Raw genomic sequence first — 111,861 nt, forward strand, 5'->3', positions numbered from 1 at the left:
CCCGGGGCCGCCGGGCCCCCCCGCCCGGCCCGAACCCCCGCGGGGCCGGGCACCCCCCCCCCCCCGGGGCGGGGCGCCCCCCCCCGGCCGGGGCGGTCCGCCGGTGGTCACGGGGTCCTGGTCGGGGTCGCGCTCGGTGCGCCGGGGGCACTGGAGGGCGGCTGGGCGCTGGCGGTCTCGGTCGGGTTCGGGCCCACGAAGAGGAGGACCTGGTTCTTGGCCCAGGGGACCGCGTCGTGGACGTACCACGTGGGCGGCGCTTGGCCGGACTTCAGGACCTTGCTGACGTTCCCTTCCATGGCGCGGTACTCCGGCACCGTGACGTGCCGCTCGCGCAGGGCCGCCAGCACCTCGCCGACGCGGTGCTTGCGGTAGGTCATGCCGTGCATGACCTCGCCGGGGGCGGTGGCGGGGGCGGTGCTGTCGTACTTTTCACCCGGACGGGCCTCCCGCCCGAAGGCGATGGTGGCGGTGCCCTTGTAGCCGGTGCGGATCCGGACGCCGACCGGGCAGACGTCGCCCGCGCCGCCGGTCTCGCACTCGCCCTTGGCGGTGATCGTGGTGACGTCGCGCTCGGTGGTGTTCTCGCTGGTGTCCATCATGACGACCGTGCCGACGATGGACGGGGAGGTCGGGACCATCGACAGGGTGACGTCGAGGCCGTGGGCGGCGAACTCCTCCTTGTAGCGCTTCGGGTCGGCCAGCGGGTCGCGGACGCGCACGTCGATGTAGCCGCCCTTGCGGGTGAACGTCAGCGCCGCGACCAGGCCGACGCGCGGGCTCGCCGGGGTGATGGCCGGGGCCCCGCCGGATCCGCCGTCGCGGGCCATCGCGACCGCCGTGACGGCGGCGCCGGCGATGCCCGCCGCGGCCAGCGGGAGGCCGATGAGCATGACCGGCGAGCGCCGCCTGCGCGGGGCGGCCGAGGGGACCGCGGTCGCGGTGATGCGGTCGGCGAGGGCGGTGGCCGCGTCGTCGGGCAGCAGGGCCCCGGCCTGACGGTCGGTGACGGAGGCGAGCCCCCCGATCAGCGGGTCGATGTCGCGGTTCATGTGGGGTCTCCGTTCGGGATCCGCCGCCCCGCTGCGGGCAGGGGCGCGGTGGGCAGGGGTGCGGCGGGCAGGTGCGTGGAGGCGGCGGGGGCGTCGGCGTCCGTGCGGGTCAGGGCCCGGGCGAACCGGCGGCGGGCGCGGTGCAGGCGGATCCGCACCGCGTTGCGGGAGCAGCCGAGCACGGTCGCGATCTCGCCGTGGTCGAGCCCCTCCCAGCCGACCAGGGCCAGCAGCTCGCGGTCGGACTCGGGCAGGCCGCGGAACGCGGCGCCGACGCCGGCCAGGTCACCGCCGGGCGCGTCGTGGCCGGTCAGGCCGTCGCGCAGCCGGGAGCCGAGGTCGGCGGCCAGCGCGGACCGGCGGCGCTCGCCGCGGTGGTGGTTGGCGAGGACGCGCCGGGCCACCCCGTACAGCCACAGGCGGGCCTGGTCACCGGGCGGGACGTCGTCGAGCCGCCGCCAGGCCGTGAGGAACGTCTCCGCCAGGACGTCGGCGGCGTCCTGCGGGTCGCTGGTGCGGCGCAGCGCGTACCCGAGGATGCGGGCGCGGTTGGCCGCGTAGACGTCCTCGAAGCGGCGGCGCCGGTCGTCGGGCGGGCGGGATTCCTGCGGGTGGGGTGTTCGCGATGGGGATGGCAAGCCCTCTCCTCTCGTCGCGGCGTTCTCACCGGACGCAGGGCACATGTCCGCACATCGCCGAGCATTTCAGCACAGCACTTCAACACAGCACAGCAATTCAACGCGGCACAGCACTTCAACGCAGACGTTCCCGCTCTGCCTCTCAGGTCGCCGTCCCGGGGCGGGGACCGGGGCGGCGGCCTGAGAGGGGCGCCGCTCAGCGGGCGGCGCGCGCGAGGAAGTGGAAGGCCGACGTCCCCAGACCGGCGGGCTTGGGGAGCCGGAACACGGGCTCGCGCTCGTCGTAGCGGTCGGTCTCGCGGTGCCAGGAGAGGATGCCGGCCATCCAGTCGCGCAATTCCTCGACGTACGAGGAAAGTGCGTCCCGGGCGGCCGCGTCCAGGTCGAGCAGTTCGCAGAGGGCGGGGAGTTCGCCGTCGGCGAGGTGCTCGAACTGGCGGCGGCGCGAGGCGATGAGGTCGGCCACGATGGGCAGCGCCTCGTCGCGGCCGCAGCCGAAGAAGTTCTCGACGGCGAGGACGCCGTTGTTCAGCTCGCCCTCGTACTCGATCTCCTTCCGGTAGGAGAAGCAGTCGTTCAGCAGGCCCCCGACGTCCATCGCGGAGGCGCTGATCTCGCGGAGGGTGCGGGTCTCGAAGACGTGCGGGGGAACCTCGTTCGCGCGCCCGATGCGCGCCAGGCTCATCGTCAGCTCGGAGCCGAAGGTGTGCCGGCGCATCTCGATGTAGTCGACGGGGTCGGGGACGCGCGACTGGAGGTGGTTGTTCAGCTCCCACACCCAGCTCTCGACCATGTGCTCGACGGCCGCGCGGAACTCGCGGCGGCCCCGGTCGTCCATGGGCCCGGCGGTGCGGGGCCACAGGTCCGCCAGCGCCGCCTCGAACGGGTTCTCAGGGGCGGGGGTGGCGCCGCAGTCCAGCGGCATGAACCGGGGAACGCGGGCGTTGAACGCCTTCGCGCCCGCCATGTCGCGGTCGCGGTTGAAGACGGCCGGGAAGAAGTCGTCGCCGAACGTGCCGCACGCCAGCCACTGGACGGCGAGGTCGAGCGCCTCCGGATCCGCGCCGGGGACGAGGGAGGCGCCGCAGACCTCCAGCGCCATCCCGGTGAGCCGGTCGGGGCTCCACACCGGGACGGGCGTCCGGGGATGCGGGGAGAACATGCCCATCTCCCGTGCCCAGGCCGGCAGGTTGCGCCCGGCGCGCTCGCGGTGGGGGTTCGTACGGGCCGCGTAAGGGATGTCGAACGAAGGCAGCGGCGTAGGCCCGACCTTCTGGAACGGGACGTGGGGGAGGCTGATCCGCGCCGACTTCAACAGGGCGGGGATGCGGGCGGCGGACATCCCGAGCGACCTGTCGTTCATGTACCGGCTGGACCGCAGGTGCCATTCGTGGCCGCCGGACTGCCAGTCCTGGAGGGCCTTCACGTAGGCGGCGACGCTCGCCCGTTCCACCGGGCCGAGGGCGTGGTCCTCGAAGACGTGCGGCAGTTCGGTCACCGCGGTGTTCTCGAACTGGCGCAGCCGGGAGGTGAGCAGGTCGTTCACGGTGTCGGCGGCGACCTGCGGCGCGACCGACAGGAACCGCTCCATCACCAGGACGGAGTTGTTGACCTCGCCCTCGGTCTCGGTCTCGCGCTGGTAGGAGAAGATGTCGTTGCGCAGGTGGACGGCGTCGGAGAAGGTGTCCTTCAGGACGCGCAGGGGCCGCGTCGCCACCACGCGTTCGGGGATCTCGACGCCCGCGGCGTGCTCGGCGAGGTCGGCCGACCACGGCGCCCCGCCGACCTTGCGCCGCATCTCGATGTACTCGACCGGGTTGGGGATCCGGCCGGTGCTGATGTTGGACAGCTCCCACAGCGACTCGCGCAGCAGGTTCAGGGTGCTCACCGAGAAGCGGCGCCGCCAGGCGTCCGAGCGCGCCGGGACGGTCCGCGCCCACAGGTCGGCGAGCCCGCGCTCGACGGCGTTGACCGGTTCGGGCGGGTCGAGCGACATGAACAGCGGCAGCCGGTCGAGGTAGGTGCGGGCGCCCTCCTGGTCCTGCGGTTTCTTGAAGACCTCCAGGAAGTGGTCGTCGAAGTAGAAGACCCAGACGTACCAGTCGGTGACGAGGTCGAGTTCCGGGGCCGCGCAGTCGGGGTGCGTGTAGGCGCACAGCAGGGCGTAGTCCATCCCTTCGAGGTCTCGCTCGTCCCAGATGTCGGGGGTGCCGGGGTCCCGGTCGGCGTCCAGCATCCTCATCTCGCGCGCCCACGCCATGGTGTGGCGCCGCGCGCCCTCCAGATGCGGGTTGAGCCGCGCGGGGTACGGGACGTAGAAGTCGGGCAGCTCGAAGGGTTGCATGTACCGGCCTCTCTGTCGGGTCCGGTTCGGCAACCTACAGCACATGCAAAGTCACTGAAAGTGATACATTGCTTGCCGGAATCTCCCCCCAATACGGGGGTAAGCCGAGGTCATGTCGAAGTCGCGCAGACCTGCCGCGGCCAACGACCCGCTGGAGCAGAACCTCGTGCTCGCCCGGCGTGTGGTCGAGGCGGCGCAGGAAGAGATGATCAATAAGGCCAGGCAGCGCGTCCCGGCGCTGCGCCTGGGGGCGGTGGCCGGGGCGTTCGGGGTCATGGCGACCGCGGCCACCTACCGCATGAACGTGCTGCTGCTGGAGAGGAAGCTGCCCCCCGAGCTGGCGTCGTTCATCACCGCCGCCGTGTACGGGGGAGGGGCGGGCGCGGCGGCGATGGCGGCGTCCCGCAAGTGGAAGGGGCTGCCGGCGCCGCTGCCGACCGACACGGCCCGGCAGGTCGTGGAGATCCTCACCGACAACGACTGATCGCCCGGGGCCGAGCCTGGCCCTTCGACGCGGCGGCCGAGGTTCTGTGACCGATGGGATATCCGGGGTAGGCACCCCGGCATGGACAGCGAAGCCACCCCGGTGCGCGCCGACGTCACCTTGGTCGTGAACGGGACCGAGCACCGGCTCAACGTCGACACCCGAGCGTCCCTCCTGGACGTGCTGCGCGAGGAACTCGGCCTGACAGGGTCGAAGAAGGGCTGCGACCACGGCCAGTGCGGAGCCTGCACCATCCTTCTCGACGGGCACCGGGCGAACGGATGCCTGGCCTTGGCCGTCGCCCACGATGGAGCGGACGTCGTCACGGTCGAAGGTCTGGCGCAGGACGGTGAGCTCAGCCCCGTCCAGAAGGCGTTCGTCGAGAACGACGCTTTCCAGTGCGGGTACTGCACGCCCGGCCAGCTCTGCTCCGCCACGGGGATGCTGGACGAGGCCGAACGCGGCTGGCCCAGCGCCGTCACCGGCGATCTGGGGTCCGATCCCGTCCTGGACGACGACGAGATACGCGAGCGCATGAGCGGCAACCTGTGCCGGTGCGGCGCCTATGTCGGCATCGTCGCGGCGCTCAAGCAGGCCGCGCGGCGCCGGGAGGGGGCTGAGGCATGAGGCCTTTCGCGTACGAGCGCGCCACCAGCGCGGAGGACGCCCTGCGACGCCACCAGGACGGAGCCGTCTACCTGGGCGGGGGAACCAACCTCGTCGACCTGATGCGGCTCGGGGTGGAGGAGCCGGCCAGGCTCGTCGACGTGGCGCATCTCCCGTACGACCAGATCGAACTGCGGCCGGACGGGAGCCTCGTCATCGGCGCGGCGGTGACCAACAGCGCCGTCGCCGCCGACCGGACCGTCCGCGAGGGGCATCCGGTCCTGGCGCAGGCGGTGCTCGCAGGGGCGTCCGGGCAGATCCGCAACCTCGCCACGGTCGGCGGGAACCTGCTCCAGCGGACTCGCTGCTCCTACTTCCAGGACGCCTCCAAACCGTGCAACAAGCGCGCCCCGGGCAGCGGGTGCCCGGCGCGGGAGGGCGAGCACCACAACCTGGCGATCATGGGTCATTCGGACGCCTGCGTCGCGACGCACCCGTCCGACATGGCCGTGGCGCTGGCCGCTCTGGACGCGTCCGTACGTGTCCGGGGGCGCGGCGGGGAAAGGACCATCCCCATCGAAGACCTGTACAGGCTCCCCGGTGACGAACCCCAGCGCGACACCACGCTCGAAGCGGGCGACCTCATCACCGCCGTCGAGGTCCCCGAGCTGGGCGTGCCGTCCCGCTACCGCAAGGTCCGCGAGCGAGCGTCGTTCGCGTTCGCGCTGGTCTCCATCGCGGCGGCGCTGGACGTCGACGGCGGCCGGGTGCGGGACGTCCGGCTGGCCCTCGGCGGCGTCGCCCACAAGCCGTGGCGGGCGCGGCGCGCCGAAGAGGCCCTGCGCGGCGCGGAGGCGACCGAGGAGTCCTTCGTGCGCGCCGCCGAGGCCGAACTGGAGGCCGCGGAGCCGCTGCGCGACAACGCCTACAAGGTGCCGCTGGCGCGCAACCTGATCGTCCGGACGCTGACCGAGCTGGGGGAGGAGTCATGACCGACCGGCTGGAGGGCCGCGAGAAGGTCACGGGGACGGCGCGGTACGCGTTCGAGTACCCCGTGCGGGACGCCGCCTACGCAGCGGCGGTCCAGGCGAGCGTGGGCAAGGGCCGGGTCGCGTCGGTCGGCGCCGAGGCCGCGCTGCGGCTGCCCGGGGTGCTCGCCGTCCTGTCCTGCGAGAACCCTCCCGAGCTCAGCGACACCTCGGACGGCGAGCTGGCCCTGTTCCAGTCGCGGACGGTCTCCTACCGCGGCCAGTTCGTCGCCGCGGTGGTCGCCGAGACCCTGGAGACCGCGCGGGAGGCCGCCCGTCTCCTGCGCGTCGAGTACGCCGAGGAGGAGGCGCCGGACGTGGGGCTGCGCGCCGACCATCCGGGCCTCTACAAGCCGGACAAGGTGAACCCGGTGTTCCCCGCGGACACCGAGCAGGGCGAGCCGGAGGAGGCGTTCGCCGGCTCGGACGTGCGGGTGGACGCCGTCTACACGACCCCGGCCGAGCACAACAACCCGATGGAGCCGCACGCCACGATCGCCCGGTGGAACGACGACGGCTCCCTCACGCTCTACGACTCCAACCAGGGCGCGTCGACCGTCCAGTCCACGATCGCGAAGATCTTCGGGCTGGACCGGGGCCGGGTGCACGTCGTGTCGCCGCATGTGGGCGGCGGGTTCGGCTCCAAGGGGACGCCCCGGCCGAACGTCGTGCTCGCCGCGATGGCCGCGCGCGCCGCGGGACGTCCCGTGAAGTTCGCCGTCCCGCGCCAGCAGATGTTCGCCACCACCGGCTACCGGACCCCGACCGTCCAGCGCGTCCGGCTCGGCGCCGGCGAGGACGGGCGGCTGAACGCGATCCTGCACGAGGTGGCCGAGCAGACCTCCACCGTCAAGGAGTTCGCCGAGCAGACGGCGACGCCCACGCGCATGCTGTACCGGGCCCCGCACCGCCTCACCTCGCACCGGGTGGTGCCGCTGGACGTGCCCACGCCGTCCTGGATGCGCGCCCCGGGTGAGACGCCCGGCATGTTCGCCCTCGAGACGGCGATGGACGAGCTGGCCGTCGCGACGGGCATCGACCCGGTCGAGCTCCGCGTGCGCAACGACACCGACCGGGATCCGGAGAGCGGGCTGCCGTTCAGCTCCCGCAACCTCGTCGCGTGCCTCCGCGAAGGCGCCGAACGCTTCGGGTGGGCCGGGCGCGACCCCCGGCCCGGGGCCCGCCGGGAGGGCCGCAAGCTCGTCGGTATGGGCGTCGCGTCGTCCACCTATCCCGCCTACCAGAGCCCCAACCGGGCCACGGCCCGCGCCGAGCCCGACGGGACGTTCACCGTCCGGATCGCCGCGGCCGACATCGGCACCGGCGCCCGCACCGCCCTCGCCCTGATCGCCGCCGAGACCCTCAAGGAGGACCTCGCCGACATCAGGATGGAGATCGGTGACAGCTCGTTCCCAAGGGCGTCGGTGGCGGGCGGCTCCGGCGGGACGGCCGGCTGGGGCACGGCCGTCGTGCGGGCCTGCGAGGCCCTGCGCGGCAAGCTGAACGGCGCCGTCCCGCCCGAGGGCGTCGAGGCGTCCGCCGACACCGGCGATGAGCTCAAGGCCCGGGCGGCGTACGCCCGGCACGCGTTCGGCGCGCAGTTCGCCGAGGTGGAGGTGGACGCCGACACCGGCGAGGTCCGCGTCCGCAGGATGCTCGGCGTGTTCGCCGCCGGCCGGATCATCAACCCGACGACGGCCCGCTCCCAGTTCATCGGCGGGATGACGATGGGCGTCGGGATGGCGCTGATGGAGCAGAGCGTCATGGACCGGGAGTTCGGCGACTATCTCACCCGCGACCTCGCCCAGTACCACGTCCCGGCCTGCGCCGACATCCGCGACGTCGACGCCGCGTGGGTGGAGGAGTCCGACCCCCACCTGAACCCGATGGGCGCCAAGGGCATCGGCGAGATCGGCATCGTCGGCGCGGCGGCGGCGGTCGGCAACGCCGTCCACCACGCCACCGGGATCCGCGTCCGCGACCTGCCCATCACCCCGGCCCGGCTTCTCCCGGAGCTCTGACCGATTGAAAAGTTCACTATCAAGGTGATCTCCGTCACCGGGCCGGGTAGAGACCGTGTACTCGGGGGCGACCACTACCCCACGAGGTGATCGCCGTGTACCAGCAGGTCCTCGATCCCGTCGCCGACTCGCTCGGCTGGAGCTCCCTGGTCGCCGCGCTGCCGCTGGCCGTGCTGTTCGTCCTGCTCGGCGGCGTCCGCATGCGCGCGTGGCTGGCGTCCCTGATCGCGCTGGCCGTCGCGCTGGCCGTCGCCGTCTGGACGTACGGCATGCCCGCCGGCCAGGCGCTCCTGGCCGGCTCGGAGGGCGCCGCGTTCGGCTTCTACCCGATCCTGTGGATCGTCATCAACGCCCTCTGGGTCTACAACATCACCGTCGCCACCGGCCACTTCGACGTGCTGCGCCGGTCGTTCGCGCAGGTCAGCGACGACAACCGGCTCCAGGCGGTGCTGATCGCGTTCTCGTTCGGCGCGCTGCTGGAGGCCCTGGCCGGGTTCGGCACGCCGGTCGCGGTCACCTCCGTCATGCTGATCGCGCTCGGCTTCCCGCCGCTCAAGGCGGCCGTCCTGGCCCTCACCGCCAACACCGCGCCCGTCGCGTTCGGCGCGATGGCGACGCCGATCCTCACGCTCGGCAAGGTCACCGGCGAGTCCAGCGACACGCTCGGCGCCATGGTCGGGCGGCAGACCCCGATCCTCGCCGTGTTCGTCCCGCTCGTCCTCGTCGCCATCGTGGACGGGCGGCGCGGCCTGCGCGAGACCTGGCCCGTCGCCCTGCTGTGCGGCGCCGCGTTCGGCGCCGCGCAGTACGTCACGGCGAACTTCGTCTCGGTGCCGCTCGCCGACGTCGTGGCGTCGCTGGTCTCGGCCGCGGCCGTCGTCCTCGCCGTGCGGCTGCGCCCGTCGGCGGCGGCCAGGCCCGCCCCGGTCGCGGGCGGCGCGGCGGACGAGCCGACCCCGGAGTTCGCCGCCCGCGTCGAGGGACGGGACGAGGGGCGGGACGAGGGACGGGACGGGAGCCGGGGCGCGGACCCGCGCGCCGAGGTCGCCCGCGCCTACGCGCCCTACGCGATCATCATCGCGGTCTTCGTCGTCTGCCAGATCGGGCCGGTCAAGGACCTCCTGGACCGGGCGACGCGGACGTTCTCCTGGCCGGGCCTGCACCTCACGGGCCCGTCCGGCAAGCCGCTGGCCCTGCCGACCTTCACCTTCAACTACCTGACCACACCCGGCACGCAGATGCTCGTCGCCGGGCTGATCACCATGGCCGCCCTCGGCGTCGGCCTCCGCCGGGCCGTGCGCGCCTACTGGACGACCCTCGTCCAGCTCAGGTGGGCGATCGTCACCGTCATGGCCGTCCTGGCGCTGGCGTTCGTGATGAACGCCTCCGGGCAGACCGTGACGCTCGGGACGTGGATGGCCGGGGCGGGCGGCGCGTTCGCACTGCTGTCGCCGATCCTCGGCTGGCTCGGCACCGCCGTCACCGGCTCGGACACCTCGTCCAACTCGCTGTTCGGTTCCCTGCAGGTCACCGCCGCGAACAAGGCCGACCTGTCGACGGTCCTGATGGCGGCGACCAACAGCTCCGGCGGCGTCCTCGGCAAGATGGTGTCGCCGCAGAACCTCGCCATCGCCGCCGCGGCGGTCGGCCTCGACGGGCGCGAGGGCGACATCTTCCGCCGCGTCGTGCTGTGGAGCCTGCTGTTCCTCGCCGGGATGTGCCTGCTCTCCGGCCTGCAGTCCACCGCGGTGCTCGGCTGGATGGTCCCGTGACGGGCCCGTGAGGCGCTACTGCCGGTAGCCTTCCACCTCGCCGGCGGGACGGACGTGGGCGTCGTCCGGGTTCTGTCCCGCCGCGATGCGGGCCCGCCGCTGGCGCAGCAGGTCCCAGCACTGGTCGAGCGCCACTTCCAGGTCCCGCAGCCGCGACTGGGCCTCGGCGTTGGAGGTCTCCGCCCGCTCGTGCGCCTGCCGGAGGGCGTGTTCCTCCTCGATGAAATCGTTGATACGTTCCAGGATCGCCTTCTCGTCCATGAAATGGCTTCCGATCGTGGTTTTCCGCTCTGGTGGGGTCCAGAAGGTCCCGACAGGTGAGAGCCTTGCATATACGGGGCCGCGCACGGTAGCGGCGGCGCCCCGTTGAGGGTGAGGAGCAGATGACGGTCTGGCGGATCACCGGCGGCGAGGGCGGCCCCGACCCCGGTGCGCGGGAGGCCCCCCGGTACGACATCGTCGAGCACGACTCCGCGCTGCTGCGCATCACGGCCGCGTCGGGTGTGCCCCGGATGCTGCTCGCCGGGGAGGTCGACGTCTCCAACACCGCCGCGGTCGCGCGCGCCCTGCGCGCCGTCCGGGAACGCGGGTCCGGAGATCTGCACGCCGACCTGTCCGGGGTGGAGTTCATGGACGTCGCGGGCCTGCGCGCCTTCAGCGAGGCCGCCCGCGACCTGCACGACCGCGACGGCCTCCTCGTCCTGCACGGGGTCCCTCCGCACATCGAGCGACTCTTCACGCTGATCGGCTGGAACGCCACCCCCGGCCTGGAGATCCACTGCCCGCCGCGGGGCTGAGACACCGGAGAGCAGAAGCGAGGCCCCAGCTCATGGCGGCGGGTCGCCGGCTCGTGGCGGCGGCCTGCCGGACGCCGGGCCACCGGATCGCCATGCCCGCGTCAGCGCTCGGCAAAGGGTGCCGGCCACAAACGCGAACCTCTTCAGGAAACGGTCATATGCCGTTTGACCTGCTAGAACACGGTTAGGAGGGGTTTACAGCTCTCCGATTCAGAGGGGGATCTCATGGCAAGGCGTAGAGAGCATCAATCCGCGCCGATGCCCGGCGAGCACACCGGATCGGCGATGCCCGCGGAGGGCATGGCCACGCCGGCGCACGGCGCGGCCGCACAGGGCCAGGGCGCGGCGATGGCGCCCCCGAGGGGCGCGGACCAGGCCGGCGAGCACGCGCTCTGGGAGGACCGCACCCGCGTCTTCCTGCAGCCGATCGCGTCGCCGTCGATCCTCGGACTGTTCGGGCTCGCCGCCGCGGCCATGATGGTGGGCGCGTGGCAGGCCGGATGGTACGGCGGCGTCGGCACCCCGCTCATCCTGTGGCCGTTCGTGCTGACCTTCGGCGGCATCGCGCAGCTGCTGGCGGGCCTGTGGGGTTACCGGGCGCGGGACGGCGTGGCCACCGCGATGCACGGAATGTGGGGCACGTTCTTCATCGGCTGGGGCCTGCTGTTCCTGCTGGTGAGCATCGGCGCGGCGCCGGTGGCGCTGGCACCGGTCCTCGGTACCGCGTATCAGGGCTTCGCGTTCTGGTTCATCCCGCTCGCGGTGATCACCGGACTGGGCGCGCTCGCCGCACTCGGCGAGAACCTGATGACGGCCCTGGTCTGGGGCTGCCTGGCGGTCGGCGCGGGCTTCACGGCCGCGGGATTCTGGGCGGGCTCGACCTGGCCGCTCACCACCGGCGGCTGGCTGTTCGTCGCGGCTTCGGCGATCGCCCTGTACGCGGCCGCCGCGATGATGTTCGCGAGCAGCTTCGGACGGACGATCCTGCCCACGGGCATGATCCGCAAGGGCGCCAACATTCCCGGCGGCCGGGGGGTCCGGCCCCTGGAGTACCGGCAGGGCGAACCGGGCCTGAAGATCGGGCAGTGATGTCCGGCGTTTCGCCTTGACATTCCCGTTACCCTATGCTGAGCCCTGGAGTACTCAAACGGGTTCGGAGGGGAAGCGGGAATGTCATCGGCGGTCCGGCGGACGTGGCGGCGCCTCGTCCAGTCCTACAACCACCTGTGCGCGCGCGAGGACGGCGCGACGCGCGGCGTGACCATACCCAGCGGAGTCTGGGCCTGTGACCGCTGCCACGCGCCGCACCTTGAGCTCGCGACGCTCAAGCACCACCTCCGCACCGAGCACGCCTGACGCGCCCGCCCCGGTCTCCCCTGATCCGGCCCGGCCGGATCAGCGCAGGGAGCGGCGGGCCACCAGGGCGGCGTTCAGCAACTGGAGGTCGCCGGGGCGCCCCGGGTCCAGTCCCGTGAGGGCGCTGATACGGCGCACGCGGTAGGCGACCGTGTTCGGATGGACGTGCAGAGCCGCGCCGGTGGCGCGGCGGTCCAGGTCGAACGCCAGGTAGCGCTCCAGCGTGCCCAGCAGGTCCGGCCTGCGGTCCAGCGGCGCCAGCAGGGCCGCCAGCGCGGCGAGCGCGCCGCTCGGGCGGCTCAGCTGGTAGTCCAGCAGGACGTCGGCGAGCCGGTACAGGCCGGGCGGGCGGCCCGCCCGGCGGACCAGTTCCATGATCTCGGCGGTCTGGGCGACGGCGCCCGGCACGCCCGCCGGGCCGGTGAGCTCCGCGGCGGCGCTCACCTCGATGTCGGCCGCCTTCGCCGCGCCCGCGACCAGGTCGTGCAGGGCCTCCCAGCCGGAGGAGAAGGGGAGCAGGGCCGTCCCTCCCGAGGCGTCCAGGGCCGTGAGGGCGGGCTCGTCGGCGACGGCGTCCAGGGCGGTCCGGACGCGGCGGATCTTGCGGCGGGCGGCGATGCGGGCGCGCTGCCCCGAGCCCGTCTCGTCCGGATGCGGGCCGAACGCCAGCGTCAGGACGGCGTAGCGCGGCGCCGGGCGGTGCCCCGCCGTGTCCCCCGCCAGCAGCGCGGTCATCAGGGCGTGCCGGCCGCCGTGCTCCTGGCTGTCGAGGATCTGCCGCACCTCGAGGTAGGCGGCGCTGACGGCCGAGGTCAGCAGCCGCTGGAAGTCGAGGAAGTACCCGAGCGCCTCCTGGAAGGCGGGCAGGTCGGCGGGCTCGGCCCCGGCGGTCAGCTCCTCCCAGGCCATGGCCGCCCCGATCTGGTAGGCGGCGAGGATCGCGTCCAGCGGCACGCCCTCCTCGGCCCGTAGCGCCGCCGAGTCGCGCTGCCGGGCGAAGTCGGCCGCGCGGGCCGGCCGGCGCCGCTCCAGGACGTCCGCGAACTGCCGCAGGCTGTGCTGGACGATCCCGGCGATGTCCCCGGCGACCTCCTCCTGCGGCAGTTCGGCGTAGACGGGCAGCTCGGCGAGCAGCCGGGCCACGACTCTGCGGGTCAGCAGCGGCGCCCTGACCCGCAGATGGGCCGCCACCGGCCGGCCCGCCACCCGCAGCGCCGGCGTCTTGTCCCGCGTCACAACGGCTCCCGGAAGAGTCTGTCCTCACGCCAGTTGAACGGCGTGTCCAGATTCTGGACGATCACGGCGACATCGTCCATGACGCCGGGAGTCAGCTCATGATGCGTCTGCGCAACGGCCGCCGCCCGTCCACCGCCCCGAGCCGCAGGGGCCGGGTCCCGAAAGGCCGGGTCCTGAAGGGCGCGGCCGGTGCGATCGTCCTGGCGGGGGCGGCCCTCGGCGGGACGGCCGTGCCCGCGGCGGCGGACGCGGGGGAGTACGTCGCGCTCGGCGACTCGATGGCGTCCGGCCCGCTCATCCCGAACATCACCGGCCCGGTCGGCTGCGGGCGCTCCACCCACAACTACGCGCACGAGCTGGCCTCCCGGCTCAGCGTCACCCTGCGGGACGTCACGTGCAGCGGTGCCAAGAGCACCCACATGACCCAGTCGCAGAGCACCAGCGTCGGCGGCGTCGACACCGGGACCGTCCCGCCGCAGTTCGACGCGCTCACCGCGTCGACCACGCTGGTGACCCTCACCATCGGCGGCAACGACGTCGGCCTCGTCGGCATCGCCCAGGACTGCGCCACCCTCGACCCCACCGCCACCCCGTGCAAGGGCGAGTTCGAGGACCAGGTCGCCCAGCGCACCCGCGACTTCAGCCCGAAGCTGTCCGCCGTCCTGGACGGCATCCGCGCCCGCTCCCCGAAGGCCCGGATCGTCGTGACCGGCTACGGCCTCTACATCAAGCAGAACGGCTGCTGGCCCGTGCAGCCCGTGCTCCCCACGGACGCCAACTTCCTCCAGGGCTCCGTGAACGCGATGAACGACGTGATCCGCCAGCAGACGACCGCGCACGGCGGGACCTACATCGACCTGGTCACGCCCAGCGCCGGGCATGACGCCTGCCAGTCGTCGTCCAAGCGCTGGGTCGAGGGCTACGTCCCCGTCCACGCCGCCGCCCCCCTCCACCCGAACGCGTCGGGCGAGGCCGCCTACGCCGCCGTCATCGGCGGCGTTCTCGGCGCCTGAACCCGCGGACGGCCCGTCCCGGCCGCCCCCCTCGGCCGGGACGGGCCGTAAGCTGCGTCACGCCGTCGTGCTGTGCGACATCGAGGGGCTGAGATGAACGAGCAGATGCGCGCCAACACCGCCGCCTACGAGCAGACGATCCGCTCGACGCTCGCGCTGGCCGCGACGTTGGGCGACGACGACTGGGACCGGCCGACCGAGTGTCCCGGCTGGACGGTCAAGGACCAGTTCTCCCACCTCGCCGGCGTGGAGCGCGACCTGCTCGGCGATCCCGCGCCGCCCGTCGAGCTGCCCGAGCTCGACCACCTCCGCAACGACTTCGCCCGCTACCTCGAGAACGCCGTGCACGCCCGCCGGCCCGTGCCCGGCCCTCAGGTCGCGGCGGAGCTGGCGGACGCGTTCGAACGCCGCCTCGTGCAGCTGGCCGGCGAGGACCCCGACCGAATCCTGATGTGCCCGGACGGCAGGGAGGGCCCCTACACGCGGTTCATGGAGTTCCGCGCCATGGACTGCTGGACCCACGAGCAGGACATCCGGCGCGCGGTCGGCCGTCCCGGCAACCTCGACGCCCCGGCGGCGCGGTGCTTCTGGGACCTGCTGAGCCGTCCCCTGCCCCGCATCGTCGCGCGCGCCGCGAAGGGCGAGCCCGGCCGGAGCGCCGCCCTCTCGATCTCCGGTCCGCCCGACTTCGAGGTCGCCGTCACGGTCGGCGACGACGGCCGCGGCGCGTGGTCGGACGCCCCGGCGTCCCCGGCGGCGAGAATCGCCATGGACTGGGAGACCTACGTCCGGCTGACCGCGGGGCGCTGCGGTGCGGGCGACGTCACCGTCCGCACCGAGGGCGACGGGGAACTGGCCGGGAGGATCCTCGCCACCATGGGCGTCACCCCCTGAACCCCTGAACCCCGCGTGCCTCAGCGGTGCCGGACGGCGCCCGGGAAGTGGGAGGCGAGCAGGTCGGGCGACTCCTCGCGGCCGTCGAGGACGCGGTTGGTGCGGGTCACGGCCCGCCAGCCGGACGCGGTGCGCCGCAGCCGCCAGTGGTTGGCGGTGGCGCGGCGCAGCACGAAGCCGTCCGGCCGCTTGACGATCATGAGGGTGTAGCCGACGGCGGTGGCCTCGTCGCCGGCGACCGCGACGTGCGGCGGGCCGACGACGTGCGCGCAGCCGCCGGAGATCCACCGCTGGTGGTTCGCCGACCGGACCATCGCCTCGATCTCCGGGTGCCCGGTCATCATCAGCTCGTCCACGTCGTAGACGCCGTCCGGCTCCCAGAGCCCGGCGACCTCGGACGCGCAGCCGCCGTCGACCAGCGGCCCGTAGGACAGGATCAGCCGGGTGATCTCGCGCTCGTCCTCCAGGGCGCGCAGCCGCCCTTCGAGGGCGGCCAGGCGGGCTTCGACGCTCACGCCTCCTCCCCGAACACCAGGCCGTAGTCGGCGGCGAGCCCGCGCAGGGCGGCGAGCTGCTCGCAGTAGTGCCGCGCCGATTCCGACTCCATCCGGACGCCGGCGATCGTGGCGCCCGCCTCGCGCAGCCGGGCCAGCGCCGTCCCGGCCGCCTCCGGCGCGCCGATCGGGTCGAGCGGGCGCGACGGCGCGAGGACGACGTCGAAGCCGGGCGGCACGTCGGCGTCCGCGAGCATCTCCGCGAGCGTGCGCAGCGGCAGGCCGAACGGGACCCAGCCGTCGGCGTCCAGCGCGCGGCGCAGCGAGCGGCCGGAGCGGCCGCCGACCCACAGCGGGACGCGGTCCTGGACGGCGTGCGGCTCCACGACCAGCCCGGAGTAGGAGTAGTGCTCGCCGCGGTACTCCGGCGTCCGCCGCGACAGGGACGCGCGGAGCGCGGCCAGCGCGTCGTCGGCGCGGGCGCCGCGGCCGGCGAACGGGGCGCCGAGCAGGCCGAACTCCTCCTCCAGGCTGCCGACGCCGAGGCCGAGCACGAGCCGCCCGCCGCTGACCTGGTCGAGCGTGCCGTAGCGCTTGGCGATGGCGAGCGGGTGATGGTAGCCGAGGACGAGCACCTGCGTGGCGAGCCGGATCCGGGACGTGCGGGCGGCGAGGTAGCCGAAGGTGGCGAGCGGGTCCCAGTAGACGCCGCCGCGCTGCTCGGCCGCCTCGGCCGGGACGGCGACGTGCTCGCTGCACGTCACGTGGTGGTAGCCGAGCCGGTCGGCGGTCCCGGCGACCAGGGCGATCTCCTCGATGCCCGCGCCGCGCTCCCAGCCGGCATGGCCGGGCGGCTGCGCCACCACCGGCGTGACGATCCCGACACGCATCGCTGCTCCCCTCGTTGGCAGAAAAACGTTCTATCACGGCGCACGCTCCGACCTGGGGTGCGGTCCCACTCGCTCTCGATCCGGCTGACCTGGTCTTACTCCCCCTCTTCCGTTGACAGCAAGCGGTTGCTACATTCCAGGTAACAAGAATTCATTTCAGTCATGTTCTGGGAGGTGCGATGACCGAGGCCACGATGCCGGAGGCAGCGACGCCGGAGGCCATGACCACGCCGGAGGCCATGACCACGCCGGAGGCCGGGAGCGGGGCGGAGGTCATGGCGCGGCGGGAGGTCATGTCGACCGCGCACCGGGAGTCGCCGCCGTCGATGATCGAGCGGATGACGCTGATCCTCGACGCGTTCAACGGGCCCACCGCCCGGCTGACCCTGGAGGACGTCGCCCGCCGCACCCGGCTGCCGCGCTCCACCGCGCACCGCATCCTCGACCAGCTCGTCCGGCAGCGCTGGCTCGCGCACCACTCGTTCGGCTACGGGCTCGGCCAGCGCGCCCTCGGCCTCGGCGGGCAGGACGGCGGGCACGGCAAGATCCGCGAGGCCGCCGCGCCGCTGCTGCACGAGCTGCAGGTCACCACCGGGCTCGTCGCGCACCTGGCCGTCCTGGACGGCGCCGACATCTTCTACCTGGACAAGCTCGGCGGGCGGCTCGCCACCTCCGTCCCGTCGCGGGTCGGCGGCCGCGCCCCGGCGCACTGCACCGCGCTCGGCAAGGCGATGCTGGCGTGGCTGGAGCCCGAGCAGGTGGACGCGCTGCTCGGCTCGGGCATCAGCCGCTTCACCAGCCGCACGATCGGCGAGCTCGGCACCCTCCACCAGGAGCTGCACCGCATCCGGCAGCGCCGCGGCCTGGCCTTCGAGCGCGGCGAGTCCTACCCCGGCATCGCCTGCGTCGCCGCGGCGATCCGCGGCGCGGAGGGGCCCGTCGCCGGGATCTCCCTGGTCGGCGACATCCGCGCGCCGCTGGAGAACGTCGCGCCGCTGGTCGTCACCGCCGCCCGCGAGGCCTCGCAGATCCTCTTCCCCGGCTCGGCCCCCGGCTCCCGCGCGGGACGCCCCGGCGGGCGCACCCGGCGCGCCGTCCGGACCGGCGAGGAGACCAGCTGGTCGCCGGAGACGATGAACCGGCTGCTCGCGGTCGACGGGCGCGGCGACTGGATGTGACGGGCGGCCGGACGTGAGGTCGACGCCGGGGGCGAGGTCAGCCCCAGCCCCACCGGTCGCCGATGCCCCACGGGTCGGGCGCGATCGGCGCGTCGGGCTCCCCGACGCCGAACCGGCTGCGGAAGAACACCATCGGGCGCCGCCACGCGCCGTCCACCACCTCGTGCCGGTCCACCGCCAGGACCCGCCCGATCACCACCTCGTGGTCGCCGGCCTCGTGCACGTCGTGCACGACGCAGTGGACCGCGAGCAGGACGTCCGGCAGGGCGGGGGCGCCCCACCGCGACTCCTCCCAGTCCAGCCCCTCGAACTTGGTGCCCCGGCTCGACCCGAACCGCTCGCACAGGTCGCGCTGCTCCTCGCCGAGCACGTTCACGCAGAACCGCCCCGCGGAGCGGATCCGGGGCCACGACCGGCCGCGCTTGTCCGCGCAGAACAGGATCAGCGGCGGGTCCAGCGACACCGACGCGAACGACTGGCAGGCGAAGCCGACCGGCTCGCCGCCGTCGAGGGCGGTGACGACCGTGACGCCCGTCGCGAACTCCGCCATGGCCTTGCGGAAGTCCGCCGGTTCCGGCGCGGCCGCGGCGTCCGCCCGCGAGTCGTTCGCGACGGCGTCGTGCAGGGGCGTGAGCGCTGGCTCGGCTGGCATGTGTTCACCTCGGGGCTGCGAGCGGGCGGGCGTTCGGATCCACTATGCGGTATTTCCACTAACGGGTACTCACCCGGCACCGGTCAAGGGGCGGCCGGTGAGCCCGAAGGTAGGCACGCCCCCGCGCGGCCACGCGCCCCGATCCCGATGAGTGGAAGCGGGCGCCGGGACGGGCACGCCGAGCCGCCCCGGGACCCGCGTCCCGCTGATCGGGATCCACCGCCTGACCACGCCGTCCCGCCGATTACGTTCCGGACAAGCCACCGTCGAAGGACTGGGAGATCATGCCTGCGGAGCTGACCTACGAGTCGACGTTGCGCGAGCTCGCCACCGACCAGGGCGTCCTGCGCTACCACGAGGCCGGCGAGGGCCCGCCGCTGCTGCTGCTGCACGGCTCCGGTCCCGGCGTCACCGGCTGGCGCAACTACCGCGGCAACCTCGCCCGGTTCGCCGAGCACTTCCGCTGCCTGGTCCTGGAGTTCCCCGGCTTCGGGGTCAGCGACCCGACCGACGAGCACCCGATGATGGCCGCCGGCGGAGCCGTCGTGCGGTTCCTGGACGGCCTCGGCCTCGACCAGGTCGACGTCATCGGCAACTCCATGGGCGGCATCGTCGCGACGCAGGTGGCACTGCGGCACCCCGAGCGCGTCCGGCGGCTGGTCACCATCGGCGGGATCGGGCGCAACGTCTTCAGCCCCGCGCCCGGCGAGGGGATCAGGCTGCTGGCGGAGTTCACCGACGACCCGACCCGCGAGGGCCTCGTCCGGTGGCTGAACTCGATGGTGTACGACCCGCGGATCGTCACCGAGGAGATGATCGAGGAGCGCTGGAAGCAGGCCACCGACCCCGACACCCTCGCCGGCGCGCGCCGCATGTACGGGTCGAAGGCGATGGCGGCCCGCGCCAAGGCGATGGCGGCCTCCGACGAGCCGCCCTACTGGGCGATGCTCCACAGGCTCAAGGCCGAGACGCTGATCACCTGGGGCCGCGACGACCGGGTCAGCCCCGTCGACATGGTGCTCGTGCCGATGCGCACGATCCCGAACGTCCAGGTGAACATCTTCCCGAACTGCGGGCACTGGGTGATGATCGAGCAGAAGTCCGCCTGGGAGAGCGCCGTGCTGGCGTTCCTGACCCGGAAGGACGAGCGGTGAGCGACCAGGCGGCGAACGGCCGGGAGCGAGCGGGCGGCTGGGACCACGAGTACGACCTCGTCATCGTCGGCAGCGGCGGCGGCGGGATGGCCGCGGCGCTGGCCGCGCACGACGAGGGGCTCTCCGCGCTGATCGTGGAGAAGGGCAAGAAGTTCGGCGGCTCCACCGCGATCTCCGGCGGCGGCATCTGGATCCCCAACAACCCGACGCTGAAGGCGCGCGGCCACGACGACAGCCGCGAGTCGATCCGCCGCTACCTGGACCGGCTCACCGAGGGGCGCGTCCCGGCGGCGCGGCTGGACGCGTTCGTCGACAACGGGCCCGCCGCCATGGAGCTGCTCTGCCGCAGCAGGTGGATGCAGTTCTTCTGGACGAAGGGCTACGCCGACTACCACCCCGAGTACGAGGGCGGGCGCCCGCTCGGCCGGTCCATCGAGGCCAAGCCGTTCGACACCCGCAAGCTCGGCGACGACGAGCGGTTCCAGCGGCCGAACAGCATGAAGGGCCCGCTCGGCCTGTGGATCACCGCGAAGGACTACCACGACCTCGCGATGGCCAAGCGCACCTGGACGGGCCGGCGCGCGTCGCTGGTCGCGGCGTGGCGCGTGTCGTCCAACATGGTCCGCCGCCGCCACATGGCGACCGGCGGCCGGGCGCTCGCCGCGCGGCTGCGGATGGCGCTGAAGGACGCCGGGATCCCGCTCTGGCTGAAGACCCCCATGACCGAGCTCGTCGTCGAGGACGGCCGCGTCACCGGCGTCGTCGTCCGGCGCGACGGCGAGGCGCTGCGCGTCCGCGGGCGCCGGGGCGTCCTGCTCGCGACGGGCGGCTTCGACCACAACCAGGAGATGCGCGACGCCTACCTGCCGAAGGGCGGCCAGGAGGACTTCGCGATGGGCGCCCGCGAGAACACCGGCGACGGCATCCGCGCCGGTGAGAGCGTCGGCGCGGCGCTGGACCTGATGGACGACGCCTGGTGGATGCCCGCCGTCCGGCACCCGGCCGGGGCGACGATCCCGCTGCTGTCGGAGCGGTGCATCCCGCGGTCGGTGATCGTGGGCCAGGACGGCAAGCGGTTCACCAACGAGTCGGCCCCGTACGTCAACTTCGTCCACGACCAGCTGGAGGGCGGGCACGTCCCCTGCTGGTTCGTGATGGACGCCAAGGCCCGGGCCCGCTACCCGTTCGCGCAGATCCTGCCGGGCGCGCCGATCCCGAAGGCGTTCTACGAGGCGGGCATCGCGTTCAAGGCGGACACGCTCGCCGAGCTGGCCGGCAAGATCGGCGTCCCGGCGGACGCGCTCGGCGAGACCGTCGAGACGTTCAACCGGTACGCGCGCGAGGGCAAGGACCCCGAGTTCGGCCGCGGAGACTCCGCCTACGACCGCTACTACGGCGACCCGAACCTGAAGAACCCGAACCTGGACGTGATCGAGGGCGGGCCGTACCACGCGTTCCGGATGGAGGTCGGCGACCTCGGCACCAAGGGCGGCCTCGTCTCCGACGAGCACGCCCGCGTCCTGCGCGGGGACGGGACGGTCATCGAGGGCCTGTACGTGACGGGCAACTCCTCGGCGTCGGTGATGGGCAACGAGTACGCGGGCCCGGGCGCCACGATCGGCCCGGCGATCGTGTTCGGCTACATCGCCGCCCGGCACGCCGCCGGGCGGGCCGGCACCGGGGGGTCCGCCGGGAAGGCCGCGGGACGCTCATGACGGCACTGAAGGCGCGGGTGGTGGAGGTCGTCCGGGAGACGGCCGACGCGCACTCCCTCGTCCTCGAACCCGTCGAGGGCGGCCGGGAGCGGTTCGCCTACCGGCCCGGTCAGTTCCTCACCGTCCGGGTCCCGGCCGAGGGCGGCTGGGCCGCGCGCTGCTACTCGCTGTGCAGCTCGCCGCTCACCGACGACCGGCCGAAGGTGACGGTCAAGCGGGTCGCGGGCGGTGTCGGGTCCAACTGGATCTGCGACAACGTCACGGCGGGCGACCTCCTGGAGGTGCTGCGCCCGGCGGGCACGTTCACCCCGCCCTCGCTCGACGAGGACCTGCTGCTCGTCGCGGGCGGCAGCGGCATCACCCCGGTCATGTCGATCCTCAAGTCGTGCCTGGCGGGCGGCTCCGCGAAGGTGGCGCTGCTGTACGCCAACCGGGACGAGCGGTCCGTCATCTTCGCCGACGAACTGAGGGAGCTGACCGAGCGGTACCCGGACCGGCTCACCGTCGTCCACCTGCTGGAGTCGGTGCAGGGCCTGCCGACGGCCGCCGCCGTCCGGTCGCTGGCGGGCCCCTACGCGGGGCGCCCCGTGTACGTGTGCGGGCCCGAGATCTTCATGGACATGGTCTCCGGGACGCTCACCGGCCTCGGCGCGAAGGTGCACGCCGAGCGGTTCTTCTCGCTGGAGGGCGACCCGTTCGAGGAGCCCGAGGCCGCGCCGGACCAGGCGGAGGCGCAGGACGGCGACGCAGGCGAGATCGAAGTCGAGCTGGACGGCGAGACCCGCACGGTCGCGTGGCGCAGGTCCGAGCGCCTCCTCGACGCGCTGCTGCGCGCCGGGGTCGACGCGCCGTTCTCCTGCCGGGAGGGTTCCTGCTCGGCGTGCGCCTGCGTGGCGCTGGAGGGCGAGGTCACCCTGGACGCCAACACGGTCCTCGACGAGCAGGATCTCGCCGACGGCCTCATCCTCGCCTGTCAGGCGAGGCCGGTCACCGACCGGCTGAAGATCACCTACGACGGCTGACGAAACACATACGGGAGACAGGCGATGGCTGACCGCGTGCTTGACACGATCATGGAGAGGGCGGAGCAGATCCGCGAGCTCGGCCCGGCCAGCGAGGCGCTCGGCCGGCTCGACGACAAGGCGGCGAAGATCCTCAAGGACTCGGGCGCGATCCGGCTGCTCCAGCCGGAGGCGCACGGCGGCCTGGAGGTCCACCCCCGCGAGTTCGCCGAGACGGTGATGGGGATCGCCTCCCTGGACGGCTCCACCGGCTGGGTCGCCGGCATCGTCGGCGTCCACCCGTGGGAGATGGCCTACGCCGACCCGAAGGTGCGCGAGGAGATCTGGGGCGAGGACCCCGACACCTGGATCGCCTCCCCGTACGCGCCGATGGGCATCGCCCGGCCGGTGGACGGCGGCTACGTCTTCAACGGCCGCTGGCAGTTCTCCTCCGGCACCGACCACTGCGACTGGATCTTCCTCGGCGCGATGCTGGGCGACGACGAGGGCAGGATGGCGCAGCCGCCGCGGTCCCTGCACATGATCCTGCCGCGCTCGGACTACGAGATCGTCGAGGACTCCTGGGACGTCGCCGGGCTCAAGGGCACCGGCAGTAAGGACATCATCGTCAGGGACGCGTTCGTCCCGGCGTACCGGACGCTGGAGTACTCCAAGGTCGTGGACGGTTCGGCGCCGCGCGATGCGGGGCTGACCAACCCGTCCTACCTGATGCCGTTCTCCTGCGTGTTCCCGCTCGGCATCTCCTCCGCCGTGATCGGCATCGCCGAGGGCGCCCTGCACCACCACCTGGCCTACCAGCGCAACCGCGTCCAGATCACCGGCACGAAGATCAAGGACGACCCGTACGTGCTGTATGCGATCAGCGAGGCGGCCGAGGAGATCAAGACGTCCCGCACGGCGCTGCTCGACAACTGCTCGCGCATGTACGACATGGTCGCCGCGGGGCACGTGCCGACGTTCGCCGAGCGCGCCGCCGGGCGCCGCACCCAGGTCCGCGCGGCGTGGCGGGCGGTGCAGGCGATGAACGAGATCGTCGTGCGGTCCGGCGGCAACGCCATGCGCAGCGACAACCCGATCCAGCGGTTCTGGCGGGACGCGCACGTCGGCCTCGCCCACGCCATCCACGTCCCGGGCTCGGTCTACCACGTCTCCGCCCTGACGGACCTGGACATCGAGCCGCCGCAGGGCCCGATGCGGTCGATGATCTGAGCCCCGCATACTCGCGGCGTGCCGGGGGAGTGGGCGCCTCCACCACCCGGCACGCCGCGTTCCAACCGAGCCCGGCCCGGTCCTAGGCGAGCAGGCCGAGGTCGGCGACGAGCCTGGGCGTCCAGACGACCCGGCCCAGGTACTCCTCCGCGGCCGGGTCGGTGACCAGCCAGACCACGGCCGCCGCAGGCGCCTCCTCCGGCGTCGGCTCGAACCCCTCGTCCTTCAGGCTGTCGAGGCCGCCGCGCGCCGCTCCCGCCTCGGTGACGACGAACCCGGGGTCGAGGTTGAACGCGCGGACGCCGGCGGCGCGGTACTCGGCGTTGACCGCGCCGGCGAGGCGCCCGAACGCGGCCTTGGACGCCGAGTACGCCACGCCCCAGCCGCCCTCGCCGGGCGGTCCGGGCGGGTCGGTGGTCGCCGACCCCGAGCACAGGTTGACGATCGTCCCGCCGCCCCGCTCCAGCATCGCGGGCAGGACGGCCTGGAGCAGGACGATCTGGTTCAGGTAGTTGCCGGTGACGGTCCGCGCCGCCACCTCCGGGTCGAGGTCGAGGAACCGCTCGTGGGTGCCCGCGATGTGCGCGACCGCGTTGTTGACGAGGACGTCCACGCGCCCCCACGCGTCCAGGACCGTCCCGGCGGCGGCCGTGACGCTCGCCCGGTCGAGCAGGTCCATCCGCACCGGCAGGGCCCGCGCGCCGAGCGCCTCGATCTCCGCTCCGGTGCGTTCCAGGCTGCCCGGGACGGGGATCGGTTCCGCCCGCCCGTGGCGCGGCGGTATCCGGCCCCGGCCCTCCTCGACCGTGCGCGCGGTGAACGCGACGTCGTACCCGGCGGCGGCCAGCGCGAGCGCCGTCCGCCTGCCGATGCCCCGGCTCGCCCCGGTCACCATCGCGACCGGCCTGTTCGTCGTCATCAGACCTCCTCCGGAGATGAGAGCCGCCGCCGTCCGCCCGCCGCAGGAAGACTCTCACTCAGCGGGAAGGGCCCGGCGGCCCGCCCCGGGATTTGGCAGGTTGAGGCTCGTCGGCCGCCGCGCGGGCCGCTATCCAGAAGGGACCGAGGACAGTGACGCAGATCCGAGGGCTGGGATATCTGAAGGTCCAGACCCGGCACATCGACCGCTGGCGCGAGTTCGCCCTGGACGGGCTCGGCTTCGCCGAGGGGAGCGGACCGGACCCGGACGGCCTCTACCTGCGCATGGACGAGCGACGCTCGCGCCTCCAGGTGCTGCCCGGCGACACCGACCGGGTGCTGGCCGTCGGCTGGGAGGTCCGCGACCAGTACGCGCTGGCCGCCGTCCGCGAGGCCGTGGAGAAGTCCGGGACGGCCGTGACGAAGCTGACGTCCAAGGAGGCGGCCGAGCGCGACGCGGAGGAGGCCATCGCGTTCACCGACCCGGGCGGTACCCCCGTCGAGGTGTTCTGGGGCCCGCTCCTCGACCACGGCCCCCTGCGCACCGGCTTCGCGCAGAAGTTCGTGACCGGCCCCATGGGCATGGGCCACGTGGTGCTGCCCACCCCGAACTTCAACGAGACCGTCGCGTTCTACGCCGAGGTCCTCGGGTTCCTGCCGCGCGGTGCGATGAAGGTCGGCGGCGGCGCCGCGAAGGTCAGGTTCATGGGCGTCAACCAGCGCCACCACAGCATCGCGATCTGCCCGGCGCCCTTCGACGGCGACCCGGGCCTCGTCCACCTCATGGTGGAGGTCGACACGCTCGACGCGGTCGGCATCGCGCTCGACACCATCACGAAGAAGGGCTTCTCGATCTCCTCCACGCTGGGCCGCCACACCAACGACAAGATGGTGTCGTTCTACGTGCGCGCCCCCGGCGGCTGGGACGTCGAGTACGGCTGCGAGGGCATGCTCGTGGACGAGGCGTACTACACCGCCGAGGAGATCACCAGGGACAGCTACTGGGGCCATGACTGGTCCGGGTCCGAGCCGCTGGCCGCCTTCGTCCCGCCGAAGAAGGGCTGACGCCGATGGCGAGGCCCTCGGTGGAACCGGTCGGCGCCGCGGAGGCGGAGCCCGACCACGAGTGCGACGTGCTGGTGGTCGGCTTCGGCGCCGCCGGCGCCGCCGCGGCGTACGAGGCCGCGGCGGGTGGCGCGGACGTGCTCGTCCTGGAACGGTCGAGCGGCCCCGGCGGGACGTCCGCCCAGTCGGGCGGGGAGCTGTACCTCGGCGGCGGCACGCGGGTGCAGAAGGCGTGCGGCTTCGACGACACTCCCGACGACATGTTCGCCTTCCTCACGGCGGCGCTGGGCCCGCACGCCGACGCGGAGAAGCTGCGGCTGTACTGCGACGGGAGCGTGGAGCACTTCGAGTGGTTCCGCTCGCTCGGCGTCCCGTTCAGGGAGAGCCTGTTCGACGCGCCGGGCTGGATGCCGTACACCGAGGACGGCCTGATGTGGCTCGGCGAGAACGCCTGGCCGTACAACGAGATCGCCCGGCCCGCGCCGCGCGGGCACCGCCCGGAGACGCCGATGTTCGCCGGCGGCATCCTGATGGAGAAGCTGATCGCGGCCGCCGCCGGGGCGGGCGCCGTCGCCCACCAGGACACCTACGCCACGAACCTCGTCGTGGACGCCGCCGGCCGTGTCACCGGCGTCGTCGCGCGCAGGTTCGGCGACCGGGTGGTGTACCGGGCGCGCAGGGGCGTCGTCCTGACCTCCGGCGGGTTCGTCGACAACGAGGAGATGCTCGCCGACCACGCCCCGGTGCTGCTCGGGCACGACAAGGTCAGCGACGGAACCAGCGACGGGTCCGGCATCCGGATGGCGACCGCGCTCGGCGCCGCGACCCGCCGCATGGCGTCGGTGGAGATCGCGCTCACCGCCAACCCCGCCGTCATCTGCCGCGGCATGCTCGTCGACGGCCTCGGCCGCCGGTTCATCAACGAGGACGTCTACCCGGGCCTGTTCAGCCACCGGGCCGTCCAGCACCAGCCCGGCCCCTACTGGGCGATCATCGACGAGGCCGGGCACGACGAGATCGCCGAGGCCGACATGTGGGGCGTCCGCCCCAAGCACGCGGCGGAGACGGTCGCGGAGCTGGAGGAGCCGCTCGGCCTGCCGCCCGGTTCGCTGGAGGCGACCGTCGAGACCTACAACCGGTTCGCGGAGCGGGGCGAGGACCCCTACTTCCACAAGGACTCCAGGTGGCTGCGCCCCCTGAAGGGGCCGTTCGCGGCGATCGACCCGGCCGACGGGTTCTTCGGCGCCGGCGGGCACGGCGCCGGGACCGGCGCGGGCGGGTTCACCCTCGGCGGCCTCGACACCACCGTGGACGGCGAGGTCCGCAACCACTCCGGTGAGCCGATCCCCGGCCTGTACGCCGCCGGGCGCACCGCGTCCGGCATCCACGGCGAGGGCTACATCAGCGGGACGTCCCTCGGCGACGGCACGTTCTTCGGCCGCCGTGCCGGGCGCGCCGCCGCCGCGTCCGAGAACCGGGAGGCCACCGAATGAAGTACGCCGTCCTGCTTCCCGTGGCGGCGGGCGTCACCGCCGATCCCGCGTGGATCGGCGAGTACGCCCGGCACGCGGAGGCCTGCGGCTTCGAGTCGGTCGGCGCGGTCGAGCACGCGGTGGTGGCGAGCGGCTACTCCAGCGTCTACCCCTACGACGGTTCGGGGCGGATGGAGCTGGCCGACGACCTGGACATCCCCGACCCGCTGGACCTGCTGGCGTTCCTCGCCGGCCGGACCGGGCGGATCGGGCTCGCCACCGGCGTGCTCGTCCTGCCGAACCACCACCCGGTGGTGCTGGCCAAGCGGCTCGCCACGGTCGACGCGCTGTCGGGCGGGCGGCTGCGGCTCGTCGTCGGCATGGGCTGGATGCGCGAGGAGATCGAGGCGTGCGGCGCCGACTTCGAGACGCGCGGCCGCCGCGGCGACGAGCAGCTCCGGGTGCTGCGCATGCTGTGGGACGACACCGCGCCCGGGGGAGCCTCCCACGACGGGGAGTTCTTCCGGTTCGAGGGTGCGATGAGCTACCCCAAACCCGTCCAGGAGGGCGGGATCCCGATCCACATCGGCGGCCACTCCAAGGCCGCCGCGCGCCGCGCGGGCCGCTACGGCGACGGCCTCCAGCCGCTCGGCGTGGCGGGGGACGAGCTGCGCGGGCTGGTGGCGCTGATGCGGGAGGAGGCCGGCAAGAGCGGCCGCGACCCGGACGCCCTCGAACTCACCCTCGGCCACTCGCTGTCGGCGGTCACGCCGGAGAAGGCGGAGAAGCTGGCCGCCCTCGGCGCGGACCGGCTCGTCCTGCGCGGGACCGTGACGGCGGACCTCGGCGAGGCCGTGGACGAGCTGTCCGCCTGCGCGGAGCGCCTGGGCCTTTCGGGATCATGACGCTCGAAGCCGCCGACCGGCTCGCGCTCGGCGACCTCGTCGCCCGGTACGCGCTGCACGCCGACCGCCGCGAGATCGACGCCATGGCGGGCCTGTTCGCGCGGGACGCGGTCCTCGTCCTGCCCGGCGCCCCCGGCGAGCTCGACTCCGTGCGGACCTTCACCGGGCGCGCCGAGATCGCCGCGACCCTGGGGGCCCTGCACGGCGTCCCGGTCACCTTCCACGCCCTCGCCGGGGAGGTGTTCGACGCGGGACCCGAGCCCGGCACCGCCACCGGCGAGATCGCCTGCGTCGCCCACCATCTGAGCGACCGCGAGGACGGCGCCGCCCGGGACCTGGTGTGGCACTGCCGCTACACCGACGCCTACCGGCTGGACGGCGGGACCTGGCGGTTCGCGCGGCGCGAGCAGCGGATCGACTCCATCGAGACCCGGCCCGTCCGGAGGCGGCGCCGTGGCTGAGACCTCACGGGTCAGCGTCGTGACCGGCGGGGCCCTCGGCATCGGCGGCGCGATCTCCCGGCGCCTCGCCGCGGGCGGCGACCTGGTGATCCTCAACGACATCGACGCGGACGCCGCCGAACGCGCCCGCGCCGCCATCGAGGCCGCCGGGGGCAGCTGCGTCACGGTCGCCGGAGACATCGTCGAGGACGCGACCGTCGCGGACGTCGCGGCTACCGCCCTCGCCCACGGCGGCGCCGACGTCCTGGTCAACAACGTCGGCGACTTCCGCCCCGCCGCCGCGTCGTTCCAGGACAGCACGCCCGGCCAGTGGCAGCGCCTCTACGAGCTGAACCTCCTGCACGTCTTCAAGCTGACCCACGCGCTGCTGCCCTCCATGATCGACCGGCGCGCGGGCAGCATCGTCAACAACTCGACGGTCGAGGCGTTCCGCGGCATCCCGCAGCACCCGGTGTACTCGGCGTTCAACGCGGGCGTCTCGGCGTTCACGCGCAGCCTCGCCGTCGCGGTCGGCCGGCACGGCGTCCGCGTCAACGCGATCGCCCCCGACCTCGCCGACACCGAGCAGACCCCCGCGGCGTGGATGCGGCGCGGCTACGACGCGGGCCTGGAGCACACCTGGGTCCCGCTCGCCCGCTTCGGCGACCCCGGCGACTACGCCGCCGTCGTCGCGTTCCTCGCCTCCGACGACGCCCGGTTCGTCACCGGCCACACGATCCCCGTCGATGGCGGCACGCTCGCCGCGTCCGGCTGGTTCGTCCGCGCCGACGACCAGGGCTGGACGAACCGCCCGCACCGCGCCTAGACGAGAGAGGCCAGGGTCGCATGCAGGACGAGAAGAGGACCGTGCCCGGCAGGACCGCCGTGCTGGGCGACGACCGTCCCGCCCGCGAGACCGCGTTCGCGGAACTGGTCGCGGCGCGCGGCGGCGACGACCGGACGGGCCTGTGCTTCGAGGACCGCTCCTGGACCTGGCGGGAGGTCGTCGCGGAGTCCCTGCGGCGGGCCTCCCTCGTCCGGGACCTGCCCGGCCACGTCGGCCTGTTCCTGGAGAACGGCCCCGAGCACCTGTTCTGGCTGCTGGGCGCGGCCCTCGCCGGCGTCCCCGTCGTGGAGCTGAACCCGACGCGGCGGGGCGCGGAACTGGCCCGCGACATCACCCACACCGACTGCGCGCTGCTGGTCACCGAGGCGTCCCGCGCGCCGCTGCTCGACGGTCTCACGCGGGTCCCGTCCCTGGCGGTCGACACCGCCGCGTACGCGGAGCGGCTGGCCTCCGCCCGCCTCGCCGCCCCCGCCCCGGTGGACCCCGACACGGTCTTCTCGCTGGTGTTCACGTCGGGGACGACGTCCGCGCCCAAGGCGGTGATCTGCACGCAGCGCAGGCTGGGCCGGATTGCCGTCCAGCAGCGCGACCGGCGCCGCCTCACCGGCGACGACGTGTTCTACGTGGTCATGCCGATGTTCCACTCCAACGCGCTGATGGCCGGGATCGCGCCCGCCGTCGCCAGCGGCGGCCGCATCGTGCTGCGCCGCCGGTTCTCGGCCTCGGGGTTCCTGCCGGACGTGCGCCGCCACGGCGTCACGTTCTTCAACTACGTCGGCAAGCCCCTCAGCTACATCCTGGCCGTCCCGGAGAAGCCGGACGACGCCGACAACACGCTCCGCATCGCGTTCGGCAACGAGGCGGCGCAGCGCGACATCGACGCGTTCGCCCGCCGCTTCGGCTGCACCGTCATCGACTCCTACGGGTCGAGCGAGGGCGAGATCCGCCTCAACCGCGTCCCGGGCACGCCGCCCGGCTCGCTGGGCGTCGCCGAGGCGGGCACCGTCGTGATGGACCCCGAGACCCTGCGCGAGTGCCCGCGCGCCGAGTTCGACGCGAACGGGCTGCTCCTCAACGCCGACGAGGCCATCGGCGAGATCGTCGACACGATGGGCGCCGCCAAGTTCGAGGGCTACTACAACAACCCCGAGGCGACGGCGCGTCGCGTCCGCAACGGCTGGACCTGGTCGGGCGACCTCGCCTACCGCGACGCCGACGGCTACTGGTACTTCGCCGGCCGCGACGACGACTGGCTGCGCGTGGACGGCGAGAACTTCGCCGCCGCCCCGGTCGAGCGCCTCCTGTCCCGCTTCGAGCCCTTCACCGACGTCGCCGTCTACGCCGTCCCGGACGACCGCGTGGGCGACCAGGTGATGGCGGCCGTCACCCTGGCCCCGGGCCGCGCCTTCGACCCGTCCGCCTTCACCGCCTTCCTGGCCGCCCAGCCGGACCTCGGCACCAAGTGGACCCCGCGCTACGTCCGTGTGGTGGAGGCCCTGCCCCGCACCCCGACCAACAAGGTCGTCAAGCGCGTCCTCCGCACCGAGGGCCGCGACGCCACCGGCCCCGTCTACGAGCACCGCGACGGCTCCTACGTCCCCCGCGGCTCAGCCTGAGAGGGAGAGACCGGCGACCGGGGCGCGGGCATGGTGAACGGACATGCTCCACGCCTGCCGGACGCCGGCTGCGGAGCGTGTCAGGCCGGCTTCGGAAGCATGCGCTTCATCGCGGCGTGAGCCCCGGCGACGAGCTTCTCGCGGGGGAAACCGGCCCGTTTGCGGGCCATGTCGTAGTTGCCGCCCGCGACCCAGACCGGGCCGTCCGCCAGGTGTTCGAGGCCCTCGCGCGCGACGTCGTCGGGCTCGGCGACGTTCAGGCCCGGCATGTCCATGTTGAGGCCGGCGCGCTCCATCGCCGGGGTGCGGGTCACGCCGAGGACCAGTTCCAGGACGTCCACGCCGTGCTCGCGCATCTCCAGCCACAGCCCCTCGGCGAAGACGCGGCCGAACGCCTTCACCGCCGAGTAGATGCTGATCTGCGGCTGCCCCATGTAGCCGGCGAGGGAGCCGACCAGCAGGATGCCGCCGCGCCCCCGCTCCTTCATCAGCGCGCCGAAGTGGTGCGTCAGCGCGAGCTGGGCGGTGACGTTGAGGTCGATGACGCCCTGGAAGCGGTCCAGGTCGCCGGTGACGAACTCGTGGCCGTAGCTGTTCGCGCCCGCGTTGAAGACCAGCAGCCCGACCTCCAGGCCGTCGGTCACCTCGCGGATCGCCTTGAGCGGGTCCGGGGCGACCAGGTCCAGTTCGAGGGTGCGCACCTCGACGCCCTTCGCGCGGACGGCCTCGGCCGTCTCCGCCAGCGGCCCCGGCTTGCGCGCGATCAGCACGAGGTTCAGGCCCGCGTCGGCGAGGCGGTGCGCGAAGGCCGAGCCGACGCCCTCCGAGCCGCCCGCGATGACGGCCCACGGGCCGTATCGGTCGATCATTGTTCTCCGTCCAGGTCCGGGGTCCAGGCGACGCCGTTGATGTGCGAGCCGCCGTCCGCGAACAGGGTGTTTCCGGTCAGGTAGCGGGCGTCCTCGGACGCCAGGAACACCGCCACGGGGGCGATGTCGGTCTCCGGGTCGCCGAGGCGGCCCATCGGGTTGGCGCGGTCGGCGGCCGCCTCGATCTCCGGGTGCGCGGCCGCCATCCGGCGGAACGCCGCGCTCTTGGCGCCCGGGCAGAGCGCGTTGACGACGACGCCGGCCGGCGCCCACTCGCGGGCGGCCGTGCGGGTCAGCGCCCGGAGGGCCTCCTTGGCCGAGTTGTACTCCAGGGTCCCCATGTGGGCGTTGACGCCGTTCAGCGAGCACATGTTGACGACGCGCCCCCACCCGCGGGCCTTCATGTGCGGGAACGCGGCCTGCATCGCCCACAGCGGGCCGTAGTAGCCCATCGCGAACCCGCGCGCGAGCTGCTCGTCGGTCTTGGTCTCCACCCGGCTCACCGTCCCGGCGCCCCAGGCGTTGTTGACCAGGACGTCCACGGAGCCCCACGTGCCGACCGCCGCGTCCACCATCGCGTGGACCTGCGCCCTGTCGGTGACGTCCGTCCGGACGAACCGGGCGTTAGCCCCGATCTCCGCGGCGACCCGCTCCCCGGACTCCGGGTCGAGCTCGGCCACCAGCACGCGGGCCCCCTCGGCGGCGAAGCGGCGGGCGATGCCGCGCCCGATCCCGTCGCCCGCGCCGGTCACGACCGCGACCCGCCCGGCCAGCCGTCCGCCCGTCACTCGACCACCGTGATCGCGCCGTTGAGCGCGGCCTCCTGGATCGCCGAGCGCAGCGCCGGGCAGGTCGCGTGCGGGTCGTCCAGACCCGTGCACGCCTCCCGGGCCTCGGCGTTCCACTGGATGCTCGTCTGCTCCCAGCTCGACTTGCGCACCATCACCTCGGCGGCGCAGCGGCGGCAGCGGACCGGCAGCAGCGGCCCGTCGAGGAGGCGCTCGTCCTGGCGGGTCGTCACGCCGACGCCCCCTCGGCCTCCCGGCGGGCCATGTTCGCGTCGACCTCCTTCTGCCAGGACTCCACCGGACGGGTCGTGTCGATCTCGTACTCGAACCGGTCGGTCATCTCCGGCGTGACGTCGGCGGCGTCCACGTAGAACTGCTCATACCAGCGGCGCAGCTGGTAGACGGGCCCGTCCTCCTCGCAGAGCAGCGGGTTGTCGATGCGGGTCTTGTTCCGCCAGATCTCGATGTCCTGCTCGAAGCCCGTCAGGATGAAGTCCGACAGCTTCTGCGCGGTCGCCTCGGCGGCGTCGGCCGGGAGCGCGTCGCTGTGCTGCACGATGATGCCCGAGTGCAGCGAGAACGAGTTCTCGTCGATCGGGTAGTGGCAGTTGATCAGGACGGAGTGCAGGTCGTACCCCTCGTAGTGGTACGTCAGCTCGTCGATCATGAAGGAGGGGCCGTGGTAGGACGCCACGGAGGTGTTGCCGAGCATCTTCGGCCCGCCGCCGCCGCCCTCGCGGCGCGCGTCCTCCCGCGTCCGGCCCTTCATGATCTGCGTGGCCACCTGGCCCTCGAAGATGTTCTTGAAGTACGTCGGGAACGACTTGTGGATGTAGAAGAAGTGCGCCATGTCCACGACGTTGTCGATGACCTCGCGCGCGTTGGTGTGGACGACCGTCTCCGTCCAGCGCCAGTCGGTCCAGTCGTCGCGGGTGGCGCCCTCGATCACCGGGATCGTCACGTCCTCCGGCGGCTTCTTTCCCTCCGGGTCGTTCCAGACGAACAGCAGCCCGTCCTGCTCCATCGTCGGCCACGCGGCCGTGCGGGCCCGCAGCGGGACGCGGCGCGCGTAGGGGATCTGCTTGCAGCGGCCGTCGCCGCCCCAGCGCCAGTCGTGGAACGGGCACGCGATCGCGTTGCCCTTGACGGTGCCCTGGGACAGGTCGCCGCCCATGTGCCGGCAGTAGGCGTCCAGGACGTTCGGCGTGCCGTCCTCACCGGTGAACACCACGAGCTTCTGCCCGAACGCGGTCACCGTGTGGGGCTTGCCGTCCCGGAACTTCTCGGCCAGCCCGAGGCAGTGCCATCCCCGGGCGAAACGGCGGGTGATCGCCTCCGCCTCGATGGCGCGGACGGCGTCCGACTCGGTTGCGGTCACGTGGATCATCCCTTCAGCGATGGACGGGTGATTCGAACGTTAGGTCGCAGGTCACCGTCCCGACCGCCGAGTCCCGGTGGGCGGGACGCCCGTCCCCGCGCCGGCAGGGGACCATGGTCTCCTGCAATGGCCGTACTAGGGAAGGAGCGGGGATGAGCAACGAGGTCCTGGACGCGGTGCGCGGACTGCTGCCCGGCATCGCCGAGCGGGCCCGGTCCGTGGACGAGAAGGGACGCATCCCCGCCGAGACGATCCGGGAGCTGACCGCCGCAGGTGTGTTCCGGATGCTCCAGCCCACCCGGTACGGCGGCGCCGAGGGCGACCCGGTCGCCTTCTACGAGGTGATCCGCGCGGTCTCCGGCGCCTGCGGCTCGACCGGCTGGGTCGCCGCGGTCCTCGGCGTCCACTCCTGGCACCTCGGCCTGTTCGCCGACGAGGCGCAGCGCGAGGTGTGGGGCGCCGGCCCGGACACCCTCATCGCCTCCTCCTACGCGCCGATCGGCCGCCTCACCCCCGTCGACGGCGGCTACGAGGTGACCGGGCGCTGGTCGTTCTCGTCCGGCTGCGAGTTCGCCTCCTGGGCCCTGCTCGGCGCGCTCGTCGTCGGCGCCGAGGGCCGCCCGGTCGACTTCATGACGGTGCTCGTCCCCCGGCGCGACTACGAGATCGCCGAGGTCTGGGACTCGATGGGGCTGCGCGGCACCGCCAGCGACGACATCGTGGTGGAGAAGGCGTTCGTCCCGTCCCACCGCGCGATGCGCAACTTCGAGCAGGCCCAGCTCCGCAATCCCGGCCGCAAGGTCAACACGGGCCCGCTCTACCGGATGCCCTTCGGCACGATCTTCACCAGCACGGTCGCCGCCAGCGTCATCGGCATGGCGGCCGGCTGCCACGACCTGTACGTGACCCGGATGCGCGACCGGATCCGCCTCAGCCTCGGCGGCGGCCGCTTCGTCGAGGACCAGTTCGCCCAGGTCGCCGTCGCCCGCGCCGCCTCGGAGATCGACGCCGCGGTCCTGCAGACCGACCGCAACGTCCGCGAGATCCACGAGTACGCCGTCCGCAACGAGAAGATCCCGATGGAGCTGCGCCTGCGCGCCCGCCGCGACCAGGTCCGCGGCACCGAGCGCGCCATCGAGGCCATCGACATCCTCTTCAAGACCGCCGGCGGCAACTCGCTGCACCGCGGCAACGTCATCGAACGCGCCTGGCGTGACGCCCACGCCGGCAGCGTCCACGTCGCCAACGACGTCGAGCACGCCCTCTCCATGTACGGCCGGGGCGAGTTCGGCCTCAAGGTGGAGGACAACCTCGTCTGACCACCGGACCCGGCGCATCCGGTTCGAGGGGTGATGCGCCCGCGAAGGACGAGAAACAGAAAGAGGCGGCCGCCCCCGATCTGGTCGGGGAGCGGCCGCTGTTTATGGGTGTGCCAGCCCGCTAGTCGGTGGGCTGACCTGCTGGTTCAGCTCTGCTCCAGGTTTCCGCAGTTGCCGCAGAACCACATGGAGCCCCCCTGGTCGCCCGGCTTCGTCATCTGGTGACCACACTTCGGGCAGTTCATGCTGTTCTCCTTGGTTGTGCGCCGCCGGGGTCCGAGACCGCCGGCGTGTTGTTTGGTGGCCGTTGAGAAGGGCTTTGCGTCCCAACGTTCGGCAGCAATTGCTTCTGTCGACTAAAGGGACTGTATGCGATCTTGAGCGGGTGACAAGTCGATGTGGTTCAGACCACAAATCGCGTCGGCGTCACCATTGATCGCAATGGGTGACCATGCGGTCACTCATATGTCGTTCGGCGGGAATGTCCGGTGGAGTGGGGGTGTCGCCATCCGGCGCCGAAGCCCGTGTGCACGGGGATCGCGAGGGGTGGGGCGCCCGGAGCCATGCCCTGCGTCACAAGATCATCGTCGGGATGTGCGCCTGGCTCGATGATCTCTGGGAGCGGGTATCCTGGCGTCAGAACGGCTCGGCGGCGAATGGGGAGTTCGCCGTGTTCAGGGGGCGTCGTATGAGCTGCTCTGGGGGGCTTGCGACGTGGTTCGAATGTGAGTGCCGGGTGAAGTGGTGACGCCTGAGGCGCACGAACCCCGGCCGTTCCCGCTTGCCTTCACGGGTGTTGACCATGTCTGGCGTGCCCGGGAGAAGTCGCTGACTCGGAAACGTGTACCGGCGATTCCTTGATGGTCGATGGCGTCATTTTCTGCTGAGCGAGTACTCGTCCTCGGTCGGCGATTCATCGTGTCCGCGGAAAAAGGTGATCGCTCCTATGAAGGGGGCCTTTTGGTCACTCTGGCTTGCCTTTTTTAGGGGCGGGCGGGGGAGGCCGATGAAAGGCCCATGTCCCGGCCGAGGCTGAATGCGGTTGATGCCTCATAAACGCCCGGCCCGGCTCTCGGTGAGAGCCGGGCCGTTCTCGGCGGCTCCCGAAAGGAGCGCCGGGTGGCGTGGGGTCAGGAGTCCGCGCGCGCCATGTGATGGTGGTGGTGAAGGTGCTTGAGGGCGCGCTTGAACGCGCGGGCGTGCGCGGCCTCGTCGCCGGCGATCTCGGTGAAGAGGCGCGCGGCCTTGTAGGCGTGCTCGGCGCGGGCGGTGCGGGCGAAGCTCGGGTACATCTGCGTGGCCTCGTAGGTCTCACCGGCGATGCTCTTGCGCAGGTTCTCCCGGGTGCGGTGGACGAATCCGGCGAGGTCGGCCTCCCCGGCGAAGTGCTCGGTCAGCTCGACCGCGGCGGTGCGCTCGAACAGCCGGGCCAGCTTCGGGCTGCGGGCCTTGGCGTGCTCGCCGTAGAGCGTGTACTTGGCGTTCGCGAACGCCTCGCCGTGCATCGCGGTCTCCAGGTTGCGGAGCGTCCTCGCCGAGTGCACCTTGGGCTTGCCCGCGACGACCTTGACGGGGTCGGGGGTGGGCCCCTCGGGGATCTCCCCGCGGTGGTGCTCGATGGCGTACAGCGCCTTCGCGAAGTAGCGGGCGTGCTTCAACTCGTCCGCCGCGATCTCGGTGAAGAGGCGGGCGGCGTTGTAGTCCTTGTCCTCCCGCGCCTCCTTGGCGAACCGCGGGTACATCTGCGTGCCCTCTTCGATCTCGCCCTTGATGCTCTCGCGCAGGTTGGCGGCGTCGTCGCGGACGAAGTGGATGAGGCGCGCCTCCTTGGTGAAGTGGTCGTGGAGCTCGGTGTTCGCCGTCTTCATGAACAGGGCGCGCACCTTGGGCAGGTGCTCGTAGCCGGCCTGCTCGCCGTAGAAGTGGTAGCTCGCGTGCGCCATGGCCTCGCCGTGCATCGCGGTGAGGGTGTTCTCGTAGGTCTTGTGGTGCACTACCGCCGGCGTCGCGGCCTGCGCGGGGAGCGCGGTCCCGACCACCATCGCCGCTCCGGCGAGGACGGCGCAGGTCCGGGTGAGCCCTGACATGGTCATCTTCTTCCCTTTCGGATGATCAGTCGCTTTGCGTAGTTGATCAGTTACTACATGTAGCGCCCGATGGATCCTCGGCACCACCCGAAAGGGGCACGGAAAGGGTCAAATCGATACCACGGGTGTGGTCCCGTCCACCTGCGGACGGGACCACACGGGCCGGGTCAGCAGTTCGTGGACGGGGTCTCGCCTCCGCGGACGGCCTGGGCGAACTTCAGCGCCGTCGCGAACGACGCGTCGATGCTGCCCCTGTGGTCGGCGCCCTCGAACGTCCGGTACGAGACGGTTCCGTAGCGCTTGCACAGGTCGTTGACGATGTTCTGCGTCGCCGCGGGGGAGACCTCGCGGTCGGTGGTGCCCTGGGCGACCAGCGTCGGGACCTTCAGGGTCAGGCCGAGCGCCTCCTGCGAGTCGTAGTAGGCCTCGAAGCGCGTCAGGTCGGCGTCCGGGCGGAACACCTTGTCCAGCGGCAGGTCCTTGCTGAACTGCTTGAGCTGGAGAAGGCACGCGTTCGTCCGGCCCGCCCTGGCGACGGCGGCGGCGTCGTCGGTCAGCAGGTCCTCGGGGACGAAGGTCGGGTCGGCCGCGTGCGCGCCGTTGAGCAGCACGAACAGGAACGGCAGCGCCACCTCGGCGCCCGGGTACTGCGCCTTCACGTACTGCGCGGTCTGGCTCATGTTCGAGCCGGGCGCGATCGCCACGGCGCCCCTCAGGCGGATGTCGCGGGGCTTCTGCTTCGCCGCCGCCGTGTAGAGCGTCGCCTGGCCGCCCTGGCTGTGGCCGGCGACGAACCAGTCGCGCCCGATGCGGCGGTCCGCCTTGCGGGCGGCCCGGACGATGTCGGTGACGGTGTTGGCCTCGCTGGCCCCGTTCATGTACGGGTGCCCGCCGGGCGTGCCGAGTCCCTCGTAGTCGGTCTGGACGACCGCGAAGCCGTTCGCGACCCACCTGTCCAGGTACGCCTCGGTGAGCGCCAGGTAGTCGCGCACCGGGCCGCCCGGGGCGTCGGCGGACGGAGCGCAGGCGTCGGCGGTCCCGGTGGTGCCGTGCGCCCAGCTCAGCACCGGCCAGCCGCCGGGCGGCGGGGTGCCCTTCGGGACGGCGACGGTGCCGGTGACCGTGATCCGCTTCCCGCCCACGCCCTCGGAGGCGTAGGTGACGAACCGGTTCCTCGCCGCGCTCGGCAGCGCCGCCAGGTTCGTCAGCGGCCGGCTTTCGAGCAGCGTCCCGCGCTGCGCCGGGGCGGCCTGCGCGGGGGCGGCCTGCGCGGGGGCGGCCTGCGCGGGGGCGGCCTGCGCGGGGGCGGCGAGGGCGGCCGCCGCGGCGCACGCGGCGGCCGCGACGGCGACCCTTCCCGTTGATCTCACGTGTGGTTCCTCCTGATGTCCTGGACGGCGCGGTAGGCGAAGGCCATGGCCGACCCGATCGGCACGCCGGGCCCCGGGTAGACGGGGCCCGTGAACGAGGCGCTGCTGTTGCCGGCGGCGTAGAGCCCGGGGACGGGACGGCCCGAGCCGTCCAGGACGCGGGCGTCGGCGTCGGTGCGCAGCCCGCCCTTCGTCCCGAGGTCGCTCAGGACGACCCGCGCCGCGAGGTAGGGCGGCCGGTCGACCGGCACGACGCACGGCCCGCCGCCGGAGAAGTACCGGTCGTAGGCGTCCTCGCCGCGGTGGAAGTCCTCGTCGGCGCCCTTGGCGGCGAAGCCGTTGAACCGCTCGACGGTCGCGGTGAGCGCGTCCGCCGGGAGCCCGGTCGTCTCGGCCAGCTCGGGCAGGGTGTCCGCCTGGACCCAGGCGCCCGACGCGAGCTGGTCCTCGGTCCGCAGCGGCGGGACGGAGATCGCGGGCAGGCCGTCCGACCGCGAGTCCCAGACCAGATGGAACGGTCCCTCCGTGGCGGCCATCCGCCGGCCCATCCGGTCGTAGGGGAGGGATTCGTTGGCGAACCGGCGGCCCGAGGCGTCCACGACCAGCCCGCCGCGGAAGCCGAGGGTGAACGCGGGCCGGCCGTCCGGGCCGAGGAGGCCGGGGCAGAACCACGCCTGGTCGAGCAGGCCGGTGGCCGCGCCGATCCGGACGGCGGCCTCGATCGCGTCGCCGGTGTTCGCGCCGTCCGGGGCCATCGTCCAGCCGGCGCCGCCCGGCACGCCGCGCTCGGCCCGCAGCGCGGTGGACGACTCGAAGCCGCCCGCCGCCAGCAGGACGCCGCGCCGGGCCCGCAGCCGCACCGGACCGTCCGCGGTCGCCGCCGCGACCCCGGTCACCCGGCCGTCCTCGACGACCAGGTCGGTCAGCGCGGTCCGCGTGCGGATCTCCCCGGCGCCGGTCGCGGTGATCGCCAGCAGCAGCCGCCCGATCAGCGCCCGGCCCTGCGCCAGCGGCCTGGACGCCGCGTGCCCGCGCCCCGCCCTGTCCCGGTCGACCGGGGGGCGGACGAGCGCCGCCAGCTCCCCGAGCCGCTCGGCCGGCAGCTCCACCGGGACGAACGACCGCCCCATGTCCAGGCGTCCGGGCGCGTCGAAGTAGTCGGGGAACGCCTGGAAACGGAACTCGACGGCCGGGTCCTCCTCCAGGAAGTCCACCAGTTCAGGGGCCGTTTCCAGGAAGGCCTCGCGGCGTTCCTCCTCGTCGTCGCCGAGCAGCGCCCGCAGGTACGTCCGCGCGCCCTCGGTCGAGTCGCCGAGCCCGGCGCGCTCCTGCACCCGCGTCCCCGGCAGCCAGATCGCCGCACCCGAGTACGCGGACGTCCCGCCGAGCAGGCCCGTCTTCTCCAGGACGGCGGTGCGGAGCCCGCCCGACGCGGCGGCGAGCGCGCCCGCCATCGCCCCGGCCCCGGAGCCGGCGACCACCACGTCGTACTCGTCGTCCCACCCGGCTCGTCCCATGTGACATGCCCTCCGACCTCGGGTTCCCGGCGCGGGCACACCGTAGAGCGCGGTCCGGGCGCGCAGGGGCCGCCCGTCCCACTGACCGGTACGGACGTTCGCGGGCGCGGCCCCGAGCACGGATATTCTTCCCTGGCAGGACGGGAAGGATCAGGACGCGCAAGGACGGGGGGAGGACCGTGGCGAGGATCGCAGCGGGCAGGCTGTCCGCCGAGCCGAGCTCGCCGGAGCAGCACGACCGGCGCGAGCGCATCCTGCGCGCCGCGTCGCGCATCGGCGCCGAGAAGTCCCTCGAACGCGTCCAGATGCACGAGGTCGCGAAGGCCGCCGGGGTCGCGATCGGCACCCTGTACCGGTACTTCCCGTCCAAGGTCCACCTGTTCACCGCGGTCATGGCCAAGCAGGTCGACCGGCTCCGCGACCAGGTCACCGAGCCCGCGCCCGGCACCAGCCCGGAGGACGCGGTCGCCGACCTGCTGGTGCAGGCCAGCCGGCACCTGATGGCGCAGCCGGTCCTGTCGACGTCGATGCTGCACGCGTCCAACACCGCCCACGTCGCGACCGTCGCCGACACCGTCCACATCGACAGCACGTTCCGGGAGATCCTGCTGCGGGCGGTGGGGATCGAGGTGCCGACCGCGCAGGACGTCACCCTCGTCCGGCTGCTGATGCAGTGCTGGTACGGCGTGCTCCAGTCGAGCCTCAACGGCCGGGCGTCCATGGCCGACGTCGAGAGCGACATCCGCCTGGCCTGCGAGCTGCTGCTCGCGCCCCGCTCGAACGCCCCGGCCGGCGGCGGGGCCGCCGCCTCCCGGTGATCGGGACCGTTCCGGCGGCGTCCCGCCGCCGCGGCTAGCGTGCCGCCATGAATCGCTTTGACGGCGTGAAAGTGCTGCTCACCGGGGCGGCGTCGGGGATCGGACGGGCGACCGCGATCCGCCTGGCCGCCGAGGGCGCCGCGGTGTACGCCGTGGACGTCTCGGAGCGGGGCCTCGCCGAGACGGCCGCCGCCGCGGGCGGTCCCGGCACCGTCGCCACCCGCGTGGCGGACGTGACCGACGAGGCCGCCGTGATCGCGACCGTGGCGGACGCGGCGGGGACGCTCGGCGGCGTCGACGTCCTCGTCAACGTCGCGGGCGTCCACAAGACCACCCCGATCGAGACCCTCACGGTGGACGACCTGCACCGGATGTTCTCCGTCAACCTCGTCGGCACGGCCCTGTTCTGCCGCGAGGCCCTCAAGCACCTCCCCGACCGCACCGGCGTGATCGTCAACACCGCCTCGCTGTCGGCGACGCAGGGCAACCCGTTCATGACGGCGTACTCGGCGTCCAAGGGCGCCGTGCTGGCGTTCTCCCTCAGCCTGGCCGCCGAGCTGGCCGCCCGCCGCATCCGCGTCGTGCCGATCTCCCCGGGCGCCGTCGACACCCCGCTGACCAGGGCGCCGGACATGTTCCCGGATGGCCTGGACCTCACCTACTTCTCCAAGATCCGCTCCTACTACGGCGCGGCCGAGCCCGAGCACATCGCCGCCGCGATCGCGTTCGCCGCCTCGTCCGACGCCGCCTACTTCACCGGCGCCGACCTCCGCGTGGACGGCGGCGCCCACACCTGAGAGGGACCACCATGGCACGCACCATCGCCGTCAGCGGGACGGCGTCCGGCATCGGGAAGACGCTCGCCGGGCTGCTGCGGGAGCAGGGCGACACGGTCATCGGGGTCGACCTGCGCGACGCCGACGTGTGCGCCGACCTCGGCGGCGCCGAGGGACGGTCGCGGGCGGTCGCGCAGGTCCTGGACCTGTGCGGCGGCACCCTGGACGCCGCCGTCGCCTGCGCCGGGGTCAGCGACTTCACCGAGCTGCCCGTCAAGGTCAACTACTTCGGCGTCGTCGCGCTGATGGAGGGCCTGCGTCCCGCGCTGGCCCGGGCACGGGCCCCGCGCGCCGCGGTCGTCGGGTCGATCGCCGGCACTCACCCCGCCGACGACGCGATCGTGCGGGCCTGCCTGGCCGGGGACGAGCCCGCCGCGCTGGAGGCGGCGGCGAAGGCCGTCGCGGCGGGCGCGGGCAGCAGGACCTACCCGTCGTCGAAGGCGGCGCTGGCCCGGTGGATGCGCCGCGCGTGCGTCACCCCGGAGTGGGCGGGCGAGGGCATCCCGCTCAACGCGGTCGCGCCGGGCGTCGTCAAGACCCCGATGACCGCGCCGCTGTTCGAGGACGAGGCGATGCTCAAGGTGATGAACGAGGCCGTCCCGATGCCGCTGAACGGCTACGCCGGGCCCGAGGTGATCGCGGAGGCTTTGCGCTGGCTGATCTCCCCGGTCAACACCCACATGACCGGCCAGGTCATCTACGTGGACGGCGGCGCCGAGGCGACCCTGCGCGGGCCGGACACGTTCTGAACGCGGACGGCCGCCCCCGCCTCGGCGGGAGCGGCCGTCTTCTGCGCCTCAGTGCCTGCTGGTGCCGGTGTCGTCGAGCGCGGCGACGCTGTAGGCGGCGTAGGTCCGGTGCGGCTCGCGGCCCTCGAAGTACGGGGTGACCTGCTCGCCGAGCTCCTCTACGGAGAAGACGCCGTCCGCCGCGGTGAACTTGTGCTCCACGGTCGGCGCGGCCATCAGCGCGACCATGTCGCCGTAGACGACGAACACCTGCCCGCTGATCTTCTCCGCCGCCGGGGACGCGAGGTAGCCGACGAACGTCCCGACCCGCTCGGGCGCCATGGAGTCCAGCCCGCCCGGGGAGGTGCCCTCGGCGAACGTCGCCTCGGTCATCGCCGTCCGGGCGCGGGGGCAGATCGCGTTGGCGCGCACCCCGTACCGGCCGAGGCCCGCCGCCGTCGACAGCGTCAGCGCGACGATGCCGGCCTTGGCCGCAGAGTAGTTCGGCTGGCCCGCCGACCCGAACAGGAACGCCTCGGACGCGGTGTTGACCACCCGTCCGTAGACCGGGCCGCCCGCGGCCTTGCTGGCGGCCCGCCAGTGCACGGCGGCGGCCCGCGACACCGACGCGTGGCCCTTCAGGTGGACGTGTACGACGTCGTCCCAGTCCGACTCCGACAGGTTGAACAGCATCTTGTCGCGCAGCACGCCCGCGTTGTTGACCAGGACGTCCAGGGAGCCGAACGTGTCGACGGCGGCCGACACCAGCGTGTCGCCCATCGACCAGTCGCCGACGTCCCCGGTCACGGCGACGGCCCGCCCGCCCGCCCGCTTGATCTCAGCGACGACCTCCTCGGCGGCCGGGCCCATGTCGTTGACGACGACGTTGGCGCCCCGCGCGGCCAGGGCGAGGGCCTCGCAGCGGCCCAGCCCCGCGCCCGCGCCGGTGACGACGGCGGTGCGGCCCGCCAGGGACAGGTCAGCGTTCATCGGAGCCTCCGGTCGGTGTGGGGGAACGTCCGCCGGGAGGCTAGTACGTATTCTAGTTCCGCGGCCGGTGGCGTCCCGCTGAGCGGGTCGGCACCGGCCGTTCGACCGGCGCGGACCGCTGAGTGGGACACCCGTTGCCCGCGAATGAGAATGAATTCTAGTCTCGCGGCATGACGCTGAACCTGGCGACCCTCTTCGAGGCGGTGGCCGCGGCCGTGCCCGGCCGCCTCGCCCTCGTCTGCGGCGACCGCAGGGCGACCTTCGCCGAACTGGACCGGCGGGCGGACGCCGCGGCGCACCGGCTCCGCGCCGCGGGCATCGCGCCCGGGGAGCACGTCGGCGTCCACATGCTGAACAGCGCCGAGTACGTCGAGACGCTGCTCGGCTGCCTGAAGGCCCGGGCCGTCCCGGTCAACGTCAACTACCGGTACACCGACCGCGAACTGCGCCACATCTACACCGACGCCGAACTCGCGGGCCTGGTCGTGGACGCGGAGTTCGCCCCCGCCGCCGCCCGCGTGGCCGGCGACTGCCCCGCGCTCCGCCACGTGGCGGTCGTCGGGACGGGCGGCGAAGCCCCGGCATGGCCGCCCCAGGTCGACGTCGCCGCCTACGACGCCGAGGGGACCGAGCCCGATCCGTCCCTCCGGGAAGGCCGCAGCGCCGACGACCGCTACATCCTCTACACGGGCGGGACCACCGGGCTGCCCAAGGGCGTCGTCTGGCGCCACGAGGACTTCTACATGGCCGCCGTGAAGGGCGGGAACCCGTACGGCGACCCGCACCTCACCGCGGAGTCCCTCGCCGCCGCCGCGCGGGACGGGTTCGCGCTCAGCTACATGCTCACGATGCCGCTGATGCACGGCGCCGCGACCTACACGCTGCTGATGTCGCTCTTCACCGGCTCCACCACGGTCCTGATGCGCCGCTTCGACCCGGTCGAGGCGCTCGACCTGATCGAGCGCGAGCAGCCCGTGATCGTCACGGTGGTCGGGGACGCGATCGCCCGCCCCCTCGCCGACGCGATCCGCGCGCACGGCGCCGGCCGCGACCTGTCCTCGTTCAAGGTGCTCGGATCCGGCGGCGCGATCCTGTCGCGCAGCGTCCAGGAGGAGTTCGCCGAGCTGATCCCCGGCCTGCACGTCAACAACGGCTTCGGCGCCTCCGAGTCCGGCGTGGACGGCAACATCAGCGTGGGCGAGGACGGCCTGATGCGGCTCGCCGCCGGCCCGCGCGTCACCGTCGTCGACATGGACATGAAGCCGGTCCCGCCCGGTTCCGGCGAGATCGGGCACGTCGCCCGCTCCGGCCACGTCCCGCTCGGCTACCACAACGACCCCGTGAAGACCGCCCGGACGTTCCCCGTCATCGGCGGGACGCGCTGGTCGATCCTCGGCGACATGGCTCGCGTCGAGGCCGACGGCACCATCGTCGTCCTCGGGCGCGGCTCCGGTTGCATCAACACCGGCGGCGAGAAGGTCTTCCCCGAAGAGGTCGAGCAGGCCCTCAAGTCGCACCCGGCGGTGATGGACGCCCTGGTCGCCGGCGTCCCCGACGACCGCTTCGGCGAACGCGTCGCCGCCGTCGTCGAACTGCGCCCCGGCACGACCGCCGCGGCCGAGGACCTGCGCGCCCACTGCCGCGCCCACCTGGCGGGCTACAAGATCCCCGCCCTCGTCACCTTCACCCCGATCGTCCGCTCCCCGAGCGGCAAGGCCGACTACCGCTGGGCCAAACGCGTCCTCACCGGGCCCACGGCCTGACCTCCCGCCTTGCGCGGGGCCCGGTGGTGCACTGATCTGCTCGTTCGTCGTGTAAAGGAGTGTCCTCCATGCCCGAGGCCGTCATCGTCGATGCCGTCCGGACCCCGGTCGGCAAGCGGTACGGGGCCCTTTCGGGGCTCCACCCGGCGCAGTTGCTCGGGGCGGTGCAGCGCGGGCTGCTCGAACGCGCGGGCGTCGAGGCCGCGACGGTGGGGCAGGTCGTCGGCGGGTGCGTGACGCAGGCGGGCGAGCAGTCCAACAACGTGACCCGCAACGCCTGGCTGTACGCGGGCCTGCCGTACCAGACGGCGTGCACGACGATCGACTGCGCGTGCGGGTCGTCCCAGCAGGCCGTCCACCTCGTCGCCGGGCTGATCGCGTCCGGGGCCGTGCACACCGGCATCGGCTGCGGCGTCGAGGCGATGAGCCGCGTCTTCCTCGGCCAGGCGCTCACGCCGGAGACCGGCAGCCCGGCGCCGGACGGCTGGGAGCTGGACATGCCCGACCAGTTCACCGCGGCCGAGCGCATCGCGAAGAAGCGCGGCATCACCCGCGCGGACGCGGACGCGTTCGGGCTGGCTTCGCAGGTCAAGGCGAACGCGGCGTGGGCGCGGGACCGTTTCGCCGGCCAGATCCTGGAGATCGAGGCGCCGGTCATGACGAAGGAGGGCCCCACCGGGGAGACCGCCGTCGTGTCCCGCGACCAGGGCCTGCGCGACACGACCGCCGAGGCGCTCGCCGGGCTGAAGCCCGTCCTGCCGGACGGCGTTCACACCGCCGGCAACTCCTCGCAGATCAGCGACGGCGCCGCGGCGGTGCTGCTGATGGCGGCGGACCGGGCCGCCGCGCTCGGGCTGCGCCCCCGCGCCCGGATCGTCGCGTCCGGGATGGTGGGTTCCGACCCGTACTACCACCTGGACGGGCCGATCGACGCGACGCGGCACGTGCTGGACCGGGCCCGGATGACGTTGTCCGACATCGACCTCGTGGAGATCAACGAGGCGTTCGCGTCGGTCGTGCTGTCGTGGGCGTCCGTGCTGGACGCCGACATGGACCGTGTCAACGTCAACGGCGGCGCCATCGCCCTCGGCCACGCGGTCGGCTCCACCGGCGCCCGCCTCATCACCCAGGCCGTGAACGAGCTGGAGCGGTCCGACAGGTCGACCGCCCTCGTCACGATGTGCGCGGGCGGCGCGCACTCCACGGCCACCATCATCGAACGGATCTGAGGAGCACATGACCATCGGGCTGACCGAGGAGCACCGCGACCTGCGCGACGCCGTGCGCGCCTTCACCTCCCGGCAGGTGACGCCCGCGGCCGTCCGCGCCGCCGTGGACGCCGGGCGGGAGAAGGCGCCCGCGTTCTGGGACGACCTCGCCGCGCAGGGCCTGCTCGGCCTGCACCTCCCCGAGGACGCCGGCGGCGCGGGCTACGGTCTGGTCGAGCTGGCCGTCGTCCTGGAGGAGCTGGGGCGCGCCGTCACCCCTGGACCGTTCCTCCCGACGGTGCTGGCGAGCGCCGTGCTGCACCGGGCGGGGCACGCCGAGCACCTGCCGTCCCTCGCCGACGGGAGCGCGGTCGGCGCCGTGGGGCTGGACGCGGGAAGCCTGACGATCTCCCGCTCGGGCGGCGAGATCATGGTGACCGGCACGTCGGGGCCCGTCCTCGGCGCCCCCCTGGCCGACGTGCTCGTCCTTCCGGTGAAGGACGGCGACGCGACGGCCTGGATCGTGCTGCCCCGGGACGCCGTGAGGGTGGACGAACTGCCCAGCCACGACCTGACCCGGCGGCTGGCCCGCGTCGGGTTGGAGAACCGGGCCGTCCCCGGCCGTTCGGTCCTGGACCTGGACCCGCAGGCCGTGCCCGACCTCGCGGCGGTGCTCTTCGCCGCCGAGGCCTCCGGCCTGGCCGACTGGGCGACGGCGACGGCCGCCGAGTACGCCAAGGTCCGCGAGCAGTTCGGCCGTCCCATCGGGCAGTTCCAGGGGGTCAAGCACCGCTGCGCCCGGATGCTCGCGCACGCCGAGCAGGCCCGCGCCTGCGCCTGGGACGCCGCCCGCGCCCACGACGACGGCGGGGCGCGGGAGGCGTCGCTGGCGGCCGCGGTCGCCGGGGCCACCAGCGTCCAGGCCGCCTTCCAGACCGCGAAGGACTGCGTGCAGACCCTCGGCGGCATCGGCTTCACTTGGGAGCACGACGCGAGCCTCTACCTGCGCCGCGCCCAGACCCTCCGCGTCCTGCTCGGCTCCACCGCGTCCTGGCGCCGCCGCGTCGCCCGCCTCACCCTCGACGGCGTCCGCCGCGAACTGCGCGTCGAACTCCCCCCGGAGGCCGAGCGGATTCGCGTCGAGGTCCGCGCCGAGCTGGAGCCCGCCAAGGCCCTGGACGGCAAGGAGCGCCTCGGCTACCTCGCCGACCGCGGCTACACCTCGCCGCACCTGCCCCAGCCCTGGGGCAAGGGCGCCGACGCCGTGTCCCAGCTCGTCATCGCCGAGGAGATGCGCGCCGCCGGCCTGCGCGCCCACGACATGATCATCGGCAACTGGGTGGTGCCGACGCTGATCGCGCACGGTTCGGCCGCCCAGCACGAGCGGTTCCTGCCCGCCTCGCTGCGCGGCGACATCCGCTGGTGCCAGCTGTTCTCCGAGCCCGGGGCGGGCTCCGACCTCGCCGCCCTCGGCACCCGGGCGGAGAAGGTCGAGGGCGGCTGGAAGATCACCGGGCAGAAGGTGTGGACGTCCATGGCCCGCGAGGCCGACTGGGGCATCCTGCTCGCGCGCACCGACCCGTCCGTCCCGAAGCACAAGGGCCTGTCGTACTTCCTGCTCGACATGAGGTCGCCCGGCATCGACATCCGGCCGCTGCGCGAGCTGACCGGCGACACCCTGTTCAACGAGGTGTTCCTGGACGGCGTCTTCATCCCCGACGACCTTCTCGTCGCCGCGCCGGGCGACGGCTGGAAGCTCGCCCGCACCACCCTGGCGAACGAGCGGGTCTCGCTCTCGAACGACTCGTCCCTCGGCAGCGGCGGGGAGGCCCTCCTCAAACTGGCGACGGACGCGGACGACGAGCGCCTGACCACGCTCGGCGGGATCCTCTGCGACGCGCAGTCGAGCAGCCTGTTCGGCCTGCGCACGACGCTGCGATCCCTTGCCGGAGGCCAGCCCGGCGCCGAGTCCAGCATCGGCAAGCTGATCGGCGTCGAGCACATCCAGCAGGTGTGGGAGACGGCCGTCGACTGGATCGGCCCGGAGGCCCTCGCCGGCGAGGGGCGCGGGGGGATGGACGACCCGACCTGGATGTTCCTGAACTCCCGCAACATGTCGATCGCGGGCGGCACCACCGACGTCCAGCTGAACATCATCGGGGAGCGCCTCCTCGGCCTGCCGCGCGACCCGCAGGCGGCGTCGTGACCCTGGACCTGCAGGCCGAGCACCAGGTGACCGGCGTGGACGCGGCGGCCGCGGCGGCCCGCCGCGTCGTCGACGCGCTGGTCCGCTCCGGCGACCTCTCCGGTGCCGACATGGCCGACGTGGCCGACCGCCTGAACGCCGTGGCCGACGACCTGGAGGCGGCGGCCCCGCCGCTGCGCGACCGCCTGGTCGACATGTGGCGCGGCGACGGCAACACCCGCCACGACCCGGTCACCGGCCCCGAGAACCCGATCGCCCCGCCGCTCGAATACACCGCCGCGGACTCCCGCACCATCGAGGCCACCGCGACACTGGGCCTGCCCTACCAGGGCCCGCCGTCCAGCGTCCACGGCGGGATCTCGGCCCTCCTCCTGGACCACACCCTCGGCGTCGCGAACGGATGGGCGGGCAAGTCGGGCATGACGGCGGAACTGACCCTGCGCTACCACCGCCTGACGCCCCTCTTCGAGCCCCTGACGATCAGCGCCCGCCAGGTCTCCGTGGACGGCCGCAAGATCCGCACTGTTGGAGCGATCCAGGCCGGCGGCGAGGACTGCGTGACCGCCGAGGGCCTCTTCATCGCCAAGTACCCGCCCCGCCCCCGCTGACCGTCACCCCGTCTGAGCGAGTCGCATGGAGACGTAGTCGGTGAACCCCGCACGCCGGGCGAACCTGACGGGGCGCCGCCGGTACTCGGTGAACCCGAGCTTGGCATAGAGGCCGAGCGCTGGGGCGTTGGTGTCCTTGATATCGCGGAGCACGAACTCGTCGTAGTCGGGAAGGGCGAGGATGTGCCGCATGAGCGCGGTCGCGACCCCGCGTCCCTGGCTGCCGGGCTCGGTCGTGACGAAGCCGATCTCTGCCAGGCCCGCCCGGGTCTCGTCCGCCGCGCCGAGAAACTGGGAGCGAAGGACGAGGTGGCTGATCGTGCCGTGCACCGCGCCCAGGTGGCGTCGGATCTCGGACCATCGGGGCGCGAAGCACTCCTGCGCACCCGCGGTGACAGAGGCGACGGCCGCGGGTTCGCCGTCCAGGAGGGCGACGTAGAACCGGTTCAGCAGGACCATGTGCTCGAAGGCATTGGTGAGCTTCCGCGGGTCGGAGGAGAAGAACGCGAAGTCCTGGGCGAAGCCGTGGACCAGCACCGCGGTGATCCGCCGCCGGTGGTCCTCGCCCAGTTCGTCGCCGCGCCTGACCTCGATCATCCGGACACTCCTTCCGTGAGTACTCTCAGCACGATGTGGACGTCCGGGACGGCGAGTTCGGCACCGAGGGCGAGCCGCATGGTCGTCAGACCGCCGAGGGTGGCGAAGTAGCATGCCGTGATCTCGGCCGGATCGCCGCTGCCGAACTCGCCCTCGGCCTGGCCGTGCCGCACGCACTCCTCGAAGGCGCGCCACATCGAGCGCTGTGCCCCGACGATCCGCTCGACCGTGCCGGGGGGCGTGTCGGTGGTGACCCCGTGGTTGACGACGACGACGAACTCGGCGGCGCCGTCGTCGGCCGTGACGTCGGCCAGAAAGCGGGCGGTGAACGCGCGGATCAGGTCCACCGGCCGCCCCTCTCCCGAAATCTCGGCCGTGAGCGCGACGAGGCCGGCGACAGCCTGGTCGAGCAGGGCCAGGTACAGCTCGTCCTTCGTGGCGTAGTGGCGGTAGATCGACCCGATGCTCACGTCCGCTTCTCGCGCGATGTCGCGGACGGTCGACGCCGCGAACCCTCGGCGGGCGAACACCCGGACGGCGGCCGTCTGGATGACCTCGAGCGTTGCCGCGCGCAGCGCGGCATTCTGCTCGGCAGTGCGCGGCATGGAACCTCCGGATGAAATGAACTTAGGTTCACTCTACGGCAGGCGAGGACTGCGTGGCCGCCGAGGGCCTCTTCGTCGCCAAGCAGTCACCCCCGACGTCCTCGGCGACGCCGCTCGCATAGACCCAGAGCAGCGGCACCGGGAGGGGGAACTCCTCGGGCTCATAGAGCCTGACGCAACGCCAGCCTCGCGACCCGACCGCCCTGGCGAGCATCTCCAGGAACCGCACCGCCGTCCGGTGTCCCCGGCGGGTACGCCACCTCAGCAGGAGCCGCTCCATCAGAAGGCCACCCGCGCCCACACCCATTTGCCGTGCGGCTCGGTTCTGGTGACCCCGCACTCTGCGGCCAGCGCTTGCACGATCGGCAGGCCCCGCCCCCGCGTCCCGGCGTCGTGCCCAGGTTCGAGCGCCCGCGCGTCCGGGACGATGTCCTCCAGAGACAGTTCGACGATAGGACGCAGCACGGGCATGGCATCGGACGAGTCCCACACCGCGAGCATGACGGTTCGCACCTCTCGCACGAACCTGACCCGGATCTCCCGATAAAGGGCGGCCTCCACCGCATTGGCGACCAATTCACCGGCTACCTGGTAAACGTCCCCGGCGATCCCCGTAAGCCCCCATTCACGAAGCCGAAACCCCACCAACGTCCGCACCAGCCCCGCCGTCGCCCGCGCCGCAAGACAACGAATGTCCAACTCGCCTGAGTTGATAGTGCTATTTTCCATATCCGCCTCCTTTCTTTCTGTCTCTTTCAAGGGCAGACTCGCGCGGTCGTGTTTAAGCTGTGGGGTATTCGTTGACGGCGTGTACTGGGGGAGGTCGGCGATGGCGCCCATGCCGGGTATTGATCCTGACGACTCGCTCTGGTCTTGGCTGGCCTTCGACCTGCGCTTCCATCGTGAAGGCAGGGGATTGACACAGGCCGAGGTAGGCAAGATCCTTGGTGTCACAAAGCAGCAGGTACACAATCTCGAAAGTGGCATCCGAAAACCAAATAAGATGCAGGCCCAAACTCTGGACGCGGTGTGGGGCACCGGCGGACACTTCGCTCGACTGCGCAAGTTCGCCGAAGAGGGGCATGATCGAAACTGGTTCAGGACTTTCGTCCTCTACGAGGCCAGAGCATGCATCGTCAAGGCTTACAGTTCATCGATCGTCCATGGGCTGCTGCAGACTCCCGACTATGCCCGTGCCTTGCTCGTCGCCGGTCACGTAGGTGACGTTGAGGCCGCACTCGCGGCGCGCATGTCGAGGCAGGCGGTATTGGGGACGGAGCACCCTCCGGAGATGTGGGTCCTCATCAACGAGAGTGCCTTGGAGCAGCCGGTCGGAGGACCAGCGGTCATGCGACGCCAGTTGGCTCACCTCTTGGAGGTCAGTCGCTCGCCTAATTTTGTTCTTCGGGCCGTCCCGCGCCGTGTTGGGGCCCATATGGGACTGGACGGATCCTTCACGGTCATCTCGACCAGGAACGAGCGGGTGGCCTACCTCGAAGCACTGGGCGGAGGGAGGCTGGCGCAGGAATCCGCAGAGGTGGCTGGCCTCGCCTTACGATTCGACCGCATCGGGGCAGACGCGTTGTCTCGAACTGACAGTCGGGTGTTGATCGAAAGAATTATGGAGGGCATGGCATGAGCGTGGTGTGGCGCAAGGCGAGCCGGAGCAACACCCAAGGAGATGAGTGCGTGGAGGTCACCAACCTTGGTGGCCACGTCGGCATGCGGGACAGCAAAGCGCCCGAGGCTGGTCACCTCGTCCTCACTCCTGAGGCATTCGGGCAGCTGATGAACCGTTTGAAGCAAAACGATCGAGACTTCTGACCGCCCTCCACTGGAGCGAGACTCGGCGGGCCGGGAGTCCTTCGTGCCCTGTCTTACGACGAGGATGTGCTCATGACGATCTAGCGAAAGAGCAGCTACAGCGGTGCAGGTGGCACAGAGGAATGTGTGGAACTGGCTTCCTTGAGCAACGCGGCCGGTGTTCGGGACAGCAGAGCGTTGGAGATTGGTCATCTCATCCTCACTCCTGAGGAATTCGGGCTGCTGATGGACCGCTTGAAGCGCGGCGATCAGGTTTCCTGACCGTTGTCCCGCGGCGGGCCCCGGCTGTGGTCGGGGCTTGGCCGTGACGGAGGCGCGGTTGTTTCTGGGGACGGCTGGATTGGGGTGTTGCCCGCCTGGTTGGGCTCGCTGCCCTGCACGGTGAATCCGGTCTGGTGCGGCAAGGCGCCCGGCATGCCGCCGATCAAGGAGGGGGAACCGGCTCCGCGCTCGCCAGGATCCTGGCCAAGGGGCTTCCCGCCAGGCTCCACAATTTTGGGAAGCGGCAATCGAAACGCGGCGCGAGATTCAGGATTTCACCGATCACGTCCGGTTCGGGAGTAACTCAAGGCGAGCCGCGCGCGATCGAGCAAGCCATTATCAATCGGAATTCACACTACGTTGATAAGATCAACTGCATCAGTCCGCGGCGTTGCGAGTATAGCAAGTGTGCCGTAACATTGGTTGACGCATGGCTTAAGTCTAATGGCTGTTAGGTGGGTTCGAAGTGCCGAACATGGAGATGTTGAAACCGTCCCGGCGGAAGCTGCGGGAGGGCGATGTCTTCGCCTTCCGCGTTCCTCAGGCCAGCGAGCATTTCATGTTCGGCCGGGTGATCAGGGTCGACATGCCGATGGGTGATTCTCCCATGCCGGGGGACAACCTCATCTACCTCTACGGCCATCGTTCGAAGGAGAAGGTCCCCGAGTTGGGAGCGCTGACGGTGGACGACCTGCTGGTCCCACCGAAGTTCATCAACCGGCAGCCCTGGCTCAAGGGCTTCTTTGAGAACGTTGCGCACGCGCCGCTCGAAGACAGTGACGTGCTCGCAAGGCATTGCTTCTACAATCCGCTCAGAAAAGTCTATTTCAACGACCGTGGTGATGTGCTCGCCGAGCGCATCGAGCCCTGCGGTTTTTTCGCTTTGGATAGCTATCTGACGCTTGACGACGCCATCAGCGAGGCTTTGGGTGTGGCTCCCGCGAGCGACTGAACACCGGTATTTCTAGTTAGCAGCGTCCGGCGGTCAGTGGATCGGCTGGTCCCAAAGGATCTCCACCTTCTTGAGGTGGTCACGATTGGCCAGGCAGGCGTAACCGGACCGGTTCGCACCGATGTCACCGGAGAGTAGCGGCGACACTGCGGCGATACTGTCGGTCTCGAAAGGAGCTTTTCCGGGACCTGCACACGCACACGGACGCGGTAAAGGCCACGAGGTCAAATTAGCTGGATCTATGGCCCGCGCTTCGCCCCGGCTCGCGCTTGATCTGGCCTGCACATGGCCGCGAATGGTGACACACGCCTGCCTTCGCCATCCAGCGCCCGGACGAGCTCCGTGCCCTCGTCCAGGTTTCCTGACCGCTGTCCCACGGTGAGCCCCGGCTGGGGTCGGTGCTCGGTCGTGTAGGGGCGGGGGGACGACCGGGGGGTGACGTTCTTGGGGACGCGGTTGTTTCTGGGGTCGGCTGGGTTGGGGGCGTTGCCCGCCTGGTTGGGCTCGCTGCCAGACGTGCCGCGCCGGGCTGTGCTCGTCCCTACGGCGGCGAGTCCTTTGCCGTCCGCGCCGTTCGTTCGTGCCGCTGCCGAACTGCTCGGGGGCGAAGGGCTGGCGGTGGACGTCCTCGATCTCGAAGGGGCCTCAGGTGACGACGTCCGGCGCGTGCTGGGCGGCGCTCAGGTCGTTTTCGTCACCGGCGGGTATCCCGTCTTCCTGCTGGAGCATGTTCGTCGCAGCGGGTTCGATCGCGTTGCCGTGCCCGCTGTCGGCGACGGGTCCCTGGCCTACGTGGGGATCTCGGCCGGGGCGGCTCTCGCCGGGCCGGATCTGCGGCCGCTGCGAGGTTCCGACGATCCCGGGACGGTGGACTCCACCGCCGGGCTCGGCCTGGTCCCGTTCGTCGTGCTGCCGCACCGGACCCGGGAACGGACCGCGCGGCGGGGGTGATCGTCGTATGTGCCGATCACCCCGTGGCAGGGACGGTGGTGGGTGACACCCGCGTATGAGCCGCGTGTGCCAAGCAACCCAGACACCCACCACTCAAGGAGCACGACATGCGTCGTCTTCTCAGTCAGCGCCTTCTGACCATGCAGTCCGACCGCCGTCCCGTCATCGTGGGCGGTTCGGCTCCGGTGACCGTCGTCGCCGAGGACCGTGAGGACATCCAGGTCATCCTGGAGGGCGTCAACCTCAAGAGGATCGCCGAGCGGGCCATCCTGGAGCCCGCCAACGACAAGCACGTCTTCATCAGGTGTGAGCGCCTGTGGAAGAGGGGCGCGCACCTCACAGCGGTCATCATGCGTGTCCCGCGCGGCTCCGACTACATCCGCGTGGACACGTGGGGCCGTATCACCGTGACCGGCCCGCTCCGGGTCGCGCACCTGCACGCCGCCAAGAGCATCAAGGTCGAGGAGATTCCCTCGTACTCCTCGTTCCAGGTGAGGACCACGCGCCGCCACGGCCGGCCCATCAAGGTCGGTCGGGTCAGCGGTGACCTCACGGCGTGGACGAAGGGAGGGTCCGTGCAGATCGGGGCGGACCACCCCGAGAGCCTCTTCATCAGCACCATCGGAGGCGATGTCGCTCTCCGCGGTTGCTGGGACGACGAAGGCCTGAAGATCTTCGGCGTCAGGGGGCGCGTGACCTATCGAAGGGACACCAGACCCCGCCAGGGGTAACGGCCACTGGCCGTCACCTGCCACAAAGGCTTCGGCGCCAGCCGAAGCCCCCAGAAGGGCCCGGCGGCTTGCCGGGCCCTTCTGTTCGCCCGTCGTTGGTTCGCGACCGAACGCCCGACCGGTATCTCGACGGGTCACTGCGCTAGCGGCCGGTGCCCAGGGCGGTGTGGGGGTTGCAGCCCTTCGCGGTCTCGGTTTGGGACGGGACCCATGCCTTCGTCTTGCCTGGGGCGACCCTGGCGAGGACGCAGCGCCCTTCACCGGTCGTCGTGGCGCCGGAGACCAGGGCCACGCCTACGGCGAAGTCGGACTGGGGCTCGGTTTCGATTCTGATCGCGGGGTGCAGGCCGAGTTTCGCCAGCGCGGCGCGGACATCCCTCTCCTCCACGCCGCGTCCCGAGGGAAGCGTGTTCACCTTGGGCAGGGCTCGCTCGATCCGCGGGACGGAGATCGGCGGTGCCTCGGGCCACGGAGCGAAGGTCGGGGGAGCGCCGTCGGGGCAGGGGGCGGGCGGCGGGGCGGTGTCCCACTCGCCGGGCCTGCCGTCGAAGGCCAGCTCGAAGCAGCGTTCCGCGGTGACCCGGCCGGGGCCCTGGAACAGGCCCTCGTTTCGTTGCGCGACGCCGGAGACCCGCACGACCACGCGGACGCCGCCCGGGTCACCGGTTCCGGTGCCCGTCACCTTCAGGACCTTGACGCCCTTGAGGTCCGCGATGTGGTGGCCGAGGTCGTCCGCCTTGACCAGCCGGGTGCCGTACATGGCGTTGACCACCTGCTTGGCCTTGTCGCGCGCGTCGTCCGCGGCGTCCTCCTGGGCCGTGGCGTCCGCGCAGCCGGCGGCGGCCAACGCGGTGACGGCGAGGACCGCGATCACGGTGAGTCGCATCGGATGCCCGCCTATGCCCGCGGCGGTGCGGGGTCCGCGGACACGGGGCCGAGGCGGTGCAGGGCGGTGGCGAGGATCGAGTCGAGCGCCTGCTGGGCCGTCCTGAGCCGGGTGATCGCCCCGGTGATGCGCGACTGCTCCTGCCGCAGCCGGGCGATCGTGGTCGGGCAGGACGACGGCACCATCCGTCCCTCCTCGTCGTGGACGCAGGGCAGGAGCTGGGCGATGGTCGTGGTGGGAAGCCCGGCCGTGAGCAGGGCGCGGATGTGGCGCACCGCGGTGACGTCGGCGTCGGTGTACTCCCGGTAGCCGTTGGCCAGCCGTGCCGGGTGCAGCAGCCCCTGGTCCTCGTAGTAGCGCAGCAGCCGCCGGCTGACCCCTGTCGCGCCGGCGAGCTCACCGATCCGCATCCACTCTCCTCCCGGGTTGACCCTCACACGAATGTGACGCTTTAGCGTGCCAAGTATTCCCGACGAAGGATTTCGAGGAGGCGGAGAGTGTCCGGAGCAGTGATCATCGGAGCGGGCCCGGGGATCGGCCAGGCGGTCGCGCGCAGGTTCGCCCGGGAGGGGTATCCGATCGCCCTCGTGGCCCGCGGCGACGAGACGCTGCGAGCCGCGGCTCGTGCCGTCGAGCCCAGCGGAGTGCCCGCCCTCACCCTCGCGGCCGACTGCGCCGACGAGGACGCCCTGCGCGCCGTCCTGGACCGGGTCGTCGCCGAACACGGCCTGCCCGACGTCGTGGTCTACAACGCCGCGATCGTCCAGGCCGACGCGCCGGGGGAGCTGCCGGCGCGCGGGCATCTGGAGGCATGGGCGGTCAACGTCGTGGGCGCGCTCACCGCCGCGGACCATCTGGCTCCGGCGATGGCGCAACGCGGGAGCGGGTCGATCCTCCTCACCGGAGGCATGCCCGAGCCGAAATGGCAGTACACGAGCCTGTCCCTGGGCAAGGCAGGGGTCCGAACCCTGGTCCGGATCCTCGACCAGCGGTACGGGGACGCCGGAGTCCACGCCGCCAGCGTCACCGTCGACGGACCGGTGGCGCCGGGCACCGACTTCGATCCCGACGACATCGCCGAGCACTACTGGCGCCTGCACGGCCAGCCGCGGCACCGGTGGGAGCACGAGGTCCTGCACACCGCGCGTTCGGCGCCAGGCGTCCTCGCAGGACTGCTGGACGCCTGGCAGAGCGCCTTCGACCGGCACCGGCCCGCCGAAATGGCCTCGCTGTTCAGCACGGACGCGCTCTTCCAAGGCATCAGCCCTTCCCTCCGCCGGGGCAGGAAGGAGATCGCCGCCTACTACGCCGACGTCCCCGAAGGCACGACGGCCAGGGTCGGCGTGCTCGGCGAGGCCCGTCTGAGCGAGCGCCTGGTGAGCGGGTTCGCCGACGTGACCTTCACAGCCCCCGCCGGCGAGGACCGCCACGTGCGGCTGTCCGTCGTCGCCGAGCAGCGCGACGAGGCCTGGCTCATCCGGCAGTACCACGCCGCCCTGCTCTGAGACGCGGTGCGGATCGCCGGTTCCCGGACGTACCGGGCCCGCATCGCCGACCCGAACACGTCGCGGGGCCTCAGTCCGGCCAGCCCTCGGGGTTGCGGCAGCTCTCGCGGGAGATGCCCGAGCCGGTGTCCGGGAAGTCGCCGAAGCGTTCGCGGTGGACGTGCGAGAAGAAGTAGCACATCGACTCGCACTCGGCGTCCGGGACGGCGACGCGGGGGTCCGCCGCCACGGCCGTGTAGAAGTCGCGGCCCATGGCGACGATGAAGCCGCGCGCGTAGAGGAAGCCGTCGTCGGAGCCGTCCGTCACCTCGTGGACGTCGGCCCGGTCGATGTCGTGGAGCAGGCGCTCGCACGACCGGTCGAGGTCGGTCAGCTCGTCGGCGGACAGGTCGCGGGCGGCGGCTCCGAGGTTGCCGAGGAACGCGTCCAGGGCCTTCTCGACCACGGAGATCTCGGTCATCCCCCAGACGTCCGCGGACGGGTCGCGGGCGGTGAGGGCCCGCCGCGCCGCGCCGACCTCGTCGCCCAGCGGCGCCCACGCGGCTTCGATCACGTCCCAGAAACGCTCGTCGGTCATGGCGGAAGCCAACCAGGCCCCGCCGACAGTTCACCGCCGCGGGCGGTCAATGTAGCCTGCATCTATGTAGACTGAATCTACGTAGATGCAGGCTACCTAACTGGGAGGGCCTGGTGTTCATCGGTAGGAGGGCCGAGCTGGCGCTGCTGGGCAAGCGGCTGGAGCGGGTCGCGGCCACCGGGGCCGGGACGGCCGTGGCTCTGCGCGGGCGCCGCCAGGTCGGCAAGTCGCGGCTCGTCCAGGAGTTCTGCGACCGCGCCGGCGTGCCGTACCTGTTCTCGGCCGCCACGAAGGGGGCGTCGCCGGTCGAGGCGGTGGCCACTTTCACCCGCGACCTCAGGGAATCGGCCCTGCCGAGCGAGCCCGACCTCGTCCCCCAGCTGGACGGCGGCAACTGGCCTGACGCGTTCAGGGTCCTTGCGGCGTCCCTGCCGGACACGCCGTCCATCGTCGTCCTGGACGAACTGCCCTGGCTCGCCGAGCAGGACCCCGTGTTCGACGGCGCATTGCAGACCGCGTGGGATCGGCTGCTGTCGTCCAAGCCCGTCCTGCTCCTGCTCCTCGGCAGCGACCTGCACATGATGGAGCGCCTCACCGCGTACGACCGCCCCTTCTACGGGCGGGCCGACAACATGGTGCTCGGTCCGCTGAACCCGGCCGACCTGGGCCAGGCGCTCGGGCTCGGCGCCGCCGACGCCATCGACGCGCACCTGGTCTCCGGGGGGCTGCCGGGCATCGTCCGCACCTGGCCGAACGCCACGCCCGCACTGGACTTCATGCGGGACGAGTGCGCCGACCCCGCCGCGGCCCTGTTCGGCGTGCCGGAGGCGTCCCTCCTGGCGGAGTTCCCCAACCCCGACACGGCGCGGCGCGTGCTGGAGGCCATCGGCTCGGGCGACCGGACGCACGCCAACATCGCCGCGGCGGCCGGTGGCCGCGGCGAGGCGCTCCCGTCCGGGACCCTGTCGCCCCTCCTGCGCCGGCTGACCAGGGAGAAACGCGTCCTCGCAGAGGAGCACCCCCTCTCCGCGAAGTCCGGCAAGCCCGCCCTCTACCGGATCGCCGACAGCAACATGCGTCTCTACCTGGCGGTCCTCCGGGCGGCCCACGAGCAGGCCCGCCGGGGACGGCCGGACGCGGGCTTCCGCCTGATCGAGCGCCGCTGGACGTCGTGGCGGGGCCGGGCCGTGGAACCGCTCGTCCGGCAGGCCCTGGAGCTGTCGGACCTGCCCTGGCCGGACGTCGGCGCGGTCGGCGGCTGGTGGAACCGCCGCTTCGACCCGGAGGTCGACCTCGTGGGCGCCGACCGCGCCCCCGTGGCGAACCGGATCCGCTTCGCCGGCTCTATCAAGTGGCTCAACGGGCCGTTCGACGACCGCGACCTGGCGGAACTCCGCCGGGCCGCCGTCGCTGTGCCCGGCCTGGACCCGGCGACCGCGGGGCTCGTCGTGGTGTCGCTCTCCGGCACGGACATCACCGGTGATGTCGCCCTGAGCTGGGGCCCGGACGACGTGATCGGCGCCTGGCGCCAGTAGTCGAAGGCTGACCCGGCAGGTCGGGCCGGCGTTCCGCCTGACCCCAGCGGGCACCGAACCGAAGAACGGCGGTCCCCCCGTCTGCGGCCGAGCACGGATCGAGCCTGACCGGCCTCGACGGGCGGCGCGGATGTTGGCAGTCACATGCCCAGGGCTCTCAGGTTCTGCTTCTGGAGAACGACGCCAAGCGTATTGACGAGTCACCTCTCTGTTGTTTTCCAAGGTCATCAAGTTGACAATGCGTCCTCAATTGTGTTCTGACTCACAACGGGTTGCCGGGATCTCTTGTTCGGGTACGGTTCACATTGTCGGCAGCGAAGCGCTGTTGATAAGTCTTCAAACGGAGGTAAGGCCATGAAGCCCGACGAGTGCCCCATTTGTCGTGCCCCGAAGGGCAGCTGCCCGCACGGGTAGTACCTTCCTGAGCAGGACGCCACCAGCACTGGTGGCGCTCTCATAGATACCGCGGGAACCGCGGCCCCAGCACCGGCTCCGGCGCCCGCCCATCGTGGCGAGGCGTCGGAGCACCTTTTGCGCGCCAATCCAGAATTCGGCTCGATGTCGTTCATGTGAATGAAGAACTTTCGAGCTCTGTGTTGAATGGGACTCTCATTCTTATTCGCCGCATCGGAAATGAGGGTGGCTTTGCCGTGCCCGGAAACAGCTCACGTGCACCTTGCCTTCACCCGGAGCCGGATCTGTGCCGCGGCCGTGCTCGTGGCGAGCCCGCCCGCCTGTCGCGCAGCCCACCGACCATGCGCCCGGTCGGGGTAGGGGGAGCGGCGCGGGAGGAGGGGCGGCGCCGATGTCACGTTTTCGGCGGCGGTGCAGTCGTGACGGGTGAATACAGAGCGGATTCACTTGGAGGAGTCATGGCAGCCATCCTGGTCACCGGTGGGACGGGCACGCTCGGGCGGCAGGTCGTGCCGCGGTTGCGGGAGGCCGGGCAGGACGTGCGGGTGCTCAGCCGCAGCAGGCGCGAGCCCGCCGACGGCGTCGAGTACGTGACCGGCGACCTGTCTGAGAACGAGGGGATCGACGCCGCGCTGGACGGCATCGAGACCGTCATGCATCTCGCGGGCGGCAACAAGGGCGACGACGTGGTCGCGCGGAACCTGATGGGCGCCGTGTCGCGCGCGCGTGTGAAGCACCTCGTGCTCATCTCCGTCATCGGGGCCGGCAGCGTGCCGGTGGCGTGGCTCAAGACCCAGATGGAGGTGGAGCGGATCGTGGAGGAGTCGGGCGTGCCGTACACGATCCTGCGGGCCGCGCAGTTCCACGACCTGGTGTTCAAGGTGGTGCGGGGGATGGCGAAGTCCCCGGTGGTGCCGGTTCCGGGCGGGCTCCGCTTCCAGCCGGTGGACGCGCGCGACGTCGCGGAACGGCTCGTGGAGCTGGCGCTCGGTGAACCCGCGGGCCGCGTCCCCGACCTGGCCGGCCCCAAGGTGTTCCCGATCGGCACGCTCATCCGCGGCTACCTCCAGGCGAGCGGCAAGCACCGCGCGACGATGCCGGTCCGCATCCCCGGGAAGGCCGGACGCGCCTACCGCGCCGGTGACAACCTCTCCATCGAAGGAACCGACCGGGGCGCGCGCACCTGGGAGGACTTCCAGGCCGAGCGTCTCGGCCTCCCCACCCCCGCCAAGGCGGCGGCGAGCTGAGCGCCCCGCCGCCGGGATCTCTCCCGGAGGCGCGGGCGGGTCAGAGGACTTCGGTTTCGACCTGTCTGCGGAGGACCTTTCCGGTCGCGTTGCGGGGGAGGGGGTCGGTGGTGACGTGCCAGCGGGACGGGACCTTGAAGTAGGCGAGGCGCTCCCGGGCGAAGTCCGCCAGTTCCTCGGCGGCGGGCGGGGCGTCGGCGAACACGGCGACCGCGGCGACCTCCTGGCCGAGGTCGGGGTGGGGGACGCCGATGACGATGCACTCGCGCAGCCCCGGGTACTCGGCGAGGACGTTCTCGATCTCCGCCGGGTAGACGTTCTCGCCGCCGCGGATGATCAGGTCGGAGCGGCGGGTGGTGAGCCGCAGCCGGCCCCGCTCGACCATGCCGATGTCGCCGGTGTGCAGCCAGCGCTCGGCGTCGAACGCGCGGGCGGTCGCCTCCGGGTCGCGCCAGTAGCCGACCATGTTGTAGGCGCTGCGGACGCAGACCTCGCCCTCGACGCCGTCGGGGAGCGGCTTGTTGTCCGGATCGCGGATCTCCAGCTGCACCCCGACCGACGGGCGGCCGAGCGTCCCCGGCGCCTCCGCCAGGTCGGCGGGGGTGGCGGTGGAGACGCCGGTGCACGACTCGGTGAGGCCGTAGCTGTCGACCAGGCCGCCCTTCGCGGGCGGGAACACCGCGCGCAGCCGCTCCTTGAACGCCGGTGAGGACGGCGCGGTGGCCAGCGAGAACGCCGTGAGCGAGGAGACGTCGTACTTCGACAGGTCGCCGTGCTCGATCATCCGGTGCGCCATGGTGGGCACGGCGCCCCAGTTCGTCACCCGCTCCCGCTCGATCAGGCCGAGCACCCTGTCCACGTCGAAGCCGCCCTCGTGCATGATCACGGCGGTGCCGGTGGCGAGCCGGGGGACGGCGAGGTTGTGCAGGCACGCGATGTGGAACAGCGGCAGCGCCAGCAGGTAGCGGCGGGACGCGGGGTCCACCGGGTCGCCGAAGGCGCGCATCAGGGCGTCGTTGAACCGGTGGTACTCGACCACCGAGGTCAGGTTCCGGTGCGAGTGGACGGCCCCCTTGGGGCGGCCCGACGTGCCGCTGGTGTAGAGGATGACCGCCGGGTCGTCCTCGGCGACCCGCGGCGGCTCCAGGACGGCGTCCGGGTAGCGGCGCGTCAGCGACGGGACGTCCCTCTCCACCGTCAGCACGTCCTCGGAGATCAGCGCGGCGCGCTTCTCGTCGGCGATCACGACCTTGGGATCGGTGTGGCCGAGGGCGTACTCGATCTCGCGGGGCGCCCACCAGGCGTTGTAGCCGACCGCGACGGCCCCGGCGGCGATCGCCGCCCAGAACGAGATGATCCACTCGGGGCTGTTGGCGGCGTCGATCGCGATGCGGTCCCCGGGGCGCACGCCGAGGTCGTCGCGCAGCGCCTTCGCCATGGAGGCGACGGCGGCGGCGTGCTCGGCGAAGCTCAGCCGCCGGTCCGCGGTGACGATGTAGTCGCGGTCGCCGTAGGACGCCGAGTGGACGAGCACCTCTCCGAGGCTGCGGGCGCGGTTCGCGAACACCGGGATCGGGGCGCCGAGCACGTCCTCCTCGCGGAGCTCGAACTCGCCGCCGGGACCGGTCAGCTTCCGGACGATCTCCATCGGGACCCCTCCTCCTCGCCGGACGCGCTCATTGTCGGCCGCCCCACCACGGGCTTCACCAGGGCATTCCGCTCAGCGGGACCGCCGTCCGCACCCCCTCGCGCGGAGATTCCCGGTGAGCGGGACTGGTCCCTTCACGTGGTCCCCATCACATCACGATGGGCCCTCACCAGGACTGATTCAGTCCGGGCCCCGCTGCGGGGGCCGGGCTGGGCGCGAAGCAGGACTGAGCGGAGTCGTTTCATGGGAAGCCTCAGCGGCAAGGTCGCGATCGTGACCGGAGCGGGACAGGGCGTCGGGCAGGGCATCGCGCTCGCGCTGGCGTCGGAGGGCGCGGCGGTCGCCGTGCTCGGCAGGACGCGGGCCAAGCTCGACGCGACGTGCGGGCTGGTCCGGGAGCGCGGCGCGGAGGCCGAGGCGTTCGAGTGCGACGTCGCCGACACCGAGGCGATCCCCGCGGTGGTCGAGCGGGTCGCCGAGACGTTCGGCGGCGTCGACATCCTCGTCAACAACGCCTACTCCGGTGCCTACGGGCCGCTCCTGGAGATGAGCGACCGCGCGTTCCAGAAGGGTTTCCGGACCGGCCCGTTCGCCGCGTTCGCGTTCATGAAGGCGTGCCACCCGCACATGAAGGCGCGCGGCGGCGGCAGCATCGTCAACCTCGTCACCTCCGCCATGGTCCGCTGGGACCCCACCACCTTCGGCGCCTACGCGGCGGCCAAGCAGGCGCTGCGGTCGCTGACCCGCACGGCCGCCGCCGAGTGGGGGCCGGACGGGATCCGCGCCAACAGCATCGCCCCGCACGCCCTGTCTCCCGGGCTGAAGTGGTGGGCGGAGACGAACCCCGAGGAGGCCGAGGAGTTCCGCAAGACGATTCCCCTCGGCTACATCGGCGACTGCGAGGACGACATCGGCAGGGCCGTGGCGGCGCTCGTCCAGCCCGCCATGCGCTACCTCACCGGAGCCACCATCCCGCTTGACGGCGGCCAGGCCCACTTCGGCTGACCCGGCGGCGACACAGACCACGCCCCCCGCCTGACATCAGCTCACCACCCCATCTCAACCCACCCCATGCCACCGGCCGCGTGCGCGCGCGCCGGTGAAAGGAGTACGTCCGTATGAAGGTCGACAAGATCGGACGCCTCGCGGCGGGAGCCCTAGCGGTCGCGCTCGTCACGACGTCCTGTGCCAGCGACCGCTCGGGCACCGACGGGACGGCCGCCGGGAACGGTCCAGGCGGTGGCGCGAGCGCGGGCGCGGGCGCCAAGGCGTTCGGGACGCTGCCCTCGCCGTGCGGGCCGGGCGATGCCAGGGGCAAGACCGACCAGGGCGTCACCGACGACCAGATCGCGATCGGGTTCGGCGACGACCGCGGCTTCACCTCCGCGCCCGGTCTCTCGAAGGAGATGGGCGACGCCGTCGGCGCCATGATCGACTGGTGCAACCAGCAGGGCGGCATCAACGGGCGCAAGATCAAGGGCAACCAGTACGACGCCGCCTACATGCAGTCGGCGAAGGTGGTGCAGGAGTCCTGCAAGCAGGACTTCATGCTCGTCGGGCAGGGCTTCGCGATGGACGAGGCCGCCGAGCAGTACCGGGTGGGCTGCAAGCTGCCGACCGTCGCCGGCTTCACCGTCGGCCCGAACGCGGCGATGGGCCCGATGAAGTACGAGGCCGTCCCGTACCCGGTGGACATGATGAACATCGGCGCGCTGCGCATCGCGCAGAAGATGTTCCCCGACTACAAGGACAAGGCGGACCTGCTGCTGTCGACGTCCCCCGCCGTCAGCACCGGCACCAACAAGGTCGCGAGCGCGATGAAGGGGATCGGCGTCAAGCCGCTGGAGTGCGGCGTCCGGCTGAACGACGCGGGCGAGAGCAGCTACATGCCGTTCGCCAAGAAGATCAAGGACTGCGGGGCGAAGTACCTGTGGACGTCCGACTCGCCCGACCCGGGGCAGTTCAACCTGCTGGAGTCGATCGAGCGGGCGGGCGCCGACCCCACCTACGTGTTCGAGGCGACCTGGTACAGCTCGCTGGTCTCCAAGTGGAACACCTCCGGCGCCGGTGACCGGCTGCACGTCGGCATGATCTTCCAGCCGCTGGAGAACGCGGACAAGGTCCCGGCGGTCAAGCAGTACACCGACCTCGTCAGCGCGAAGAAGGGCAAGGTCGCGCTGCTCGGCATGCAGGCCACCTCGGCGTTCCTGCTGTGGGCGCAGTCGGCCCAGAAGTGCGGCTCGGACCTGACCCGGCAGTGCGTGATCAACGAGTTGTCGAAGGTGCACGAGTGGACGGGCGGCGGCCTGCACGCGCCGACCGACCCGGGCGACAACAAGCCGGCGTCGTGCTCCCTCATGGTCAAGCTGAACAAGACCAAGTACGAGCAGGTCTACCCGAAGAACGTGGGCGAGTTCGAGTGCGGCGGCGACTTCGTCGTCAAGACCGACCCGAAGACGTGGGGGACGAAGCTCGGCGACGACCGGATCTCCACCAAGTTCCTGACCGGCGACGTCATCAAGCCCCAGACGTCCTGACCGCGACGGCGGCCGGAGGCGTCCTCCCCATGGCGGTGAACAAGTGGCGGTGACCACGTGACCACGTTCCTGACCTACACCATTCTCGGCCTGGTCCTCGGCTCGGTGTACTCCATCGCGGCCTCGGGGCTCGTGCTGACGTACAACACCTCGGGAATCTTCAACTTCGCGCACGGCGCGCAGGCCATGTTCGGAACGTTCCTGTACTGGCACTGCACCGAGCGGTGGGGCTGGCCGGTGTGGCTCGCGCTGATCGTCGTGGTCGGCGTCGCCGGCCCCGCGATGGGCGCCGCCCTGCACGCCGCCATCATGCGGGGCCTGCGCGGCACCGCCGACGTCACGAAGATCATCGTGACGGTGGCGGTGCTGCTCGGGACCGTCTACCTGGCGCAGTGGATCTGGAACCCCGACGAGGCCCACACCGTGGACATGTTCTTCGGCGCGGGCTCGAAGATCACGATCGCGGGGGTGGTGGTCCGCTACCACGAGATCGTGTGCCTGGTCGCCGCCGTCGCGATCGCCGCCGGGCTGCGGGTGCTGTTCACCCGCAGCCGGGCCGGCGTGGTGATGCGCGGGTCCGTCGACGACCCCGACCTGCTGCGGCTGAACGGCCACGATCCGGAGCGCGCCGCGATGCTGTCGTGGGCGCTCGGGTCGACGCTGGCCGTGCTCGCCGGGGTGCTGATCGTCCCGATCAGCGGCGGCGGGCTGGACGCGAACGCGCTGACCCTGCTGGTGATCGACGCGTTCGCGGCGGCGATGTTCGGGCGGCTGCGCAGCATCCCCCGCACCTTCGCCGGCGCGATGGTGCTCGGCCTGGCCGCGAACTACGTGCTGGCCTACCTGCCGTCGGCGGGCACGTTCACCGGCAACCTGCGCGTCTCGCTACCGATGATCATCTTGTTCGTGGTGCTGGTGGTGCTGCCCCAGGACCGGCTGCGCGGGGCCGCGATCCGGACCCGCGAGCGGTACCGGCCGCCGACCGTGCGGTCCGCGGCGGTGTGGGGGCTCGTGCTGGTCGCGGTCGTCTACCTCTACAGCCTGCTGCTGTCGGACGGCGCGGTCACCACGTTCTCGCTCGGCATGACGTTCGCGATCATCGCGCTGTCGCTGACCGTCCTCACCGGCTACGCGGGCGAGCTGAACCTCGCGCCGCTGGCGTTCGGGGCGGTCGCGACGGTGGTGGCGTTCCACTTCGGCGTGCAGGGCAGCGGGCTCGCGGCCCGGACGAACCTCCAGGGCGTGCTGCTCGCCGTCGCGGCGGCGGCCCTGGTCGGCGGGCTCGTCGCGCTGCCGGCGCTGCGGCTGCGCGGCCTGTACCTGGCGCTCGCGACCATGGCGTTCGGCGAGTTCCTGTCGAACATGGTTCTGCGCGACACCACCGAGCACGAGCTGTTCGGGATGAGGTTCACCCTCTTCCCGGACGGGGCGCTCGTCGTCCCGCCCCTCAAGGTCGGCCCGCTGGACCTGCGGGACGGGACGACGTCGCTGATGACCGCGACCGTGCTGTTCGCGCTCATCGCCGTCGGGCTCGCCGCGCTGCGCGGCAGCGGCTACGGGCGGCGGCTCGCGGCGATGAAGGACAGCCCGGCGGCGACGGCGATGCTCGGGCAGAACCTCGTCCGGCTCAAGCTGAGCGTCTTCATGATCTCCGCGGCGATCGCGGGACTCGGCGGCGTGCTGATGTCGGCGGCGACCGGCACCGTCGCGCAGGAGAACTTCTCCTTCGTCGGCAGCCTCGCCCTGCTCATGCTCGTCGTGGTGGCGGGCATCGGCTACCTCGGCGGCGCCCTGCTCGGCGGGCTGATGGCGGGCGTCGGCTCGGCCGTCCTCGTCTCGACGTTCGGCGACCTGGCCCTGGAGAACGAGGGCATGGCCACCGTCTACCGGGCGCTCGGCCACCTCGTCCTCGTCGGGACGGCGCTGGTCGGGATGGGCGTCGGCCGGAACCCGAGCGGGTTCGTCCACGACCTCGTCGACGGCTACCGGGCGATCCGGACCGCCCGGCCCCTGCTGTTCGGGGCGGCGGCGCTGGGCGCCGTCCTGTACGTCCTCGCGCTCACCGGCGTGATCGGCACCTGGACGTTCGCGCTGGCCGCGCTGTGCGTCGTCATGCTGCTGCCCGTCGTCGGGCGCGCCTACCTGGAGGAGGGGCGCGGGGCCCGGCCGGTGCCGCTGGAACTCGCCGGCGTGGACGAGCCCTACACCGACGAGCTGCGCGTCCGGCTCGACCGCGAACTCGGCCTGAAGGGAACGGTCCATGCCTGAGTCACCGCCCCTGCTCGAAACCCGGGGCGTCACCGTCCGGTTCGGCGGCAACACCGCCGTGGACGACGTGAGCCTCACCATGGACGAAGGCCGCATCACCGGGCTCATCGGCCCGAACGGCGCGGGCAAGACCACGATGTTCAACACCGTCACCGGTCTGCAGCGGCCCGCGTCCGGCCAGGTGCTCCTGGACGGGGACGACATCACCCGGCTGTCCCCGGCCAGGCGCGCCCGGCGCGGCATGGCCCGGACGTTCCAGCGGCTGGAGCTGTTCCTGTCGCTGTCGGTGCGCGACAACGTCCGCGTCGCGGGCGACGTCCTGCGCGCCACGTCCCGCAAGCGGTTCGACCTGGACGAGGAGACCGACCGGGTCCTGGAGCGCACGGGCCTCACCGACGTCGCCGGCCGCGACGTGTCCGACATCCCGATCGGGCGGGCCCGGGTCGTGGAGGTGGCGCGCGCGCTGATGACCTCGCCGCGCGTGCTGCTGCTGGACGAGCCCGCCTCCGGCCAGACCGAGCGCGAGACGGAGGCGTTCGCGGAGATGCTCACCGGCCTCGCCGCCGAGGGCCTCGCGATCTGCCTGGTCGAGCACGACCTGCCGCTGGTCATGCGGCTGTGCTCCACCATCCACGTCCTCGACTACGGCGCGCTCATCGCGTCCGGCGCACCCCGGGAGATCAAGGAGTCGCCCGAGGTCATCGCCGCCTACATCGGCACCGAGGAGGCGAGTCATGGCTGAACCGGCCGCGACCACCGGACCGGCCGCCGCGGCGTCCCCGGAGCCGCTGCTCGAACTGCGGGGGATCCGCGCGGGCTACGGCGCCATCGAGGTGCTGCACGGCGTCGACCTGGCGCTGCGGCCCGGCTCGCTGCTGGCGCTGCTCGGCCCGAACGGCGGCGGCAAGTCGACCACGATGCGGGTGTGCGCGGGCCTGCACCCGCCGACCGGCGGGGACCTGCTGTTCGCCGGGCGCAGGGTGAACGGCGTCTCGGCGCAGGACGCGGCGCGCCTCGGCGTCTGCGCGATCCCCGAGGGCCGCGGGATCTTCCCCAACCTGACGGTGCGGGAGAACCTGTGGGCGGCCACCGGGACCGGCGCCCGGCTGGAGGACCTGGAGGAGCGGGCCTACGCCCGCTTCCCGATCCTCGGCGAGCGCCGCCACCAGCTCGCCGGATCCATGTCCGGCGGCGAGCAGCAGATGCTCGCGCTGTCGCGCGCGCTCGGCAGCGACCCCGCGGTGCTGCTGCTCGACGAGCTGTCCATGGGCCTCGCGCCCATGATCGTCACCCGGATGTACGAGACGGTCGCCGAGCTGGTCGAGGGCGGCCTGTCGGTGCTGGTCGCGGAGCAGTTCGCCCGCGCCGTCCTGCCGATCGCCGACACCGCCGCGCTGATGCTGCACGGGCGCGTGGTGGCGGCCGGCCCGCCCGCCGAGATCGAAGACCGGCTGTCCAGCGACTACCTGGGAGGTTGACCCACCATGCTCACTGAGGAACGGCGCCAGCAGTTCAAGGACGACGTCGCGCGGCAGCGGCTGAGGACCGACGGTTCCCGCTTCGACGGGGCGGCGCGGATCGCCGGGATCCTGGCCATGATCGTCGGCGTCGCCGGGACGTTCGTCGCCTACAACGTCTCCCTTGCCAAGGACGACCTGCGGGACGTGGGCTCGCTGCAGACGCTCGCCGTCGGGTTCCTGGCGGTGACCGTCCTCGGCGCGGCCCTCTACCTGGCCGCCGCCGTCACCCGCGTCCTGCGCCTGTGGCTGCTGCGCCAGCTCGTGGAGCAGCAGTCCCAGGCCGACCAGATCGCCGCCGCGCTGCGCGGGGACGCCTAGCGGCCCGTCGCTCCCAGTCAGCGGGATGTCCGGAGTGCCCGGACATCCCGCTGATTAACGTCTAGTCCGGATGGAGGACTCTGAGATGAACGACCCGAACCGCCTGCGGGGGGGCGACCCCCCGCACCCCCCGGCAACCGCCCCGAAGCCCGACGTGTTCGAGGCCGCCAAGCTGGGGCCCGTCACGCTGCGGAACCGCACGATCAAGGCGGCGACGTACGAGGGGCTGACCAAGGACGGCCAGGTCACCGACGCGCTGATCGACTTCCATGTCCGGCACGCGCGCGGCGGCGTGGGGATGACCACCGTCGCCTACTGCGCGGTCGCGCCCGAGGGACGCACCGACCGCAGGCAGATCCACTGGCGGGACGAGGCGATGCCCGGCCTCCGCAAGCTCACCGACGCCGTGCACGCGGAGGGGGCGGCCGTCCAGGCGCAGATCGGGCACGCGGGCCCGGTCGCCAACCCCAAGAGCAACAGGCTCCCCGCGCTCGCGCCCAGCCGCCACTTCCACCTGACGACGCAGACCGTCGCGAGGGCCGCCACGCACGCGGACCTGGAGCGCGTCGTCGAGGCGCACGGCCGCGCGGGCCGGATGGCGATCGAGGCGGGCTTCGACTCCATCGAGATCCACATGGGGCACAACTACCTGACGAGCGCGTTCCTCAGCCCCAAGATCAACCACCGTAGGGACGAGTACGGCGGGTCCCTGGAGAACCGGGCCCGGCTGGCGCGCGACATCGGCCGCGCCGTCCGCGACGCCGTCGGCGACCGCATCGCGGTCACCGCCAAGCTCAACATGGACGACGGCGTGCCCGGCGGCTTCTGGATCGACGAGGCCATCCAGGTCGCCCGCTGGCTGGAGGCCGACGGCTCCGTCGACGCCCTCCAGATGACCGCCGGCAGCTCCCTGCTCAACCCCATGTACCTGTTCAAGGGCGACGCGCCGCTGCACGAGTTCGCCTCGGTCATGAAGCAGCCGACCAAGCTCGGGATCAAGCTGATCGGCAGGCACTTCCTGAAGTCCTACCCCTACGAGGATCTCTACCTGCTCAAGGACGCCCGGCAGATCCGCGCCGCGGTGAAGCTGCCGATGATCCTGCTGGGCGGCGTCACCGACAGGGCGGGCATGGACACCGCGATGGCGGAGGGCTTCCAGTTCGTCGCGATGGCCCGCGCCCTGCTGCGCGAGCCCGACCTGATCAACCGGATCCAGGACGAGCCGTCGACCGAGTCGCTGTGCATCCACTGCAACAAGTGCATGACGGCGATCTACGGCGGCACCCACTGCGTCCTGTCCACCGAGCCGGCCTGGGGTGCCGCGGGTGCGTGACGAGACGATCGCGGCGATGCTGCTGGCCAGGCTGGGCGACGCCCGGCCCGGCCTGCGCAGCCGCGAGCGGACCTGGACGTGGGACGAGGTGGTCCGGGAGAGCGCCGCGCGCGCCGCGCTCGCCCGCGAACTGCGCCGCGACGGGCCTGTCCCTTGTGGGGGGTCGACCCCCCACTCCCCCCGGAACGGCCCGTTCCATATCGGCGTGCTCCTGGAGAACGTCCCCGAGTACGTCCTGTGGCTAGGGGCGGCGGCTCTGGGCGGCGCCACGATCGTCGGGATCAACTCCACCCGGACCGGCTCCTACCTGGAGCAGGAGGTCCGGCACACCGACCTCCAGCTCGTCGTCACCGACCGGGCCGGGCTGGAGCTGCTGGACGGCCTCGACATCGGCGTCCCGCGCGACCGCTTCCTGCTGGTCGACGACGACGGCTACCCGGAGCTGGTCGCCGCCCACGCCTGCGAGCCCGAAGCCGACGCGTCGGTCACGCCGGAGACGCAGCTCCTGCTGCTGTTCACCTCCGGGACGACCGGCGCCTCGAAGGCGGCGCGCTGCTCCCAGGGCCGGCTCGCAGAGCTGGGCCGCAACAACAGCGCCAAGTACGACGTCAAGCGCGAGGACGTCAGCTACTGCTCGATGCCGCTGTTCCACGGCAACGCGCTTATGGCGCTGTGGGCGCCGTCGCTGGCGGCAGGCGCGACCGTCGTCCTGGCGAGGAAGTTCTCCGCGTCCGGGTTCCTCCCGGACGTCCGGTACTACGGCGCGACGTTCTTCACCTACGTCGGCAAGGCGATCGGCTACGTCCTCGCCACCCCCGAGAAGCCGGACGACCGCGACAACACGCTGACGCACGGGTTCGGGACGGAGGCGTCCCCGGAGGACAAGGCCGAGTTCCTGCGCCGCTTCGGCGCGCGGCTGGTCGAGGGCTACGGATCCAGCGAGAGCGCCGGAATGATCAGACGGGATCCGCAGGCGCCGCCGAGCGCCCTCGGGCGCCCCGCCCACGACGGCGTCCGCATCGTCAACCCCGAGACGCGCGAGACCTGCGCGCCCGCCGTCCTGGACGGGCACGGCCGCGTCACCAACGCCGAGGCCGCCGTCGGGGAGATCGTCGACGTGCACGGCGCGGCCAGGTTCGAGGGCTACTACCGGAACCCCGAGGCCGACGCCGAGCGGGTCAGGCACGGCTGGTACTGGACGGGCGACCTCGGCTACGTCGACGGCGACGGGTTCCTGTACTTCGGCGGGCGGTCCGGCGACTGGATCCGGGTGGACTCGGAGAACATCTCCGCGCTGCTCACCCAGAACGTCGTCCGCCGCCACCCGAAGATCGTGGACGCGGTCGCGTTCGGCGTCCCCGACCCGCGCTCGGGCGACCAGGTGATGGCGGCGATCGAGATCCCCGAGGACGTTCGCTTCGAGGACCTGGACCTGCCCGCCTTCCTCGCCCGCCAGGACGACCTCGGGACCAAGGGCGCCCCGCGCTTCGTGCGCGTCTCGCACGCGCTGCCGACGACCGGGTCGGGAAAGCTCAAGAAGAAGGAGCTGCAGCTCGACGGCTGGCGCACCTCCGACCCCGTGTTCCGGTGGGCGGGGCGGGGCTCGCCGGAGTACGTCCCGATGACCGACGCGGACAAGGCAGCGCTCCGTGAGGAGTTCGTCGCCGCGGGCCGCGGGCGCTTCCTCCCCTGACCGAGAAAGGGCATGTATGGATCTGCGTGAGTCCGAGGCGCATCGCGAGTTGCGCGCGGAACTGAGGGCGTACTTCGCGGGCCTGCTGCCCGAGGACGTGCGGCGCCGCGCCGGCGAGCAGGGCGTGGGCGGGGAGCGGTTCCGCGAGATCGTCAAGATGCTCGGCAACGACGGCTGGCTCGGCTACGGCTGGCCGGAGGAGTACGGCGGGCAGGGCAGGTCGATCGCCGAGCAGTACGTGTTCTTCGACGAGGTGCAGCGGGCCGGGCTCCCGTTCCCGTTCGTCACCGTGAACACGGTCGGCCCCACGCTGATGCGGTTCGGCACCGACGAGCAGAAGCGCAGGTACCTGCCCGGCATCCTGTCCGGCGACATCGTCTTCGCGATCGGCTACACCGAGCCCGAGGCCGGGACCGACCTCGCGTCGCTGCGCACCCGGGCCGTCCGGGACGGCGACCGGTACGTCGTCGACGGCAGCAAGGTCTTCACCAGCGGCGCCAACACCGCCGACCACATCTGGCTCGCGGCGCGCACGAACCCGGACGCGCCCAAGCACAAGGGCATCTCCATCCTGATCGTCCCGACCGACGCCGACGGGTTCTCCTGGAGCCCGATCCCGACGGTCGGCGGGATGGTCGTGACGGCGACCTACTACAACGGTGTCGCGGTGCCCGCCTCCTCGGTGGTCGGGGACGTCGACGGCGGCTGGAGCCTGATCACCACGCAGCTCAACCACGAGCGCATCGGGCTCGCCGCGCTCGGCGGCCGGATGATCCGGCTGTGGGAGGACGTCCGCGACTGGGCGCGCGGCAACGGGGTGATCGACCTGCCGTGGGTGCGGGCCGACCTCGCCCGCACGCACGCCAAGCTGGAGGCGATGCGGCTGATGAACTGGAAGATGACGATGGCGGTGGAGGCCGGGACGCTGACCGGCGCGCAGGCCGGCGCCGCCAAGTCCTACGGGACCGAGACGCACATCGAGGTCCAGCGGACGCTGACCGGGGTCCTCGGCGCCGCCGGGCGGATCCGCCCCGAGTCGCCGGGAGCCGTGCTGCACGGGCAGATCGAGCAGCTGTCGCGGCAGGGCATCGTCAACACCTTCGGCGGCGGCGTCAACGAGGTGCTGCGCGACATGGTCGCCGTCCAGGGGCTGGGCCTGCCGAGGTCGAGGCGGTCATGAGCGGCGACGGCGAGGAGTACGAGGCGCGGCTCCAGGCGTGGGTCGGACGGCCCTACGGGGCGCGGCGCGACGGGCAGGACCCGGTGAACGTCCCCATGATCCGGCACTGGGTCGAGGCCATGGCGGACGACAACCCCGTCTACCTGGACGAGGAGGCCGCGCGGGCCACCGGCCGCGACGGCGTCGTGGCGCCCGCGTCGATGATGCAGGCGTGGACGATGCGCGGGTACGCGGCGTCGGTCCGCGCCGACCCCGCGGGCCCGGACGAGCTGACCGAGCTGCTGGCCGAGGGCGGCTACACCTCCGTCGTCGCCACCGACTCGGAGTTCGAGTTCCACCGGGAGCTGGTGCCGGGCGACCGCGTCAGCGTCGAGGAGACCGTCGAGTCGATCTCCCCGGAGAAGAGGACCGCGCTCGGCGCGGGACGCTTCGTCAGCACGGTCAAGACCTACCGGGACGGGGCGGGCGAGGTCGTCGCCACGCAGCGGTGGCGCCTCCTGCGGTTCCGCCCCGCCGACAAGCCCGCCGCCCCTGAGCCGGAGAAGAAGGCGCTGCGCCCCCGCCCGGCGATCAACCTGGACAACGCGTTCTGGTTCGAGGCGGCCCGCGAGCACCGGCTCGTCATCCAGCGCTGCGCCGACTGCAAGTCGCTGCGGCACCCGCCGGGGCCGTGCTGCCCGCAGTGCGGCTCGTTCGACTGGGACACCGTCGAGGCGTCGGGCGACGGCCACGTCCACAGCTACGTCGTCAACCACCACCCGCGCCACCCCGCGTTCGACTACCCGCTGGTCGTCGCGGTGATCGAGCTGGCGGAGGGGACGCGGCTGATCGCGAACATGACCGGGGTCGCGCCGGAGGACGTCGAGGTCGGCATGCCCGTCGTCCTCGACTGGATCGACCCGGACCCCGACCTGTCCCTGCCGGCGTTCCGCCCCGCCGGACCGCCGCACATTTCCAAGGAGCGCTGATGGACTTCACGCTTGGCGAAGAGCTGGAGGCGGTCAGGGACCTCGCCCGGCAGATCTTCACCGACCGCGCCACGCAGGCGCGGATCAAGGACGCCGAAGGGTCCGGGCGCGGGTACGACGAGGGGCTGTGGGCCGAGCTCGGCGAGACGGGCCTGCTCGGCGTCGCGCTGCCCGAGTCCGCGGGCGGCGCGGGACTCGGCGCCGCCGGCCTGGCCGTCCTGCTGGAGGAGCAGGGCCGCACCGTCGCCCCCGTCCCGGTCTGGCCCGCCGTCGTCGCCGCGCTCACGCTCGCCTCGCACGGCGAGGACGTTCCCGCGGCCTTCGCGGACGGGACGTCGCGGCCGACCGTCGCGCTGGAGGAGTTCGGGCCCGCCGACCCCGCCGCGCCGCGCTGCGCCGCCGCCCGCGACGGCGAGGACTGGCTGCTGACCGGCACGAAGGCGGCCGTCCCGACGCCGTTCGGGGCGAGCCACGTCCTCGTCTCGGCCGCGTCGCCGCAGGGGCCCGGCCTGTTCCTGCTGGAGACCTCGGCCGCCGGGGCGTCGTGGGAACGCGCGGAGACCACCAGCCGCGACGCCGCCGGGCACCTGACCCTCGACGGCGCCCGGGCGCGCGCCCTTCCGGACGGCGCGCTCGGCACGGCGCTGCGGCTGGCCCGCGTCTCGCTGGCCGCCGTCCAGGTCGGCGTCGCGGAGGGCGCGCTGCGCATGGCCGCCGACTACCTGTCGGGCCGCGAGCAGTTCGGCCGCCCGCTCGCCACCTTCCAGGCCGCCCAGCACCAGCTCGCCGACTGCTACATCGAGATCGACGCGCTGCGCGTCTGCCTCTGGCACGCCCTCTCTCTGGTCGACGCCGGGGAGGACGCCGAGTCCGCCGTCCTCGTCGCCAAGTGGTGGTCGGACGAGGGCGGGCTGAACGTCGTCCACCGCGTCCAGCACCTGCACGGCGGCATCGGCGTGGACGTCGACTACCCGGTGCACCGCCACTTCCTGTGGGGCAAGCAGATCTCCGGGACGCTCGGCGGAGCCTCCTCCGACCTGGACCTGCTGGGGGCGGCCCTGTGATCGGGAACGCTGTGACCAGGAGCTACGAGGACGTGGCGGTGGGGGAGGAGCTCCCCGAGCTGAGCGTCCCGCTGACCCGCACGATGATCGTCGCGACCGCGCTGGCGAGCCGCGACTACCAGGACGTCCACCACGACCCGTCGCTCGCCGTCGAGCGCGGCTCCAGGGACGTCTTCATGAACATCCTGACCACCAACGGGCTCGTCGACCGGTACGTGACGGCCTGGGCCGGGCCCGCCGCCGTCGTGAAGGCCATCAGGATCAGGCTGGGCGCGCCGAACTACCCGGGCGACACGATGGTGCTGACCGGGACCGTCGCGGCCAAGGACGACCCCGGCCGCCGGGTCGAGATCGCCGTGCGCGGCGTCAACGCGATCGGCCCGCACGTCACCGGCACCGTCGTGGTGGAACTGCCCGCCGCCGGGGCGCCCGCCGCGGGGGAACGGGGGAGCGGCGCATGAGCGTGCTGCCAGGGGCGGCCGCGGTCGCCGGGATCGGCGCCACCGAGTTCTCCAAGGAGTCGGGCCGCAGCGAGCTGCGGCTGGCCTGCGAGGCGGTGCTCGCCGCCATCGTGGACGCGGGGCTCCAGCCGTCCGACGTGGACGGCATGGTGACCTTCACCGCCGACACGAGCTCCGAGATCCACATCGCGCGCAACCTCGGCATCGGCGAGCTGAAGTTCTTCTCGCGCATCGGGCACGGCGGCGGCGCGGCCTGCGGCACCGTCCAGCAGGCGGCGATGGCCGTCGCGACCGGCGTCGCCGACGTCGTCGTCTGCTACCGCGCGTTCAACGAGCGGTCCGGCACCCGCTACGGCCTCGGGCAGGCCGACCGCCCGATGGACGTCAGCGCCGACAGCGCCGCGTACGCGTGGATGAACCCGTTCGGGCTCTCGACCCCCGCGCAGTGGGTCGCCATGTTCGCCCGCCGCTACATGCACGAGTACGGCGCGACCAGCGAGGACTTCGGCCGCATCGCCGTCGTCGACCGCAGGCACGCCGCCGCGAACCCGGCCGCGTGGTTCTACGGGCGGCCGATCACGCTGGAGGACCACCAGGCGTCCCGCTGGATCGCCGAGCCGCTCCGCCTCCTGGACTGCTGCCAGGAGAGCGACGGCGGCCAGGCCCTCGTCGTCGTGTCCGCCGAGCGCGCCCGCGACCTCCCGCACCGGCCCGCCGTGATCTGGGGCGCGGCGCAGGGCTCCGGCAACGACCAGCACATGATGACCAGCTACTACCGCTCGGAGATCACCGGTATCCCCGAGATGGGCCTGGTCGGGCGGCAGCTCTACGGGCAGTCGCGGCTCACCCCGGCCGACGTCCAGGCCGCGATCCTCTACGACCACTTCACGCCGCTCGTCCTGCCACAGCTGGAGGAGCTGGGCTTCTGCGCGAAGGGCGAGGGCAAGGACTTCGTCGCCGACGGCAACCTGGAGCTCGGCGGCAGGCTCCCGATCAACACCCACGGGGGCCAGCTCGGCGAGGCCTACATCCACGGGATGAACGGCATCGCGGAGGCCGTCCGGCTCGTGCGCGGCACCTCGGTGAACCAGCCGGGCGACGTCCACAACGTTCTCGTCACCGCCGGGACCGGCGTCCCGACCAGCGGTCTGATTCTCGGAGCGGACGAATGACCCGGACCCATGAATGGCGGGGGCGGTCGCTCGGCGCCCGGACGGTGGCCTACGACGAGACGCGGCCCATCCTCTACGCGCTCGCGGTGGGGGCGGGCGCTTCCGACCTGGACCTGGTGTTCGAGGAGAGGCTCCGCGTCCTGCCGACGTTCGTGCTGACCCTCGCGCAGTGGGCGCCGGACGTCCTGGGCTCGGCGGGCGCGTTCGACGTCCGGACGGCCGTGCACGGGACGCAGCGCCTCCGCGTCCTGAAGCCGCTGCCGCGTTCCGGCTCGGTGGAGATGAGCGCCCGCGTCACCGACGTGTGGGACAAGGGGTCCGCGGCCGTCTTCGACGTGGCGGTGGAGAGCGAGTACTTCGAGGCGACGTGGTCGCTGTTCGCGCCCGGAGGCGGCGGGTTCGGCGGCGAGCGCGGCCCGTCGTCCCGCCGCCGTCCCGAGACCGGACCGGATGGCGTGCTGACCGTCCCCACCGCGTCCGAGCAGGCGGCCCTCTACCGGCTGCTCGGCGACCGCCACCACCTGCACATCGACCCGGAGGCGGCGAAGGCGGCCGGGATGCCGCGCCCGATCATGCACGGCCTGTGCACGCTCGCGGCCGTCACCCTTCCGCTCGCCGAGTCCCTCGGCGCCCACCCCGCCGACCTGGCCGAACTCGAAGGCCGCTTCGCCGCGCCCGTCTTCCCCGGCGACGCGCTCCAGGTGAGCACCTGGCGCGACGGCTCGGAGAGCGGAGCCGTCCTGTTCGAGGCGGGCGTGGACGGGACGACGGTCATCTCGGGCGGCCGGGCCCGCTTCGGCGCGGAACACTAGGCGGCGCCATGGGCGAGCCGTCGAGCGTCGTCGTGACCGGCGGGAACCGGGGGGTGGGACGCGCGGTCGCCGCGGAGGCCGTCCGGCGGGGCCACCGGGTGACGATCGTGGCGCGCCGGCCGGACGCGGGCGCGGTCGCGGCGCGGGAGGTCGGCGCGGACCTCCTCGTGGGCGACCTGTCGTCCGTGCGCACGGTCCGGGAGCTGGCCGGGGCGCTCGCCGCGGCCGGCTCCGGGCCGTGCGTGCTCGTGCACAACGCGGCGCTCTGGCCCGCCCGGCGCGAGCTCAACGAGGACGGCTTCGAGCAGGCGTTCTTCACCAACCATCTGGCGCCGTTCCTGCTGAACCGCCTGCTGGAGGAGCGGCTGCGCCGGGTCGTGCAGGTCAGCGCCGCCCTCTACGCCGCGGGCAGGGTCGACCCCGACCGGACGCCCGAGGGCCGGGACTTCCATCCCGTCCGGACCTATGCCGGGACCAAGCTGGCGAACCTGCTGATGGTCCCGCTGTTCGCCGAGCGGTGGAAGGGCACCGGCGCGACGATCGACGCGGTGCATCCGGGCGTGCTGCGGACGGACCTCACCACGAGGGGCGGGCCCCTCGGCCTGCTCATGCGGGCCGTCAAACCGACCTTGAAGCCGGTGGGGAGGGCCGCTCCGCCGGTCGTGAACCTGGTGGACTCGGCCGGCACGGGACGGTACTTCCACGTCGCGAAGGAGAGGCCGCTCAGGGCCAGGGCCCGCGACGGCGCGCTCGCCCGCCGCCTCTGGGACGACGCCGAAGGCGTCCTCGCGGCGATGTAGCTCCGGACGCCTTGCCTCGCGCCCGGCCCCGGCTCTGCCCGGCGCTGGGCCCGGTGTTCAAGAATTCTTCATCCGCCGTCTCCGGACGGGCATCGCCCGTTTCGTCGCAGCTCAGAGGCCATCGGCCGGCGATAGACGTCACCTTCCGACCAACAGCGGCGCCGCGCATGGGCAAAGCGTGACATTTATTCGTATTTGTCGAAAATGTCACCGTCGCAGTGCCGTCGTTCCCGCTCCCCCTCGGGGCACTGGCCCCGGCCCGGGGACGACTGCGGAAAGGCATCCCGATGCGACGACTTCTCACGTTCGCGCTCCCCGCCGCCCTGAGCGCGGCCCTGCTCGGCACGGCGGCCGCGCCCGCGTCCGCGACGCCGCCCAACATCCCGTCCGCGTCCACGGCCGCGAGCCGCCTGGCCACCCTCACCGTGGCCGCCGAGTCGCACGGGAGCACCTACGACCGCGACCTGTTCCCGCACTGGATCACCATCTCCGGGACGTGCAACACCCGCGAGACCGTGCTCAAGCGGGACGGCACGAACGTCACCACCGACTCCGCGTGCGCCGCGACGTCCGGCAGCTGGTACTCGCCCTACGACGGGGCCACCTGGAAACTGGCGTCCGACCTCGACATCGACCACATGGTCCCGCTCGCCGAGGCGTGGGCGTCCGGCGCCTGGTCCTGGACGACGTCCCGCCGCCAGTCGTTCGCCAACGACCTCGGCGGCCCCCAGCTGTGGGCCGTCACCGACAACGTCAACCAGGCGAAGAGCGACAAGGACCCGGCCGAGTGGCAGCCGTCGGTCACCTCCTTCCGCTGCACCTACGCCCGCGCCTGGATCCAGGTGAAGTGGTACTGGGGCCTGACCGTGGACAGCGCGGAGAAGAGCGCGCTCAACACGATGCTCGGCAGCTGCTGACCGACCCCGCCGGCGCCCGCGAGGACCTCCTCGCGGGCGCCGGCGCGGCCAGGCCCTCAGCCCGCCCGGTGGCGCAGGAGGGCTGTGGCGATGGCGACCTGGGCGGGGTGCAGCGCCGTCTCGCCGTCCTCGACGTCCCACAGCGCGTTCTGCAGGACGCGGCCGAGCGTCCAGCCGGTCGCCCGCTGCCGGTCCAGGCGGACGGCCTCGGTCAGGAGATCGAAACGGCGCAGGACCGTCCCGGTGACGTCACCGCTCGCCACGACCTCGTCCCACCGGTTGTCCAGCGCCGGCAGCAGGTCGAAGCCGGGGTCGCCGGCGAGGGGCTTGGGGTCGATGGCCAGCCACGGCTCCCGCTCCGCGGCGAGGACGTTGTCGTAGTGCAGGTCCCAGTGCAGCAGCCGGTCGCCGGGTTCGCCGACGAGTTCGGCGACGGCGGACGCGCACGTCCGCACCAGCCGCCGGTCGGCCGGGTCGGCCAGCGCGGGCACGGCCCCGGGAACCTCGTCGAGCATGTCGGCGGCGATGTCGGCCAGACGGCGCAGCCCCTCGGGCGCCCGCACCGCGACCAGGCGCTCCAGCAGCCCGGCCAGGACGCCCATCGCGGTGTCGTCGTCGGCCACGGACGACAGCGGCCGGGCCGCGTCCAGGCGTTCGAGCAGCATCGTTCCGGTGTCAGGGTCGTGGTCGAGCAGGCGCACCGACCCGTCGCCGTCCCACATGCGCAGGCCGACCGGTTCGGTGGCGTGCTCGTCGGTGACCGGCTGGAGCTTGAGCGCGGCCGGCGTGCCGTCCGCGCGGGTCACCGGCAGCACGAGCGAGGCCATGCCGTGCCGTCCCGGACCGTCCGGGCGCAGCGCCCAGCGGTCCAGGAAGGCGGCGGCGAGGTCGGGCAGCGCGGCGATCCAGGCGCGGCCGGACGCGCCGAAGTGCTTGCTGTGCGAGGCGGCGAGCGCCTCGGGAACGTCGATGCGGATCGACGTGGACATGGTGACGTCTCCTTCGTTGGCTCCGGTTTCGGTCGCGTGTCACGAAGGAGACGTCGGCGGTGCCCGGCTCGCGGGCAGGGGTCAACGCATGCCCCGAAGCTTACCGATCTCTACGACGGCGCGGTCTCGGCGGCGCGCCACATCCGAAGATAGGTCTCCGCGCCGCGCGCCATGTCCTCGGTGATCTCCGGCCCGCCGACCGCGCGGAGGTCGGCGAGCCAGTCCGGGACGAGGCCGTAGTTCGCGACGCCCTCGGTGTTGAGGTCCCAGGTGCGCTGCCCGGTGCGGAGCCGGTCGAGCTTCACCGCGGGGTCGATCGGCGAGGTGAAGGGGTACCGCAGCGGGCCCGCGGCCCCGCCCGTGCGGGGCTCCGGAAGCGCGCCCATGCCGTTGGCGTCGAGCCCGTACCCGTAGCCGAACGGTCGGGCGGGGTCGCGCTGGGCCTTGTTGCGCCGCCACTCGGCGGTGAAGCGGTCGGCCGCGCTGCCGTACCCGGCCACCATGCCGCCGAGCCGGTAGACGCGGGGCAGGTAGGTCGCGTCCATCCAGCTGTGGGACGAGATGACGCCGGGGTACCGCGCGGCCTCCAGGAGGCCGAGGGCCTGCCCGGCGGCCTTGGCGCTCATGTGGTCGACCTCGACGATCATGTGCCGCTTCATCATCCCCTGGATCGTGTAGGCGCCGAGGTCGCTGAGCCCCCGGACGTTGCAGTGCGGGGCGCTCGGATAGATCGGCAGCGTGATCCCCGCCAGCCCGAGCAGCTTCAGGATCGGTTGCAGGGCGTCGCCGACCTCGCCCGCCGGGGCGATCGTGTTGTCGTGGGCGGGTCCGGTGCACGTCTCGGCCTGCCAGAACCGCCCGGTGCCGAGGAAGTTGGCGAGGTTGACGAACGCGCCCGCCACGCCGCCGTCGTACCGCACGCCGCACAGCGCGTTGTCGTACTTGTGGCACACGAACATCGAGGCCACGCCGAGGCTCCGCGCCTCGTCCAGCCCCCGGTCGATGTCGGCGCGGGTGCAGGCCGGGGCGCCGCCCACGAGCCGGCAGCCGAACGGCTCGGAGGTCTCGATGCCGAGGACGACGGCGAGCTTGCCGTCCTCGATGACCTGCCGGGCCTGCGCCGAGTCGCGCACGATCCGGAACCAGCCCTTGCCGGGGCCGCCGCTGCGCTCGTCGATGAAGCTCTGCATCTCCCGCATCCGCTGCGCCTGGACCCGGATCGAGGCCATCTCGTCGCAGGCCGTGCGCTTGAGCGGATAGATCTCGCAGAGCTGCCGGTTGTCCACGAGGTGGTTGACGAGGACGCGCTGTCCGGCCCGCCAGGACCGCTCCAGCCACTCGTAGTAGACCTGCTGGTGGGTGCGGGAGTCGTAGGCGGGCCAGTCCTTGAACGTCGGCCAGCCCGTCGGGTCGTGGGTCCCGAACGGGGTGCCGTACCTGAGGAAGTTCTCCCACCAGGCGAGCACGCCGTTGCCGGCGTGGTCGGGGCAGTCGCGGAGCGCCTCCTCGATGCCGTCCGGGTCGAACGGCTTGCCGCACATGAGCGCGCCGCCGAACGCCTCGTACGCCATCAGGTGGCTGTGGGCGTCGATGTAGCCGCGCACCTCGGGTGGCTCGCCCTCCGCTTGCGCGCGGGGGACGGACAGAAGGGCGAGCAGGAGAACGAGAAGGATCGGAACGCAGGCGGCACGGCGGACGGGCATGGGGCACCTCGGCCGGGGGAGACGTCCAGTGGCTCTCAGCCGAGTGAAACACCGATCCGAGGAAATGTGAATAGTCCTCACATCATCGCCGGTCAGCCCGGGTGCGCCGGACCGTGCTCAGGGCGACTCCGCCGCGAGGCGGTTGCTGAACCGGGCGAGCATGGCGCTCTGCGCCGTCTCCGGGAACAGCCGGCCGATCAGCGGCGGGATGCGCCAGTTCGCGGGATTGCGCCGCGCCATGCGGGAGACCAGGGAGATCTGCGGGTAGCGGGCCCTCTCGTAGGCGCGCAGCCCGGCCGCCGGGTCGCCCTCCCCGCCCAGCGCGCGGCCGAGCACCCAGGCGTCCTCAAGGGTCTGGTTGGCGCCCTGCCCGAGCGTGGGCGGCATGGTGTGCGCGGCGTCGCCGACCAGGGTGACGCGGCCCTCGCCCCAGACCTTGCGCACCTTGTTCCAGTGGTGCCCGAAGAACTCGACGTCCTCGTCGGCCGCGGTGGCGAGCACCTGCGGAACGGGGGCCGCCCAGTGCCCGAAGCGCCGCCTCAGCTCCGCCAGCGGGGACGCGGGGCGCGGGTCGCCGGGCTTCCAGCGCATGTCGAACCACCACTGGAGCAGGCCGCCGCCCGCGGGCATGAGCCCGCACGCGCCCTCCCTTCCGCTGATCATGAGATGGCGGTGCGTGCCGGTCAGCTCGATGCCGATCGGGCTGAGGCCCTGCCAGGTGCCGAACGTCGCGGGCCGCACGGTGCCCTCGCCCCACAGGTGCCGCCGCACCGCCGAGTGGTGGCCGTCCGCTCCGACGAGCAGGTCTCCGGTGGCCGTCGACCCGTCGTGAAAGGACGCCGTGACGCTGTCGCCGTCCTGGGTCAGGCCCGTGCAGGCCACGCCGTAGCGGACGACGCCCTCCGGCAGCCCTTCGGCGAGCCGTCCGAGCAGGTCGCGGCGGGCGATCGCCTTCGTCTCGAAGCCGTAGCGGGACGCGGCGTGCGCGATGTCCTGACCGGTGCGCAGCCGCCCGGAAGGCGTGAGGGCGTCGATCCGGTCGATGCGGTTGCCGGCGCCGTCCAGCGTGATGCCGAGGTCGTGCAGGACGGCGTTGCCGTTGCTCCAGATGAGCACCGCCTTGCCGCCCGTCCGGGGGCCGGGCGCCTGCTCGTGGACCCGGACCTCGTGGCCCGCGGCGAGCAGCGCGCGCGCCGCGGCCAGGCCGCCCACCCCCGCGCCGATGACGAGGATCTTCATATCCCCTCCAAAGTGAAGTATCTCCGATATGAAGTTACATCGCCGCGGAGTATCCTGCGCGGGTGGGTGCCGAACGGGCGGGAGAGGACGTCTTCCGCGGATTCCTGATCGCGGTCCTCCTCCACAACGAGGCGGTCGCCGACCGGCTCGGCCTGCGCCCCATCGACATCGCCGCCGTGATCCTGCTGGAGATGCGCGGCCCGCTGCCGGTCGGCGCGATCTCCGAGGAGCTGCGGCTGCCGTCCGCCTCGGCGACCCGGCTGGTCGACCGGCTGGAGAAGGCCGGCTACGCGCGGCGGGTCCGCGGCGAGCACGACCGCCGCACGGTCACCGTGGAGCTGGTCGAGGAGGGCCTCGACGAGTACCGCGCCCTCGCCGCGGGGGCCCGGCGGCACCTGGACGAGGTCGGCGCCCGCTACGGACCGGAGCAGGCGCCGCTGCTCGTCGGCATGCTCGACGGCATCGCCGCGGCCTACCGGACGGCCACCGGCGAGCTGCGCGGCGCCTAGACGCACACTCTCTTCACGACCTTGCCGTCCTTCTCGTAGGTCTTGCACGTGCGCCCGCCGCCGCCCGGCCGCGCGGTCGCGGGCCCGGTACCGGCAGGCGCCGTCGCGGGCAGGACGGTGATCATCGGCAGGGTGCCCTGCGCGTAGGCGCCCAGGGCCTGCGGGGAGTACCGCCGGCCCCTGACCTCCAGGCTGGTGATCGCCGGTGGCGAGAACGGGACCACCAGGTAGCGCCCCGGCCGCAGCCTGCCGTTCGAGGGCACGGTGACGGTGTAGGTGGTGGTGAACTCGCCGACCCGCCAGCCGCCGGGCGCCGCCCCGTCCCGCTGCGGGCCCGGGGTCGACCGGCCGGGGACCCACAGCGGCGCGGGGCCGGTGGGCAGCGTCCCCTCGGCGCCCGCCGCCACGGGATAGAACGAGAGCCGCCCGTCCACCGGGGTGGCGCCGAACCGGCCGGAATGCTCGCCGGGAGGGTTGCGGGACTTGGCCGTCGCCACGAGGGAGACCCGCGTCCCCGGGGTCGCCCTGGCGGGCGTGACCGAGAAGCCGTAGGCGAAGCTCGGCCCCTGTGAGGTCCCGTAAGGCCGGCCGTTGCGGATCCCGAGCTTGAGCTGTCCGGTCGCCTTGCCGCCGACGGTCGTCGGGGCCGGTGCCGGGGTCGCGCCGCCCGCGCGGGGGCTCGCGCCGGTGTGCGTCGTGCCGCCCGCCTTGTGGTCGCGCAGGACGAGCCCTCCGGCGGTGAGCACGGCCCCGGTGGCGAGCGCCGCCCCGACGACAGCGATCTTGCTGCTGCTCACCTGGCGCAGGAGGCCCCTGCTGTGCCGCGCCGCGTCCGCCCCCTGGGTGGCCACGGTCTGCTGCAGGGACGCCGCCCCCGGCGCCGCGTCCGAACCGGCGAAGGAGCCCGGCATCGCCAGAGGCGCGGCGGACGCGAGCGCCGCGACCGCCACGGCCAGCGCGCGGACGCCGCGCTGCTCCCAGTCCGGCCCGTAGGCCGCCACGGCGGTCCGCTCCAGTTCGGCGACGAACTCGCCGGCGTTCCACAGGCGCTGCCCCGGGTTCTTGGCCAGGCCGCGCGCCAGCATGGGACGCACCGGCTCCGGCACGCTCTCCAGCGGGACCGGCGTGTTGAGGTGCTGCGCCATGAGCTGCGCCGTGCTGCCGCCCCGGTAGGGCCTGGCGCCGGTGAGGCATTCGAAGAAGACGCAGCTCGCCGCGTAGATGTCGGTCGCGGGGGACGCGGGCTCGCCCTGCCACTGCTCCGGCGCCATGTAGGCGGGCGTGCCCGCGCGGGAGCTCTGGCCCGTCAGGACGGCGATCCCGAAGTCGATGAGCTTGCTGGCGCCCTCCGGCTGGACGACCACGTTCGCCGGCTTGTAGTCCCGGTGCACCACCCCGACCGCGTGCGCCGCCGCGAGCCCGAGCAGCGAACCCTTGAGCACGGTGAGCGCGGCCTCCGGCGCGAGCCCCCCGTCTCCGTGCCGGTCCAGTACCGCGCGCAGCGACGTGCCGGTCACGGCCTCCATCACGATGGCGGCGCCGCCCGGCCCCTCCACGTACCGGTACAGGCGCGCGACGTGCGGGTTCGCGACCCTGGCGAGCGTCTCCGCCTCCCGCCGGAAGACCGCCAGGCTCGCCTCGTCGGCCTGCGGCGCGGGCGCCAGGTACTTGATCGCCACCAGTGCGCCGTTCCCGCCCCTCGGCTCGGCCAGCACGACCCGCCCCTGGGCCCCCGACCCCAGCTCCCTGATCTCGTCGAACCCGTCGACCCGCCACTCGCTCATCGAAGCCTCCGGCCCCCGCGCCGCACTTCGCGACCGGATGCGCAGTTCACGGAAAGGTAGTGGGACACCCCCGGTTGATCTAGACGCGCCTACACCCTCGTTTGTTGGGACGAGACGGATGTACCGGTCACCGGGACGCCGGGGGCCGGGCAGGGGCGGGGCCGGGATGATGAGGGTTCATGAACGAGCTGACGATCCCGGAACTGGTGGCGCGGGCGGCGAACGAGTTTCCGGACGCGGAGGCGGTCGTGGACGGCGACGTCCGGATCACCTACGCCGAGCTGCGGGAACAGGTCCGCGAGGCGACGGGCGCGTTCGCGGGGGCCGGCATCGAGCCGGGGGACCGCATCGCCATCTGGGCGCCGAACGGCCTGCGCTGGATCGTCACCGTGCTCGGCGCGCTCGGCGCGGGCGCGACGCTCGTCCCGCTCAACACCCGCTACAAGGGCGACGAGGCGCGTTGGCCGCTCTCCAGGTCCGAGGCGAAGATCCTCTTCGTGGAGGACGGGTTCCTCGGCATCGACTACCCCGGCCTGCTCGGCGCGGACGGATCCGGCGTCCCCGGGCTGCCCGCGCTGCGGACGGTCGTCACGTTCAACGGCCCCGCGCGCCCGGGAGTGATCTCCTGGGACGACTTCACCGCCGCGGCCGTCTCCCCGGACGAGGCCGACGCGCGTGCGGCGGCCGTCCGTCCGGAGACCGTCGCCGACATCCTGTTCACGTCCGGAACCACCGGCAGGCCCAAGGGCGCCGTGGTCACGCACGAGCAGAACGTCCGCACCTACCGGGCGTGGGCGGGCCGCACCGGCGTCCGGGCCGGCGACCGCTACCTCATCGTGAACCCGATGTTCCACACGTTCGGTTACAAGGCCGGCGTGCTGGCCTGCGTGATCCAGGGCGCCACGATGGTGCTGCAGCGCACGTTCGACGTCCCGGAAACGCTGCGGCTGATCGAGCAGGAGAAGATCACCGTCCTGCCGGGGCCGCCGACCATCTACACCGCGCTGCTGCACGCCCCCGGCCGGGACGAGCACGACCTGTCGAGCCTCCGGCTCGCCGTGACCGGTGCGGGGGACGTGCCCGTCGCGCTGGTGCGGCGCATCAAGGACGAGCTGTTCCCGCAGGTGGTGACCGCGTACGGGCTGACCGAATCGTCCGGGACGGTCACGGCCTGCTCGGTGGACGACGACGACGAGACCATTGCCACCACGTCCGGCAGGCCCATCGCCGACGTCGAGGTCGCGATCGTCGACGGCGACGGCGAGCGGGTCCCGCCCGGGACCGACGGCGCGATCCTCGTGCGCGGCTACAACGTCATGAGGGGCTACCTGGACGACCCGGAGGCGACCGCCGAGGCGGTCCGCGACGGCTGGCTCGACACCGGCGACCGCGGGCGCCTCGACGAGCGCGGCAACCTCACCATCACCGGGCGCACCAAGGAGATGTTCGTCGTCGGCGGGTTCAACGTCTACCCGGCCGAGGTCGAGAACGCCCTCGCCCGCCACGACGCCGTCGCCGAGTCTGGCGTCGTCGGCGTCCCGGACGCGCGCATGGGCGAGGTGGGGCGCGCCTACGTCCGGCTCCGCCCCGGCCGGACGGCCACGCAGGACGAGCTGGTCGCGCACTGCCGGGAGCGGCTCGCGAACTTCAAGGTCCCCCGGGAGGTCGTCTTCGTGGACGACCTCCCGAAGACCGCGTCCGGCAAGATCTGGCGCGTGAAGCTCAAGGAGCGCCTCTAGAGGGCGGCGACGACCCGCGCCCTGTGCTCGGACACGGTGCCCCACGCCGAGTACAGGGCCCGCGCCTTGCGGATCCACAGCGAAGGGTCGTACTCGTCGGTGTAGCCGATCGCGCCGTGCACCTGGAGCGCGGTCTTGGCCATCCCGTAGGCCGCCTCGGACGCGGCGACCTTCGCGGCGGACACGTCCCGCGCGAAGTCGGGCGTCCCGTACGCCAGCGCCGCCCCGTACACCAGAGGCCGGGCGAACTCCAGCTCGACCAGCGCGCTCGCCAGATGGTGCTTGATCGCCTGGTACTCGCCGATCGGGCGGCCGAACTGCTGCCGCGTCCTGGCGTACTCGACCGACACCTCCAGCAGCGCCTGCCCGAGCCCCACCTGCTGCGCCGCGCACAGCAGCACGCCGAAGTCGGTGAAGCCCGCCGCCTCCGGGACGCGGAACAGCCGCCGCGCCGGGTCGAGCGACGTCACGGGCTCCCCGGTCGCCTCGCGCTCGACGCCGTCGGCGGTGAGCACCAGGTCGGCGACGTCGGCGTCCAGCGCGTGCGGGACGGCGAGCGTCACGACCGCCTCGCCCTCGGCGATGCGCGGCAGCCACGGCGACTCGCCCAGCAGCACCGCGGCGGCGAGCGTCTCCACGTAGGGGCCCGGCGCGGCGGCCCGCCCCAGCTCCTCCGCGGCGACGGCCAGCTCCACCGGCAGCAGCCCGGCGCCGCCCGCCTCCTCCGGGACGGCCACCGCGAACGCGCCGGCCTCGGCGACCGCCGACCACAGCGCGCGGCCCGGCCCGGCGTCCCCGGCCGCCCAGGCGCGGGCCGCCTCGGCGGTGCCGGGGCCGCCCAGCAGTTTGCGCAGCGTCTCGCCGAACATCCGCTGCTCGGCGGAGAGAACGAACTTCACCGGGACCCCCTCGGCAGGCCGAGCAGCCGCTCGGCGATCACGTTGCGCTGGATCTCGTTGGTGCCCGCGTAGATCGGCCCGGCCAGCGAGAACACGTAGTTCTCCAGCCACTCCGACTCCAGCTCGCCGTCCGGGCCGAGCAGGTCGAGCGCGGTCTCGTGCAGCGCCACGTCCAGTTCCGACCAGAACACCTTGTTCAGGCTCGACTCCGCGCCGATGTCGTCGTCCCGCGAGACCGTCTCGAACCCCTTGAGCCGGTAGGCCCGCGCCCTGATCCAGGCGTCCGCGACGCGGTCCCGCAGCGCGTCGCCGGAGGCGTCCGCGCGCTCCTTCCACAGCTCGACGAGCCGCTCGGCCGCCGCGGTGAAGCGCCCGGGGCTGCGCAGCGTGAGGCCGCGCTCGTTCCCGGCGGTGGCCATCGCGACCCGCCAGCCGTCCCCGGGCGCGCCGATGACGTCCTCGTCGGGCACGAAGACCTTGTCGAGGAACAGCTCGGCGAACGCGGGCTTGCCGTCCAGCCGCCCGATCGGGCGGACCGTCACGCCCTCGGCGTCCAGCGGGAACATCAGGTAGGTGAGGCCCTTGTGGCGGGACGACTCCGGATCGGAACGGAACAGCCCGAACCCCCGGTCGGCGAACGCGGCCCGCGAGCTCCACGTCTTCTGCCCGTCCAGCAGCCAGCCGCCGTCGGTGCGGGTCGCCGTCGCCCGCAGGGCCGCCAGGTCGCTGCCCGCGCCCGGCTCCGACCACGCCTGCGCCCAGATCACCTCGCCCGCCGCCATCGGCGGCAGGATCCGCGCGAGCTGCTCGGGCGTCCCGTGCTTGAGCAGCGTCGGCGCCAGCAGGTTGATGCCGTTCTGGCTCACCCGTCCCGGCGCGCCCGCCGCGTAGTACTCCTCCTCGAAGACGAGCCACCGCAGCACCGACGCGCCGCGCCCGCCGTACTCCTCCGGCCACGACACCACGCCCAGCCGCGCCGCCCCGAGCGTGCGCTCCCACTCCCGGTGCGCGGCGAAGCCCTCCCCGGTCTCCAGCGACGGGAGGGGCCGCGCCGGGACGTGCTCGCGCAGCCACGCCCGCACCTCGCCGCGGAACTCCTCGTCCGCCGCCCCGAACTCAAGATCCATGCGACCCTCTTTCTAACAACTGTTTGGTAGAGTATCGGCCCCCCGGCACCCCCGCCTCCCCCTCCCGCCCAGTGAGATCCCCCGCGGCCGGAGACCCCCCCGGGAGGCCGCCGCTCGGCGGTGCGCGCCGGCCGTTCGGCGCGTCCCCGGCGCCGCTCTCCGCATCTGCCGGGAATGTTCTGTCGTGGGGCTCGCGAGCCGCCTTACCTTCGGGCCGTCCGGCAGGAGACCCACGCGGTGAGGACGGTCAGACATGCAGCCCAGAAGATGGCTTTTCGCGGTCGCCTCGGCGGCGTCGGCGGGAGCGGCGGCCGTGGCGTTCGCGGCCTCGGCGCCCGCCCAGGCGCAGGACGCGCCACGCGCCGGAGAGGCCACGGCCTGCACGGACGGGACCACGGTGCGGACCGACAAGGGCCCGGTGTGCGGGACGGCGGGGAACGGCGTCAGATCCTGGCTCGGTGTCCCCTACGCGGCGCCGCCCGGGGGAGACCTGAGGTGGGCACCGACGGCGCCTCCCGCGGGGTGGACGTCCACCCTGGAGGCGACGCGGCGCGGCAGTGCCTGCCCGCAGCCGCCCGGCCTCGGACCCGGCTCGACCAGCGAGGACTGCCTCAAGCTCGACATCACCGCCCCCGAGAAGACCGACGGGAAGCCCCTGCCGGTGATGGTGGAGCTGCACGGCGGCGGGTTCCGGCTCGGGTCGCCGTCCGACGGGACGCACCTCGTCAAGGAGGGAGGCGTCATCAACGTCGGCGTGCACTACCGGCTCGGCATCTTCGGGTTCATGGCGCACGAGGGGTTCGGGAGGCACGCGGGCAACTACGCGCTGCGGGACCAGCAGGCCGCCCTGCGGTGGGTCCAGCGCAACATCGCGCGCTTCGGCGGCGACCCCCGCAACGTGACGATCTACGGCGCGTCCGCCGGAGGATCGAGCGTCTGCGCCAACACCGCGTCCCCGGCCGCGAAGGGCCTGTTCCAGAAGGGCATCGCGCAGAGCGGCGAGTACAACTCGCTGCTCGGCGCGGACGTCCAATGGCAGGCGCAGGACTGCAAGGCCAAGCTGCCCAGTGAGGAGGAAGCCCAGAAGGCCGGTGAGCGGTTCGCCGCCGCGCTCGGCTGCAAGGACGCCGCGTGCCTGCGCGCGCTGCCCGTCGACGCGCTGCTCAAGCAGGCCGGCAACGGCATCGGGCCGGACGCCGGGACGCAGGGCCCGGTCGTGGACGGCGAGATCCTCCCGATGTCCCCCGGCCGGGCGTTCGCCGAGGGGAAGGTCAACAAGGTCGCGCTGATGCACGGCGTCGACCGGGACGAGGTCCAGCTCCCGTCCGCCGACACCCCGGAGAAGTACCGGGAGAACGTCCGGCGGCAGTACGGGCCGCTCGCGAGCCGCATCATGGAGCTGTACCCGCTGGAGCGCTTCCCGGCGCCGTCCGCGTTCATCGCGTACCGGACGATCGTCGCCGACTCCAACTCCGTGTGCCCGGCGCTCCTCAACGACGAGCGGCTGGCCGAGCACATCCCCGTGTTCGCCTACCAGACCGACAACGCCGACGCCCCGCCCATGTTCTTCCTGGACCCGACGAAACCGAACGGCTCCTACCACGTGAGCGAGAGCCCGTTCCTGTCGCCGTTCCCCGGCGGCGCCGAGCTCACCGCGAACCAGAAGGCGTTCGGCGCGCAGCTCACCGCCCAGTGGACGGGTTTCGCCCGCACCGGGAACCCCACCGTGGACGGCACGCCGTACTGGCCGCGCTTCACCCGGCACGACCCGGCCGTCCTGTCGCTCGTCCCGGCCGGGGACAGCCAGGTCACCCACGAGATCGCGGAGCAGCACCACTGCGGCTTCTGGAACCGGCACGCCCCCTTCCGGGAGATCGGCGCCGCCGGCTGACCGCCTTGACGCCCGATGCCACGACCTGTGCCCGACGTGCCAGATGTCCCACCCCGCCCTTGATCATCGATCGGCCCCGCGGTTTCCATGTGCGCATGCACGCCACAGTGGTCGTCCTGGTGGTCGACGCCTGCGGGCGGCGGGAGGCCGCCGACGAGGTGATCCCGGTCGGGGTGGGGCGCGCGGTCCGGTTCGTCCGGCGGTCGGACGTCCGGTACGCCGAGGCCCACGGCGACTACGCCCGGCTCTACACGGGCGCGGGCAGCCACCTCGTCCGGGTCTCGCTCGCCGCGCTGGAGGAGGCGTGGCGGGACGCCGGATTCGTCCGCATCCACCGGTCGCATCTGGTCGCCCTCGCCCACGTCGAGGAGATGGTCGTCGAGTCGGGGCGGTGCACGCTCCGTCTCGGCGACGCGCGGCTGACCGTCAGCCGCCGCAACGCCGGCGCCCTGCGCGACCGGCTCGTCCGGGGCACCCTCCCCGGAACCAGAATTCCGTGAAGGAGAACCGATGCGTCACAGAAGACGGGCGGCGGCCCTCACCGCCGCCGCATGCCTGGTCGCCGGCGCGACCGTCGCCCCCGGCCCGCCCGCGTCCGGACGGCCCGTGCGCGGCGACTGGCCGACCTGGCAGCAGAACCCGAACGGCACCCGGTACAACCCGGCGGAACGCGAGATCACGCCCGCGAACGTCGGCGGGCTCAAGCTGAAGTGGGCCTTCGGCTTCCCCAAGCAGACCGGCGCCCCGCACAGCCAGCCCGCCGTGGTCGGGCGCACCGTCTACTTCGGCGGCCCGGACGGCCGCTTCCGCGCCCGCGACGCCCGCACGGGCGCGGCCAGATGGGAGTTCGACCTCGGCGCCGTCGGGACGGGTTTCGCCCAGGTGCGCGACGGCGCCGCCGTCTCCCACGGCCAGGTGTTCTTCGGCGACACGCGCGGCTACATGTACGCGCTGGAACAGGAAACCGGCAAGCTCCTCTGGGCGAAACGGATCGACGACCACGTCAGCGCCACCGTCACCAGTTCCCCCATCGTCTACCAGGGCCGTGTCTACGTCGGGGTTTCCAGCGGCGAGAACCTTATGGGCAAGGAACACCCCTGCTGCACCTTCCGCGGCCACGTCGACGCTTTGGACACCGACACGGGAGAACTCGACTGGCGCTTCTACACCGTCCCGGAGCCGCGCCAGGACGGAACCTGGCCGAACGGGGTACCGCGCTACACACCGTCTGGCGCGGGCGTGTGGAGCACCCCGTCCATCGACCCCGCGACGGGCACCCTCTACGTCGGCACAGGACAGAACTACAGCGGCAGCGGAGGGCACTTCGACTCCGTCCTCGCCCTGGACGCCAGGACCGGGAAACCGCGCTGGACCCGCAAGATGACCGACGTCGACACCTGGCGCCGCGAGTGCAACAGCCCGTCCCCCGAAGACCAGCAGTACTGCCCCAACCTCCCCGACGGCACTGCCCTGGACTTCGACCTCGGCGCCGCGCCCAGCCTGTTCACCGTGCACGGGCGCCGCCTCATCGGCATCGGCCAGAAACTCGGCGTCTACCACGTCCTGGACGCCCGCACGGGGGAGATCGTCTGGCAGCGCCAGCTGTCCACGCCGATGCCGGGCGGCGGCCTGAGCGGCATCCAGTGGGGTGCCAGCTACGACGGGCAGCGCCTCTACGTCGCCACCTACATGGCCGACCCGGGCACGCTGTTCGCGCTGGACCCGTCCAACGGCCACGTCATCTGGAAGACGCCGAACCCCGCGGACGGCTGCACCACGGGCGGCGCGGCCCAGTACCCGAAGGTCTGCCGCCTCGGCCACCCGCCCGCCGTGACCACCACGCCCGGCCTCGTCTGGGAAGGCGGCATGGACGGCAAGATGCGCGCCTACTCGTCCCGCACCGGCGAGGTCCTGTGGAGCTTCGACACCATCGCCGACCTCCCGACCGTCGACGGCGGCACCGCCCGCGGCGGCTCCCTCTCCGGCGGAGGCGGCGCCGTCGTCTCGCACGGCATGGTCTACGTCCTGACCGGCGACATGTTCACGCCCTACCCGAACGACAAGGGCTACGCCCTCCTGGCGTTCAGCCGCTGACGCGGGCGACGCCGCAGAAGGCGTCCACCTCGGGCGGCTCGTCGAACGGGGACGGCTCGGGACGCCACCGCGACACCGGCACGACCCCCGGCTCCAGCAGTTCCAGGCCGTCGAAGAACCCGGCGATGCGCTCGGGGGAGCGGAGGTTGTAGGCGACGCCGCCCGCCTCGACATAGCGGGCGATCGCGCGGGCGCGGGCGGTGTCGTCGGCACCGTCCGCCCCCGGCGTCCCGAAGACGTTGCTGCCGTCGTTGACGACCACATGACTGCCCGGCGCGAGGGACGCCACCAGCCGGGCGAGAACGCCCTCCGGGTCCTCCTCGTCGGTCAGGTGACCGAGGATCCCGAGAAGCAGCAGAACCACCGGCCGGTCGAAGTCGAGCGTCTCGGCGGCCTTGCCCAGGATCGCGTCCGGCTCGCGGATGTCGGCGTCGATGTAGGACGTGACGCCCTCGGGCGCCGAGGTCAGCAGCGCCCGCGCATGCGTGAGCACGAGCGGATCATTGTCCACGTACACCACCCGCGCGTCGGGCGCGATCCGCTGCGCGACCTCGTGCGTGTTGTCGACGGTGGGCAGCCCGGTGCCGATGTCAAGGAACTGCCGCATCCCGGCCTCGCCCGCCAGATACCGGACGGCGCGCCCGAGAAAGGCCCGCGAATGCCGGGCGATGTCCACCTGACCGGGAAAGATCGCAAGAAACTCGTCCCCCACCTCCTGGTCGATGGGGTAGTTGTCCTTCCCGCCCAACCAGTGATTCCAGATCCGCGCCGAATGCGGAACGGACGAGTCGATCCGCGGATGCTCGGTCATCGGAACCCTCCAGAGGACGGGGGAGAACGTCGCGGCCGCACAGGATCCTATTGCTGTCCTTGTCCGGTGATACAACAGCGACCGTCACCGCCCTGAGGAGCCTTCACCGTGGATGCCGCCGGCAGCTCTCACGCGTCGCTGCGTGAGCAGATCGTTGATCAGCACGAGTTGCTCGCGGCAACGGAGGCGTTCACCTTCTTCCTGGAGCGCATCGACGCGCCCGAGACCGACCTGGCCCGCGAATGGGACGCCTACCTGGCCCACCGGGACGAGACGCGGACCCGGGCGCGGGAGCGCGGGCGGACCGCCCTCGAACGGTTCGACCGGCAGCTCGCCTCGCTGCCGATCGGCGAGGCGCAGCAGGCCATCGCCACCGACCCCGCGTTCTGGCACCCGGGCACCGCCGCGGCCCAGGAACAGCGCGTCCTGCTCAACGAGCCCGACGTGGAGCAGCGCCTCCTCGCCGCCATCTTCGGTGAGCGGCTCGACGAGCCGGGCGCCTCGCATCGCGACCGGGCGCGCCGGCGTCTCGAACGGGCGCGGCTGGCGGCCGAAGAGCGCGACCACGAGCGGTGGAGGGCGGACCTGCCCCCTGATGAGCGGGACGCTCACCCCGCGAGGGGCAACCCCTCCCGATACGCCTACGCGCACGCTCCGCGCCTCGACGTCAGTTGCCCGCCTGAGCGCAGCGTCGAGGGGGCCATCCGCTCCAAGACCGGCATCGGCAAGGGGCCGATCCCTCAGGAGGCGCTCGACGCGGTGGACGGGTTGAGCCTGACGCTGCACCGCCCTGCCGACCTGACGCCGCTCGGGCAGTTGCGCAACCTGAGCTGGTTGTCGGTGCACTCGACCGTCTCGCTCGACCTGGAGACGCTCGCCTCGACCCTGCGCCCGGCCCGGGCACTGCGCGACCTGACGATCGACGCCCCGGTCAGCGACATCACGCCGCTCGCCCGGCTCACGCAATTGCGGAACCTGAAACTGGAGCACACCCGCGTCACCGATATCGGACCGGTGGCCGACCTGACGCAACTGGCCGACCTTTCCGTCTGCGACGGCCCCCTGTCGGACCTCACCCCGCTGTCCGGGCTGCGCCTGGGCCGCCTGTTCGTCTACCGGACGCGGGTGAGCGACCTGTCGCCGCTGGCGGGAATGCCGACACTGATGGTGCTCGGCCTGGTCGGCTGCCCGGTCCGGGACCTGGAGGTCGTCACCACGCTGCCCGCGCTGCACTTCGTCAACCTGCGCCGGACCCCGATCACGGACCTCGGCGACCTGCCCGAAAGGGCGCCCGAGGTCACGTTCGAGGGCGTGAACGAACACGCCGGCGAGGAGGCCGGCGCCGAAGCGACCGCGGTGGTAGCGGCCGGTGCGGGCGCGCCGGCGGAACCCGTCCCGGATGCCCTGGCAACTGACCTGCTCACCGAGTTCCGTACCGTCGGCGACGACCATGCCCGGCGAGGACGGCTCGAACGGGCGATGCTGGCCGGCCGGCGCCTCGATCTCGTCCAAGAGGTCTTGGGCGGTCATTTCCAGAGCGCGCGTTCGACCGCGGTGGGGCTGCTCCTGTCGGGCGCCGCCGGGGATGTCCCGTTCCCGGACAACCCGTGGGGCATCCCACCCGGCGCCGGCCTGACTCAGGCGCTGCGTCAGGTGTGGGCGCCGGTCGCCGGATTCGCCCCCCGGTTCGTCCGGACCGTCCACGATCGGACCCTGGGCCTCGCCCTGTTGATCGACGAGAACGGCACGCACGCCCTCGGCTATTTCACCTGGCGGTCAGGCGGGGACGTCGACGCGCCGGACGATCTCGACCGGTTCGCCGACCCGGCACGTGATCTCTACCTGTCTGTCGTGGTCGGCTCCGCTCCCCATGCCGCCGACCCGACCGCCGTCGTGCCGCGCCTGGCCGGACCGGTTCCCCGGCCGATCCGTGACTTCTGGGCGATCCATCACGGCATGGACACCGGCTTCGACTGCATCGGCGGCGACCTCGCCTGCAACACCCTGGAGTTCTTCGCCGACGACGGGTGGAGTGCGGTGGCCGAACGCCTCGACGGACTCCCCCCGGACCGGTTCGTCCACGCCGTCGGCAACGGTAACTACGACACGTACGTGCTCGACCTGGACATGCTCGACAGCGCGGGCAACCCCACCGTCGCGCACTGGGCCTTCAAGGAGTGGGAGGTCGGTGGCCACACACAGTACTGGGAGTGGCTCGACGGCACCGGCACCGACCTGATCTTCGGCTCCTGACGGCGGACACCGCGCGTCAGTCCCGGGGCAGGGTGCCGGAGCCGGATAATGAGGAGAGGATCGGCGGCTTTGCGGGAGGTGCGGATGGTCAGCGAGAACACGGCCAGGCTGGCGGTGCTCATCGACGCCGACAACGCGCAGCCCGCGATCGTCGAGGCTCTGCTGGCCGAGGTCGCGAAGTACGGGACCGCGCACGTCAAGCGGGCCTACGGCGACTGGACGGGCACCAGCCTGCGGGGCTGGAAGGAGCAGCTGCTCGACCAGTCGATCCAGCCGATCCAGCAGTTCGCCTACACCAAGGGCAAGAACGCGACCGACGCGGCGATGGTCATCGACGCGATGGACCTGCTGTACTCCGACCGCTTCGACGGGTTCTGCCTCGTCTCCAGCGACAGCGACTTCACCCGCCTGGCCGCCCGCATCCGCGAGTCCGGCCTCACCGTGTACGGCTTCGGCGAGCGCAAGACGCCCAAGCCCTTCGTGGCGGCGTGCGACAAGTTCATCTACATCGAGAACCTGCTGTACGAGAGCCCGACCACCCCGGCCGCCGAGACGCTCAAGCCGGCGCCCCCCACCCCGGCGGCCAAGCTGAAGCAGGACACCGCGCTCGTCAACCTTCTCCGCAACGCCGTGGAGGCGGCCTCTGACGAGGACGGGTGGGCCGCCCTGGGGTCCGTCGGCCAGATCATCACCAAGCAGCGCCCCGAGTTCGACTCCCGCAACTACGGCTACGCGAAGCTCAACGCGCTGATCGCCGCGACGACGCTGTTCGACCTGGACCGCCAAGGCTCGGGTGACGGCAAGGCGCACATCATCTACGTCCGCGACAAGCGTTACCAGGACAAGAAGCCGTCCTAGCCTCAGCGGCGGGCGCTCGTCGTGAAGACGCCGATGCCGTTGGCCACCGCGCGTTCCGAGCCGTCCGAAGGGGTGTTGCGGACGGTCACGGCCGGTTCGCCGGGGGAGCGTGCGACGAGGGTGGACGAGCCGCCGCCGTCGAGGTTCACGGCGTCGTCGGCACCGGCCCTGTCCAGCAGGGACGCCAGCTCGGCGACGGTCACCCCGCCGCTCTGCTCGGACCGCCCGTCCACCACCACGAGGTAGAAGTGGCGGCCGTCGCGGCTCACCCCGGCGGCCGTGCGCGGCGCCGGGCCGGTGGCGCTCAGGCCGTCCAGCGGGCCGCCGTTCCGCAGGACGGGGAAGCCGCCGACCGCGAACCGGAAGCGGACCGGCCCGGTGAAGCGGTAGGAGACCCGCACCCGGTCGCCGGGCTTGAGGCGGCGCAGCGCGTCGGCGCCCCTCTCCCGCCCGACCAGCACGGTCGTGTCGGACGGGATCGCGCCGCCGCCGACCGTGCCGGAGATCCCCGTCACCACGCCGCGCCGCACGGTCACCTCGGCGGTCTCCGTGCTGCACGGGTCGCTGCGCTTCTGGTCCGTCCCGCACACCGCGCGCTGCCGCGACACGTCACCCCATTCGGGACCGAACGCGCCGACGCCGCCGACCGGGAGCGCGTACTGGTTGAGGCCGCGCAGGGCGATGGTCGTCTTCCCGGAGCGGACGGTGCCGGTCAGGCGCAGGCGCGCCACGTGCCCGCGCCGGTCGGCGCCGACGCCGATGACGTCCTCGGCGGACGTGCCGGGCGGCAGCGCGGGGCCGAACCGCTGCCCGTCCGGGACGGCGCCCTTGAGCGGTCGGCCGCCGTCCACCTCCGGCCCGGACGACGACCCCGTGGGCACGACCCCGGCATGGGTCTCGCTGATGTTGAAGAAGTCGCCGTTGACCCCGGCCAGGGCGTGCTGCGCGTCCGCCATCGCCGACACCGTGCGGCGAGCGGCGACCACGGGCGGGCGCAGGAGCCCGACCCCGGCCCGGCGCAGGTCGACGTCCACCAGCTCACCGGCGACCCGGCCGCCGGACCCGGACGTCTCGAAGGTCCGGAAGGTCGCCCCGGACGCGAGCGTCTCCGAGGAGGTGTACCGCACGTCCCCGACCTCGGCCGAGACCCGGGCCCGCGCCCCCGCCGCGTCGGCCCGCTCACCCGACCCCGCCCCGTCGGCCCCCGGCGGCGGCACGTCCGCCCGCGCCGGCACCCACCCGACCCCCACCGCCACGATCGCCGCCGTTCCCACGGCCGCCCACCTGCGCACCATCCGCCCGCCCTTCCACCCGGCTCCTCTGCTTTTCGATCATGACGCGCGCCGGGTGAAAGGCAAAGGAGCCGGAGGTTGACACCCGAAGAAGATCACGCGACGCGCCCGGCCGGGCGGTCAGCCGAAGGTGGGGAGGCCGTAGCGGTCCTGGTCGGAGGGGCGCGGGGCCTCGGGGCCGTCGCGGCCGAGGCGGAGCATGCGGCAGACGCGCACCGTGCGGAACTCGCGGCCCCGGACGTGGAACACGTGGCCCGGCGTCGCCCGGATGCCGTCGGCGATCCTGGTCCACTCGGCGAGTTCGGCGTCCGACGGGGGGTCGCCCTGGAACTCGCGGAGCCGGGGCATCAGGTCGGTGAAGTGGCGCGCCAGCCGGTCGCGGGCCTCGTCGGGGTCGTCGCCGCCGGTGAGCGGGGCCCAGGCCTCGCCGTCGACCTCCACGGCGATGAAGGTGGGAGGGAGCAGCACGACCCCCGGGTGCGTGCGGGCGGCGTGCCGCGCCTCCGTGCGGATCATGTCGGGCACCGTGCCGGCCACCGGCAGCCGCCCGACGAGGTTCAGCCGGAGCTGCGCCTCCCACTGGCCGCACGGCGCCGGCGGGGCGAGCAGGTGGTCGCGCAGCAGGGCGTCGGCGGTGAGGTCGGCGTCGGTGGACCGGGGCGGCTCCATCACCCGGTCGCCGAGCAGGATGAACTTCTCCACCCGGACGACGCGGTAGCGGCGGTCGCCGATCTCCCACTCGTCCTTGGCGAGCTGCTCGCCCTCCTCCGGGTCGAGCCGCGCGGCCGCCGCGAGCATCGCCCGGGCGGTGGGGGGATCGGTCTCCCGCGCGGCGGCGGTGCGCAGGTCGATCGCGAGGTTGAAGCGTGCGCTGGCCGGGCCGTCCGCGCCCAGCGACCCGATCCGCCATTCTTTCCCGTATTGCACCGCATGGCCGAATTCTGGGGATCCTGCGGGAAAGAGCTTGGGATACTGCCGAATCCGCTCACCGAGTTCCCGGTCTCGGACGTCCGCGACCGGGTCCAGCCGGGCCACCACGTTGATGTGATCGTACCCGTGCATCAGCGGGAAGGTCATGCCCGCATCTTGGCCGGATGCGGCACCGCCCGCACGGCTTTTCCCGTATTCGAACGCCGGGAAGATTCGAGCTTGATGGTATTTGCGGAGTTTTATTCGACGGGCTATTCGGTAAGGGCGATAACGACTTTCACATTGTCCGGATGGGGGTGAGGCGTCCGTGAAACGGTCCAGCGGGATGCGGTGGGAGATCAGTCGGCCGAGCCGGTCCAGGTCCCCGGCGGGATTTCCGGTGGGCCGTCCGGCACGGCGGCACGGGAGCCGCCGCCGTGCCGGACGGCGGTCTTACGAAGCGGGTCAAGGACTGCTGCAGGCGAGGGCCGGGGCCGCCTGGTTCCCGCTCGGGGCGCTGACGGTGAAACCGAACGAGGCGGACGCGCCCGGTGCGAGGCCGGCGTTCCAGCCGACCGGCTTCACCGTGACGACGTTGCCGCTCGTGCTCGGCGTCCCGTTCCACAGGCCGCTGATCTGCTGGCCCGAGCCCATCGTCAGGACGGCCGTCCACGAACTGACCGCACTGGCACCCGCCTTGATGGTCACCTGGCCGTTGAAGCCCGTGTCCCACTGCGCGGTGCGCGCGTAGGAGCAGGTGACGGTGCCCGGATCTCCTGGGTCGCCCGGGTCGCTTGGGTCAGTGCCGCCCAGGGCTTCGAGGGACGCGTTGTAAGCGGCCTTCTTGCCGTAGTTGTCGTCGAACAGCAGCGCGGCGCCCTGGCCGGGGAACACGTCGGGCACCCACGAGTACTTGTCGGTGACTCCCCAGACGGTGATGACGGTGCAGCGCGACACGGCGAGACACGCGGAGACGACCTTCTTGTAGTCGTTCGCCTGGGTGGCGAGCTTGGAGCCGTCGGCGGGCGTGGACATGCGGACGTCCAGCTCGGTGATGTGCACGTCCACGCCCAGGTCGGCGAAGCGCTGCATGTTGGCCTGCATGTCGGACGGGACGTTCCCCAGCGTCAGGTGCGCCTGGAGGCCCACGCAGTCGATCGGGACGCCGCGCGCCTTGAAGTCCTTGACCAGGGCGTAGACGGCGTCGCTCTTGGAGTTCCGGCCGTCGATGTTGAAGTCGTTGTAGCAGAGCTCGGCGGCGGGGTCGGCCGCGCGCGCCGCCCGGAACGCCTCCTCGATGTAGCCGTCGCCGATGACGCGCTGGAACACCGAGTCGCGCCGCACGCCGGAACCGTCCTGGAAGGCCTCGTTGACGACGTCCCAGTAAGCGATCTTGCCCGCGAAGTGGCCGGCCTCCTTCGCGATGTGGCCGCGCATGGCGCTCAGCAGGTCGTCCCGCGAGGAGATGCCGCCGACCCAGCCCGGGAGCTGGTTGTGCCACACGAGGGTGTGCCCCCGGATCTTCATGCCCTGGGCCTGGGCATGGGCGACGAGCTGGTCGGACGGACCGAAGTTGAACGCGTCGCGGGACGGCTCCGTGGTGTCCCACTTCATCTCGTTCTCGGGCGTGAGCTGGTTGAACTCGCGGTCGAGCGTGGAGGCGTACGCCGCCTCGCCCATGTGGGACTGGGCGGCGGCGGCCCCGAAGACCCGGCCCTCGGCCGCGGCGGCCTCCTTGAGCGTGCCCGGGGCGGCCGCCGCGGGGAGCGCGACGGCCACCAGCGCCGCCAGGAGCAGTGCGCCCGCGCCGAGCAGCGCGATGAGTGCTCTCCTCATGGTCTCGTTCTCCTTGGGGTGGGGGAGAGGCCTTCGAAAAGTTTCGACGTTCTTTCGACGGTCGACTGGAAAGTAACCCCAGGGCTCCCTGGCGTCAACGGCCTTTCCTTGCTTTTCAGAGGTCAGTGCCGCTGACCTGCGATCGGAGTCGAGATCATTGGTCGAAAGATTTCGATCCTGCTCGCGCGAGGTGGGCTTCCCGCCCGCCACTCTCCCGCCGGGCCGATCGGTATCGCGTCTGGAGGCCGCCGTTCGAAAATGGGCGAGAAAAGGGAGCCGGAGACCATTGAAAGAATGATCGATAGGGCATCTCTCCAAGAGAGGGAGAAACGGAATCCAATCGCCGGCCGGTCGTTTTCTCCTGCCCGGGAAACAGTGGATCGCGGCGCCCCGGCGGGGCGCCGCGGCGGAAGGGAGATCGATGGACTCTCCGGCAGTGCCGCGCGCCGACCTCGTGCTGGAGGGCGGCGGCGTGAAGGGCATCGCGCTGGTCGGCGCGATCGCCGAGACGCAGGCGCGGGGGTACCGGCTCGGCGCGCCGGCCCGGGTCGCCGGGACGTCCGCGGGCGCGATCGTCGGATCGCTGCTGGCGGCCGGGATGCCGGTCCCCGACATGGTCGCGCTCATGCGCGAGCTCGACTACCGGTCGTTCCAGGACGGCTCGCGCTTCGCCGTCGTCCGCGGTCTGTCCCTGCTCACCACGCTCGGGCTGCACAAGGGCGACGCCCTGCACCGGTGGATAGCGGCGCGCCTGAAGGAATGCGGGGTCGAGACGTTCGGGCAGCTGAAACTGCGCGATCCCGATTCGGCGCTGCCGCCGGGCCGCGCCTACAAACTCGTCGTCGTGGTCTCCGACATCAGCAGCGGCCGAATGGTCCGCCTTCCGTGGGACTACGAACGGTACGGCCTGGACCCCGACGAGCAGTCCGTCGCGGACGCGGTGCGCGCCTCGGCGTCCATTCCGGTGTTCTTCCGGCCGTGCCGCGTCTGCCGGAAAGACGGCCGCGCATGCGTCCAGGTGGACGGCGGGATGCTGTCCAACTACCCGATCACCATCTTCGACCGCGATGACCGCGAGCCTCGCTGGCCGACGTTCGGGGTGAAACTGTCGGCGCGTCCTCTGCCCGGGGGCGTCTTCCCGCGGTGGCGCGCCGTTCGCGGCCCCGTCGGCTACGGGCGCGCGCTCGTCACGACGATGGCGGAGGCGCACGACCGGGAGCAGATGGACGAGCCGGCCCTCGTGGCCCGCACGATGTTCGCCTGCACCGACGGCGTCCTCGCGACCGACTTCGACATCGACGCGGCGACCCGCGACCGCCTCTACGCGGCGGGCCGCGAGGCGGCGGCCCGCTTCCTCGACGGCTGGGATCACCGCGCCTACCTGGCACGTCACCGGACGCCCCGGCCCCGCCCCCTCGCGAGCCCGGCCGCCGACTGAGGCACGCCGTTTGTCGAATCTACGTACTTACGTAATAGTGGAGGCGTGACAGAGGAGACGCTGGCGGAACGCGTCGCGCGCCTGGAGGAGCGCGTCGCCGCGCTGGAAGGGCCCGGCACCGAACGCCCGGAACCGGCCGGCGCGTTCTGGGCTCTGGACGCCCTGAAAGAGCGGGCAGACGAGCCCGGCGCGGTGCTGTTCACCGGCTCGGTGACGCTCCCGTCCGGCGAGCACTACGAATGGCAGCAGGGGCACCCGGCCGCCGACCTGATGGCGGACGACTGGTCGCAGAGCGCCGAGACGCTCTCGGCGCTCGCGCACCCCGTCCGGCTGCTGCTGCTCCGGGAGATCATGCGGGGCGCCCGCACCACCGCCGAGCTGGCCGCCCACGAGAGCCTCGGCACGACGGGCCAGCTCTACCACCATCTGCGCCAGCTGGTCGCGGCCGGCTGGCTGCGCACCACCGGACGCGGGCGCTACAGCGTCCCCGGCGAACGGGTGGTGCCGATTCTGACCGTGCTGGCGGCCACCCGCCGCTGACCGACCCGACGGAGGGGCGATGCTCAGGACACTCGCACGATTCAGGACACTGTTCATCCTGCTCGGCCTGCTACTGGCCCTCACCGTGTCCCTGCACGGCCTCGACGCGCTCTGGTGGCTGGGGATGGCCCTCGTCGTGGCGGGGTTCGTGCTGTTCTTCGTGCGCAGCGGCCCCTCGGACGCGGCACCGGTCGCCCTGCGCAGCCCGGTCGAAGGACGCTGGGTGCCCGTCAACAGCCCCGCCGACAAGGTGCCCAGCCACGGAACCCACGAGCTGGGCCAGACCTACGCGATCGACCTGGTCCACGTCCCGGACGGCGAATGGAGCGCCACGCGGAGCTGGCCCCTCGCGGCACGCCCGGACACGTTCCCCTCGTTCGGGCGGGACGTCCTCGCACCGGCCGACGGCGTCGTCGTCCAGGCGAGCGGATGGCAGCGCGACCACTGGAGCCGGAACTCCTGGCCCGGCGTCCTCTACTTGATGGTCGAGGGGATGGTGTTCCGCCAGCTGCTGTCACTGCTGACGCTGTCGGCGGGACGGTTCGTCGTCGGCAACTCCGTCACCCTCGACCTCGGCGACGGCACGTACGCGGTCTTCGCCCACCTGCGCCGCGGCTCGACGCGCGTCTCCAAGGGCGACCGGGTCCGGGCCGGGGACGTCCTCGGCGAGGTCGGCAACTCCGGCAACTCCTCCGAGCCGCACCTGCACTTCCACCTCATGGACCGCCCGCGCCCGCTGGCCGCCGCAGGCCTCCCGTTCGCCTTCCCCTACGAGAGCGGCGGCGAGGCCCGGACCGGCGTCCCCGGCGGGCGCCGTCCCTTCACCACCACGGCCGGGGTGCCGGCCCGCTGAGCCGGCGCCGCCCGGGTCAGAGCGTGGCGGCCAGCTCGTCGAGGGCGGTGGTGAGCACGTCCACGCCCTTCAGGAACTCGGCGATCTCGATGTGCTCCTCGTCGGAGTGGTCCAGCGAGCTGTCGCCCGGCCCGTACGTCGCCATGGGAACGTCCCAGTGCGGCGCGACGGTGTTCATGTCGGAGGTGCCCGTCTTGAGGGTCGGCCGGGGCGTCCCGCCGTGCCGCCGGATCGCGGCCGACACGGCCCGCACCACCGGGTCGGCCCGCCCCCGGCGCACCGCCGGGACATGCCGGACGATCGTGACCTCCCCGCCGTTCGCGCGGTCGCGCAGCCGCGCGGCCAGGGCCTGCGCGTCGTACCCGGGCGGGACGCGGCAGTCGACGTCGAGCCGCGCCTCGGTGAGGTCGCCGTGGACGCCGCGCAGCGTGGCGGCGGGCAGCCCGAACGCGCCGTGGTCGCGCTCGGGGCCGAGCGCCTCCAGCAGGTCGTGCCAGAACGCCACCGCGACCTCGGTGGCCTTGGCCGCGGGGTTGGTGGAGTGCGTCGCGGCGCGGGCCACCCGGTACTCGACGTCGATCTTGCCTTTGTAGCCGAGCACCACCCGCGACCAGCCGCTCGGCTCCCCGACCAGCAGCGCGTCCGGCGCGGGGACGGTGCGCGCCAGGTGCTCCCCGCCCCGCGACAGCCGCTCCTCCTCGACCGCGCCCACCACCCGCAGCGTGCCGGGGAACGAGGGCCGGGCCGCCGCCGCGCTGATCATCGCGGCGAGCGGCCCCTTGGCGTCCGCGGCGCCCCGGCCGACGAGGCGGCCGCCCTCGCGGCGCGCGGGCAGCGGCCGGTCGACGGTGTCGAGATGGCTGAGCAGCATCACCACGGGCCCCCGCCCGGTGCCGATGTCGCCGATCACGTTCCCGGCCTCGTCGCGTCCCGCGGCCATGCCGAGGTCGTTCATGACCTTCTCCAGGTACCGCGCCAGCTCGTCCTCCCGCCCGGACGGGGAGGGGATCGACAGCATCGCGTGCAGCAGTTCGACGGGGCCGCTCATATGATCTCCAGTGTCGTGCCGGCGCCGGACAGGGCCGCGGTGACCGGGCGGGGGATCCGCCCGTCGCCGATCGACACCCGGGGGACGCCCGCGAGCAGGGCCTCGCGGGAGGCGATGAGCTTGCGGTGCATGCCGCCGCTCGCCGCGTGGGGGACGGGGCCCTCGCGCGGGAGCGGGCAGCGGTCCAGCAGGGAGTCCTCGTCGGACGCGTCGCGCAGCACGCCCGGCGCCGCGGTCAGCAGGACCAGCCGCTCGGCGCGCAGGGCGCCCGCGACCGCCGCCGCGACCCGGTCGGCGTCCACGTTCACCGGGGTGCCGTCCTCGCCCAGCGCGGGCGGCGACACCACCGGGACGAACCCGGCGCCGACCAGTACGTTCAGCACACGGGGCCGGACGTCGGTGAGCCGCCCGCTGTGGTCGTCCCGGACGATGACGGTGCGGCCGTCGCGCACGGTGCGCTGCGCGGTCTTGCGCCGCGCCCGCAGCAGGCCGCCGTCCAGCCCCGTCAGGCCCACGGCCGGGACGCCGTGCGCGGCCAGGGCGCGCAGCAGCCGCGGCTTGACCCGCCCGGCGAGCGCCAGCGTGAGGACCTCCAGCATGGCCGGGTCGGTGTGCCGGCTGGTCACGCCGCTCGGCGAGACGAGGGTGCGGGCGGGCACGCCGAGGTCCCCGGCGAGCCGGTCGACGTCGGCGGCGCCACCGTGCACGAGGACGGCCCGGCCCGCGAGCCCGGCGAGGTCGGCGCACACCGTCTCGGCGGGCACCGTACCGCCGCACTTCACCACGACGATTCCCCTCGAACCGGCCCCCATCAGACCGGGTGCAGGCCGGGGAACCCCAGGCCGAGGGTCTCGGGCTGGCCGGTGCGGATGTTCAGGCACTGCACCGCGGCGCCCGCCCCGCCCTTCACCAGGTTGTCCAGCGCGGCGATCGCGGTGACGCGGTCGCCGTCCACGGCGAAACCGACGTCGCAGTAGTTGGACCCGGACAGCAGCTTCGGATCGGGGAGCCGGTGCGTCCCCGTGCGGTGCGCGACGATCCGGACGAACGGCTCGCTGGCGTAACGCTCGCGGTAGGCGCGGCGGACGGCCTTCTCATCGACGGGCCCCGAGCCGGTGGCATGGCAGACGACCTGCACCCCGCGCACGGCCTCGACCCCGGTGGCGGTCATCCTGGCGTTGAGCCCGGTCAGCCGCGCCACCTCCGCTTCGTGGCGGTGCCGCACCGGGGCGAACACCCGCAGCGCGCCGCTGCGTTCGGCGTGCAGGTTGGCGTCTCCGGCGAGCGCGCCCGACCCGCTCGACCCGGTGCGCGCGTCGATCTGCACGTCCGGGCCGATCAGCCCGGTCAGCGGGTGCAGCGCGAGGATCGCCGCCGCGGCCATGCACCCGGGCACGCTGATGAGGTCCGCCTCGGCCAGCTCCGCGCGGAACAGCTCGGGGACGCCGGGGACGAACGCGCCGAGCAGTTCGGGCGCGGTGTGCGGGACGCCGTAGTACCGCTCGTAGACGGCGGGGTCGGGGTCGCGGAAGTCGCCCGACAGGTCGATGACCGTCTTGGCCCGTGCCCTCATCTCGGGCAGCAGGCCCATGGTGGCCTTGTGCGGGGTCGCCATGAGCAGCACGTCGCAGGCGTCGAGGTCGTCCGGGGCGCTGAACAGCAGGTCGGTCTGGGCCCGCAGGTTGGGGTGGACGGAGTCCACACGGCGCCCGGGGAACCGGGTCGAGACCGCGTGCGCGACCTCCGTCCCCGGATGGCCGATGAGCAGCCGCAGCAGCTCGCCGCCGAGATATCCGGCGGCGCCGACGACACCGGCCCGGATCACGCCGCCTCCAGCACGTGGGAGACGATCGCGTCCGCGACGTCCAGGTCCTCGCCGTGCGCGTCCTGGAACCCGCGGAACTCGACGTTGTGGTTGACCTCCAGGACGAGCGGCCCCTCGGGGCCCTCGATCAGGTCGACGCCCAGGATCCCGCCGCCCACGGCCCGCGCGGCCCGCAGGGCCGGCTCGACCAGTTCCGGGGTGAGCGGGCAGGGCTCGGAGCGCGCGCCCCGGGCGGCGTTGGTGCGCCAGCCGTCCGCGTAGCGGTACGTCGCGCCCACCACCGCGTCCCCGGCCACGATCACCCGGATGTCGCGTCCCGGCTTGTCGACGAGTTCCTGCAGGTAGACGATGTGCTGGAGCGGTGAGGGCAGGGCGGCCCGGTGCTCCAGGACGGTCTGCGCCGCCTCCCGGTCGCGCACCGCCGCCGCGAGCCGCCCCCACGACCCCGTCAGCGGTTTGATCACCACGGGGAAGCCGAGCCGCTCGGCGGCCTCGGCGCCCTCGTCCGGGGTCAGCGCGACCGCCGTGCGCGGCGCGGGGACGCCGGCGCGCTCCAGCTCCAGCGAGGTGCGCAGCTTGTCGCCGCAGACGGCGATCACCTCCGACCGGTTGACCGCCGGCACCCCGCGCGCCTCCAGGATCATCGACGCGTAGAGGCCGCGGCTGTGGGAGATCTCCCGGTTCAGGGCGGCCGCGTAGCGCGGCCCGTCCGCGTCACGGCCCAGCTCGGCGCTGAACCGGCGGGTGTCCACGTGCGCGTACGGCACCCCCCGGCGCTCCAGCGCGGCGAAGATGCGCTTCTCCTCGTACCGCACCCGGGAGGCCAGCACGGCCACCGGCCTCACTCGCCCCAGTCCTCCTCGATCTCGGGGGCGAGCGCGAGGGCCACCGGGTCCAGGCCGACCACCTCCAGCTCGCTGGAGCAGTCGGCGCACTGCGCGATCTCGCTGAGCCGGACCGGCTCGGCGAGCTGGACCGGGCCCTCACACTCGGGACAGGTCTGGGTCATGCGTGCCACCTCCATGGGTTCCGCCGGTCAGGTTCAGCGCCGCGGCGAGGACGGCGCCCGCCGTGATGCCGTACCGGTCGAGCAGGTCCTCCTGGCCGCCCGCGCGCTCGGCGAACGTGTCGGGCATGCCGACCCGCGCCACCCGGGCCGGCGCGTGCTCGGCGAGGGTCTCGGCGACGGCGCCGCCGAGGCCGCCCGAGCGCCAGTGCTCCTCGACGGTGACGACGCCCGCGGTGCCCTCGGCCGCCGCGACCACGGCCGCGACGTCGAGCGGGCGCAGCGTGTGCAGGTTGAGGACGGCGGCCCGCACGCCCCGCTCGGCGAGCCGGTCGGCGGCGCGCACCGCGGCGAGCACCGGATGCGGCCCGCAGGCGACGATCGCCACGTCCCCGCCGCGCCGCAGCCACTGCGCCCGCCCGAGCTCGAACGGGCCGGCCCCGGGCGCCGCGCCGTCCAGGCCGGGGGTGGCGGAGCGGCCGAGCCGGACGTAGGCGGGGCCGGGCAGCGCCGCGCACTGCCGGACGGCCTCGCCCGCCTGCCCCGCGTCGCCCGGGACCACCACGGTGAAGCCGGGCAGCGCCCGCATCACGGCCAGGTCCTCCAGCGCGTGGTGGGTCGGGCCGAGGTGCCCGGCGGCCAGCCCGCCGTGGGTGGCGACGATGCGGACCGGCAGCGCGTTGTACGCGATGTCGATCTTGATGGCCTCCAGTGCCCGGGTCGCGGCGAAGGTCGCCATCGTCGTGACGAACGGGACGTTCCCGCTGGCGGCCAGGCCCGCGGCCGTCCCCATCAGGTTGTGCTCGGCGATGCCGAGGTTGAGGTAGCGGCCGGGGACCTCGGCGAAGGCGGCCGCCTCGAACAGCCCGGTGTCGCTGTCCAGGCAGTACATCCGGTCGTCGGCGCGCATCAGCTCCGGCAGCAGGTCGCGGTACACCTCCCGCGCGGAGCGCGGCCGGGCCGTCCCAGGGGCGGCCGTCACGAGCCGGCCCTCCTGTGCCGGGCCTGGAGCACGGCCAGGGACCGTTCGGCCTGGCGGCCGCTCAGCCTCGCGTAGTGGCTGCGCGTCTCCGCCTCCAGCGACGGCAGGCCGCGCCCCTTGACGGTGCGGGCGATGACCGCCACCGGAGGCCCGGTCCCGTTTCCGCCGGGAGTGAGCGCCTCGCGCAGCGCGCCGAAGTCGTGGCCGTCCACCTCGCGCACCGTCCAGCCGAAGCTGCGCCAGCGGTCCGCCAGCGGCTCCAGCCCGATCGCGTCCTCGGTGGGGCCGGTGATCTGGAGGCGGTTGCGGTCGACGACGGCCGTCAGGCTGCCGAGGCCGAGCGCGGCCGAGGCCATGGCCGCCTCCCAGACCGCGCCCTCCTGCAGCTCGCCGTCGCCGAGGACGGCGAAGCAGCGGCGGCCCCGGTCGGCGACGGCGAACCCGTTGGCGAGCGCGAGCCCGTGCCCGAGCGATCCGGTGGGCATCTCCACGCCGGGCACCGCGCGGACCGGATGGCCCATCAGCCTGCTGCCCGGCCGGGAGTACTCCGCCAGCTCCGCGACGGGGAAGAAGCCCCGCTCGGCGAGCACCGCGTACAGGCACATCGCGCCGTGCCCCTTGCTGAGGATGAAGATGTCACGGTCCAGCGCGGCGGGGCGGCGCGGATCGACCCGCATCACCTCGAAGTACAGGAGCGTGAGGATCTCCACCAGCGACATCGACCCGCCGAGGTGGCCGCCCTCCGGGCCGGCGCACATCCGCACGATGTGCTCGCGGACCCGGTGGGCGATCGCGGGCAGGTCCGCCTCCGGCGGGCCGGCCGGTGCCGCCGCGCCCATCAGCGCCCGCCGGGAAGGGAGGTGAGCACGAAATGGCCGGGCAGATGGACGGCGAGGCCCTCGCGGATCTCGGCCACGAGCGCGTCCCCGTCCAGCCGGATCGTGGAGGACCGGCGGTCCAGCAGCGTCGCGGCGGCGGTGAAGTCGCCGACCAGGGCCGTGCCCGCGGGCACCATGCGGGTCCTGCTGACCTTGACGCCCTGCACGGCGAGCCGTTCCAGGAACGCGCCGTCCTCCACGAGCGGCCACCAGTCGTCGGGGTGCATGACGATCCCGTCCGCGGACCCGCCGTACCACTCGCACAGCGCCGCCGTCGCCAGCAGCGTCCGGGCCGCCGACCCTCCGTCCGACGGGTCGGCGGGCCGTTCGCGCAGGCCCGGGACGCGCAGCAGGCCCTGGATCGGTCCCGTCCCGTTGAGCAGCACGTCGTTCTCCGCCGTGCCGAGCCGCACCAGCAGGCGGTAGTCGACGAACGCGGCGAGCGCGGCAGGATCGGCGAGGATCTCCTTGGGCACCGGCACCGAGGCCCGCACCACCTGCGTCCGGACGGTCGCCGAGCCCACCTCGAACTCCCACTCGGGAGCGGCGTCGTCCGGCGAGGTGTTCTCGGCCCGCTCGGTGAAGACGACGACCTCGTCGGCGTCCACGACGGCCTTGCGGAGCAGGTGCCGGACGGTGAGCCGGGGACGGCGCTTGGCCGGCGGGAACAGGTCGCTGATGGAGGCGCGCAACCCGACCGCCGCGTCCGGCCCGTACCGGGCGTGGGCGAGCGCGAACTCCTCGCCCGGGCTGCGCCGGGTCAGTTCGGGATCGTCCAGCAGCATGCGCACTTCGGACACGGGCACCTCCGGCATGGTCAGACCCCCAGGGAACGGCCGCCGTCGACGACCTGGACGGTGCCGGTCACGAAGCTCGCGCGGGCGCTCAGCAGGAACACCCCGGCCGCCGCGACCTCCTCCGGCCGCGCGACCCGGCCGAGCGGGATGCCCGCCTCCCGCGCGACGCGTGCGGTCTCGGCCTCGGGCTCGCCGGTGATGCCGGACAGCAGCGCGTCCGTCGCGGTGTAGCCGGGCGCGAGGACGTTGACGGTGACGTCCCCGGGGCCGAGTTCGTGCACGAGGGTCTTGGCGTAGCCGACCAGCCCGGTCCGCACGATCCCCGACAGCGCGAACGCGGGGATGAGGTCGCGGATCGTCTCGCTGGTGACCATCAGGACCCGGCCCCAGCCGGCGTCCCGCAGGTGCGGGAGCGCGGCCTGCACGAGCCCGATGTGGGAGACCATCGCGAGGTCGAGCGCGGCGCGGTAGTCGTCCGGGCC

Annotated in this window: 107 protein-coding genes and 1 pseudogene (1 of these 108 only partly in view); 64 read left to right on the plus strand and 44 right to left on the minus strand. The window is 72.7% G+C overall.

The annotated features are described in order from the left end of the window. Positions 1–107: 107 nt before the first annotated feature. From AB0C84_RS06920 to AB0C84_RS06930, 3 genes are all read right to left on the minus strand, one after another. A complete protein-coding gene (locus tag AB0C84_RS06920; protein WP_361062007.1) occupies positions 108–1,052 on the minus strand; it encodes a hypothetical protein in 945 nt (314 codons plus the stop codon). Then, positions 1,049–1,690, minus strand: coding sequence for a sigma-70 family RNA polymerase sigma factor (locus tag AB0C84_RS06925; protein WP_361062010.1), 642 nt, complete (start codon positions 1,688–1,690; stop codon positions 1,049–1,051). Before AB0C84_RS06925 ends, AB0C84_RS06920 begins: the two co-directional genes overlap by 4 nt. 196 nt (positions 1,691–1,886) lie before the next feature. After that, complete coding sequence (locus tag AB0C84_RS06930; protein ID WP_361062013.1) at positions 1,887–4,034, minus strand: germacradienol/geosmin synthase; 2,148 nt, start codon at positions 4,032–4,034, stop codon at positions 1,887–1,889. 112 nt (positions 4,035–4,146) lie between these two features. Here AB0C84_RS06930 and AB0C84_RS06935 point away from each other — a divergent pair, with 112 nt between their 5' ends. From AB0C84_RS06935 to AB0C84_RS06955, 5 genes are all read left to right on the plus strand, one after another. Next, positions 4,147–4,518, plus strand: a complete 372-nt coding sequence (locus AB0C84_RS06935; RefSeq protein WP_258940365.1) for a phage holin family protein — start codon at positions 4,147–4,149, stop codon at positions 4,516–4,518. An 81-nt stretch (positions 4,519–4,599) separates the two neighbouring features. Next, on the plus strand, positions 4,600–5,145 hold the full coding sequence (locus AB0C84_RS06940) for a 2Fe-2S iron-sulfur cluster-binding protein (RefSeq protein ID WP_361062016.1): 546 nt from the start codon (positions 4,600–4,602) through the stop codon (positions 5,143–5,145). Then, complete coding sequence (locus tag AB0C84_RS06945) at positions 5,142–6,116, plus strand: xanthine dehydrogenase family protein subunit M (protein ID WP_361062019.1); 975 nt, start codon at positions 5,142–5,144, stop codon at positions 6,114–6,116. Before AB0C84_RS06940 ends, AB0C84_RS06945 begins: the two co-directional genes overlap by 4 nt. Next, positions 6,113–8,173: a xanthine dehydrogenase family protein molybdopterin-binding subunit gene (locus tag AB0C84_RS06950; RefSeq protein ID WP_361062022.1), complete on the plus strand. Its 2,061-nt coding sequence runs from the start codon at positions 6,113–6,115 to the stop codon at positions 8,171–8,173. The genes AB0C84_RS06945 and AB0C84_RS06950 overlap by 4 nt, the downstream gene beginning before the upstream one ends. Positions 8,174–8,268: 95 nt before the next feature. Continuing rightward, positions 8,269–9,945, plus strand: a complete 1,677-nt coding sequence (locus AB0C84_RS06955; RefSeq protein WP_361062025.1) for an L-lactate permease — start codon at positions 8,269–8,271, stop codon at positions 9,943–9,945. A 15-nt stretch (positions 9,946–9,960) separates the two neighbouring features. On the opposite strand, the gene AB0C84_RS06960 is transcribed toward AB0C84_RS06955, so the two are convergent. Beyond that, positions 9,961–10,206: a DUF2630 family protein gene (locus AB0C84_RS06960; RefSeq protein ID WP_179846600.1), complete on the minus strand. Its 246-nt coding sequence runs from the start codon at positions 10,204–10,206 to the stop codon at positions 9,961–9,963. A gap of 122 nt (positions 10,207–10,328) precedes the next feature. Between AB0C84_RS06960 and AB0C84_RS06965 the strand changes: the two genes are divergently transcribed. From AB0C84_RS06965 to AB0C84_RS06975, 3 genes are all read left to right on the plus strand, one after another. Then, the gene (locus AB0C84_RS06965; RefSeq protein ID WP_361062029.1) at positions 10,329–10,742 is read left to right on the plus strand and encodes an STAS domain-containing protein; all 414 of its coding nucleotides are present in this window, start codon (positions 10,329–10,331) and stop codon (positions 10,740–10,742) included. 225 nt (positions 10,743–10,967) lie between these two features. Further along, a complete protein-coding gene (locus AB0C84_RS06970; RefSeq protein WP_179846602.1) occupies positions 10,968–11,831 on the plus strand; it encodes a GPR1/FUN34/YaaH family transporter in 864 nt (287 codons plus the stop codon). An 81-nt stretch (positions 11,832–11,912) separates the two neighbouring features. Continuing rightward, positions 11,913–12,098, plus strand: coding sequence for a hypothetical protein (locus AB0C84_RS06975; RefSeq protein WP_179846603.1), 186 nt, complete (start codon positions 11,913–11,915; stop codon positions 12,096–12,098). Between the two features lie 39 nt (positions 12,099–12,137). Here the strand turns inward: AB0C84_RS06975 and AB0C84_RS06980 are convergent, their stop codons facing one another. Then, a complete protein-coding gene (locus AB0C84_RS06980; RefSeq protein WP_361062034.1) occupies positions 12,138–13,334 on the minus strand; it encodes a helix-turn-helix domain-containing protein in 1,197 nt (398 codons plus the stop codon). Positions 13,335–13,432: 98 nt separating this feature from the next. Here AB0C84_RS06980 and AB0C84_RS06985 point away from each other — a divergent pair, with 98 nt between their 5' ends. Both AB0C84_RS06985 and AB0C84_RS06990 read left to right on the plus strand, forming a co-directional pair. Next, positions 13,433–14,347, plus strand: a complete 915-nt coding sequence (locus tag AB0C84_RS06985) for an SGNH/GDSL hydrolase family protein (protein ID WP_361062037.1) — start codon at positions 13,433–13,435, stop codon at positions 14,345–14,347. A 93-nt stretch (positions 14,348–14,440) separates the two neighbouring features. Then, positions 14,441–15,241, plus strand: a complete 801-nt coding sequence (locus tag AB0C84_RS06990) for a maleylpyruvate isomerase family mycothiol-dependent enzyme (RefSeq protein ID WP_361062039.1) — start codon at positions 14,441–14,443, stop codon at positions 15,239–15,241. 20 nt (positions 15,242–15,261) lie between these two features. Here the strand turns inward: AB0C84_RS06990 and AB0C84_RS06995 are convergent, their stop codons facing one another. Then, entirely contained in the window at positions 15,262–15,756 is a 495-nt protein-coding gene (locus AB0C84_RS06995; RefSeq protein WP_361062042.1) for a nuclear transport factor 2 family protein, read from the minus strand. Further along, positions 15,753–16,625 carry a TIGR03619 family F420-dependent LLM class oxidoreductase gene (locus tag AB0C84_RS07000; RefSeq protein ID WP_361062045.1) on the minus strand — a complete coding sequence of 291 codons (873 nt, stop codon included), beginning with the start codon at positions 16,623–16,625 and terminating at the stop codon, positions 15,753–15,755. The genes AB0C84_RS06995 and AB0C84_RS07000 overlap by 4 nt, the downstream gene beginning before the upstream one ends. Positions 16,626–16,804: 179 nt before the next feature. Between AB0C84_RS07000 and AB0C84_RS07005 the strand changes: the two genes are divergently transcribed. Next, positions 16,805–17,803, plus strand: coding sequence for an IclR family transcriptional regulator (locus AB0C84_RS07005; RefSeq protein WP_361062048.1), 999 nt, complete (start codon positions 16,805–16,807; stop codon positions 17,801–17,803). A gap of 37 nt (positions 17,804–17,840) precedes the next feature. Here the strand turns inward: AB0C84_RS07005 and AB0C84_RS07010 are convergent, their stop codons facing one another. Continuing rightward, positions 17,841–18,455, minus strand: coding sequence for a flavin reductase family protein (locus AB0C84_RS07010; RefSeq protein WP_361062051.1), 615 nt, complete (start codon positions 18,453–18,455; stop codon positions 17,841–17,843). Positions 18,456–18,739: 284 nt separating this feature from the next. Here AB0C84_RS07010 and AB0C84_RS07015 point away from each other — a divergent pair, with 284 nt between their 5' ends. From AB0C84_RS07015 to AB0C84_RS07030, 4 genes are read left to right on the plus strand one after another with little or no spacing between them, the layout of a single operon-like run. Continuing rightward, positions 18,740–19,609 (plus strand): alpha/beta fold hydrolase, encoded by an 870-nt coding sequence (locus tag AB0C84_RS07015; RefSeq protein WP_361062054.1) that lies wholly within the window; start codon positions 18,740–18,742, stop codon positions 19,607–19,609. Beyond that, entirely contained in the window at positions 19,606–21,324 is a 1,719-nt protein-coding gene (locus tag AB0C84_RS07020; protein ID WP_361062057.1) for an FAD-binding protein, read from the plus strand. The genes AB0C84_RS07015 and AB0C84_RS07020 overlap by 4 nt, the downstream gene beginning before the upstream one ends. Next, the gene (locus tag AB0C84_RS07025; RefSeq protein WP_361062060.1) at positions 21,321–22,346 is read left to right on the plus strand and encodes a ferredoxin--NADP reductase; all 1,026 of its coding nucleotides are present in this window, start codon (positions 21,321–21,323) and stop codon (positions 22,344–22,346) included. Before AB0C84_RS07020 ends, AB0C84_RS07025 begins: the two co-directional genes overlap by 4 nt. Before the next feature lie 24 nt (positions 22,347–22,370). After that, the gene (locus AB0C84_RS07030; protein WP_361062063.1) at positions 22,371–23,555 is read left to right on the plus strand and encodes an acyl-CoA dehydrogenase family protein; all 1,185 of its coding nucleotides are present in this window, start codon (positions 22,371–22,373) and stop codon (positions 23,553–23,555) included. Positions 23,556–23,637: 82 nt separating this feature from the next. On the opposite strand, the gene AB0C84_RS07035 is transcribed toward AB0C84_RS07030, so the two are convergent. Continuing rightward, complete coding sequence (locus tag AB0C84_RS07035; protein WP_179846613.1) at positions 23,638–24,474, minus strand: SDR family oxidoreductase; 837 nt, start codon at positions 24,472–24,474, stop codon at positions 23,638–23,640. A gap of 152 nt (positions 24,475–24,626) precedes the next feature. Here AB0C84_RS07035 and AB0C84_RS07040 point away from each other — a divergent pair, with 152 nt between their 5' ends. Genes AB0C84_RS07040 through AB0C84_RS07065 form a run of 6 tightly spaced genes read left to right on the plus strand, consistent with a single transcriptional unit; the run spans position 24,627 to position 30,818 of the window. Beyond that, positions 24,627–25,538, plus strand: coding sequence for a VOC family protein (locus AB0C84_RS07040; RefSeq protein ID WP_179846614.1), 912 nt, complete (start codon positions 24,627–24,629; stop codon positions 25,536–25,538). Positions 25,539–25,543: 5 nt separating this feature from the next. Then, positions 25,544–27,031, plus strand: coding sequence for an FAD-dependent oxidoreductase (locus AB0C84_RS07045; RefSeq protein WP_361062067.1), 1,488 nt, complete (start codon positions 25,544–25,546; stop codon positions 27,029–27,031). Further along, positions 27,028–27,915, plus strand: coding sequence for an LLM class F420-dependent oxidoreductase (locus tag AB0C84_RS07050; protein ID WP_361062070.1), 888 nt, complete (start codon positions 27,028–27,030; stop codon positions 27,913–27,915). Before AB0C84_RS07045 ends, AB0C84_RS07050 begins: the two co-directional genes overlap by 4 nt. Further along, positions 27,912–28,376 (plus strand): nuclear transport factor 2 family protein, encoded by a 465-nt coding sequence (locus AB0C84_RS07055; protein ID WP_361062072.1) that lies wholly within the window; start codon positions 27,912–27,914, stop codon positions 28,374–28,376. The genes AB0C84_RS07050 and AB0C84_RS07055 overlap by 4 nt, the downstream gene beginning before the upstream one ends. Further along, positions 28,369–29,181 (plus strand): SDR family oxidoreductase, encoded by an 813-nt coding sequence (locus AB0C84_RS07060; protein WP_361062075.1) that lies wholly within the window; start codon positions 28,369–28,371, stop codon positions 29,179–29,181. The genes AB0C84_RS07055 and AB0C84_RS07060 overlap by 8 nt, the downstream gene beginning before the upstream one ends. Positions 29,182–29,201: 20 nt before the next feature. Continuing rightward, entirely contained in the window at positions 29,202–30,818 is a 1,617-nt protein-coding gene (locus tag AB0C84_RS07065; protein WP_361062078.1) for an AMP-binding protein, read from the plus strand. An 80-nt stretch (positions 30,819–30,898) separates the two neighbouring features. On the opposite strand, the gene AB0C84_RS07070 is transcribed toward AB0C84_RS07065, so the two are convergent. The 4 genes from AB0C84_RS07070 to AB0C84_RS07085 are packed head-to-tail and all read right to left on the minus strand — an operon-like array spanning position 30,899 to position 33,862. After that, entirely contained in the window at positions 30,899–31,687 is a 789-nt protein-coding gene (locus AB0C84_RS07070) for an SDR family NAD(P)-dependent oxidoreductase (RefSeq protein ID WP_361062080.1), read from the minus strand. Beyond that, positions 31,684–32,475, minus strand: coding sequence for a glucose 1-dehydrogenase (locus tag AB0C84_RS07075; protein WP_361062083.1), 792 nt, complete (start codon positions 32,473–32,475; stop codon positions 31,684–31,686). The genes AB0C84_RS07070 and AB0C84_RS07075 overlap by 4 nt, the downstream gene beginning before the upstream one ends. Beyond that, positions 32,472–32,708: a ferredoxin gene (locus AB0C84_RS07080; protein ID WP_179846622.1), complete on the minus strand. Its 237-nt coding sequence runs from the start codon at positions 32,706–32,708 to the stop codon at positions 32,472–32,474. The genes AB0C84_RS07075 and AB0C84_RS07080 overlap by 4 nt, the downstream gene beginning before the upstream one ends. Continuing rightward, a complete protein-coding gene (locus tag AB0C84_RS07085) occupies positions 32,705–33,862 on the minus strand; it encodes a 3-ketosteroid-9-alpha-hydroxylase subunit A (protein ID WP_258940390.1) in 1,158 nt (385 codons plus the stop codon). The genes AB0C84_RS07080 and AB0C84_RS07085 overlap by 4 nt, the downstream gene beginning before the upstream one ends. A 143-nt stretch (positions 33,863–34,005) precedes the next feature. On the opposite strand from AB0C84_RS07085, the gene hsaA reads away from it, so the two are divergent. Beyond that, positions 34,006–35,172, plus strand: coding sequence for a 3-hydroxy-9,10-secoandrosta-1,3,5(10)-triene-9,17-dione monooxygenase oxygenase subunit (gene hsaA / locus AB0C84_RS07090; RefSeq protein WP_179846624.1), 1,167 nt, complete (start codon positions 34,006–34,008; stop codon positions 35,170–35,172). Positions 35,173–36,302: 1,130 nt separating this feature from the next. On the opposite strand, the gene AB0C84_RS07095 is transcribed toward hsaA, so the two are convergent. From AB0C84_RS07095 to AB0C84_RS07105, 3 genes are all read right to left on the minus strand, one after another. Beyond that, on the minus strand, positions 36,303–37,259 hold the full coding sequence (locus AB0C84_RS07095; protein WP_361062088.1) for a ferritin family protein: 957 nt from the start codon (positions 37,257–37,259) through the stop codon (positions 36,303–36,305). Positions 37,260–37,426: 167 nt separating this feature from the next. Then, complete coding sequence (locus tag AB0C84_RS07100) at positions 37,427–38,629, minus strand: alpha/beta hydrolase (protein ID WP_361062090.1); 1,203 nt, start codon at positions 38,627–38,629, stop codon at positions 37,427–37,429. Then, a complete protein-coding gene (locus tag AB0C84_RS07105) occupies positions 38,626–40,146 on the minus strand; it encodes an FAD-dependent oxidoreductase (protein WP_361062093.1) in 1,521 nt (506 codons plus the stop codon). The genes AB0C84_RS07100 and AB0C84_RS07105 overlap by 4 nt, the downstream gene beginning before the upstream one ends. Positions 40,147–40,325: 179 nt before the next feature. On the opposite strand from AB0C84_RS07105, the gene AB0C84_RS07110 reads away from it, so the two are divergent. Genes AB0C84_RS07110 through AB0C84_RS07120 form a run of 3 tightly spaced genes read left to right on the plus strand, consistent with a single transcriptional unit; the run spans position 40,326 to position 42,549 of the window. Continuing rightward, entirely contained in the window at positions 40,326–40,964 is a 639-nt protein-coding gene (locus AB0C84_RS07110; protein WP_361062096.1) for a TetR family transcriptional regulator, read from the plus strand. Positions 40,965–41,011: 47 nt separating this feature from the next. Beyond that, a complete protein-coding gene (locus AB0C84_RS07115) occupies positions 41,012–41,761 on the plus strand; it encodes an SDR family oxidoreductase (protein ID WP_361062099.1) in 750 nt (249 codons plus the stop codon). An 11-nt stretch (positions 41,762–41,772) separates the two neighbouring features. Next, entirely contained in the window at positions 41,773–42,549 is a 777-nt protein-coding gene (locus AB0C84_RS07120; RefSeq protein ID WP_361062102.1) for an SDR family oxidoreductase, read from the plus strand. 48 nt (positions 42,550–42,597) lie between these two features. On the opposite strand, the gene AB0C84_RS07125 is transcribed toward AB0C84_RS07120, so the two are convergent. Next, the gene (locus tag AB0C84_RS07125) at positions 42,598–43,518 is read right to left on the minus strand and encodes a 3-oxoacyl-ACP reductase (protein ID WP_361062105.1); all 921 of its coding nucleotides are present in this window, start codon (positions 43,516–43,518) and stop codon (positions 42,598–42,600) included. A 170-nt stretch (positions 43,519–43,688) separates the two neighbouring features. Between AB0C84_RS07125 and AB0C84_RS07130 the strand changes: the two genes are divergently transcribed. The 4 genes from AB0C84_RS07130 to AB0C84_RS07145 all read left to right on the plus strand — a co-directional run bounded on the left by AB0C84_RS07130 (position 43,689) and on the right by AB0C84_RS07145 (position 49,303). Continuing rightward, positions 43,689–45,281, plus strand: coding sequence for an acyl-CoA synthetase (locus AB0C84_RS07130; RefSeq protein ID WP_361062107.1), 1,593 nt, complete (start codon positions 43,689–43,691; stop codon positions 45,279–45,281). 68 nt (positions 45,282–45,349) lie between these two features. Beyond that, positions 45,350–46,510 (plus strand): steroid 3-ketoacyl-CoA thiolase, encoded by a 1,161-nt coding sequence (locus AB0C84_RS07135; RefSeq protein WP_361062110.1) that lies wholly within the window; start codon positions 45,350–45,352, stop codon positions 46,508–46,510. 7 nt (positions 46,511–46,517) lie between these two features. After that, complete coding sequence (locus AB0C84_RS07140) at positions 46,518–48,695, plus strand: acyl-CoA dehydrogenase (RefSeq protein WP_361062113.1); 2,178 nt, start codon at positions 46,518–46,520, stop codon at positions 48,693–48,695. Continuing rightward, positions 48,692–49,303: a PaaI family thioesterase gene (locus AB0C84_RS07145; RefSeq protein ID WP_361062116.1), complete on the plus strand. Its 612-nt coding sequence runs from the start codon at positions 48,692–48,694 to the stop codon at positions 49,301–49,303. The genes AB0C84_RS07140 and AB0C84_RS07145 overlap by 4 nt, the downstream gene beginning before the upstream one ends. A 3-nt stretch (positions 49,304–49,306) precedes the next feature. Here the strand turns inward: AB0C84_RS07145 and AB0C84_RS07150 are convergent, their stop codons facing one another. From AB0C84_RS07150 to AB0C84_RS07165, 4 genes are read right to left on the minus strand one after another with little or no spacing between them, the layout of a single operon-like run. Beyond that, positions 49,307–49,900, minus strand: a complete 594-nt coding sequence (locus AB0C84_RS07150; protein WP_361062119.1) for a GNAT family N-acetyltransferase — start codon at positions 49,898–49,900, stop codon at positions 49,307–49,309. Continuing rightward, positions 49,897–50,505, minus strand: coding sequence for a TetR/AcrR family transcriptional regulator (locus AB0C84_RS07155; protein ID WP_361062121.1), 609 nt, complete (start codon positions 50,503–50,505; stop codon positions 49,897–49,899). Before AB0C84_RS07155 ends, AB0C84_RS07150 begins: the two co-directional genes overlap by 4 nt. Positions 50,506–50,533: 28 nt before the next feature. Next, the gene (locus AB0C84_RS07160) at positions 50,534–50,785 is read right to left on the minus strand and encodes a hypothetical protein (RefSeq protein WP_361062124.1); all 252 of its coding nucleotides are present in this window, start codon (positions 50,783–50,785) and stop codon (positions 50,534–50,536) included. Beyond that, complete coding sequence (locus AB0C84_RS07165) at positions 50,785–51,345, minus strand: ATP-binding protein (RefSeq protein ID WP_361062127.1); 561 nt, start codon at positions 51,343–51,345, stop codon at positions 50,785–50,787. Before AB0C84_RS07165 ends, AB0C84_RS07160 begins: the two co-directional genes overlap by 1 nt. On the opposite strand from AB0C84_RS07165, the gene AB0C84_RS07170 reads away from it, so the two are divergent. The 6 genes and pseudogenes from AB0C84_RS07170 (at position 51,335) to AB0C84_RS07195 (ending at position 55,224) form a co-directional block, all read left to right on the plus strand. Beyond that, a complete protein-coding gene (locus AB0C84_RS07170) occupies positions 51,335–52,144 on the plus strand; it encodes a helix-turn-helix transcriptional regulator (protein ID WP_361062130.1) in 810 nt (269 codons plus the stop codon). The two genes, AB0C84_RS07165 and AB0C84_RS07170, sit on opposite strands and share 11 nt — an antisense overlap. Next, positions 52,141–52,329 carry a DUF397 domain-containing protein gene (locus tag AB0C84_RS07175; RefSeq protein WP_361062133.1) on the plus strand — a complete coding sequence of 63 codons (189 nt, stop codon included), beginning with the start codon at positions 52,141–52,143 and terminating at the stop codon, positions 52,327–52,329. The genes AB0C84_RS07170 and AB0C84_RS07175 overlap by 4 nt, the downstream gene beginning before the upstream one ends. A gap of 96 nt (positions 52,330–52,425) precedes the next feature. After that, positions 52,426–52,590, plus strand: a pseudogene (locus AB0C84_RS07180) (DUF397 domain-containing protein); the annotation flags it as partial. A 475-nt stretch (positions 52,591–53,065) separates the two neighbouring features. Then, the gene (locus AB0C84_RS07185; RefSeq protein WP_361062670.1) at positions 53,066–53,542 is read left to right on the plus strand and encodes an Imm26 family immunity protein; all 477 of its coding nucleotides are present in this window, start codon (positions 53,066–53,068) and stop codon (positions 53,540–53,542) included. A gap of 531 nt (positions 53,543–54,073) precedes the next feature. After that, positions 54,074–54,493: a Type 1 glutamine amidotransferase-like domain-containing protein gene (locus AB0C84_RS07190; protein ID WP_361062673.1), complete on the plus strand. Its 420-nt coding sequence runs from the start codon at positions 54,074–54,076 to the stop codon at positions 54,491–54,493. 107 nt (positions 54,494–54,600) lie between these two features. Continuing rightward, entirely contained in the window at positions 54,601–55,224 is a 624-nt protein-coding gene (locus tag AB0C84_RS07195; protein ID WP_361062136.1) for a hypothetical protein, read from the plus strand. Positions 55,225–55,366: 142 nt separating this feature from the next. Here the strand turns inward: AB0C84_RS07195 and AB0C84_RS07200 are convergent, their stop codons facing one another. Together AB0C84_RS07200 and AB0C84_RS07205 are read right to left on the minus strand one after the other, a co-directional pair. Beyond that, positions 55,367–56,110, minus strand: a complete 744-nt coding sequence (locus AB0C84_RS07200) for a hypothetical protein (protein WP_361062139.1) — start codon at positions 56,108–56,110, stop codon at positions 55,367–55,369. 11 nt (positions 56,111–56,121) lie between these two features. Continuing rightward, on the minus strand, positions 56,122–56,520 hold the full coding sequence (locus tag AB0C84_RS07205; protein WP_361062142.1) for a MerR family transcriptional regulator: 399 nt from the start codon (positions 56,518–56,520) through the stop codon (positions 56,122–56,124). Positions 56,521–56,607: 87 nt separating this feature from the next. Between AB0C84_RS07205 and AB0C84_RS07210 the strand changes: the two genes are divergently transcribed. Then, the gene (locus AB0C84_RS07210) at positions 56,608–57,615 is read left to right on the plus strand and encodes an SDR family NAD(P)-dependent oxidoreductase (RefSeq protein WP_361062145.1); all 1,008 of its coding nucleotides are present in this window, start codon (positions 56,608–56,610) and stop codon (positions 57,613–57,615) included. 70 nt (positions 57,616–57,685) lie between these two features. Here AB0C84_RS07210 and AB0C84_RS07215 read toward each other — a convergent pair whose 3' ends face one another. Continuing rightward, complete coding sequence (locus AB0C84_RS07215; protein ID WP_361062148.1) at positions 57,686–58,192, minus strand: DUF4240 domain-containing protein; 507 nt, start codon at positions 58,190–58,192, stop codon at positions 57,686–57,688. A 113-nt stretch (positions 58,193–58,305) separates the two neighbouring features. On the opposite strand from AB0C84_RS07215, the gene AB0C84_RS07220 reads away from it, so the two are divergent. Next, complete coding sequence (locus AB0C84_RS07220) at positions 58,306–59,727, plus strand: AAA family ATPase (protein ID WP_361062151.1); 1,422 nt, start codon at positions 58,306–58,308, stop codon at positions 59,725–59,727. 872 nt (positions 59,728–60,599) lie between these two features. After that, positions 60,600–61,388 carry an NAD(P)H-binding protein gene (locus AB0C84_RS07225; RefSeq protein WP_361062154.1) on the plus strand — a complete coding sequence of 263 codons (789 nt, stop codon included), beginning with the start codon at positions 60,600–60,602 and terminating at the stop codon, positions 61,386–61,388. A gap of 40 nt (positions 61,389–61,428) precedes the next feature. Here the strand turns inward: AB0C84_RS07225 and AB0C84_RS07230 are convergent, their stop codons facing one another. Then, entirely contained in the window at positions 61,429–63,036 is a 1,608-nt protein-coding gene (locus tag AB0C84_RS07230) for an AMP-binding protein (RefSeq protein WP_258940419.1), read from the minus strand. A gap of 243 nt (positions 63,037–63,279) precedes the next feature. On the opposite strand from AB0C84_RS07230, the gene AB0C84_RS07235 reads away from it, so the two are divergent. The 16 genes from AB0C84_RS07235 (at position 63,280) to AB0C84_RS07310 (ending at position 80,079) form a co-directional block, all read left to right on the plus strand. Then, positions 63,280–64,041 (plus strand): SDR family oxidoreductase, encoded by a 762-nt coding sequence (locus AB0C84_RS07235; protein ID WP_258940420.1) that lies wholly within the window; start codon positions 63,280–63,282, stop codon positions 64,039–64,041. A gap of 113 nt (positions 64,042–64,154) precedes the next feature. Continuing rightward, positions 64,155–65,573 (plus strand): ABC transporter substrate-binding protein, encoded by a 1,419-nt coding sequence (locus tag AB0C84_RS07240; protein ID WP_361062158.1) that lies wholly within the window; start codon positions 64,155–64,157, stop codon positions 65,571–65,573. 57 nt (positions 65,574–65,630) lie between these two features. Continuing rightward, positions 65,631–67,841: an ABC transporter permease gene (locus AB0C84_RS07245; RefSeq protein ID WP_361062161.1), complete on the plus strand. Its 2,211-nt coding sequence runs from the start codon at positions 65,631–65,633 to the stop codon at positions 67,839–67,841. Beyond that, positions 67,834–68,583, plus strand: coding sequence for an ABC transporter ATP-binding protein (locus tag AB0C84_RS07250; protein ID WP_258940423.1), 750 nt, complete (start codon positions 67,834–67,836; stop codon positions 68,581–68,583). Before AB0C84_RS07245 ends, AB0C84_RS07250 begins: the two co-directional genes overlap by 8 nt. Further along, on the plus strand, positions 68,576–69,319 hold the full coding sequence (locus tag AB0C84_RS07255) for an ABC transporter ATP-binding protein (RefSeq protein ID WP_258940424.1): 744 nt from the start codon (positions 68,576–68,578) through the stop codon (positions 69,317–69,319). Before AB0C84_RS07250 ends, AB0C84_RS07255 begins: the two co-directional genes overlap by 8 nt. Positions 69,320–69,325: 6 nt before the next feature. Next, positions 69,326–69,679 carry a hypothetical protein gene (locus tag AB0C84_RS07260; RefSeq protein ID WP_179846656.1) on the plus strand — a complete coding sequence of 118 codons (354 nt, stop codon included), beginning with the start codon at positions 69,326–69,328 and terminating at the stop codon, positions 69,677–69,679. Between the two features lie 85 nt (positions 69,680–69,764). Beyond that, complete coding sequence (locus AB0C84_RS07265; RefSeq protein ID WP_361062166.1) at positions 69,765–71,012, plus strand: NADH:flavin oxidoreductase; 1,248 nt, start codon at positions 69,765–69,767, stop codon at positions 71,010–71,012. Beyond that, the gene (locus tag AB0C84_RS07270; protein WP_361062169.1) at positions 71,005–72,705 is read left to right on the plus strand and encodes an AMP-binding protein; all 1,701 of its coding nucleotides are present in this window, start codon (positions 71,005–71,007) and stop codon (positions 72,703–72,705) included. Before AB0C84_RS07265 ends, AB0C84_RS07270 begins: the two co-directional genes overlap by 8 nt. Before the next feature lie 16 nt (positions 72,706–72,721). Beyond that, complete coding sequence (locus AB0C84_RS07275) at positions 72,722–73,885, plus strand: acyl-CoA dehydrogenase family protein (RefSeq protein ID WP_179846659.1); 1,164 nt, start codon at positions 72,722–72,724, stop codon at positions 73,883–73,885. Next, positions 73,882–74,853, plus strand: a complete 972-nt coding sequence (locus AB0C84_RS07280) for a bifunctional MaoC family dehydratase N-terminal/OB-fold nucleic acid binding domain-containing protein (protein WP_361062172.1) — start codon at positions 73,882–73,884, stop codon at positions 74,851–74,853. The genes AB0C84_RS07275 and AB0C84_RS07280 overlap by 4 nt, the downstream gene beginning before the upstream one ends. Then, positions 74,853–75,917 carry an acyl-CoA dehydrogenase family protein gene (locus AB0C84_RS07285; RefSeq protein WP_361062175.1) on the plus strand — a complete coding sequence of 355 codons (1,065 nt, stop codon included), beginning with the start codon at positions 74,853–74,855 and terminating at the stop codon, positions 75,915–75,917. The genes AB0C84_RS07280 and AB0C84_RS07285 overlap by 1 nt, the downstream gene beginning before the upstream one ends. 11 nt (positions 75,918–75,928) lie before the next feature. Further along, the gene (locus AB0C84_RS07290; RefSeq protein WP_361062178.1) at positions 75,929–76,378 is read left to right on the plus strand and encodes a MaoC family dehydratase; all 450 of its coding nucleotides are present in this window, start codon (positions 75,929–75,931) and stop codon (positions 76,376–76,378) included. Next, complete coding sequence (locus tag AB0C84_RS07295) at positions 76,375–77,550, plus strand: lipid-transfer protein (protein ID WP_361062181.1); 1,176 nt, start codon at positions 76,375–76,377, stop codon at positions 77,548–77,550. Before AB0C84_RS07290 ends, AB0C84_RS07295 begins: the two co-directional genes overlap by 4 nt. Beyond that, entirely contained in the window at positions 77,547–78,362 is an 816-nt protein-coding gene (locus AB0C84_RS07300; RefSeq protein WP_361062183.1) for a MaoC/PaaZ C-terminal domain-containing protein, read from the plus strand. The genes AB0C84_RS07295 and AB0C84_RS07300 overlap by 4 nt, the downstream gene beginning before the upstream one ends. Positions 78,363–78,370: 8 nt before the next feature. Beyond that, positions 78,371–79,162 carry an SDR family NAD(P)-dependent oxidoreductase gene (locus AB0C84_RS07305; RefSeq protein ID WP_361062186.1) on the plus strand — a complete coding sequence of 264 codons (792 nt, stop codon included), beginning with the start codon at positions 78,371–78,373 and terminating at the stop codon, positions 79,160–79,162. 287 nt (positions 79,163–79,449) lie between these two features. Further along, positions 79,450–80,079 (plus strand): HNH endonuclease family protein, encoded by a 630-nt coding sequence (locus AB0C84_RS07310; protein ID WP_179846665.1) that lies wholly within the window; start codon positions 79,450–79,452, stop codon positions 80,077–80,079. 56 nt (positions 80,080–80,135) lie between these two features. Here the strand turns inward: AB0C84_RS07310 and AB0C84_RS07315 are convergent, their stop codons facing one another. The 3 genes from AB0C84_RS07315 to AB0C84_RS07325 all read right to left on the minus strand — a co-directional run bounded on the left by AB0C84_RS07315 (position 80,136) and on the right by AB0C84_RS07325 (position 84,010). Continuing rightward, positions 80,136–81,068, minus strand: coding sequence for an aminoglycoside phosphotransferase family protein (locus AB0C84_RS07315; protein WP_361062190.1), 933 nt, complete (start codon positions 81,066–81,068; stop codon positions 80,136–80,138). 110 nt (positions 81,069–81,178) lie between these two features. Beyond that, positions 81,179–82,771, minus strand: coding sequence for a Coagulation factor 5/8 type domain-containing protein (locus tag AB0C84_RS07320; protein WP_361062193.1), 1,593 nt, complete (start codon positions 82,769–82,771; stop codon positions 81,179–81,181). A gap of 117 nt (positions 82,772–82,888) precedes the next feature. Then, a complete protein-coding gene (locus AB0C84_RS07325) occupies positions 82,889–84,010 on the minus strand; it encodes an FAD-dependent monooxygenase (RefSeq protein ID WP_361062196.1) in 1,122 nt (373 codons plus the stop codon). Positions 84,011–84,072: 62 nt separating this feature from the next. On the opposite strand from AB0C84_RS07325, the gene AB0C84_RS07330 reads away from it, so the two are divergent. Continuing rightward, the gene (locus AB0C84_RS07330; protein WP_361062199.1) at positions 84,073–84,519 is read left to right on the plus strand and encodes a MarR family transcriptional regulator; all 447 of its coding nucleotides are present in this window, start codon (positions 84,073–84,075) and stop codon (positions 84,517–84,519) included. Here the strand turns inward: AB0C84_RS07330 and AB0C84_RS07335 are convergent. Next, positions 84,516–86,303 carry a protein kinase gene (locus AB0C84_RS07335; RefSeq protein WP_361062202.1) on the minus strand — a complete coding sequence of 596 codons (1,788 nt, stop codon included), beginning with the start codon at positions 86,301–86,303 and terminating at the stop codon, positions 84,516–84,518. The two genes, AB0C84_RS07330 and AB0C84_RS07335, sit on opposite strands and share 4 nt — an antisense overlap. Before the next feature lie 179 nt (positions 86,304–86,482). Between AB0C84_RS07335 and AB0C84_RS07340 the strand changes: the two genes are divergently transcribed. After that, on the plus strand, positions 86,483–88,042 hold the full coding sequence (locus tag AB0C84_RS07340; RefSeq protein ID WP_361062205.1) for a FadD3 family acyl-CoA ligase: 1,560 nt from the start codon (positions 86,483–86,485) through the stop codon (positions 88,040–88,042). Here AB0C84_RS07340 and AB0C84_RS07345 read toward each other — a convergent pair. Both AB0C84_RS07345 and AB0C84_RS07350 read right to left on the minus strand, forming a co-directional pair. After that, a complete protein-coding gene (locus AB0C84_RS07345; protein WP_361062208.1) occupies positions 88,039–88,941 on the minus strand; it encodes an acyl-CoA dehydrogenase family protein in 903 nt (300 codons plus the stop codon). The genes AB0C84_RS07340 and AB0C84_RS07345 overlap by 4 nt on opposite strands. Continuing rightward, entirely contained in the window at positions 88,938–90,068 is a 1,131-nt protein-coding gene (locus tag AB0C84_RS07350) for an acyl-CoA dehydrogenase family protein (protein ID WP_361062211.1), read from the minus strand. Before AB0C84_RS07350 ends, AB0C84_RS07345 begins: the two co-directional genes overlap by 4 nt. 253 nt (positions 90,069–90,321) lie before the next feature. Between AB0C84_RS07350 and AB0C84_RS07355 the strand changes: the two genes are divergently transcribed. From AB0C84_RS07355 to AB0C84_RS07365, 3 genes are all read left to right on the plus strand, one after another. Next, complete coding sequence (locus AB0C84_RS07355; RefSeq protein WP_361062214.1) at positions 90,322–91,959, plus strand: carboxylesterase family protein; 1,638 nt, start codon at positions 90,322–90,324, stop codon at positions 91,957–91,959. 95 nt (positions 91,960–92,054) lie between these two features. Beyond that, a complete protein-coding gene (locus tag AB0C84_RS07360) occupies positions 92,055–92,459 on the plus strand; it encodes a LytTR family DNA-binding domain-containing protein (RefSeq protein WP_361062217.1) in 405 nt (134 codons plus the stop codon). Positions 92,460–92,469: 10 nt separating this feature from the next. Beyond that, entirely contained in the window at positions 92,470–94,053 is a 1,584-nt protein-coding gene (locus AB0C84_RS07365; RefSeq protein ID WP_361062220.1) for a PQQ-binding-like beta-propeller repeat protein, read from the plus strand. On the opposite strand, the gene AB0C84_RS07370 is transcribed toward AB0C84_RS07365, so the two are convergent. Next, positions 94,043–94,864 carry an SAM-dependent methyltransferase gene (locus AB0C84_RS07370; RefSeq protein WP_361062223.1) on the minus strand — a complete coding sequence of 274 codons (822 nt, stop codon included), beginning with the start codon at positions 94,862–94,864 and terminating at the stop codon, positions 94,043–94,045. The genes AB0C84_RS07365 and AB0C84_RS07370 overlap by 11 nt on opposite strands. A gap of 108 nt (positions 94,865–94,972) precedes the next feature. Between AB0C84_RS07370 and AB0C84_RS07375 the strand changes: the two genes are divergently transcribed. Continuing rightward, positions 94,973–97,117, plus strand: a complete 2,145-nt coding sequence (locus tag AB0C84_RS07375; protein WP_361062226.1) for a hypothetical protein — start codon at positions 94,973–94,975, stop codon at positions 97,115–97,117. 84 nt (positions 97,118–97,201) lie between these two features. Beyond that, positions 97,202–97,975, plus strand: a complete 774-nt coding sequence (locus AB0C84_RS07380) for an NYN domain-containing protein (protein WP_361062229.1) — start codon at positions 97,202–97,204, stop codon at positions 97,973–97,975. 2 nt (positions 97,976–97,977) lie between these two features. On the opposite strand, the gene AB0C84_RS07385 is transcribed toward AB0C84_RS07380, so the two are convergent. From AB0C84_RS07385 to AB0C84_RS07395, 3 genes are all read right to left on the minus strand, one after another. Continuing rightward, entirely contained in the window at positions 97,978–99,270 is a 1,293-nt protein-coding gene (locus AB0C84_RS07385) for a phosphodiester glycosidase family protein (RefSeq protein ID WP_361062232.1), read from the minus strand. Between the two features lie 117 nt (positions 99,271–99,387). Further along, positions 99,388–100,344 carry a DUF5954 family protein gene (locus AB0C84_RS07390; RefSeq protein WP_361062235.1) on the minus strand — a complete coding sequence of 319 codons (957 nt, stop codon included), beginning with the start codon at positions 100,342–100,344 and terminating at the stop codon, positions 99,388–99,390. 297 nt (positions 100,345–100,641) lie between these two features. Beyond that, positions 100,642–102,012, minus strand: coding sequence for an endo-1,4-beta-xylanase (locus tag AB0C84_RS07395; protein ID WP_361062238.1), 1,371 nt, complete (start codon positions 102,010–102,012; stop codon positions 100,642–100,644). Positions 102,013–102,433: 421 nt separating this feature from the next. Here AB0C84_RS07395 and AB0C84_RS07400 point away from each other — a divergent pair, with 421 nt between their 5' ends. Genes AB0C84_RS07400 through AB0C84_RS07410 form a run of 3 tightly spaced genes read left to right on the plus strand, consistent with a single transcriptional unit; the run spans position 102,434 to position 104,843 of the window. Beyond that, on the plus strand, positions 102,434–103,450 hold the full coding sequence (locus AB0C84_RS07400; protein ID WP_361062241.1) for a patatin-like phospholipase family protein: 1,017 nt from the start codon (positions 102,434–102,436) through the stop codon (positions 103,448–103,450). A 45-nt stretch (positions 103,451–103,495) separates the two neighbouring features. Continuing rightward, positions 103,496–103,990 (plus strand): helix-turn-helix domain-containing protein, encoded by a 495-nt coding sequence (locus AB0C84_RS07405; protein ID WP_361062244.1) that lies wholly within the window; start codon positions 103,496–103,498, stop codon positions 103,988–103,990. A gap of 19 nt (positions 103,991–104,009) precedes the next feature. Next, positions 104,010–104,843 (plus strand): M23 family metallopeptidase, encoded by an 834-nt coding sequence (locus tag AB0C84_RS07410; protein ID WP_361062247.1) that lies wholly within the window; start codon positions 104,010–104,012, stop codon positions 104,841–104,843. Between the two features lie 16 nt (positions 104,844–104,859). Here the strand turns inward: AB0C84_RS07410 and AB0C84_RS07415 are convergent, their stop codons facing one another. The 9 genes in view from AB0C84_RS07415 to AB0C84_RS07455 are tightly spaced (at most 26 nt apart) and all read right to left on the minus strand, a layout consistent with a single transcriptional unit that may run on beyond the window. Then, positions 104,860–105,891 carry a M20/M25/M40 family metallo-hydrolase gene (locus AB0C84_RS07415; protein ID WP_361062250.1) on the minus strand — a complete coding sequence of 344 codons (1,032 nt, stop codon included), beginning with the start codon at positions 105,889–105,891 and terminating at the stop codon, positions 104,860–104,862. Continuing rightward, positions 105,888–106,676: a [LysW]-aminoadipate kinase gene (locus tag AB0C84_RS07420; protein ID WP_361062253.1), complete on the minus strand. Its 789-nt coding sequence runs from the start codon at positions 106,674–106,676 to the stop codon at positions 105,888–105,890. Before AB0C84_RS07420 ends, AB0C84_RS07415 begins: the two co-directional genes overlap by 4 nt. A 26-nt stretch (positions 106,677–106,702) precedes the next feature. After that, positions 106,703–107,716 (minus strand): N-acetyl-gamma-glutamyl-phosphate reductase, encoded by a 1,014-nt coding sequence (gene argC, locus AB0C84_RS07425; RefSeq protein ID WP_361062256.1) that lies wholly within the window; start codon positions 107,714–107,716, stop codon positions 106,703–106,705. Further along, entirely contained in the window at positions 107,713–108,561 is an 849-nt protein-coding gene (lysX, locus tag AB0C84_RS07430) for a lysine biosynthesis protein LysX (protein WP_361062259.1), read from the minus strand. The genes argC and lysX overlap by 4 nt, the downstream gene beginning before the upstream one ends. After that, positions 108,558–108,725, minus strand: coding sequence for a lysine biosynthesis protein LysW (lysW, locus tag AB0C84_RS07435; RefSeq protein WP_258940458.1), 168 nt, complete (start codon positions 108,723–108,725; stop codon positions 108,558–108,560). The genes lysX and lysW overlap by 4 nt, the downstream gene beginning before the upstream one ends. After that, complete coding sequence (locus tag AB0C84_RS07440) at positions 108,700–109,704, minus strand: transketolase C-terminal domain-containing protein (protein ID WP_361062263.1); 1,005 nt, start codon at positions 109,702–109,704, stop codon at positions 108,700–108,702. The genes lysW and AB0C84_RS07440 overlap by 26 nt, the downstream gene beginning before the upstream one ends. Next, positions 109,701–110,543, minus strand: a complete 843-nt coding sequence (locus AB0C84_RS07445) for a transketolase (protein WP_361062266.1) — start codon at positions 110,541–110,543, stop codon at positions 109,701–109,703. Before AB0C84_RS07445 ends, AB0C84_RS07440 begins: the two co-directional genes overlap by 4 nt. After that, positions 110,543–111,382, minus strand: a complete 840-nt coding sequence (locus tag AB0C84_RS07450) for a family 3 encapsulin nanocompartment shell protein (protein WP_179846694.1) — start codon at positions 111,380–111,382, stop codon at positions 110,543–110,545. Before AB0C84_RS07450 ends, AB0C84_RS07445 begins: the two co-directional genes overlap by 1 nt. A gap of 17 nt (positions 111,383–111,399) precedes the next feature. Beyond that, on the minus strand, positions 111,400–111,861 hold the 3' portion of the coding sequence (locus AB0C84_RS07455) for an SDR family oxidoreductase (RefSeq protein WP_258940462.1). The gene runs 312 nt beyond the window's last position; 462 of the gene's 774 nt are visible here — the last part of the coding sequence; its start codon lies beyond the right edge, outside the window; the stop codon is at positions 111,400–111,402.

The organism is Actinomadura sp. NPDC048955, assembly GCF_040649435.1.
GTDB classification, from domain to species: domain Bacteria; phylum Actinomycetota; class Actinomycetes; order Streptosporangiales; family Streptosporangiaceae; genus Spirillospora; species Spirillospora luteofluorescens.

Bases quoted from the DNA above. Each gene is read 5' to 3' on its own strand.
- AB0C84_RS06950 (WP_361062022.1), top strand. From the start codon at position 6,113: ATGACCGACCGGCTGGAGGGCCGCGAGAAGGTCACGGGGACGGCGCGG.
- AB0C84_RS07395 (WP_361062238.1), bottom strand. From the start codon at position 102,012: ATGAGGAGAGCACTCATCGCGCTGCTCGGCGCGGGCGCACTGCTCCTG.
- AB0C84_RS07205 (WP_361062142.1), bottom strand. From the start codon at position 56,520: ATGCGGATCGGTGAGCTCGCCGGCGCGACAGGGGTCAGCCGGCGGCTG.
- AB0C84_RS07105 (WP_361062093.1), bottom strand. From the start codon at position 40,146: ATGGGACGAGCCGGGTGGGACGACGAGTACGACGTGGTGGTCGCCGGC.
- AB0C84_RS07240 (WP_361062158.1), top strand. From the start codon at position 64,155: ATGAAGGTCGACAAGATCGGACGCCTCGCGGCGGGAGCCCTAGCGGTC.
- AB0C84_RS07255 (WP_258940424.1), top strand. From the start codon at position 68,576: ATGGCTGAACCGGCCGCGACCACCGGACCGGCCGCCGCGGCGTCCCCG.
- AB0C84_RS07070 (WP_361062080.1), bottom strand. From the start codon at position 31,687: ATGATCGACCGATACGGCCCGTGGGCCGTCATCGCGGGCGGCTCGGAG.
- AB0C84_RS07155 (WP_361062121.1), bottom strand. From the start codon at position 50,505: ATGCCGCGCACTGCCGAGCAGAATGCCGCGCTGCGCGCGGCAACGCTC.
- AB0C84_RS07055 (WP_361062072.1), top strand. From the start codon at position 27,912: ATGACGCTCGAAGCCGCCGACCGGCTCGCGCTCGGCGACCTCGTCGCC.
- AB0C84_RS07015 (WP_361062054.1), top strand. From the start codon at position 18,740: ATGCCTGCGGAGCTGACCTACGAGTCGACGTTGCGCGAGCTCGCCACC.
- AB0C84_RS07250 (WP_258940423.1), top strand. From the start codon at position 67,834: ATGCCTGAGTCACCGCCCCTGCTCGAAACCCGGGGCGTCACCGTCCGG.
- AB0C84_RS06965 (WP_361062029.1), top strand. From the start codon at position 10,329: ATGACGGTCTGGCGGATCACCGGCGGCGAGGGCGGCCCCGACCCCGGT.
- AB0C84_RS07085 (WP_258940390.1), bottom strand. From the start codon at position 33,862: ATGATCCACGTGACCGCAACCGAGTCGGACGCCGTCCGCGCCATCGAG.
- AB0C84_RS07035 (WP_179846613.1), bottom strand. From the start codon at position 24,474: ATGACGACGAACAGGCCGGTCGCGATGGTGACCGGGGCGAGCCGGGGC.
- AB0C84_RS07280 (WP_361062172.1), top strand. From the start codon at position 73,882: ATGAGCGGCGACGGCGAGGAGTACGAGGCGCGGCTCCAGGCGTGGGTC.
- AB0C84_RS07380 (WP_361062229.1), top strand. From the start codon at position 97,202: ATGGTCAGCGAGAACACGGCCAGGCTGGCGGTGCTCATCGACGCCGAC.
- AB0C84_RS07140 (WP_361062113.1), top strand. From the start codon at position 46,518: ATGACCATCGGGCTGACCGAGGAGCACCGCGACCTGCGCGACGCCGTG.
- AB0C84_RS07360 (WP_361062217.1), top strand. From the start codon at position 92,055: ATGCACGCCACAGTGGTCGTCCTGGTGGTCGACGCCTGCGGGCGGCGG.
- AB0C84_RS06945 (WP_361062019.1), top strand. From the start codon at position 5,142: ATGAGGCCTTTCGCGTACGAGCGCGCCACCAGCGCGGAGGACGCCCTG.
- AB0C84_RS06930 (WP_361062013.1), bottom strand. From the start codon at position 4,034: ATGCAACCCTTCGAGCTGCCCGACTTCTACGTCCCGTACCCCGCGCGG.
- AB0C84_RS07095 (WP_361062088.1), bottom strand. From the start codon at position 37,259: ATGTCAGGGCTCACCCGGACCTGCGCCGTCCTCGCCGGAGCGGCGATG.
- AB0C84_RS07225 (WP_361062154.1), top strand. From the start codon at position 60,600: ATGGCAGCCATCCTGGTCACCGGTGGGACGGGCACGCTCGGGCGGCAG.
- AB0C84_RS07415 (WP_361062250.1), bottom strand. From the start codon at position 105,891: ATGAGCGGCCCCGTCGAACTGCTGCACGCGATGCTGTCGATCCCCTCC.
- AB0C84_RS07050 (WP_361062070.1), top strand. From the start codon at position 27,028: ATGAAGTACGCCGTCCTGCTTCCCGTGGCGGCGGGCGTCACCGCCGAT.
- AB0C84_RS07165 (WP_361062127.1), bottom strand. From the start codon at position 51,345: ATGGGCGCCATCGCCGACCTCCCCCAGTACACGCCGTCAACGAATACC.
- AB0C84_RS07365 (WP_361062220.1), top strand. From the start codon at position 92,470: ATGCGTCACAGAAGACGGGCGGCGGCCCTCACCGCCGCCGCATGCCTG.
- AB0C84_RS07115 (WP_361062099.1), top strand. From the start codon at position 41,012: ATGAATCGCTTTGACGGCGTGAAAGTGCTGCTCACCGGGGCGGCGTCG.
- AB0C84_RS06935 (WP_258940365.1), top strand. From the start codon at position 4,147: ATGTCGAAGTCGCGCAGACCTGCCGCGGCCAACGACCCGCTGGAGCAG.
- AB0C84_RS07185 (WP_361062670.1), top strand. From the start codon at position 53,066: ATGGAGATGTTGAAACCGTCCCGGCGGAAGCTGCGGGAGGGCGATGTC.
- AB0C84_RS07400 (WP_361062241.1), top strand. From the start codon at position 102,434: ATGGACTCTCCGGCAGTGCCGCGCGCCGACCTCGTGCTGGAGGGCGGC.
- AB0C84_RS07295 (WP_361062181.1), top strand. From the start codon at position 76,375: ATGAGCGTGCTGCCAGGGGCGGCCGCGGTCGCCGGGATCGGCGCCACC.
- AB0C84_RS07445 (WP_361062266.1), bottom strand. From the start codon at position 110,543: ATGGGCGCGGCGGCACCGGCCGGCCCGCCGGAGGCGGACCTGCCCGCG.
- AB0C84_RS06975 (WP_179846603.1), top strand. From the start codon at position 11,913: ATGTCATCGGCGGTCCGGCGGACGTGGCGGCGCCTCGTCCAGTCCTAC.
- AB0C84_RS07265 (WP_361062166.1), top strand. From the start codon at position 69,765: ATGAACGACCCGAACCGCCTGCGGGGGGGCGACCCCCCGCACCCCCCG.
- AB0C84_RS07030 (WP_361062063.1), top strand. From the start codon at position 22,371: ATGGCTGACCGCGTGCTTGACACGATCATGGAGAGGGCGGAGCAGATC.
- AB0C84_RS07065 (WP_361062078.1), top strand. From the start codon at position 29,202: ATGCAGGACGAGAAGAGGACCGTGCCCGGCAGGACCGCCGTGCTGGGC.
- AB0C84_RS07200 (WP_361062139.1), bottom strand. From the start codon at position 56,110: ATGCGACTCACCGTGATCGCGGTCCTCGCCGTCACCGCGTTGGCCGCC.
- AB0C84_RS07175 (WP_361062133.1), top strand. From the start codon at position 52,141: ATGAGCGTGGTGTGGCGCAAGGCGAGCCGGAGCAACACCCAAGGAGAT.
- AB0C84_RS07410 (WP_361062247.1), top strand. From the start codon at position 104,010: ATGCTCAGGACACTCGCACGATTCAGGACACTGTTCATCCTGCTCGGC.
- AB0C84_RS07275 (WP_179846659.1), top strand. From the start codon at position 72,722: ATGGATCTGCGTGAGTCCGAGGCGCATCGCGAGTTGCGCGCGGAACTG.
- AB0C84_RS07320 (WP_361062193.1), bottom strand. From the start codon at position 82,771: ATGCCCGTCCGCCGTGCCGCCTGCGTTCCGATCCTTCTCGTTCTCCTG.
- AB0C84_RS07160 (WP_361062124.1), bottom strand. From the start codon at position 50,785: ATGGAGCGGCTCCTGCTGAGGTGGCGTACCCGCCGGGGACACCGGACG.
- AB0C84_RS07010 (WP_361062051.1), bottom strand. From the start codon at position 18,455: ATGCCAGCCGAGCCAGCGCTCACGCCCCTGCACGACGCCGTCGCGAAC.
- AB0C84_RS07285 (WP_361062175.1), top strand. From the start codon at position 74,853: ATGGACTTCACGCTTGGCGAAGAGCTGGAGGCGGTCAGGGACCTCGCC.
- AB0C84_RS07325 (WP_361062196.1), bottom strand. From the start codon at position 84,010: ATGAAGATCCTCGTCATCGGCGCGGGGGTGGGCGGCCTGGCCGCGGCG.
- AB0C84_RS07170 (WP_361062130.1), top strand. From the start codon at position 51,335: ATGGCGCCCATGCCGGGTATTGATCCTGACGACTCGCTCTGGTCTTGG.
- AB0C84_RS07385 (WP_361062232.1), bottom strand. From the start codon at position 99,270: ATGGTGCGCAGGTGGGCGGCCGTGGGAACGGCGGCGATCGTGGCGGTG.
- AB0C84_RS07260 (WP_179846656.1), top strand. From the start codon at position 69,326: ATGCTCACTGAGGAACGGCGCCAGCAGTTCAAGGACGACGTCGCGCGG.
- AB0C84_RS07355 (WP_361062214.1), top strand. From the start codon at position 90,322: ATGCAGCCCAGAAGATGGCTTTTCGCGGTCGCCTCGGCGGCGTCGGCG.
- AB0C84_RS06920 (WP_361062007.1), bottom strand. From the start codon at position 1,052: ATGAACCGCGACATCGACCCGCTGATCGGGGGGCTCGCCTCCGTCACC.
- AB0C84_RS07125 (WP_361062105.1), bottom strand. From the start codon at position 43,518: ATGAACGCTGACCTGTCCCTGGCGGGCCGCACCGCCGTCGTCACCGGC.
- AB0C84_RS07025 (WP_361062060.1), top strand. From the start codon at position 21,321: ATGACGGCACTGAAGGCGCGGGTGGTGGAGGTCGTCCGGGAGACGGCC.
- AB0C84_RS07150 (WP_361062119.1), bottom strand. From the start codon at position 49,900: ATGATCGAGGTCAGGCGCGGCGACGAACTGGGCGAGGACCACCGGCGG.
- AB0C84_RS07235 (WP_258940420.1), top strand. From the start codon at position 63,280: ATGGGAAGCCTCAGCGGCAAGGTCGCGATCGTGACCGGAGCGGGACAG.
- AB0C84_RS07130 (WP_361062107.1), top strand. From the start codon at position 43,689: ATGACGCTGAACCTGGCGACCCTCTTCGAGGCGGTGGCCGCGGCCGTG.
- AB0C84_RS07335 (WP_361062202.1), bottom strand. From the start codon at position 86,303: ATGAGCGAGTGGCGGGTCGACGGGTTCGACGAGATCAGGGAGCTGGGG.
- AB0C84_RS07230 (WP_258940419.1), bottom strand. From the start codon at position 63,036: ATGGAGATCGTCCGGAAGCTGACCGGTCCCGGCGGCGAGTTCGAGCTC.
- lysW (WP_258940458.1), bottom strand. From the start codon at position 108,725: ATGACCCAGACCTGTCCCGAGTGTGAGGGCCCGGTCCAGCTCGCCGAG.
- AB0C84_RS07195 (WP_361062136.1), top strand. From the start codon at position 54,601: ATGCGTCGTCTTCTCAGTCAGCGCCTTCTGACCATGCAGTCCGACCGC.
- AB0C84_RS07310 (WP_179846665.1), top strand. From the start codon at position 79,450: ATGCGACGACTTCTCACGTTCGCGCTCCCCGCCGCCCTGAGCGCGGCC.
- AB0C84_RS06970 (WP_179846602.1), top strand. From the start codon at position 10,968: ATGGCAAGGCGTAGAGAGCATCAATCCGCGCCGATGCCCGGCGAGCAC.
- AB0C84_RS06960 (WP_179846600.1), bottom strand. From the start codon at position 10,206: ATGGACGAGAAGGCGATCCTGGAACGTATCAACGATTTCATCGAGGAG.
- AB0C84_RS06990 (WP_361062039.1), top strand. From the start codon at position 14,441: ATGAACGAGCAGATGCGCGCCAACACCGCCGCCTACGAGCAGACGATC.
- AB0C84_RS07120 (WP_361062102.1), top strand. From the start codon at position 41,773: ATGGCACGCACCATCGCCGTCAGCGGGACGGCGTCCGGCATCGGGAAG.
- hsaA (WP_179846624.1), top strand. From the start codon at position 34,006: ATGAGCAACGAGGTCCTGGACGCGGTGCGCGGACTGCTGCCCGGCATC.
- AB0C84_RS07135 (WP_361062110.1), top strand. From the start codon at position 45,350: ATGCCCGAGGCCGTCATCGTCGATGCCGTCCGGACCCCGGTCGGCAAG.
- AB0C84_RS07305 (WP_361062186.1), top strand. From the start codon at position 78,371: ATGGGCGAGCCGTCGAGCGTCGTCGTGACCGGCGGGAACCGGGGGGTG.
- AB0C84_RS07300 (WP_361062183.1), top strand. From the start codon at position 77,547: ATGACCCGGACCCATGAATGGCGGGGGCGGTCGCTCGGCGCCCGGACG.
- AB0C84_RS07000 (WP_361062045.1), bottom strand. From the start codon at position 16,625: ATGCGTGTCGGGATCGTCACGCCGGTGGTGGCGCAGCCGCCCGGCCAT.
- AB0C84_RS07315 (WP_361062190.1), bottom strand. From the start codon at position 81,068: ATGTCCACGTCGATCCGCATCGACGTTCCCGAGGCGCTCGCCGCCTCG.
- AB0C84_RS07340 (WP_361062205.1), top strand. From the start codon at position 86,483: ATGAACGAGCTGACGATCCCGGAACTGGTGGCGCGGGCGGCGAACGAG.
- AB0C84_RS06985 (WP_361062037.1), top strand. From the start codon at position 13,433: ATGATGCGTCTGCGCAACGGCCGCCGCCCGTCCACCGCCCCGAGCCGC.
- AB0C84_RS07370 (WP_361062223.1), bottom strand. From the start codon at position 94,864: ATGACCGAGCATCCGCGGATCGACTCGTCCGTTCCGCATTCGGCGCGG.
- AB0C84_RS07045 (WP_361062067.1), top strand. From the start codon at position 25,544: ATGGCGAGGCCCTCGGTGGAACCGGTCGGCGCCGCGGAGGCGGAGCCC.
- AB0C84_RS06940 (WP_361062016.1), top strand. From the start codon at position 4,600: ATGGACAGCGAAGCCACCCCGGTGCGCGCCGACGTCACCTTGGTCGTG.
- AB0C84_RS07350 (WP_361062211.1), bottom strand. From the start codon at position 90,068: ATGGATCTTGAGTTCGGGGCGGCGGACGAGGAGTTCCGCGGCGAGGTG.
- AB0C84_RS07005 (WP_361062048.1), top strand. From the start codon at position 16,805: ATGACCGAGGCCACGATGCCGGAGGCAGCGACGCCGGAGGCCATGACC.
- AB0C84_RS07390 (WP_361062235.1), bottom strand. From the start codon at position 100,344: ATGACCTTCCCGCTGATGCACGGGTACGATCACATCAACGTGGTGGCC.
- AB0C84_RS07215 (WP_361062148.1), bottom strand. From the start codon at position 58,192: ATGACCGACGAGCGTTTCTGGGACGTGATCGAAGCCGCGTGGGCGCCG.